General features: G+C 69.1%; 112 protein-coding genes and 1 pseudogene. 47 read left to right on the plus strand and 66 right to left on the minus strand.

The window, feature by feature from the left end; genetic code table 11:
* Nucleotides 1-397: 397 nt before the first annotated feature.
* From IFU11_RS15590 to IFU11_RS15640, 11 genes are all read right to left on the minus strand, one after another.
* A complete protein-coding gene (locus IFU11_RS15590; protein WP_192019539.1) occupies nt 398-1,864 on the minus strand; it encodes a hypothetical protein in 1,467 nt (488 codons plus the stop codon).
* Nucleotides 1,854-2,666, minus strand: coding sequence for a TIGR03943 family putative permease subunit (locus tag IFU11_RS15595; RefSeq protein ID WP_242664186.1), 813 nt, complete (start codon nt 2,664-2,666; stop codon nt 1,854-1,856). Before IFU11_RS15595 ends, IFU11_RS15590 begins: the two co-directional genes overlap by 11 nt.
* A complete protein-coding gene (locus IFU11_RS15600; protein WP_371742801.1) occupies nt 2,659-3,747 on the minus strand; it encodes a permease in 1,089 nt (362 codons plus the stop codon). Before IFU11_RS15600 ends, IFU11_RS15595 begins: the two co-directional genes overlap by 8 nt.
* Nucleotides 3,748-3,754: 7 nt before the next feature.
* Nucleotides 3,755-4,156, minus strand: coding sequence for a Fur family transcriptional regulator (locus IFU11_RS15605; protein ID WP_079704165.1), 402 nt, complete (start codon nt 4,154-4,156; stop codon nt 3,755-3,757).
* Between the two features lie 92 nt (nt 4,157-4,248).
* On the minus strand, nt 4,249-5,148 hold the full coding sequence (locus IFU11_RS15610) for a metal ABC transporter permease (protein WP_192019540.1): 900 nt from the start codon (nt 5,146-5,148) through the stop codon (nt 4,249-4,251).
* Nucleotides 5,145-5,999, minus strand: coding sequence for a metal ABC transporter ATP-binding protein (locus IFU11_RS15615; RefSeq protein ID WP_192019541.1), 855 nt, complete (start codon nt 5,997-5,999; stop codon nt 5,145-5,147). The genes IFU11_RS15610 and IFU11_RS15615 overlap by 4 nt, the downstream gene beginning before the upstream one ends.
* Nucleotides 5,996-6,970, minus strand: coding sequence for a metal ABC transporter solute-binding protein, Zn/Mn family (locus IFU11_RS15620; protein ID WP_192019542.1), 975 nt, complete (start codon nt 6,968-6,970; stop codon nt 5,996-5,998). Before IFU11_RS15620 ends, IFU11_RS15615 begins: the two co-directional genes overlap by 4 nt.
* 97 nt (nt 6,971-7,067) lie before the next feature.
* On the minus strand, nt 7,068-8,441 hold the full coding sequence (locus IFU11_RS15625) for a dihydrolipoamide acetyltransferase family protein (protein ID WP_192019543.1): 1,374 nt from the start codon (nt 8,439-8,441) through the stop codon (nt 7,068-7,070).
* Between the two features lie 26 nt (nt 8,442-8,467).
* Entirely contained in the window at nt 8,468-9,448 is a 981-nt protein-coding gene (locus tag IFU11_RS15630; RefSeq protein ID WP_079704170.1) for an alpha-ketoacid dehydrogenase subunit beta, read from the minus strand.
* Nucleotides 9,445-10,584: a thiamine pyrophosphate-dependent enzyme gene (locus tag IFU11_RS15635; protein ID WP_192019544.1), complete on the minus strand. Its 1,140-nt coding sequence runs from the start codon at nt 10,582-10,584 to the stop codon at nt 9,445-9,447. Before IFU11_RS15635 ends, IFU11_RS15630 begins: the two co-directional genes overlap by 4 nt.
* On the minus strand, nt 10,581-11,732 hold the full coding sequence (locus IFU11_RS15640; RefSeq protein ID WP_371742802.1) for a histidinol-phosphate transaminase: 1,152 nt from the start codon (nt 11,730-11,732) through the stop codon (nt 10,581-10,583). Before IFU11_RS15640 ends, IFU11_RS15635 begins: the two co-directional genes overlap by 4 nt.
* 100 nt (nt 11,733-11,832) lie before the next feature.
* On the opposite strand from IFU11_RS15640, the gene IFU11_RS15645 reads away from it, so the two are divergent.
* Nucleotides 11,833-12,225 (plus strand): phage holin family protein, encoded by a 393-nt coding sequence (locus IFU11_RS15645; RefSeq protein ID WP_191939856.1) that lies wholly within the window; start codon nt 11,833-11,835, stop codon nt 12,223-12,225.
* 29 nt (nt 12,226-12,254) lie between these two features.
* Here IFU11_RS15645 and IFU11_RS15650 read toward each other — a convergent pair whose 3' ends face one another.
* Both IFU11_RS15650 and IFU11_RS15655 read right to left on the minus strand, forming a co-directional pair.
* Complete coding sequence (locus tag IFU11_RS15650) at nt 12,255-13,709, minus strand: hypothetical protein (RefSeq protein ID WP_192019545.1); 1,455 nt, start codon at nt 13,707-13,709, stop codon at nt 12,255-12,257.
* Complete coding sequence (locus IFU11_RS15655) at nt 13,706-13,984, minus strand: hypothetical protein (protein ID WP_191939858.1); 279 nt, start codon at nt 13,982-13,984, stop codon at nt 13,706-13,708. The genes IFU11_RS15650 and IFU11_RS15655 overlap by 4 nt, the downstream gene beginning before the upstream one ends.
* A gap of 206 nt (nt 13,985-14,190) precedes the next feature.
* Between IFU11_RS15655 and IFU11_RS15660 the strand changes: the two genes are divergently transcribed.
* Nucleotides 14,191-14,718 (plus strand): low molecular weight protein-tyrosine-phosphatase, encoded by a 528-nt coding sequence (locus IFU11_RS15660; protein ID WP_079704175.1) that lies wholly within the window; start codon nt 14,191-14,193, stop codon nt 14,716-14,718.
* The gene (gene purB, locus IFU11_RS15665) at nt 14,715-16,097 is read left to right on the plus strand and encodes an adenylosuccinate lyase (RefSeq protein ID WP_064296029.1); all 1,383 of its coding nucleotides are present in this window, start codon (nt 14,715-14,717) and stop codon (nt 16,095-16,097) included. The genes IFU11_RS15660 and purB overlap by 4 nt, the downstream gene beginning before the upstream one ends.
* Before the next feature lie 233 nt (nt 16,098-16,330).
* Here the strand turns inward: purB and IFU11_RS15670 are convergent, their stop codons facing one another.
* The 3 genes from IFU11_RS15670 to IFU11_RS15680 form a co-directional block, all read right to left on the minus strand.
* The gene (locus tag IFU11_RS15670; protein ID WP_056010480.1) at nt 16,331-16,597 is read right to left on the minus strand and encodes a hypothetical protein; all 267 of its coding nucleotides are present in this window, start codon (nt 16,595-16,597) and stop codon (nt 16,331-16,333) included.
* Entirely contained in the window at nt 16,594-17,253 is a 660-nt protein-coding gene (locus tag IFU11_RS15675) for a hypothetical protein (protein WP_192003894.1), read from the minus strand. The genes IFU11_RS15670 and IFU11_RS15675 overlap by 4 nt, the downstream gene beginning before the upstream one ends.
* Nucleotides 17,254-17,323: 70 nt before the next feature.
* Nucleotides 17,324-18,388: an NAD(P)H-dependent flavin oxidoreductase gene (locus tag IFU11_RS15680; protein WP_192019606.1), complete on the minus strand. Its 1,065-nt coding sequence runs from the start codon at nt 18,386-18,388 to the stop codon at nt 17,324-17,326.
* 116 nt (nt 18,389-18,504) lie between these two features.
* On the opposite strand from IFU11_RS15680, the gene IFU11_RS15685 reads away from it, so the two are divergent.
* The 6 genes from IFU11_RS15685 (at nt 18,505) to IFU11_RS20340 (ending at nt 24,877) form a co-directional block, all read left to right on the plus strand.
* Nucleotides 18,505-19,284: a carbon-nitrogen hydrolase family protein gene (locus IFU11_RS15685; RefSeq protein WP_192019546.1), complete on the plus strand. Its 780-nt coding sequence runs from the start codon at nt 18,505-18,507 to the stop codon at nt 19,282-19,284.
* A 60-nt stretch (nt 19,285-19,344) separates the two neighbouring features.
* Complete coding sequence (locus IFU11_RS15690) at nt 19,345-20,811, plus strand: APC family permease (RefSeq protein ID WP_137243040.1); 1,467 nt, start codon at nt 19,345-19,347, stop codon at nt 20,809-20,811.
* Nucleotides 20,812-20,852: 41 nt separating this feature from the next.
* On the plus strand, nt 20,853-21,587 hold the full coding sequence (locus IFU11_RS15695) for a FadR/GntR family transcriptional regulator (RefSeq protein ID WP_137243039.1): 735 nt from the start codon (nt 20,853-20,855) through the stop codon (nt 21,585-21,587).
* Nucleotides 21,588-21,711: 124 nt separating this feature from the next.
* Nucleotides 21,712-23,343 (plus strand): chromosome partitioning protein ParA, encoded by a 1,632-nt coding sequence (locus tag IFU11_RS15700; protein ID WP_192019547.1) that lies wholly within the window; start codon nt 21,712-21,714, stop codon nt 23,341-23,343.
* A gap of 7 nt (nt 23,344-23,350) precedes the next feature.
* Nucleotides 23,351-24,211, plus strand: a complete 861-nt coding sequence (locus IFU11_RS15705; RefSeq protein ID WP_192019548.1) for a helix-turn-helix transcriptional regulator — start codon at nt 23,351-23,353, stop codon at nt 24,209-24,211.
* Nucleotides 24,212-24,307: 96 nt separating this feature from the next.
* On the plus strand, nt 24,308-24,877 hold the full coding sequence (locus IFU11_RS20340; protein WP_371742803.1) for an MmyB family transcriptional regulator: 570 nt from the start codon (nt 24,308-24,310) through the stop codon (nt 24,875-24,877).
* 38 nt (nt 24,878-24,915) lie between these two features.
* Here the strand turns inward: IFU11_RS20340 and IFU11_RS15710 are convergent.
* A pseudogene (locus IFU11_RS15710) lies at nt 24,916-25,737 on the minus strand (helix-turn-helix transcriptional regulator); the annotation flags it as partial.
* A gap of 184 nt (nt 25,738-25,921) precedes the next feature.
* Between IFU11_RS15710 and IFU11_RS15715 the strand changes: the two are divergent.
* The 5 genes from IFU11_RS15715 (at nt 25,922) to IFU11_RS15735 (ending at nt 30,690) form a co-directional block, all read left to right on the plus strand.
* A complete protein-coding gene (locus tag IFU11_RS15715) occupies nt 25,922-26,467 on the plus strand; it encodes an MmyB family transcriptional regulator (protein ID WP_192019550.1) in 546 nt (181 codons plus the stop codon).
* 127 nt (nt 26,468-26,594) lie between these two features.
* Nucleotides 26,595-27,812 carry a cupin domain-containing protein gene (locus IFU11_RS15720; protein ID WP_192019551.1) on the plus strand — a complete coding sequence of 406 codons (1,218 nt, stop codon included), beginning with the start codon at nt 26,595-26,597 and terminating at the stop codon, nt 27,810-27,812.
* A gap of 95 nt (nt 27,813-27,907) precedes the next feature.
* A complete protein-coding gene (locus IFU11_RS15725; RefSeq protein WP_192019552.1) occupies nt 27,908-28,807 on the plus strand; it encodes a helix-turn-helix domain-containing protein in 900 nt (299 codons plus the stop codon).
* Between the two features lie 9 nt (nt 28,808-28,816).
* On the plus strand, nt 28,817-29,884 hold the full coding sequence (locus IFU11_RS15730) for a Dyp-type peroxidase (RefSeq protein ID WP_192019553.1): 1,068 nt from the start codon (nt 28,817-28,819) through the stop codon (nt 29,882-29,884).
* A 2-nt stretch (nt 29,885-29,886) separates the two neighbouring features.
* Nucleotides 29,887-30,690 (plus strand): family 1 encapsulin nanocompartment shell protein, encoded by an 804-nt coding sequence (locus IFU11_RS15735; RefSeq protein ID WP_192019554.1) that lies wholly within the window; start codon nt 29,887-29,889, stop codon nt 30,688-30,690.
* On the opposite strand, the gene IFU11_RS15740 is transcribed toward IFU11_RS15735, so the two are convergent.
* Nucleotides 30,687-31,766: a GlxA family transcriptional regulator gene (locus IFU11_RS15740; protein ID WP_192019555.1), complete on the minus strand. Its 1,080-nt coding sequence runs from the start codon at nt 31,764-31,766 to the stop codon at nt 30,687-30,689. The genes IFU11_RS15735 and IFU11_RS15740 overlap by 4 nt on opposite strands.
* A gap of 174 nt (nt 31,767-31,940) precedes the next feature.
* Between IFU11_RS15740 and IFU11_RS15745 the strand changes: the two genes are divergently transcribed.
* Nucleotides 31,941-32,756, plus strand: coding sequence for an SDR family NAD(P)-dependent oxidoreductase (locus IFU11_RS15745; RefSeq protein WP_199862340.1), 816 nt, complete (start codon nt 31,941-31,943; stop codon nt 32,754-32,756).
* A 31-nt stretch (nt 32,757-32,787) separates the two neighbouring features.
* On the plus strand, nt 32,788-34,008 hold the full coding sequence (locus IFU11_RS15750) for an MFS transporter (protein ID WP_191939870.1): 1,221 nt from the start codon (nt 32,788-32,790) through the stop codon (nt 34,006-34,008).
* Between the two features lie 41 nt (nt 34,009-34,049).
* On the opposite strand, the gene IFU11_RS15755 is transcribed toward IFU11_RS15750, so the two are convergent.
* The 8 genes from IFU11_RS15755 to IFU11_RS15790 form a co-directional block, all read right to left on the minus strand.
* Nucleotides 34,050-35,306 carry an FAD-dependent oxidoreductase gene (locus IFU11_RS15755; protein WP_192019556.1) on the minus strand — a complete coding sequence of 419 codons (1,257 nt, stop codon included), beginning with the start codon at nt 35,304-35,306 and terminating at the stop codon, nt 34,050-34,052.
* A complete protein-coding gene (locus IFU11_RS15760) occupies nt 35,303-35,656 on the minus strand; it encodes a UBP-type zinc finger domain-containing protein (RefSeq protein WP_191939872.1) in 354 nt (117 codons plus the stop codon). The genes IFU11_RS15755 and IFU11_RS15760 overlap by 4 nt, the downstream gene beginning before the upstream one ends.
* A gap of 27 nt (nt 35,657-35,683) precedes the next feature.
* A complete protein-coding gene (locus IFU11_RS15765) occupies nt 35,684-36,823 on the minus strand; it encodes an FAD binding domain-containing protein (protein WP_192019557.1) in 1,140 nt (379 codons plus the stop codon).
* A 119-nt stretch (nt 36,824-36,942) separates the two neighbouring features.
* Nucleotides 36,943-37,269, minus strand: a complete 327-nt coding sequence (locus IFU11_RS15770) for a transcriptional regulator (RefSeq protein ID WP_191939874.1) — start codon at nt 37,267-37,269, stop codon at nt 36,943-36,945.
* A complete protein-coding gene (locus IFU11_RS15775) occupies nt 37,262-37,705 on the minus strand; it encodes a hypothetical protein (protein WP_191939875.1) in 444 nt (147 codons plus the stop codon). Before IFU11_RS15775 ends, IFU11_RS15770 begins: the two co-directional genes overlap by 8 nt.
* Nucleotides 37,706-37,812: 107 nt before the next feature.
* The gene (locus IFU11_RS15780) at nt 37,813-38,229 is read right to left on the minus strand and encodes a heavy metal-responsive transcriptional regulator (protein WP_192019558.1); all 417 of its coding nucleotides are present in this window, start codon (nt 38,227-38,229) and stop codon (nt 37,813-37,815) included.
* A 9-nt stretch (nt 38,230-38,238) separates the two neighbouring features.
* Nucleotides 38,239-38,655, minus strand: a complete 417-nt coding sequence (locus IFU11_RS15785) for a hypothetical protein (RefSeq protein ID WP_192019559.1) — start codon at nt 38,653-38,655, stop codon at nt 38,239-38,241.
* 119 nt (nt 38,656-38,774) lie between these two features.
* On the minus strand, nt 38,775-39,089 hold the full coding sequence (locus IFU11_RS15790) for an ArsR/SmtB family transcription factor (protein WP_191939878.1): 315 nt from the start codon (nt 39,087-39,089) through the stop codon (nt 38,775-38,777).
* An 85-nt stretch (nt 39,090-39,174) separates the two neighbouring features.
* Here IFU11_RS15790 and IFU11_RS15795 point away from each other — a divergent pair, with 85 nt between their 5' ends.
* Together IFU11_RS15795 and IFU11_RS15800 are read left to right on the plus strand one after the other, a co-directional pair.
* Nucleotides 39,175-40,224: an SDR family oxidoreductase gene (locus IFU11_RS15795; protein WP_191939879.1), complete on the plus strand. Its 1,050-nt coding sequence runs from the start codon at nt 39,175-39,177 to the stop codon at nt 40,222-40,224.
* Nucleotides 40,225-40,312: 88 nt separating this feature from the next.
* Nucleotides 40,313-40,807, plus strand: coding sequence for a hypothetical protein (locus IFU11_RS15800; RefSeq protein WP_191939880.1), 495 nt, complete (start codon nt 40,313-40,315; stop codon nt 40,805-40,807).
* 36 nt (nt 40,808-40,843) lie between these two features.
* On the opposite strand, the gene bla is transcribed toward IFU11_RS15800, so the two are convergent.
* The 3 genes from bla to IFU11_RS15815 form a co-directional block, all read right to left on the minus strand.
* Complete coding sequence (gene bla, locus IFU11_RS15805) at nt 40,844-41,635, minus strand: class A beta-lactamase (RefSeq protein ID WP_198425015.1); 792 nt, start codon at nt 41,633-41,635, stop codon at nt 40,844-40,846.
* Between the two features lie 131 nt (nt 41,636-41,766).
* On the minus strand, nt 41,767-42,018 hold the full coding sequence (locus IFU11_RS15810; RefSeq protein ID WP_137243028.1) for a hypothetical protein: 252 nt from the start codon (nt 42,016-42,018) through the stop codon (nt 41,767-41,769).
* A gap of 76 nt (nt 42,019-42,094) precedes the next feature.
* Nucleotides 42,095-42,475: an SRPBCC family protein gene (locus tag IFU11_RS15815; protein WP_137243027.1), complete on the minus strand. Its 381-nt coding sequence runs from the start codon at nt 42,473-42,475 to the stop codon at nt 42,095-42,097.
* A 174-nt stretch (nt 42,476-42,649) separates the two neighbouring features.
* On the opposite strand from IFU11_RS15815, the gene IFU11_RS15820 reads away from it, so the two are divergent.
* Complete coding sequence (locus IFU11_RS15820) at nt 42,650-43,258, plus strand: hypothetical protein (RefSeq protein ID WP_137243026.1); 609 nt, start codon at nt 42,650-42,652, stop codon at nt 43,256-43,258.
* A 111-nt stretch (nt 43,259-43,369) separates the two neighbouring features.
* Here the strand turns inward: IFU11_RS15820 and yidC are convergent, their stop codons facing one another.
* Together yidC and IFU11_RS15830 are read right to left on the minus strand one after the other, a co-directional pair.
* Nucleotides 43,370-44,140 carry a membrane protein insertase YidC gene (gene yidC / locus IFU11_RS15825; RefSeq protein ID WP_192019560.1) on the minus strand — a complete coding sequence of 257 codons (771 nt, stop codon included), beginning with the start codon at nt 44,138-44,140 and terminating at the stop codon, nt 43,370-43,372.
* 62 nt (nt 44,141-44,202) lie between these two features.
* On the minus strand, nt 44,203-44,517 hold the full coding sequence (locus tag IFU11_RS15830; RefSeq protein ID WP_192019561.1) for a DUF6412 domain-containing protein: 315 nt from the start codon (nt 44,515-44,517) through the stop codon (nt 44,203-44,205).
* Nucleotides 44,518-44,756: 239 nt separating this feature from the next.
* Between IFU11_RS15830 and IFU11_RS15835 the strand changes: the two genes are divergently transcribed.
* Entirely contained in the window at nt 44,757-45,593 is an 837-nt protein-coding gene (locus IFU11_RS15835) for an alpha/beta fold hydrolase (protein ID WP_192019562.1), read from the plus strand.
* Nucleotides 45,594-45,693: 100 nt separating this feature from the next.
* On the opposite strand, the gene IFU11_RS15840 is transcribed toward IFU11_RS15835, so the two are convergent.
* Nucleotides 45,694-46,572 (minus strand): helix-turn-helix transcriptional regulator, encoded by an 879-nt coding sequence (locus IFU11_RS15840; RefSeq protein ID WP_192019563.1) that lies wholly within the window; start codon nt 46,570-46,572, stop codon nt 45,694-45,696.
* A 125-nt stretch (nt 46,573-46,697) separates the two neighbouring features.
* Here IFU11_RS15840 and IFU11_RS15845 point away from each other — a divergent pair, with 125 nt between their 5' ends.
* The 3 genes from IFU11_RS15845 (at nt 46,698) to IFU11_RS15855 (ending at nt 48,489) form a co-directional block, all read left to right on the plus strand.
* Nucleotides 46,698-47,678 (plus strand): aldo/keto reductase, encoded by a 981-nt coding sequence (locus IFU11_RS15845; RefSeq protein ID WP_192019564.1) that lies wholly within the window; start codon nt 46,698-46,700, stop codon nt 47,676-47,678.
* A gap of 65 nt (nt 47,679-47,743) precedes the next feature.
* The gene (locus IFU11_RS15850) at nt 47,744-48,037 is read left to right on the plus strand and encodes a hypothetical protein (RefSeq protein WP_192019565.1); all 294 of its coding nucleotides are present in this window, start codon (nt 47,744-47,746) and stop codon (nt 48,035-48,037) included.
* An 8-nt stretch (nt 48,038-48,045) separates the two neighbouring features.
* Complete coding sequence (locus IFU11_RS15855) at nt 48,046-48,489, plus strand: GyrI-like domain-containing protein (protein WP_192019566.1); 444 nt, start codon at nt 48,046-48,048, stop codon at nt 48,487-48,489.
* A gap of 9 nt (nt 48,490-48,498) precedes the next feature.
* Here the strand turns inward: IFU11_RS15855 and IFU11_RS15860 are convergent, their stop codons facing one another.
* The 3 genes from IFU11_RS15860 to IFU11_RS15870 form a co-directional block, all read right to left on the minus strand.
* Nucleotides 48,499-48,957 carry an NUDIX hydrolase gene (locus IFU11_RS15860; protein WP_192019567.1) on the minus strand — a complete coding sequence of 153 codons (459 nt, stop codon included), beginning with the start codon at nt 48,955-48,957 and terminating at the stop codon, nt 48,499-48,501.
* Nucleotides 48,958-49,037: 80 nt separating this feature from the next.
* Entirely contained in the window at nt 49,038-49,613 is a 576-nt protein-coding gene (locus IFU11_RS15865) for an NUDIX hydrolase (RefSeq protein ID WP_192019568.1), read from the minus strand.
* Nucleotides 49,614-49,654: 41 nt separating this feature from the next.
* The gene (locus IFU11_RS15870) at nt 49,655-50,038 is read right to left on the minus strand and encodes a cupin domain-containing protein (RefSeq protein ID WP_071262105.1); all 384 of its coding nucleotides are present in this window, start codon (nt 50,036-50,038) and stop codon (nt 49,655-49,657) included.
* 203 nt (nt 50,039-50,241) lie between these two features.
* Between IFU11_RS15870 and IFU11_RS15875 the strand changes: the two genes are divergently transcribed.
* The 4 genes from IFU11_RS15875 (at nt 50,242) to IFU11_RS15890 (ending at nt 52,936) form a co-directional block, all read left to right on the plus strand.
* Nucleotides 50,242-50,877, plus strand: a complete 636-nt coding sequence (locus IFU11_RS15875; protein ID WP_192019569.1) for a phosphatase PAP2 family protein — start codon at nt 50,242-50,244, stop codon at nt 50,875-50,877.
* Between the two features lie 49 nt (nt 50,878-50,926).
* Nucleotides 50,927-51,709: a phosphotransferase gene (locus tag IFU11_RS15880; protein ID WP_192019570.1), complete on the plus strand. Its 783-nt coding sequence runs from the start codon at nt 50,927-50,929 to the stop codon at nt 51,707-51,709.
* Nucleotides 51,710-51,810: 101 nt separating this feature from the next.
* Nucleotides 51,811-52,284, plus strand: coding sequence for a GNAT family N-acetyltransferase (locus IFU11_RS15885; RefSeq protein ID WP_192019571.1), 474 nt, complete (start codon nt 51,811-51,813; stop codon nt 52,282-52,284).
* 142 nt (nt 52,285-52,426) lie between these two features.
* Nucleotides 52,427-52,936, plus strand: a complete 510-nt coding sequence (locus IFU11_RS15890) for a hypothetical protein (RefSeq protein ID WP_192019572.1) — start codon at nt 52,427-52,429, stop codon at nt 52,934-52,936.
* Here IFU11_RS15890 and IFU11_RS15895 read toward each other — a convergent pair.
* Together IFU11_RS15895 and IFU11_RS15900 are read right to left on the minus strand one after the other, a co-directional pair.
* Complete coding sequence (locus IFU11_RS15895; RefSeq protein WP_124767731.1) at nt 52,891-53,295, minus strand: VOC family protein; 405 nt, start codon at nt 53,293-53,295, stop codon at nt 52,891-52,893. The two genes, IFU11_RS15890 and IFU11_RS15895, sit on opposite strands and share 46 nt — an antisense overlap.
* 53 nt (nt 53,296-53,348) lie before the next feature.
* Nucleotides 53,349-53,837, minus strand: a complete 489-nt coding sequence (locus IFU11_RS15900; RefSeq protein WP_137243013.1) for a MarR family winged helix-turn-helix transcriptional regulator — start codon at nt 53,835-53,837, stop codon at nt 53,349-53,351.
* A 96-nt stretch (nt 53,838-53,933) separates the two neighbouring features.
* On the opposite strand from IFU11_RS15900, the gene IFU11_RS15905 reads away from it, so the two are divergent.
* A complete protein-coding gene (locus tag IFU11_RS15905) occupies nt 53,934-54,725 on the plus strand; it encodes an SDR family NAD(P)-dependent oxidoreductase (protein WP_192019573.1) in 792 nt (263 codons plus the stop codon).
* 58 nt (nt 54,726-54,783) lie between these two features.
* On the opposite strand, the gene IFU11_RS15910 is transcribed toward IFU11_RS15905, so the two are convergent.
* Both IFU11_RS15910 and IFU11_RS15915 read right to left on the minus strand, forming a co-directional pair.
* On the minus strand, nt 54,784-56,100 hold the full coding sequence (locus IFU11_RS15910) for a DUF7507 domain-containing protein (RefSeq protein WP_192019574.1): 1,317 nt from the start codon (nt 56,098-56,100) through the stop codon (nt 54,784-54,786).
* A gap of 229 nt (nt 56,101-56,329) precedes the next feature.
* Nucleotides 56,330-57,220, minus strand: a complete 891-nt coding sequence (locus IFU11_RS15915) for a MurR/RpiR family transcriptional regulator (RefSeq protein ID WP_137243010.1) — start codon at nt 57,218-57,220, stop codon at nt 56,330-56,332.
* Between the two features lie 202 nt (nt 57,221-57,422).
* Between IFU11_RS15915 and IFU11_RS15920 the strand changes: the two genes are divergently transcribed.
* The 6 genes from IFU11_RS15920 to IFU11_RS15945 all read left to right on the plus strand — a co-directional run bounded on the left by IFU11_RS15920 (nt 57,423) and on the right by IFU11_RS15945 (nt 65,098).
* Nucleotides 57,423-58,748, plus strand: a complete 1,326-nt coding sequence (locus IFU11_RS15920; protein ID WP_199862342.1) for an MFS transporter — start codon at nt 57,423-57,425, stop codon at nt 58,746-58,748.
* An 8-nt stretch (nt 58,749-58,756) separates the two neighbouring features.
* Nucleotides 58,757-59,908 carry an anhydro-N-acetylmuramic acid kinase gene (locus tag IFU11_RS15925; protein WP_192019576.1) on the plus strand — a complete coding sequence of 384 codons (1,152 nt, stop codon included), beginning with the start codon at nt 58,757-58,759 and terminating at the stop codon, nt 59,906-59,908.
* An 87-nt stretch (nt 59,909-59,995) separates the two neighbouring features.
* Entirely contained in the window at nt 59,996-60,892 is an 897-nt protein-coding gene (murQ, locus tag IFU11_RS15930) for an N-acetylmuramic acid 6-phosphate etherase (RefSeq protein WP_192019577.1), read from the plus strand.
* A 19-nt stretch (nt 60,893-60,911) separates the two neighbouring features.
* Nucleotides 60,912-61,697: a glucosamine-6-phosphate deaminase gene (nagB, locus tag IFU11_RS15935; RefSeq protein WP_371742804.1), complete on the plus strand. Its 786-nt coding sequence runs from the start codon at nt 60,912-60,914 to the stop codon at nt 61,695-61,697.
* A gap of 118 nt (nt 61,698-61,815) precedes the next feature.
* Nucleotides 61,816-64,671, plus strand: a complete 2,856-nt coding sequence (locus IFU11_RS15940; protein WP_371742805.1) for an FAD-binding and (Fe-S)-binding domain-containing protein — start codon at nt 61,816-61,818, stop codon at nt 64,669-64,671.
* Between the two features lie 64 nt (nt 64,672-64,735).
* Nucleotides 64,736-65,098, plus strand: coding sequence for a hypothetical protein (locus IFU11_RS15945; protein WP_192019579.1), 363 nt, complete (start codon nt 64,736-64,738; stop codon nt 65,096-65,098).
* Nucleotides 65,099-65,222: 124 nt separating this feature from the next.
* On the opposite strand, the gene IFU11_RS15950 is transcribed toward IFU11_RS15945, so the two are convergent.
* Both IFU11_RS15950 and IFU11_RS15955 read right to left on the minus strand, forming a co-directional pair.
* On the minus strand, nt 65,223-65,909 hold the full coding sequence (locus tag IFU11_RS15950; protein ID WP_192019580.1) for a hypothetical protein: 687 nt from the start codon (nt 65,907-65,909) through the stop codon (nt 65,223-65,225).
* Between the two features lie 81 nt (nt 65,910-65,990).
* Nucleotides 65,991-66,710 (minus strand): hypothetical protein, encoded by a 720-nt coding sequence (locus IFU11_RS15955; RefSeq protein WP_192019581.1) that lies wholly within the window; start codon nt 66,708-66,710, stop codon nt 65,991-65,993.
* Between the two features lie 133 nt (nt 66,711-66,843).
* Here IFU11_RS15955 and IFU11_RS15960 point away from each other — a divergent pair, with 133 nt between their 5' ends.
* From IFU11_RS15960 to IFU11_RS15970, 3 genes are all read left to right on the plus strand, one after another.
* Nucleotides 66,844-67,680: a hypothetical protein gene (locus IFU11_RS15960; RefSeq protein WP_192019582.1), complete on the plus strand. Its 837-nt coding sequence runs from the start codon at nt 66,844-66,846 to the stop codon at nt 67,678-67,680.
* Between the two features lie 114 nt (nt 67,681-67,794).
* Nucleotides 67,795-69,012: a Fic family protein gene (locus IFU11_RS15965; protein ID WP_192019583.1), complete on the plus strand. Its 1,218-nt coding sequence runs from the start codon at nt 67,795-67,797 to the stop codon at nt 69,010-69,012.
* Between the two features lie 51 nt (nt 69,013-69,063).
* Nucleotides 69,064-69,408, plus strand: a complete 345-nt coding sequence (locus IFU11_RS15970; RefSeq protein ID WP_192019584.1) for a cupin domain-containing protein — start codon at nt 69,064-69,066, stop codon at nt 69,406-69,408.
* 130 nt (nt 69,409-69,538) lie between these two features.
* Here IFU11_RS15970 and IFU11_RS15975 read toward each other — a convergent pair whose 3' ends face one another.
* Complete coding sequence (locus tag IFU11_RS15975) at nt 69,539-69,937, minus strand: hypothetical protein (RefSeq protein WP_192019585.1); 399 nt, start codon at nt 69,935-69,937, stop codon at nt 69,539-69,541.
* An 80-nt stretch (nt 69,938-70,017) separates the two neighbouring features.
* On the opposite strand from IFU11_RS15975, the gene IFU11_RS20845 reads away from it, so the two are divergent.
* Nucleotides 70,018-70,221, plus strand: a complete 204-nt coding sequence (locus tag IFU11_RS20845) for a winged helix-turn-helix domain-containing protein (RefSeq protein ID WP_342365610.1) — start codon at nt 70,018-70,020, stop codon at nt 70,219-70,221.
* A gap of 29 nt (nt 70,222-70,250) precedes the next feature.
* Here the strand turns inward: IFU11_RS20845 and IFU11_RS15985 are convergent, their stop codons facing one another.
* On the minus strand, nt 70,251-70,757 hold the full coding sequence (locus tag IFU11_RS15985) for a hypothetical protein (protein ID WP_192019586.1): 507 nt from the start codon (nt 70,755-70,757) through the stop codon (nt 70,251-70,253).
* 112 nt (nt 70,758-70,869) lie between these two features.
* A complete protein-coding gene (locus IFU11_RS15990) occupies nt 70,870-71,757 on the minus strand; it encodes a MerR family transcriptional regulator (RefSeq protein WP_192019587.1) in 888 nt (295 codons plus the stop codon).
* 276 nt (nt 71,758-72,033) lie between these two features.
* Here IFU11_RS15990 and IFU11_RS15995 point away from each other — a divergent pair, with 276 nt between their 5' ends.
* Together IFU11_RS15995 and IFU11_RS16000 are read left to right on the plus strand one after the other, a co-directional pair.
* Nucleotides 72,034-72,963, plus strand: coding sequence for a hypothetical protein (locus IFU11_RS15995; protein WP_192019588.1), 930 nt, complete (start codon nt 72,034-72,036; stop codon nt 72,961-72,963).
* Between the two features lie 93 nt (nt 72,964-73,056).
* Nucleotides 73,057-73,932 carry a hypothetical protein gene (locus IFU11_RS16000; RefSeq protein ID WP_192019589.1) on the plus strand — a complete coding sequence of 292 codons (876 nt, stop codon included), beginning with the start codon at nt 73,057-73,059 and terminating at the stop codon, nt 73,930-73,932.
* Between the two features lie 62 nt (nt 73,933-73,994).
* Here IFU11_RS16000 and IFU11_RS16005 read toward each other — a convergent pair whose 3' ends face one another.
* Nucleotides 73,995-74,867: an alpha/beta fold hydrolase gene (locus tag IFU11_RS16005; protein ID WP_192019590.1), complete on the minus strand. Its 873-nt coding sequence runs from the start codon at nt 74,865-74,867 to the stop codon at nt 73,995-73,997.
* Between the two features lie 85 nt (nt 74,868-74,952).
* Between IFU11_RS16005 and IFU11_RS16010 the strand changes: the two genes are divergently transcribed.
* Entirely contained in the window at nt 74,953-75,450 is a 498-nt protein-coding gene (locus IFU11_RS16010; protein WP_124767761.1) for a CGNR zinc finger domain-containing protein, read from the plus strand.
* A gap of 46 nt (nt 75,451-75,496) precedes the next feature.
* On the opposite strand, the gene IFU11_RS16015 is transcribed toward IFU11_RS16010, so the two are convergent.
* The 5 genes from IFU11_RS16015 to IFU11_RS16035 all read right to left on the minus strand — a co-directional run bounded on the left by IFU11_RS16015 (nt 75,497) and on the right by IFU11_RS16035 (nt 83,064).
* Nucleotides 75,497-76,006 carry an RES family NAD+ phosphorylase gene (locus tag IFU11_RS16015; protein WP_371742807.1) on the minus strand — a complete coding sequence of 170 codons (510 nt, stop codon included), beginning with the start codon at nt 76,004-76,006 and terminating at the stop codon, nt 75,497-75,499.
* Nucleotides 76,007-76,067: 61 nt separating this feature from the next.
* Nucleotides 76,068-76,853, minus strand: a complete 786-nt coding sequence (locus IFU11_RS16020) for an SDR family NAD(P)-dependent oxidoreductase (protein ID WP_191939909.1) — start codon at nt 76,851-76,853, stop codon at nt 76,068-76,070.
* Nucleotides 76,854-76,939: 86 nt separating this feature from the next.
* On the minus strand, nt 76,940-79,192 hold the full coding sequence (locus tag IFU11_RS16025) for a glycoside hydrolase family 3 C-terminal domain-containing protein (protein WP_192019591.1): 2,253 nt from the start codon (nt 79,190-79,192) through the stop codon (nt 76,940-76,942).
* Complete coding sequence (locus tag IFU11_RS16030; protein ID WP_192019592.1) at nt 79,189-81,684, minus strand: alpha-L-rhamnosidase; 2,496 nt, start codon at nt 81,682-81,684, stop codon at nt 79,189-79,191. The genes IFU11_RS16025 and IFU11_RS16030 overlap by 4 nt, the downstream gene beginning before the upstream one ends.
* Before the next feature lie 27 nt (nt 81,685-81,711).
* Nucleotides 81,712-83,064: an MFS transporter gene (locus IFU11_RS16035; protein WP_192019593.1), complete on the minus strand. Its 1,353-nt coding sequence runs from the start codon at nt 83,062-83,064 to the stop codon at nt 81,712-81,714.
* 102 nt (nt 83,065-83,166) lie between these two features.
* Here IFU11_RS16035 and IFU11_RS20850 point away from each other — a divergent pair, with 102 nt between their 5' ends.
* Nucleotides 83,167-84,177, plus strand: coding sequence for a LacI family DNA-binding transcriptional regulator (locus tag IFU11_RS20850; protein ID WP_192019594.1), 1,011 nt, complete (start codon nt 83,167-83,169; stop codon nt 84,175-84,177).
* Between the two features lie 32 nt (nt 84,178-84,209).
* On the opposite strand, the gene dnaB is transcribed toward IFU11_RS20850, so the two are convergent.
* From dnaB to rpsF, 5 genes are all read right to left on the minus strand, one after another.
* Complete coding sequence (gene dnaB / locus IFU11_RS16045) at nt 84,210-85,583, minus strand: replicative DNA helicase (protein WP_369808454.1); 1,374 nt, start codon at nt 85,581-85,583, stop codon at nt 84,210-84,212.
* 575 nt (nt 85,584-86,158) lie between these two features.
* On the minus strand, nt 86,159-86,611 hold the full coding sequence (rplI, locus tag IFU11_RS16050) for a 50S ribosomal protein L9 (RefSeq protein ID WP_192019595.1): 453 nt from the start codon (nt 86,609-86,611) through the stop codon (nt 86,159-86,161).
* Nucleotides 86,612-86,623: 12 nt separating this feature from the next.
* Entirely contained in the window at nt 86,624-86,887 is a 264-nt protein-coding gene (rpsR, locus tag IFU11_RS16055) for a 30S ribosomal protein S18 (protein WP_056010351.1), read from the minus strand.
* 65 nt (nt 86,888-86,952) lie between these two features.
* Nucleotides 86,953-87,474, minus strand: a complete 522-nt coding sequence (locus tag IFU11_RS16060; RefSeq protein WP_064295656.1) for a single-stranded DNA-binding protein — start codon at nt 87,472-87,474, stop codon at nt 86,953-86,955.
* 5 nt (nt 87,475-87,479) lie between these two features.
* Nucleotides 87,480-87,887 carry a 30S ribosomal protein S6 gene (gene rpsF / locus IFU11_RS16065; RefSeq protein WP_194718777.1) on the minus strand — a complete coding sequence of 136 codons (408 nt, stop codon included), beginning with the start codon at nt 87,885-87,887 and terminating at the stop codon, nt 87,480-87,482.
* A gap of 204 nt (nt 87,888-88,091) precedes the next feature.
* Between rpsF and IFU11_RS16070 the strand changes: the two genes are divergently transcribed.
* Entirely contained in the window at nt 88,092-89,399 is a 1,308-nt protein-coding gene (locus tag IFU11_RS16070; RefSeq protein ID WP_192019596.1) for a heparan-alpha-glucosaminide N-acetyltransferase domain-containing protein, read from the plus strand.
* The gene (locus tag IFU11_RS16075; RefSeq protein WP_192019597.1) at nt 89,396-90,499 is read left to right on the plus strand and encodes a hypothetical protein; all 1,104 of its coding nucleotides are present in this window, start codon (nt 89,396-89,398) and stop codon (nt 90,497-90,499) included. Before IFU11_RS16070 ends, IFU11_RS16075 begins: the two co-directional genes overlap by 4 nt.
* A 76-nt stretch (nt 90,500-90,575) precedes the next feature.
* On the opposite strand, the gene IFU11_RS16080 is transcribed toward IFU11_RS16075, so the two are convergent.
* Nucleotides 90,576-92,294, minus strand: a complete 1,719-nt coding sequence (locus IFU11_RS16080) for a bifunctional 3'-5' exonuclease/DNA polymerase (protein ID WP_192019598.1) — start codon at nt 92,292-92,294, stop codon at nt 90,576-90,578.
* Nucleotides 92,295-92,340: 46 nt separating this feature from the next.
* On the minus strand, nt 92,341-92,571 hold the full coding sequence (locus IFU11_RS16085; RefSeq protein ID WP_086472426.1) for a hypothetical protein: 231 nt from the start codon (nt 92,569-92,571) through the stop codon (nt 92,341-92,343).
* 265 nt (nt 92,572-92,836) lie between these two features.
* Between IFU11_RS16085 and IFU11_RS16090 the strand changes: the two genes are divergently transcribed.
* Entirely contained in the window at nt 92,837-93,151 is a 315-nt protein-coding gene (locus IFU11_RS16090; RefSeq protein WP_064294105.1) for a YbjQ family protein, read from the plus strand.
* A gap of 165 nt (nt 93,152-93,316) precedes the next feature.
* On the opposite strand, the gene IFU11_RS16095 is transcribed toward IFU11_RS16090, so the two are convergent.
* The 7 genes from IFU11_RS16095 to IFU11_RS16125 form a co-directional block, all read right to left on the minus strand.
* The gene (locus IFU11_RS16095; protein ID WP_192019599.1) at nt 93,317-95,038 is read right to left on the minus strand and encodes a dipeptide ABC transporter ATP-binding protein; all 1,722 of its coding nucleotides are present in this window, start codon (nt 95,036-95,038) and stop codon (nt 93,317-93,319) included.
* Nucleotides 95,035-96,159, minus strand: coding sequence for an ABC transporter permease (locus tag IFU11_RS16100; RefSeq protein WP_159876452.1), 1,125 nt, complete (start codon nt 96,157-96,159; stop codon nt 95,035-95,037). Before IFU11_RS16100 ends, IFU11_RS16095 begins: the two co-directional genes overlap by 4 nt.
* 2 nt (nt 96,160-96,161) lie before the next feature.
* Complete coding sequence (locus IFU11_RS16105) at nt 96,162-97,235, minus strand: ABC transporter permease (RefSeq protein WP_159876454.1); 1,074 nt, start codon at nt 97,233-97,235, stop codon at nt 96,162-96,164.
* Nucleotides 97,236-97,359: 124 nt separating this feature from the next.
* The gene (locus IFU11_RS16110; RefSeq protein ID WP_079704272.1) at nt 97,360-98,988 is read right to left on the minus strand and encodes an ABC transporter substrate-binding protein; all 1,629 of its coding nucleotides are present in this window, start codon (nt 98,986-98,988) and stop codon (nt 97,360-97,362) included.
* A 243-nt stretch (nt 98,989-99,231) separates the two neighbouring features.
* Nucleotides 99,232-100,251 carry a D-2-hydroxyacid dehydrogenase gene (locus IFU11_RS16115; RefSeq protein ID WP_192019600.1) on the minus strand — a complete coding sequence of 340 codons (1,020 nt, stop codon included), beginning with the start codon at nt 100,249-100,251 and terminating at the stop codon, nt 99,232-99,234.
* Between the two features lie 38 nt (nt 100,252-100,289).
* A complete protein-coding gene (locus IFU11_RS16120) occupies nt 100,290-101,606 on the minus strand; it encodes an ABC transporter substrate-binding protein (RefSeq protein WP_192019601.1) in 1,317 nt (438 codons plus the stop codon).
* A gap of 129 nt (nt 101,607-101,735) precedes the next feature.
* Nucleotides 101,736-103,187 carry a CCA tRNA nucleotidyltransferase gene (locus tag IFU11_RS16125; RefSeq protein WP_192019602.1) on the minus strand — a complete coding sequence of 484 codons (1,452 nt, stop codon included), beginning with the start codon at nt 103,185-103,187 and terminating at the stop codon, nt 101,736-101,738.
* A gap of 83 nt (nt 103,188-103,270) precedes the next feature.
* Between IFU11_RS16125 and IFU11_RS16130 the strand changes: the two genes are divergently transcribed.
* The gene (locus tag IFU11_RS16130; protein ID WP_192019603.1) at nt 103,271-105,016 is read left to right on the plus strand and encodes a stealth family protein; all 1,746 of its coding nucleotides are present in this window, start codon (nt 103,271-103,273) and stop codon (nt 105,014-105,016) included.
* Nucleotides 105,017-105,086: 70 nt separating this feature from the next.
* Here IFU11_RS16130 and IFU11_RS16135 read toward each other — a convergent pair whose 3' ends face one another.
* Together IFU11_RS16135 and IFU11_RS16140 are read right to left on the minus strand one after the other, a co-directional pair.
* Entirely contained in the window at nt 105,087-106,166 is a 1,080-nt protein-coding gene (locus IFU11_RS16135; protein ID WP_137242967.1) for an SDR family oxidoreductase, read from the minus strand.
* A 242-nt stretch (nt 106,167-106,408) separates the two neighbouring features.
* Nucleotides 106,409-107,347 carry a phosphodiesterase gene (locus IFU11_RS16140; RefSeq protein WP_234994036.1) on the minus strand — a complete coding sequence of 313 codons (939 nt, stop codon included), beginning with the start codon at nt 107,345-107,347 and terminating at the stop codon, nt 106,409-106,411.
* 179 nt (nt 107,348-107,526) lie between these two features.
* Between IFU11_RS16140 and IFU11_RS16145 the strand changes: the two genes are divergently transcribed.
* Nucleotides 107,527-108,294 (plus strand): DUF1353 domain-containing protein, encoded by a 768-nt coding sequence (locus tag IFU11_RS16145; RefSeq protein ID WP_124767795.1) that lies wholly within the window; start codon nt 107,527-107,529, stop codon nt 108,292-108,294.
* Nucleotides 108,295-108,358: the final 64 nt, after the last annotated feature.

Genomic DNA, 108,358 nt, shown 5'->3' on the forward strand with positions numbered 1-108,358 from the left:
CATTGTGCACGCTGTTGAGTTCTCAAGGATCGGATGCTCCTGCCTTTGGCCATCACGACCGCCCTGCAGGGCAACTTCTCTATATTACATCTTCCCGGCTTGTTGTCAACTCGGCGTTTCAGCCGCTCTGCGAACAGAGTCATGCTGAGCACGAGTGACACCAGGAGGAAGTCATCCAACCGAGACTTGAAACGGTAACATCGAAATGTTCTCGCTTTTGGCTGGGGATTGTCCCCGCTTGAGGCCGAGAAGCTCTTCCGCTTCCCGCACCTTTGGGGTGACGAGTGATTACTCTACGTGTGTCTCGGGATCGTGGCAAATTCCGCTTGCATCCCGGGCGTGTCGCCCGGAATCACGCGGTTTTCACCGAGGCGGCCGCGAACGGGTCGGCGCAGGGTCACTGCGCGACACCAGTGCCTGCGCACCAGGACAGGTCGAACCCGGCCTGCGTCCCGACCACCTTGCCGGTGCGGGCGTCGACGACCTCGATCTCGGGACCGTTGGGCATCGGCGCGTTGGCGTACCCGTCGAAGCCGGCCTTCGCGAAGTCGGGGACGACGACGACCGCGACGTACTCCGCGTTCGGGCTCGCGCACAGTGACCAGATGACGGCACCCGGCTCAGGTCGATAGAGCTCGGCGGTCGCGCCGTCCTTGATCGCCAGTACCCGCTGCTCCGTGGTTCCGGCGGCGCGGTCGTAATCGGCGTAGATCCTTGCCGACAGGGACTCGGACAGTGCGACGAGTTGTCCGGGGATCTCGGTGGGTGCCACCGAGGGCAGGACGAACGGTTCGCTCTTCCCCGTCGCAAGGTCGAGCACGACCACACCGTCGACCTGCTCGATGACGACCTTGGTGGTGCCCGGGATGTAGCTCGAGATGAGGGATGCCCGGCCGAGCAGCACCGGATCGGTCGTCGCAGCAGGATCGAGCAGCTCGAGCGAGTTGTCCACCGTGCGGACGAGCATCGAGGAGGTCCGGGGCACGAACGACCACTCCGCCGCCTGGACCGCAGCCCCGTCGATCCCGCCGACCCGGGCGGCCTCGGTGGGTTTCCCCTGCCGCAGCTCGAACGAGTACAGCGTGAGGTTGTCGCCGCCGTCGCGACCGAACGACTGTTCCGTGAACAGGAACCCCACCCGACTCTGCGCCGGAGCGGTCTGCAATGAGGTGATCATCCCGCCCATCGGGAGTGCCACCTCCTGGGTACTCCCGTCGGTCGTGTCCACCACCACGATGCGACCGAGCCCGCTCGTCTCCTGCTCCACGACGATCAGGGAGTTGCCGATCGTCGCGAACTCCTGGATCTTCGCCGCTTCGTACGCGGTCTCGGGTTCACCACCGCCGATCGAGAGCCGCACGATCCGGTCGTCCGCCTTCGTCGCCGCCGAGCCGCCCTCCTTGACCGGACTCCGCACGAGCGAGAACCCCTCGACGGGCGGCGTCGAAAAGGTCGTCGTGAGCGTGGCGGCCGGTCCGCCACCCGGCGCGGTGACACCGTCGACCGTGATCCGGTAGTCCGTCGCATAGGCGAGCGGCTCGGGGAACACCAGCGTGATGCCGCCGGCCCCGGTACTGACGTCGAAGTCTGCTGCCGGCTCGATCCGCACCCGGTCCGACCCGAGATCCGCGATCGGTTGGTTCACCGCCAGGACGACCCGCTGGCCCCAGGACTCCACGAGTCCGGTCGGGTCGACCACCGTGCGGACGAGCTTCGGCCCCTGGGTCAAGCCCACGACGGCCGCGCCGCCGCCGATGACGACGAGCGCGATCAGCACGATCGCGACCAGTCGGCCGAAACCGCTCCGGTCGCCGGCGGCCTGCGTCGACCGGCCTCGTGCAGCATCCCGGCGATCAGTAGTCATACGGGTCCGCCGGCTCCTCGACCTTGTCGACCTTCGCCGTCCCGACCACCAACGGCAGATGCGAGGCGTCGCTCGCGGTGAGCGCCCCCGAGACCTCGACCCAGTCGCCGGGCTTGAGCTGTTGGTCCCAGCCGTCGAGCTGCACGGGCACACCGACCGGCTGGGCGTCCACGGCGCAGCAGTTCACGACGAACCGAGAGACGTAGAAGACGTCGGCCGCGTCCGGATCGGCGATCACGAAGCCGACCCCGGTGAAGGCGCGCCCCTCGAGGTCGGCGGGACGCGTCGTCTGGCGCAACAGCGTGGCCCAGTCCTTGATGCCGAAGGTGCTGAAGTCCGGGTTCGAGGTCAGCACCGTCTGGGCGTCCTGCCCCTGGACCTCACCCGCGAGCGTGCCGGAGTTCACCGCGCGCTGGTCGGCCGTCGCGACCGAGAGCGTCGACGGCGGCAGCACCACCATCGCGCCGACCACCGCGAGACTGCCCACGACGGAGGCGAGCTGCAGCGCCGTTCGCCCACGACGCCTCGGCACCTCCTCGACGTCCACGTGGACGAGGACGCTGACGATGCCGAGCGCGACCGCGATGAGCGCCATGATGACGGTGAAGACGAAGTATCGCGGGTGGATGTAGAGCCCAAGGCGATCGGTCAGCGCGAGCCAGAGGATGCACACGGCGGCGGTGACGAGCAGCAGCACGCCCCACCATCGCTGCCGGAGGCGTTCGAGCAGTGGGACGCGGCGATCGCCGACCGCCGACGTCTCGGCGTACGCGTGTCCATGGGTGGCGTTCTGATCAGGCAAGGGCGTTCACTCCGAATCCGAGGGCCGCCGAGAACAGCACGGCGACCGCGGTGATGATCACGAGGGTCCTGGTCGTGTAGGTGGTGCGCATGAGTGCGAGCATCTTGACGTCGACGACGGGGCCGAGGACGAGGAAGGCGACGATCGAGCCGGGCATGAACGTCGATCCGAAGGACAGCACGAAGAAGGCGTCGACATTCGAGCAGATCGAGACGATCACGGCGAGCGTCATCATCGCGAGCACCGACCAGACGGGGTTCGCGCCGAGGGTGACGAGCACCTCGCGTGGGACGAGGACCTGCACGGCACCGGCCACGGCCGACCCGATGAGCAGCGCCGGCATGATCGCGCGCGCCTCGGCGACGAACTGCTGCAGGCTGCGCTCCACCTTCGTGTGCTCGTGCCCGTGCTGCTCGGTCACCTCGCAGCTGGCCTGGAAGGTCGGCGTGAGCAGCGAGCTGGGGTCGGGGTGCTTGCTGAAGAGCCACCCGATGAGGTTCGCGAGCAGGAACCCGCCGACGAGCCGGGCGACGAGGATCCCGCCGTCCCAGCCGAAGGCCTGATGCGTCGTGACGATGACGATGGGGTTGAGGATCGGCGCCGCGAGCAGGAAGGTGATCGACTCCGGCACCGTGAACCCGCGCACGATGAGGCCGCGGGCGAGTGGGACGTTGCCGCACTCGCAGACCGGCAGGAACATGCCGAGCAGTGAGATGCAGGCTCGGCGGAGGATCGGGTGCGTCGGCAACCACCGCTCGAGCCAGCCGTCGGGAAGCCAGATCTGCACGAGGATCGACAGCACGATGCCGAGCACCACGAACGGCAGGGACTCCACCACCACGCTGAGCGTCAGGGTCACGAAGTCGCGCACCGCGGTGGGCGGGGTGAGCGCCTCACCGAGCGGCATGAGCGCCCGGAGCACGAAGAGCCCGACCACCACGAGCAGTGCGACACCGATCAGGAGCGGTGTGCGCAGGTTCCGCGGATCACGTCCTTCGGTGCGACCCCAGTGCTCCGCGCCGTCGTCGTCGGGCGCGGTCCAGTCGTCGTCGACCCCGAGGGTTCCGGTCGTCCTGCTCACTCCGGCCTCACGCGCGCTGGGCCGCCGCCGAGCAGTTCTCGCAGAGCCCGAAGACGTCGACGACGTGCTTCGCCTCGGTGAACCCGTGCTGCGACGCGACCGAGCGCGCCCAGGCTTCGACCTCGTCGGCCTCGATCTCGATGGTGAGACCACAGTTGCGGCAGATGAGGTGGTGGTGGTGGGTGCCCGGCGTGCAGGCGCGGTAGAGGTTCTCGCCCTCAGGCGACTGCAGGGAGTCCGCTTCGCCCTCGACCGCGAGGTCGGAGAGGGCGCGGTACACGGTCGCGAGCCCGATCGGCGAACCGGTGTCGCGGAGTTCGGCGTGCAGACCCTGAGCGCTGATGAATCCGTCGTTGCCGCCGAGGGCCTCGCGGACAGCTTCTCGCTGCCAGGTGTTGCGCTTCGCCACGGGTGCTCCTGCCTGTCGCTTCAAGGGTACCCGGGAACCGCTCGGAGGACGCTCCGAAGCAGCTCCGCGCGGACGCGGTGCACAGTCCACGGTCATCGCGCGACCTGGGTGTGCCGCGTCTCGCCGACGGGTGCCCGACGACCACGTCGTCCGGACGCGGTGCGCGGCCCGACGATGCGGCAGACGAGGTAGATGAGGAAGGAGATCGTCGTGATGTAGGGGCTGATCGGGAGCGATCCACCGATGGCGAGCAGGATGCCACCGACCGCCGAGACGAAGCCGAAGAGCATGCTCAACACCGGGACGAGGACGGGCGACGACGACACCCGGAGCGCCGCGGCAGCAGGTGTCACGAGCAGCGCGAGGACGAGCAGCGCACCGATGATCTGCACCGACACCGCGACCGTGAGCCCGAGCAGCACCATGAAGGCGAGCGAGACGAACCGGCTCGGCACCCCACGCGCTGCGGCGACGTCCGGGTCGAGGCTGTCGAAGCTGAGCGGTCGCCAGAGGAGGAGGAGGGCGACCAGCACGACGATGCTGATGACGATGAGCAGGCCGAGCTGCGGGTCGTCGACCGAGACGATCTGCCCGGTGAGGAGCCCGAACTTGTTGGCACTCCGGCCCGGATAGAGCGCGAGGAAGAGGATGCCGAGACCGAGGCCGAACGGCATGAGCACCCCGATGATCGAGTTGCGGTCGCGCGCTTTGGAGCCGAGCAAGCCGATGAGGATCGCCGCGACGAGAGAACCCGCGAGGGACCCGACGACGACGTTGGCCCCGAACAGCAGCGCACCGGCGGCGCCGGCGAAGGACAGTTCGCTGATCCCGTGCACCGCGAACGCCATGTCCCGCTGCATGACGAACACGCCGATGAGGCCGCCGACGATGCCCAGGACCGCGCCGGCGATGATCGAGTTCTGCACGAGTTCGAGGAGTGCGCCGTAGTCCTGGAAGTTGAACAAGCGCCCCCAGAGGTCGTCGGTGTTCATGCGCCGACCCCCACCGCACCGGTGTGCGGATCGTCGTGATGATGGTGATGGGTCTCGCTGTCGGGGATGCCGACCACGACGACCCGGCCGTGACTGCGGAGCACGTCGACGGGGGTGCCGTAGAGCTCCGACAGCACCTCGCTGCGGAGCACCTCGTCGGGGGTGCCCTCCCGGAACCGGCCGCCGGCGAGGTACAGGATGCGGTCGACCATGGGGAGCACCGGGTTCACGTCGTGGGTGACGAAGACCACCGCGGTGTCGTGCTCGCGTCGGCGCCGGTCGATGAGTTCGCTGACCCCGCGCTGATGCTGGAGGTCGAGGCTGAGCAGTGGTTCGTCGCAGAGGAGGAGGATCGGGTCGTCCGCGAGCGCCTGGGCGACGCGGAGCCGCTGCTGCTCACCGCCGGACAGGGTGCCCACGGCGCCGTCGGCGTAGGCGGTCGCGCCGACGGAGGCGATCAGCTCGTCGACCCGACGCTTCGTCGCCGCGGTGCGGATGGGGAGTCCGAAGCGGTGACCGTCGACGCCGAGGGCGACGAGATCGCGACCGCGCATCGGCGTGCCGGCGGGGATGAGCTTCTGCTGCGGGATGTAGCCGATGCGGCGGTCGCCGCGGTGCACCGGGCCTCCGGCGACCCTGATGGTCCCGCGGTCGAGCTGCTGCTGCCCGAGCATGGTGCGCAGCAGACTCGTCTTGCCGGAGCCGTTCGGGCCGAGCACGGCGAGGAACTCCCCCGGTCGCACCGAGAGGTCGAGGCCGTCCCAGAGCGTTCGTCCGCCGAAACCGAGCTCGGCCCCGGCGAGCGCGAGGACGTCGACGGGGCCTGAGCCGTTGGTCGGACCGCTGGTCATCGATTCAGTGCGTCCGCCACGGCGTCGACGTTCTCGGTCATCCACGAGAGGTAGTCCTTGCCGTCCGGGAGGGTCTCGGTGAATGACAGCACCGGCACGCCTGCGTTCTCCGCGGCGGTCTTGACCTGTTCGGTCTCGCCGCCACTCGTCTGCTCATTGTAGGCAAGCAGCGCGACCGATCCGCCGCCGAAGAGGTCGAGCGTCTCCTTGAGGACGGTCGGTGACACGTCGGTGCCTTCCTCGATCGCCTCGCTGAACGCCTCGGGGGTGCGGTTCACGAGTCCGGCGCCCTCGAGCAGGTAGAGCGGGACGGGCTCGGTGATGGCGACGCCCTCGCCGTCGTGTGCGGTCTTGATCGCGGCCTGGGCCGTCTCGATCGTGCCGAGGGACTCCGTGAAGGCCTTCGCGTTCGCGGTGTACGTGGCGGCGTTCGCGCTATCGAGTTCGCCGAGCTCCTTGGCCAGCTCGTCGGCGAGCTTCGCCATCGTCGGGAAGCTGTACCAGACGTGCTCGTTGAAGCCCTCGATGTGGTCGTGGCCGTCGTCCTCGGCGTGCGCCTCGTCCGTGTGCTGCTCGTCGGCGTGGTCGTCGTCCGGGGCGAGGCCCGACAGGTCGACGACGTTGACGACCTCGACGGACCCGTTCTTGGCGGCGTCGAGGAGCGTGTCGACGAACGGGTCGTAGCCGCCGCCGTTCTCGATGACGAGGTCGGCGTTCTTGATGGAGAGCTGGTCCTGCGTGCTCGCCTCGTAGGAATGCGGGTCCTGGGCTGCCGAGGAGATGAGCGAGGTCACCTCGACGTCCTTGCCGCCGATCTTCGAGGCGATGTCGCCGTAGACGTTCGTGGAGGCGACGATGTTGATCTTGCCGTCGTCGGCCGCGCCCGACGCGCCGCTGCCGGAGCAGCCCGCGAGGACGAGGGCGGCTGCCGGGAAGATGGCCAAGGTTGGGAGCAGGGTGCGAGCGCGCATTGATGAACCTTCTCGATCGGGGTGAGAAGGCCAACGGTACGCCTATTGATACTGATTCTCAAAATCGCCCGGCTGGAAGGTTCCTGAGCAGGTGTACTCAGTCGAGCAGCAGCGCCGGCTCCTCGATGATCGACGCGACGTCCGCCAGGAAGCGGCTCGCGACGTCGCCGTCCACCACGCGGTGGTCGAAGGAGGCACCGAGCGTCGTCACGAACCGACTGCGCACCTCGCCGTCGACGACCCACGGCTTCTGCTTGATCGTGCCGAGCGCGACGATGCCGACCTCGCCCGGGTTGAGGATCGGGGTACCGGTGTCCATGCCGAAGACACCGATGTTCGTCACCGTGATCGTGCCGTTCTGCTGGTCGGCGGGCGGCGTCTTGCCGTCGCGGGCCGTGAGGGTGAGGGTCTCGAGGGCTCGCGCCAGCTCGAGCAGGCTCATCGCCTGCGCCTCCTTGACGTTCGGGACGATCAGTCCGCGCGGTGTCGCGGCTGCCACGCCGAGGTTCACGTAGTGGCGGACGATGATCTCCTGGTCCGTCCACTCGCTGTTGACCGTGGGGTTGCGGCGGACCGCCCAGATCATCGCCTTGGCCATGATGAGCAGCGGCGAGACCTTGACGCCGGCGAAGTCCGTGGAGTTCTTCAGACGCTTGACGAACTCCATCGTGCGCGTCGCGTCGACGTCGACGAAGAGGGAGACGTGCGGCGCGGTGAAGGCGCTGCGGGTCATGGCCGTCGCGATGGCCTTGCGGACACCCTTGACCGGGATGCGCTCCTCGCGCTCGTCGGCCCACTCCGGCGTCTCGATGTTGCGGAACACGCTCGCCTGGCTGGCCTCACGGATGACGTCGTCGCGGGTGATCTCCCCCGCGAGCCCGGTGCCCTCGATGGCCGTGAGGTCGACCTCGAGGTCTTTCGCGAGCTTCCGGATCGGCGGCTTGGCGATGACCGGCAGCGCGGACGCGGCGGGGATGCTCGACGGCGGCTGGCGGCGCACGGGCGGCTGCGGGGTGACGGCCGGGCTCGCCGGCTCGACGACGGGCGTCGCGCCACGGCCACGGCGGCGACTCGAAGTGTGGCCGGCGCTGCCGTATCCGACGAGCACGGCGCCAGGGCGCGGCTCTTCGGCAGGAGAGACGCTCGCCGCGGTGTCGGCGGCCAGCGTGGCCTCCTCCGACTCGATGACCGCCGGTGCGGGCGCGGTCGGCTCGGCGGTCGCTGCCCCACCACCGGTGCTCACGCTGATGATGGGCGTCCCGACGTCGACGGTCTGGCCCTCCTCGACGAGCAGGGCGCCGACAGTGCCGGCGAACGGCGACGGGAGTTCGACGAGCGACTTCGCGGTCTCGATCTCGACCAGCACCTGGTTGACCGAGACGGCGTCGCCCGGCGCGACCTTCCATGCGACGATCTCGGCCTCGGTCAGGCCTTCGCCGACGTCCGGCAGTTCGAACTGGAGATCACTCATCGTGGTTCCTCGTCTTCCTTCGGTGTTCAGTACGCCAGCGAGCGATCGACGGCCTCGAGGATGCGGTCGGCATCCGGGAGGTAGACGCCTTCGAGCTTCGCCGGCGGGAACGGGGTGTCGAACCCGGACACCCGAAGAACGGGTGCCTCGAGCGAGTAGAAGGCGCGCTCGGTGACGGTCGCCGCGATCTCCGAGCCGACGCTCGTGAAGCCGGGCGCCTCCTGCACGTAGACGAGGCGGCCGGTCCGGCGGACGGATTCGACGAGCGGGTCGTAGTCGATGGGCGACAACGAGCGCATGTCGACGACCTCGACGCTCGTGCCCTCCGTGGCGGCCAGTTCAGCCGCCTGCAGCATGACGCTCACGATCGCGCCGTGTCCGGCGAGGGTGACCTCCGTGCCGGTGCGGACGATGCGGCTGCCGTGCAGTGGGGCGGCCGAACCGTCGAGGTCGACCTCGCCCTTCGGCCAGTAGCGGCTCTTCGGTTCGAGGAAGACGACCGGGTCGTTCGAGGCGATGGCCTCCTGGATCATCCAGTAGGCGTCGTTCGGGGTCGACGGGCTGACCACGCGCAGGCCGGCCGTGTGGGCGAAGTACGCCTCGGGGCTCTCCTGGTGGTGCTCGACCGCGCCGATGTGTCCGCCGTAGGGGATCCGGATGACGACGGGCATCTGCAGTTTGCCCTCGTGCCGGTTGGTGAGCTTCGCGAGCTGCGTCGTGATCTGGTTGAACGCCGGGAACACGAAGCCGTCGAACTGGATCTCGCACACCGGACGGTAGCCGCGCATGGCGAGACCGATCGCGGTGCCGACGATGCCGGACTCCGCGAGCGGGGTGTCGAGGACGCGGTCGCCGCCGAACTCGGCGTGCAAGCCCTCGGTGACGCGGAAGACGCCGCCGAGCGGGCCGATGTCCTCGCCCATCAGCAGGACCTTGTCGTCCTCGGTCATCGCCTTCCGGAGGCCGGCGTTCAGCGCCTTGGCCATCGGCATGGTGGTCGTCGTCATGCGTTGCCTCCTTCGAGCGAGGCCTCGTAGCGTTCGAGCCAGGCCTGTTGCTCGACCATGAGCGGGTGCGGTTCGGAGTAGACGCCGTCGAAGATGAGCTCGTGGCCGGGCGCTTCCAGAGCGAGTGTGCGGACGCGGGTGTCCTCGGCGAGCGCAGCAGCCTCTTCGTCGACCTCGGCGAAGAACGCGTCGGAAGCGCCGAGCCCCTGGAGGTACGTCTTGAACCGGACGATCGGGTCGCGCGCGATCCAGGACTGGAGTTCGTCGTCGGTGCGGTACTTGGTCGGGTCGTCGCTCGTGGTGTGGGCGCCGACCCGGTAGGTCATCGCCTCGATGAGGCTCGGGCCGTGGCCGGCGCGGGCGTCGTCGAGGTGCTTCGCCGCCGTCGCGTAGCTCGCGAGCACGTCGTTGCCGTCGATGCGGACGCTGTCGAGGCCGAAGCCGGCCGCGCGCTGATACAGCGGCTCGCGGGCCTGGCGGGAGACGGGGACGGAGATGGCCCACTGGTTGTTCTGGAGGAAGAACACCTGCGGCGTCTGGTAGCTGGCGGCGTAGATGTAGGCCTCGTTCGCGTCACCCTCGGAGCTCGAGCCGTCGCCGAAGTAGACGAGCACGGCCGTGTCGCGGTCGGGGTCGCCGGTGCCGACGGCCTTGTCGAAGTTCAGGCCCATCGCGTAGCCGGTCGCGTGCAGGGTCTGGGCGGCGAGCACGAGCGTGTACAGGTGCATGTTGCCGTTCGACGGATCTGCCGGGTCCCAGCCGCCGTGCGTGTTGCCGCGCATGAGGCGGACGATGTCGATGGGGTCGACGCCGCGGATCATCGCGACGACGTGTTCGCGGTAGGAGGGGAAGATGTGGTCCTGGGCTCGCGCCGCACGGGCTGAACCGACCTGTGCCGCCTCCTGCCCGTGACTCGGCGGCCACAGCGCCATCTGGCCCTGGCGCTGCAGGTTCGTCGCCTCGATGTCGAAGGCGCGGACGTTCGCCATGTCGCGGTAGAACTGCTGCAGGTCGGTCTCGGTCAGGCGATCGAGGAACGGCTGGTAGCGCTCCGCGTGTTCGTTCGGCGCGAAGGTGCCGGCCGCGTCGATGAACTGGACGCTGGGCACGGTGGGGTCGTCTCCGGAACGGCTCATCGTGAGCGCACTCCCTCTCGTGTCGGGTGGTCGGCCGGCAGCCCGGCGAGGATCTCTGCAGCGGCGGCGAGGAGCGGTTCGATCGACTCGGCTTCACCGATCGAGATGCGGACGCCGTCGCCGGGGAAGGCGCGGCCGACGATGCCGTGCGCGAGGAAGGTCTCGTTCGCGGCGGCCGTCTGCTCGCCGAGGCCGAACCAGACGAAGTTGCCCTGCGCCGCGGGGACGAACCAGCCCTGCTCGCGGAGTGCGGCGGCGAGGTCGTCGCGTCGTGCGGTGATGACCGCGACGCGGGCTCGGATGTCTTCGGCGTTCGCGAGTCCGGCGATGGCCGCCTGCTGCGCCGGCGCGGTGCTGGAGAGCGGGATGGCCGCGTTGCGGGCGCCGTCGAGGACGAGCTCGTGGCCGATGGCCCAGCCGACGCGGAGGCCGGCGAGTCCGTAGGCCTTCGAGAAGGTGCGGAGCACGACGAGGTTCGGGTGCTCGTCGAGGAGCGGGATGCCGTTGACGGCGTCGTCGTCGGTGACGAACTCGCGGTAGGCCTCGTCGAGGAGGACGAGCACGTCGGACGGCACGGAGCGGAGGAAGGCGAGGAAGGCGGCGCGCTCGACGACCGGGCCGGTGGGGTTGTTCGGCGTGCAGACGATGACGACGCGGGTGCGGTCGGTGACGGCTGCGGCCATCGCCTCGAGGTCGTGGGAGCCGTCGGGCCGGTTCGGGACGCGCACCGATGTTGCTCCGGCGACGGTCACGAGACCCGGGTAGGCCTCGAAGGAGCGCCAGGCGAAGACGACCTCGTCTCCCGGACCGGCGGTCGCGGTGATGAACTGGCTGAGGAGTGCGACCGAGCCCGCCCCGATGTGGATGCGTTCCGGCGTGACCCCGTTGGCTTCGGCGAGCGCCGTGCGCAATGCGAGTGCGGCGCCGTCGGGGTAGCGGTGGGAGTCCGCAGCCGTGTCGGTGATGGCCGAGAGGACGGCGTCGAGCGGCGGGAACGGGACCTCGTTGCTGGAGAGCTTGAAGGCGTCGGGTGCGGCCGGCTTGCCCTGACGGTAGGGCGGCAGATCTGCGATCTCCGGACGGAGACGGACCGGGCTCCGGCCCGGCTGAGCGGCCGGCTGGGCGGTGGTTGGCAGGTTGTCACTCACTCGACGAGTCTAGGCCGCGAAGGATACCTGCGTCGGAATGCAGTGCGCCGGTCCGAATCGGCCCTTTGCCCGCTGTGGCAAGGGTGGGAGGATTGCCCTCATGGGACGTTTTCTGCTGAACCTGATCGTCAACGGCTTCGCCATCTGGGTCACGACCCTCATCGTCGCCGGTGTGAACGTGACGCCGTACGCGCCCGGCGGCACGCTCGAGACGATCCTGACCTTCGCGCTCGTCGCGCTCATCTTCGCGGTCGTGAACACCATCATCGGCTCGGTCATCAAGGTGCTCGCGTTCCCCCTCTACATCCTCACGCTCGGTCTGATCGGACTCCTCATCAACGGACTCCTCCTCCTCATCACCGCAGGCATCAGCGGCTGGTTCGGGTTCGGCCTGACCGTCGACGGCTTCTGGTGGGGCGTCCTCGGGGCGATCGTCATCTCGATCGTGAACTGGCTGCTCGGCATCGTCATCCGCCCGAAGACCAAGGACTGACCGGCGCGAAGAACCCGTCCGATTGCGGTTCACTCCACTCGATCCGCTCGGTACTGCGATGTCTCGCCGTCACCGGCGAGCTCGGAGAGCGGCTTGACGACTTCCTGGAGGCGCGGATCCGACGACGCGTCGGCGAGCCGCGCCGTGTCTCGGTAGTTCTCGAGCCGGTGGGCCGGCAGCGGGTCGTCACCGCTCGGCGGAGGCGCACCGTCGAACAGCGACCGGCTGACGACCGTTCCTCCATCAGGCTGGCCCTGACGGCGCCCTGACAGCGCTGGGATGACGTCCTCCGTGTGCTCGAAGTGCGCTCGCGGCACGTCTTCGTCGAAGACGATCGTGTTGACCGGCGCCCCGAAGGTGACGAGCGACGAGTCGTAGTCACCGCTGGCTGCGATGGCTGCCGCGACGATCCCACCCTGCGAGTACCCGACGTGCAGCACCGATGCTCCTTTCGGGACACCTGCGAGTTCCATGGCGTCGAGGGTCGCCCTCGTGCTGTCGGCGGCGAGACCCGGGAGGGCTGAAGCGGCGACGGCGTCCAGATTGCTCTGGTTGTCCCACGGCTCCGATCCGGTGTTCGGAAGACCCGTGTCGATCGTGCCGCCCGACCACACGATCCACTGCTCCGACCCGGTGGCGTCGACATGCCGCTCGACCCGGATCTGGGGGCTCCCCTCCCCTCCGTGCGGCATCCGTCGGGCCAGCTCCTCGTACGTCGTCGGCGGGGAGACGCGGTCGTCCTCGCCGTCTGCCCGAGGGACGGGAGATGTCCGCACCCCGGAGGCCGTCAGGACGCCGGTCGCATCGGCAGTGCGCGCCACGACCAAGGCGGCGAGCGCGACGCCCGGCACCCCGTCGGCAGTGGCCATCATGGAGAGGATGCCGGCGGGGAGCCCCCCGGCCCCGACCAACCACTCATCCGCCGACGAGACGATGCGACGCACCGCATCCGCAAAGAGCGGTGTGGCCATGAGGTCACGCAAGCCCCGTTCGGCGGTGGCGTCGAACTGCTCGCCTGCCCCTTCCGACACCGCGCCGACGACCGCGCGGACGACGGATCCGAGCAGCAGCACGGCTCCGATACCGACAGCGCCGGGCACCCAGGACGCTGGAGATGCGCCCAGGGCCCAGGCGTTGGCGCCATCGGTCAGCTCGAAGAGGGACGCGACCGTGCGCTCGATGTCGCCGTACGCCTCAGCCGACAGGAGGAGTCGTTCTCCGAGGTGAGTCGCCTCGCCCCCGGCTTGCCTGAGCAGGGCTGCTGCCCGCGCGGCGGACTCCCGGCCCGCCTCTCCGTCGAGCTGTGGGACCAGGAGCGGTCCGGTCGGCGCATGGGAGGTGTCCATGCGCCCCACGGCGTCAAGCCGCCCTGCCCATTCCTCGCATGAGGCGCCGAGCGAAACAAGGGTGCGCGCGAGGTTCAGATGGCCGTCCGTCGCGACGGCGACCACCCCTCCACCACGGAGCACGAGGTCGTCGCTCACCGGAGGCTCCCAGCCGAGATGGTCCCAGCGGCTCCGAGTGATCTCCGAAGCGCCTCGTCGAGCGCCGACGCTGCTTCACGCAACCGCCCGACGAGGTCGTCCGCCGCCCAGGAGAACTCCATCGCCGCCGGCCCTACCCAGTCCAATCCGGATCGCCCGTGCATGAAGTCCGTGATGCCGGTGCTCAGCGCGCTCAGGACGGCGTCGACGCACTGCGCCCGCGACTCAAGTACCGCGAGGGCCTCCTCCGCAGTCCATTCCGACGGGGAATCCATCGCAAACGGGTCGTAGTACTCCAACGCCATGTCGCCTCGCCCTCCGCCCGCCCACCGCCGGCATCACGCTCGACTCTGCCCAACCGGCGGAGCGGTCACGACGGCACACCGTGCTGATGTGGAGGAAGCCGACCGGAGTGGAGCTGTGGAGTGGAGTCAGCTGAGAACGGTTCGACGGCTCGGGCGCGGTCGGCCAGAATAGACGCATGAACACCCTCGGGGAGGCCGACCCCGGCACGACCCCGTTCCGCGTGTGCTTCGTCTGCGCGGGCAACATCTGTCGATCCCCGATGGCCGAGAGCGTCTTCACCGACCTCGTCGCGGCCGCCGGGCTGGAGCGGGTCGTGGAGGTCTCCTCCGCCGGCACCGGCGACTGGCACGTCGGCGAGCACGCCGACCACCGCACGGTCACCGCACTGCGAGCGCACGGCCACGACGCCACCGCCCACCGGGCCAAGCAGTTCGACCCCGACCGCTTCGACAGCTACGACCTCGTCGTCGCCCTCGACCGCAGTCACGAACGCATCCTGCGGGCCTGGGCGGGCAACGACGCCGACCGCTCCAAGGTGCACCTGCTCCTGAGCTTCGACAGCACCTCCGGGACCCGCGACGTACCCGACCCCTATTACTCGGACGCCCAGATGTTCGAGACCGTCCTCGGCATGATCGACCATGCCTGCAGATCCCTCTTCCACCAGCTCGAACCAGCACTGACCCAGGGAGCCACCCCATGACCGAATTCCCCGCCCAGCCGCTCAGCCCGCTCGACGGTCGCTACCGCCCCGCCGTGACGGCGCTCGGAGAGTACCTCTCGGAGGCCGGCCTGAACCGCGCCCGCGTGCAGGTCGAGGTCGAGTGGCTCGTCTACCTCACCGAGCACTCCATGTTCGGCTCCTCCCCGCTCACCCCGGCGGAGATCGAGCAGCTCCGCGCGCTCTACCTCGACTTCGGCCAGGCCGACATCGACTGGCTGGCCGAGAAGGAGGCCGTCACGCGTCACGATGTGAAGGCCGTCGAATACCTCGTGCGCCACCGCCTGTCCGAGCTCGGGCTCGACCGCATCGCCGAACTCACCCACATCGCCTGCACGAGCGAGGACATCAACAACCTCTCCTACGCGCTCACCGTGTCGCAGGCCGTCCGCGCCATCTGGCTGCCGAAACTGCGCCTCGTCCTCGACTCCCTGCGCACCAAGGCCGTCGACTTCCGGGCCGTCCCGATGCTCGCCCGCACGCACGGCCAGCCGGCGACGCCCACCACGATGGGCCGCGAGCTCGCCGTCACCGTCTACCGACTCGAGCGCATCGCCCTGCAGATCGAGGCGAACGAGTACCTCGGCAAGTTCTCCGGCGCGACCGGCACCTTCGCCGCCCATGTCGTCGCCGATCCCGACGCGGACTGGCCCGCCATCTCGCGCGAGTTCGTCGAGGGACTCGGCCTCGACTGGAACCCGCTGACGACGCAGATCGAGTCGCACGACTGGCAGGCCGAGCTCTACGGCAAGATCTCCCACGCCAACCGCGTGCTGCACAACCTCGCCACGGACATGTGGACGTACATCTCCATCGGCTACTTCCGACAGATCCCGGTCGCGGGCGCCACCGGCTCGTCGACCATGCCGCACAAGGTCAACCCGATCCGCTTCGAGAACGCCGAAGCGAACCTGGAGCTGTCGAGCGCGATCCTCGACTCCCTCGCCGCCACCCTCGTCACCTCGCGACTCCAGCGCGACCTCACCGACTCGAGCGCCCAGCGCAACATCGGTGTCGGGTTCGGCCACTCGCTGCTCGCCCTCGACAACATCCTCGGCGGCCTCGGACAGATCGACCTCGCGGAGGACGTGCTCGCCGCGGACCTCGACCACAACTGGGAGGTGCTCGCGGAGGCCATCCAGACGGTCATCCGCGCCGAGGTGACCGCCGGTCGCTCGAGCATCGAGGACCCCTACGCGCTCCTCAAGGAGCTCACGCGCGGCAAGCGTCTCGGGCAGGCGGAGCTCGTCGAGTTCGTCTCCAAGCTCGACATCGGCGACGCCGCGAAGCAGCGCCTGCTCGAGCTCACCCCGGCGACGTACCTCGGACTCTCCGACGACCTGGTGGACTACCTGCCGTAGGTCGCCCATCGACAGGCTCGGGGAACGGGAGACCGGGCACCGAGCCTGTCGGCGTGCGCCCTTCGACAAGCTCAGGGACCGGAAGGAACGCTCAGGGACCGGGGGGAACGCTCAGGGACCGGAAGGAACGCTCAGGGACCGGAAGGAACGCTCAGGGACCGGAAGGAGCGCTCAGGGACGGCGCGCTGCAGTCGGGGCCCGGAAGAACGCTCCGGGCCGGAGGGACGAGACGGTCAGTGGCCGGAGGGGCGCGGCGGACGCTTGTCGTCGCCGTCCTGCTCGTCGAGGTCGAGCTTCTCCTGGAAGTCGGGCTTCACGGCGAGCGCCAGCATCGCGAGGACGACGAGCGAGGCGATGAACGCGATGCCCAGGCCGATGAGCGACAGGACGATCTCGCGGGTCGACATCAGGACGACGACGCCGGTGAAGACCCCCATGACGCCCGAGAGCACGAGGAGCTCGATCGGCCGCAGGACGTCGTCGCGGTTGGGCTTGCTCATGATGCGGCTCCAGCCGTGCCGGTGGTGTCGTCGGTGGCTGCGCCGGTGACCGGGCGCTTGCCCGCCCACCGCAGCGACAGTCCGCCGATGACGAGGTAGACGCCGATGATCGCGGCGTATGCTCCGACGAGGCCGACGACGACGATGTCCGCACGGAGGACACCCTCGACACCTCCCGGGGCGGCGAATCGCTGCTCGAGTCCGGGCGGGACGAGGAGCGTCGCGATGGCGAGCAGCACCGTGAAGGCACCGACCGCGGTCCAGTCCTTCGCCGCGGCGAGGCGTCCGCGCCAGCGGATCCCGCTGTACAGCTCGAGGAATCCGGTGAGGGCCGCCCACAGGGTGACGACGTAGAGGAAGATGCTCAGCCCGCCGCCGCTCACGAGCAGCGAGAAGACGCCGGTCACGACGCCGATGACGCCCTGGCCGAGGAAGAACGCGCGCGTCACGGTGTCGGAGAAGTTCGGGAACGCGAAGGCGCCGACGATCGCGCCGGACAGCAGCGTGAAGACCCCGAAGACCACGAGGCCGAACTGCGAGGAGTGGCCCTGCGTGAAGGTGACGACTCCCGCCGTGGCGAGCGCGATCACCGCACGCAGGATCGGGACCATCCAGTACCGATCGTGCTTGGCGCCGTCGAACGGAATGCTGGGCACGGTGAACGTCTCATCTCTTGCAGGAAGTCCCCTCCAGCTTACGCGGTCCTGCGGGCGACGCGGACCGGGGTCAGGGTGCCCTGGGTGGGACCGACAGGCCCGCGGCGAGTTCCGCGAAGACGGACTCGGCATCGGCCCGATCCCGGGTCAGCAGTGACGCCTGCCCAGCCCAGAAGCCTTGGAGGTCCGCGACGCCCCGCTCGGAGGCGACGGTGCGGAACCGCCCGGTCAGCCAGTTCTGGACCGGGAACGGGGCGACGACCCTCGACGCCTCGATCTGTCGCAGCACCCGGTTCGGGACACCCCGGCCGAGCCTGCCGCTCATCGCGCGCGTGAGGACGGTGCCGTCGGCGGGCGTCGCAACGATGGCCGCCCGATGCTCGGCCGTCGCAGCGGAGACGCTCGTGCGGAGGAAGGCGGTCCCGACCTGCACGCCGGCGGCGCCGAGCGCCCGTGCGGCGGCGACACCACGTCGGTCGGCGATACCGCCGGCGGCGATCACCGGGACGTCCAAGGCGTCGACGAGCTGCGGGATCAGGGCGACCAGGCCGACGAGGGAGTCCTCGGCTGCTCGCAGGAACGAGACGCGGTGGCCGCCGGCCTCCATGCCCGTGCCGACGACGACGTCGACGCCGCCCTCCTGCAGGGCGAGTCCCTCGGCAACCGTGGTCGCCGTCCCGACCACGACGATGCCCCGCTCGTGCGCCGCGTCGACCACCGGCCGCGGTGGAACCCCGAAGACGAAGCTGACCACGGCGGGCCGCGCCTCCAGGACGGCCTCGATCTGCTCGTCGAAGGGCGGCACGTACCGGGCCGGGCGATCGGGCAGCTCGAGCGACAACTCGTCGAACACGGGTCGGAGCGCCTCGACCGCGGCTGCGAAGGACGCCTCGGAGTCGTAAGGAGACAGCTCGTCGCCACGCGGCAGCCACAGGTTCAGTGCGAAGGGCGCCGTGGTCCGCTTGCGGAGCGCCGTGACCGTCCGCTCGATGCGCTCGGCGTCATAACCGTACAGACCGAAGGAACCGAGGCCGCCCAGCTCACTCACCGTCGCGGTGAGCTCGACGGAGGACAGACCTCCGAAGGGGCCGAGCACGATCGGGACGTCGACAGGAAGGGCACGCACGCCCCCCAGTATGTCCCTCGCCTCTTGCGGGTGAAACCGGATCGAAACATGATGGACATCAAACAACTCACTTTGAGCTGTTTACTGAGTGCATCGACGCACGCCCACAGAGGAGCTCCACCGCCATGACCCTGACCATCGCCGGACTGCAGCACCACGGCGTCCCCGGAGACGTCGAGGCGAACCTCGCGCTCGTCGCCGACGCCGCCAGACAGGCATCGGATCGCGGCGCCGATCTGCTCGTCACCCCCGAGATGTTCGTCACCGGCTACAACCTCGGCGACCGCCTCGCCCCGCTCGCCACCCCGGAGCTGGTCGACCGGGTCGCCGCCATCGCCGACGAGACCGGGATCGCGATCCTCGCCGGCCTGCCCGAACCACTCCCCGGCGGAGCCGTCGCGAACGCCCTCGTCCTCGTCGGTCCTGACGGGACGGAGCTGCTCCGGTACCGCAAGACGCACCTGTTCGGCGAGCTCGACCGACAGCTCTTCGTGGCCGGTGACACCCTCGCACCGACCGTCGACCTGGGTGGCGTCCGCGTCGCCGTCCTCATCTGTTACGACGTCGAGTTCCCCGAGACCGTCCGCGCGGCGGCCCTCGACGGTGCTGACGTCGTGATCGTCCCCACCGCGCAGATGGAGCCGTACGCGCACATCGCCGAGCGGCTCATCCCGGTGCGCGCCTGGGAGAACCAGGTCCACCTCGTCTACGTCAACCGCGTCGGCTCCGAAGGAGACCTCACCTACGTCGGTCGCAGCAGCATCGTCGGCCCGGACGGCGTGGTCCTCGACGCGCTCGACGGGGACGCCGTCGGTCTCATGATCGCCACGATCGATCCCGAGGCCACCAAGCGCGCCAGGCAGGAGAACCCCTACCTCGCCGACCGCCGCGCCGAGCTGTATTGAAGGATCCCGTCCTTCCTCCCCTCCCCTCCGAGTCCCCCGACTCCCCTGGAAAGTGACCTCATGACCGTGAACCCCATCGCCGAGCCGCGTCAGCGCCTCGACGGCCAGCTCGGTACCGGCTCCATCGTCTTCATGGTGATCGCCGCCGCCGCACCACTCACCGTGATCGGCGGCAACGTCCCCATCGCGATCGGCACCGGCAACGGCGCCGGAGCCCCGATCGGCTTCGCCCTCGCCGCCGTCATCCTCCTCGTCTTCTCCGTCGGCTTCGTCACCATGACGCCGTTCGTCCGCGAGGCGGGCGCGTTCTTCTCCTACGTGACGGCCGGACTCGGCTCGCGCCTCGGCCTCGGTTCCGCGTTCACCGCGCTCGTGGCCTACACGGCGATCCAGGTGGGCGTGTACGGCTACATGGGGTGGGCGCTCGACGACCTCGTCACGTACTTCGGCGGCCCGAGCCTGCCCTGGTGGCTGTACTCCTTCGCGACGATGGCGATCGTCGCGGTGCTCGGCTACCGGCACATCGACCTGAGCGCGAAGGTGCTGGGCATCGCCCTGACGCTCGAGATCCTCGTGGTCGTCGTGCTCGACGTCGTCATCTTCGCGACGGGCGGTGCGGACGGCATCGCGGTCGAGACCTTCGACCCCGCCAACATCTTCACCGGTGGGATCGGCGTCGCCGTGCTCTTCGCGCTCACCGGCTTCATCGGATTCGAGGCGACCGCGGTCTTCCGAGACGAGGCGCGCAACCCGGAACGCACCATCCCGCGAGCCACGTACCTGGCCGTCGTCATCATCGGCGTGTTCTACGCCATCTCCTGCTGGGCGCTCGTGACGGGCGTCGGCGCGGGGAACGCCGTCGCGGTCGCCCAGCAGACGCTCGCCGGCGAGGGCAACCTCCTGCTCGACACGACGACGACCTACCTCGGCCCGATCATGCGCGACGTCGTCCAGGTGCTGCTCATCACGAGCCTGTTCGCGTGCGTGCTGTCCTTCCACAACGTCATCGCGCGCTACCAGTTCACGCTGGCGCAGAAGGCGGTGCTGCCCGCCCGTCTCGGCCGGCGTCACCCCGCACACCACTCGCCGTCGACCTCCTCGATCGTGCAGACCGTGACGGCGGCCATCGTCCTCGCCGGGCTCGCCATCGCCGGCCTCGACCCGCTCGTCGGGGTCTTCGGATCCATGGCCGGGGTGGCGACCGTCGGGATGGTGCTGCTCATGCTGACGACCTCGGTCGCCGTCCTCGTGTTCTTCGCGCGCCGACCCGAGCTGGTCGCCGGCCGCACGTGGGGTGCGCGGGTGTTCCCGATCCTCGCGGTGGTCGGACTCGCGTTCGCGCTGTGGCTCGTGCTGTCGAACTTCACGCTCGTCACCGGCGGAAGCGTCACCGTGAGTGTCGTGCTCGCCCTCATCCCCGTGGTCGCCATGCTGATCGGTATCGTGTTGGGGAAGCGGTTCCCTCTGGACGCCGAGCCGGACGGCGCGGTGAGCGAGGCGACCGCCGACCAACCGACCGCCGGCTGACCCAGGGTCGCGGAGTCGATCAGCGACGAGACGAGGGTGCCATGGATCTGGGTTCGCCCTCACTCGGAGCGATCCGCCGGACGACCGCCGTCGACACCGTCCGCGCGCGCATCTCGCTGGCGCTGGAGCTCGGGATGCTGGTGCCCGGCCAACGGCTCCCGGCACCCGAGGAAGCGGCTCGAGCGTTCGGGGTCAGCGAGATGTCGGTGCGGCGCGCCTATCGGGCGTTGAGCGACGAGGGCGTCGTCGTCCGGAGGCAGGGCAACACGGGTGGCACGTTCATCGCGGATGCGCCCGCGGTGGGCACCGTGCCCGAGATCGCCGCCTACCGCGAGGACGCCGTCCACGTGCACGCGCTCATCGACCAGCGCGCGACGCTCGAAGCCGGGCTGGCGGCGCTCTCGGCGGCCGAACCGGAAGCGTCGTCCCTGCGTCGACTCGACGACCTCGTGGCGACCATGCGAACGGAGCCGGACTGGAGCAGGTTCCGCGAAGCCGATGCGGCGTTCCACGCCGAGCTGGCGGTGTCGGCAGGCGTGCCGGGGGCGGCCGACCTCCACGACCGCGTGTCCCGCGAGCTGTACTCCTACTTCATCCCCTACCGGATCGAGTACCTGCGCGCGTCGAACGAGGAGCATGCTCTGCTCGTCGCCGCGCTCCGTGACGGCGATGCGGCAGCAGCGAGTCGCCTTGCCTTCGACCACGTCGCGGAGCTCCACCGCTCGATGTACGTCGGCCTCGCGGGCCACACCGACGGCGCGCAATCCACTCCTTGAAGCGCTTGGAGACGATCGAAGGCGCGCCCTCGGCGAGGCGTCACGGCTGGGGCCGGAAATCCGACATGCGCCGTACTAAGGCATAGTGGGGACGGGTTCACCCCCGCCGCGAAGGAGTGAGAGCATGATCGACAAGGCCTCGATACAGGACTTCCCGCCGATGACGGCATCGCTGCTGGCGGACAATTCCGGCGTGTTCCGCGTCGGCACCGCCGAGCAGTACCTGACCGCCACCGACGCGGGAACGGCCCGCCGCCAGCTCGTCGAACTGATGCAGGCGGAGGCCCGGAAGGCGGGTCGACCGATCCGCGTGACGGTGACCGACCCCACGAGCGTCACCGTGCTCCTCATCGGTGTCGACGGCGAACTGCAGGAGGAACCACAGTCCGCAGCGCCCGCGCGCACCGCACAACGGACCACGCCACCGCCCGCTGCCGCGCAACGGGTGCCGCTCATCCAAGCTCCACCGCCCGCGCCCGCCCAGCCGGGACCCGCGCGTCCGGCCCCGGTTCAGCCGCAGACACCGCCCCGCGCCACCCCCGCCCAGCCGTCGACGGCTGCGCCGGTCCCGGCGCAGCCCACGCCGCCGGTCTCCGCCAACCCGCAGGCGACCTCGGCACCACAGCCCGTCCCGCCGCAGCGCCCGACCGTGCAGCAGCCCGCGTTCGGCACACCGCCGTTCCAGCCGGTCTCGAACCAGCCGAACGCGCAGCAGCCGGTGCCGGCGCAGCGGGCGGTCCCGGCCCAGCATTCGGTGCAGGCACTGCCGGCCGCGCCCGCGCAGCAGCAGCACCCGATCCCACAGCAGCAGCAGGCTCCGGGCCAGCCGGCCGCCCCGGCTCGCCGCGACCTGCGCGATGCGCCCTCGTTCCTCGCGCCGCCCACGATCGGCCCGGCGCAGCACGGGCTCGCCGGCCTGCTCAACAAGCTCGGCTTCTCGGTGCCGCCGTCCGCGAGCGAGCGCGCCGAGCGTGACGACGTCCACGCCGTGTCACGCCACTTCCCGAGGCGTCGCACCATCTCCGTCGCGAACCAGAAGGGCGGCGCCAACAAGACGCCGACCGTCGTCAACCTGTCGTCCGTCTTCGCCCGGTACGGCGGTGGCGGCGTCGCGGCCTGGGACAACAACGAGACCATGGGCACGCTCGGCTGGCGGACCGAGCAGGGCGGCCATGATTCGACCGTCCTCGACCTCCTCGCCGCGGCGAGTGACCTCCTCTCCCCCGGCGCCGAGCGAGCCGACCTGTCGCGGTTCGTCCACCACCAGCCCGGCGACAAGTACGAGGTGCTGCGATCCGCGGCCGACGGCGAGCATGTGGTGACCGCCGACGAGGTCGACCTCGTCCATCGCGTCCTCGCGAAGTACTACCGCCTGATCGTCATGGACTCCGGCAACTCGGCCGGTGCCCCCAACTGGCGCCGCATGGTGGAGCTGACCGACCAGCTCGTCATCCCGACCACGACGGTCGAAGACAAGAAGGAGGGCGCGCGACTCACCCTCACCGCCGTCAGCCGCGTGAGCGAGCGCGGTGCTGAACTCGCGCGCAACGCCGTCGTCATCGTCTCCGAGGCCGAGGCCAAGGACACGTCGATCGCCAACGCGTACGCCGAGGACTTCCGACCCTACGTGCGCGACGTGGTCGTCGTCCCCTTCGATCCCGCGTTGAAGAACGGCGTCATCCGTCACGACGCCCTGCGGTCGAGCACGCAGCGGGCGTGGCTCGCAGCGGCTGCCGCGGTGTCGCGCGGACTCTGACCGGGCCATGACGCGGGGAGGATCGGAGACCGGGATCACGCGGGCGGCCGCGCTCGGCGACTACCTCAGGGCTCGTCGAGGACTGGTCCGACCGGAGGACGCGGGGTTCGTCCCGGAGGACGGGCGGCGGGTCGCCGGACTCCGACGCACCGAGGTGGCCGCGCTCGCGGACGTCAGCGCCGACTACTACCTCCGCCTCGAGCAGGGGCGGGACCAGCGCCCGTCCGAGGAGGTGCTGGCGGGCATCGGTCGGGCCCTTCGACTCGACGAGCACGCCGTGGACTACCTCTTCCGACTCGCCTACGACGTCGACCTCTTCCCGGCCGAGCGCCGACCGTTGGACGCCGGCACCCCCGCACCGGCCGGACGATCCGTCCCGGACACGACACTCCTCGACCACTGGTCGGACACCGGGGCGTACATCACCGACGGCAACCGGGACATCGTCGCATCGAACGCGCTCGCGCGACGCATCGGCGGTGGCCTCCTCGACGTCGGGCAGAACGACGTGCTCGGGTACTTCGACGATCGGGTGCGGTCCATCGCCCCGGAGTGGGAGGTGAGCGCCCCGGCCGTGGTCGCAGCGCTCCGCTACAGCAGCGATCCGAGCAGCCCTCGATTGCAGACGATCGTCGAGGACCTCAGCGCCCGCAGTCCGCTGTTCGCCCGCCTGTGGGCTCGCCATGACGCCCGTCCCCTCGCCGGCGGTCCACTTCGGGCCTCGATCGACGACTTCGGGACCGTCGAGCTGCAGTATCAGCACCTCCTCGTCCCCGACTGGCCCGGTCATCAGTTGACGACGGTCTTCGCAGAGCGCGGCTCCCCAGGGGCCGCGGTGCTCGCGTACCTCGCCGCCCGGGCCGACTGACCGCCATCCGGAGCGATGACCGGCGCACGCTGACAGGGGTGGGCGGCGGGCACCAGAGGGCTAGCCGACGGCGGTCGCAACGCCTACCGTGGACCCATGATCGCGAACGAGGGCGTGCGTGAGCGCCGGGACCGGATCAGGGACTTCATCGACTCGTGGCGAGAGGTGCCCGTCGTCCTCTGCGACCGCACGCTGGACGTCCTCGAGGCGAATCCGGCGGCAGCACGCTTGACGCCGGCGTTCCACACCGGCGTCAACCTGGCGCGCTTCGCGTTCCTCTCCCCCGACCGGGTCGTCGGCGATCCGCTGTGGACCCGGATGTCCGAGACCACCGCGGAGCTCCTCAAGCGGTCGATCGAGGAGCACGACGCGGATCGTCCCGCAGCTCGGATCATCGGCGAACTCTCCGCGAAGTCGCGCGACTTCGCCCAGACCTGGGCATCGGGCGACGGGCACTCCGGGACGTCGGGCCCCATCGTCTTCCCCACGCCGGCCGGGGAGGTCCGGATGGTCTACAACGTCTTGAACGCGCCCGGGCCCGAGGGCGATCTGCTGTTGGTCTTCGTCCCGTCGGGAGCATCGTCCCGGGCGCGGCTGAAGCGGCTGTCCGAGGCGGTCTCGCCGGACGAGCCCTCCACGTCGAGCGATCCGGTGCCCTCCCGCTGAAGCGCGTCCCGGGCTGCGAGGTAGGCGATCGCCGCCGCCGCAGCTGAGCCTGGCTCGTCGAAGAACACGGTGAGGAACTGGTCCGTGTGCGGGACCTCGAAGGTCTGCGCCCGGAAGTCGACCCAGCCGAGGGGCTCGATGAACGTGCGTGTCCGCCGGGACATCTGCGGTTTGACGACATGTTCCGCCCAGATCGTCCGGAACACCGGGTGCCGTGCCGAGAGCATCCCGACGATCTCCTGGAGGCGCGGATCGTCCGGTCGGCCGTAGTAGCGGAGCGGGGCGGTGAGGTCGCGGAGGGTCCCCTCCCACTCCCGGTGCATGCGGTCGTACTCCGGTGCGTCGGGTGAGGTGGTGCCTCGGAAGTCGGCGTACTGCTCGAAGGCCGAGACGAGCAGGTTGACCCCGGGATCGAGCATGCCCGGTGGCACCCACGCCCGCGCGAGCGCGTTCGCGGCGACGACGTACTGGTTGTCGTCGCTCACGTACGCGGGCGTACCGGACCAGTGTGCGAGGAGCCGGGCGACCCGGTCGTCGAGTTGCGTCGATCGGTCGTCGACCGCGCGCATGAACGGCCTCGGGCTCGCCAACCGGAGCAGGTATCGGCGTCCACTGTCGTCCAGCAGCAGGGCACGGGCGAGCCCGAGGAGGACCTGCTCCGACGGCCGCCGCACCCGCCCCTGCTCGATCCGCAGGTAGTACTCGGGGCTGATGCTCGCAAGGTGCGCGACCTCCTCGCGGCGCAGGCCCGGCACCCGTCGGGACGCATCGGCGCCGATGCCGACCTGCTCTGGCCGCACGAACTCCCGGCGCGCGCGGAGGAACTCGCCGAGAGCATTCGACAGCCGAGTTGGTGACATCGCCGCGTCCTCCGGAGAGCGAGTGGGATCGACGCCAATCCTCCCCCAGCCAGCTCGTCTGTATGCATCCGTCCGCGGCCGATCATGGGTCGTTTCTGGACATGTCGACCGACGATCGGTCGTTCGCTGAGCCTGACCCTGCGCGTCCCACCCGGTCACCGCGCGTCCTCACTATCGTGGTCGCATGGTTGAGCGCGGACCCGCCGATCGGCTCCCTCGGGACTTGGTCGATCTCGTCGACTCCTGGTCGACCGTCCCCGCGTTCGTCCACGACCGCCACTTCACGGTGCTGCACGCCAACCCCCTCGCCCAGGCCTTGTCGCAGGCCTTCCGTCCAGGAGCCAACCTGCTGCGCTCGACCTTCCTCCGTCCGGAGGTCCTCCAGGCGAGTCCCGATCCCGGCCTCGTCACCGAGCATGTGGTGGGCGAACTCCGGAAGTCGCTCGGCACCCACGAGTGGGACGCGGTCTTCGAGGGCCTCGTGGACGAGCTCCGCACCGGGAACAGCCGCTTCGCCGAGGCCTGGGCCGAGCTGGAACCAGGCCTCAGACCCGATGTGGCCGAGACGTTCACCTTCGACCGCCCGGATCTCGGGCGTCTCGAGCTGCGCTACCTCCAGTTGGAGGTCCCCGAGCACTTCGGCCTGAGTCTCGTGATCTGGCGAGCGTGCGACGAGGCTTCGGCACGGCTGCTCGCGGTCCTCGCCGGGCAGTCCCCCGATCGAACCTGACGGGCGGGCCACCACGATCCGACCGCCGACGGGCACGATCTCGTCATCCGTCGGAAGGGTTGTCACGCCGTCCCTGCTGGGCTGGAGGCGATCCAGGCCGCAGCGCGGCGCAGCGAGGAGGAACACCATGGATTCGACGGACGACACCGTCCCGCACCACGAGACCCCGAGTCTGGGCAACCCGGACCTCCCGCCGGAGGGCGAGGTGAACACGCTCCGCCACCCGCAGAGCACGCAGATGACCGGCCCGCAGAACCCGGCGATCGCCAGCCAGTTCCCGAACCAGATCGACGCTCCGGGAACCGACATCAGTACGCAGGCGTTCTTCTGGTCGTCGTTCAACATCTCGCCTCGCCGCGTGCAGGACGGCGGGTGGGCGCGCGAGGTGACGAAGCAGGACTTCGCGATCTCCGACGAGATCGCCGGCGTGAACATGTACCTCGAGTCAGGCGGCATCCGCGAGCTCCACTGGCACCAGACGGCCGAGTGGGCCGTCATGACCCGTGGCAGGTGCCGAGTCACCACCCTCAGCCGATCCGGGATGCCCAGCGTCGAGGACGTGGAGGAAGGCGATCTGTGGTTCTTCCCCGCCGGAACGCCGCACTCCCTGCAGGGGCTGGGTCCCGACGGCGCCGAGTTCGTGCTCGCGTTCGACGACGGCGACCAGTCGGAGTCCAACACCCTGCTGCTCACGGACTGGTTCGCCCACACGCCGCCGGACGTGCTGGCGAAGAACTTCGGGGTGGCCCAGGAGACCTTCGCGGACATCCCGCTCCACAACCTCTGGATCTTCCCCGGCGACGAGCCCGGCCCACTCGCCAAGGACCAGGAGGACGCCGGTGTCGAGTGGGGAGCGTCGGAACCGATCATCTTCCGACTGTCGCGGTCCAAGCCACTCCACCGGAACAGCGGCGGAAGCATCCAGATCGCGGACAGCACCAACTTCCCGCTGTCGCAGTCGGTCGCCGCAGCGCTCGTGACGGTGGAACCCGGGTCGATGCGCGAGCTGCACTGGCACCCCAACGCCGACGAGTGGCAGTACTACCTGCGCGGATCCGCCAGGATGACCGTGTTCAACACCGGACCCCACGCGAACACGACCGACTTCCGACCGGGCGACATCGGCGTCGTGAAGAAGAACCTCGGACACTACGTGGAGAACACCGGCGACGACGTGCTCCAGTTCCTCGAGGTGTTCCGCACGGATCGCTACGAGGAGGTCTCCCTCGCGAACTGGCTGGCGCACGTGCCGCCGTCGCTCGTCGCCGCACACCTGAACATCGACGAGGCGACCCTGGCGACCTTCCCCCGGGAAGCGCAGGGGATCACGCCGCTGCGTCCGTGATCCGGGCAGGGTGGCTCTCGGCGGGCCACGCTCGCCCAGGGCCATCCGTCCTAGCTTGAGCGGGACACCACTCGTTCAACCGCGCGGAGGCACCGATGAACAGCGAACGCAGCACGATCGAACCGGCCGAGGGCTCCTGGTCCATCTCGGACGACCGGGCGTTCGTCCTCATCGACATGCTCAGCGACCACCGCGATCGGCGGCGCCACGCGCTCAGGACCGCGCGCTCGAGGCGCTGGCTCGACTCCTACGGTGAGGTGGTCGTGCGTTCGGTGCTGCTCGGGACCACGAGCACGATGGAGCGGGACGAGTATGCGCGGGCCCTCCGTCACGACGGCCGCGACCACACGCTCGTCCTCGATCACGTCGGCGGCTTCGTCCTCGTGACCTCCGAACGACGCGCCGCCTCGCCCGTCGACGAATGGGTCCGTTCCGTCGCGCCGGCCGGTGTCCGCATCTCCGCGATCGGTTCGGCCGTGCTGCACGCGGACGAGGACGACCTGCTCGGCGTCGTCGACGAGGCCCGCACCGCTGCCGAGATCGTCGGTCAGGTCGGGGACGCGCTCGGGTCGACCCGCGCGGAGGATCTCGGCGGGTGGCGACTCCTGCACGCGATCGGTGGCGGGCCGCAGCTCGTGACCTCGGCGTCGCCGGCGGCCGACGAGCTCTGGCACGCGGATCCCGTGCGTCGGGAGACGGTCGAGACCTACCTCGACTCCGGATGCAACGTCGTCGTCGCGTGCGAGCGGCTCCACATCCACCGCACGACGCTCTACTACCGGCTCGACACCATGCCGGAGGTCGTGCGCGACGCGCTTGCCGACGGCTTGAAGCGGAGCACGCTGCACCTGTCGCTGAAGCTGCTCCGCCTCTGGAACGACGTCCCCACCGCGTCGGAGCGGTCGTCCGCGTCCAGCCGACGCCGACGTGTTCCGGAGACCCGTGCCGTCGCCCCGGTGCGGCAGCTGCACCCGCAGTCCGCGGGCACCGAGTAGGAGGGCGACGTGACCACTTCAGCGCGACGCGTCCCGATCGAGCCTCAGGCCGTGGACGCGCCGCTCAGCGGGACCGCCGTCTTCCTCGTGCTCACCGTGCGCGACGCGGCAGGCGCGTTCGACACCGTCCGCAGCACCCTGGCGGGTGTCGCCGACGTCCTGAAGAACGTCGCCTTCCGCGATCTCGACGCCGCCCTGTCCTGCACCGTCGGGATCGGCGCGCGCGTCTGGGGCGAGCTCACCCGCGGTCCCGCGCCGAAGGAGCTCCATGTCTTCCCCGCGGTCGTCGGCGACCGGCACACCGCACCCTCCACGCCCGGCGACGTCCTGCTCCACATCCGTGCTGCGAGACGCGACCTGTGCTTCGAGTTCGAGCGGCAGCTCCTGGACCTGCTCGGCGATGCCGTCGAGGTCGTGGACGAGACGGTCGGCTTCCGGTACTTCGACGTCCGCGACCTGCTCGGCTTCGTCGACGGCACCGCGAACCCCGTCGGCCAGGACCTTCCCGACGCCACGCTCGTCGGTGACGAGGACCCTGCCTTCGCCGGTGGCAGCTACGTCGTGGTGCAGAAGTACACGCATCCGCTGGACCGCTGGCGGGCGCTCACCACCGAGCAGCAGGAGGCGATCATCGGCCGCACCAAGGCCGACAACGTCGAACTCGACGATGCGGAGACCGGCCAGAAGTCGCACAAGACCCTGTCCACGATCGTCGTCGACGGTGCCGAGCACGACATCCTCCGCGACAACATGCCGTTCGGGAGTCCGGCCGGCGGCGAGTTCGGCACCTACTTCATCGGGTACGCCCGACGGCTCTGGGTCATCGAACGGATGCTCGAGCGCATGTTCATCGGTGACCCGCCAGGACTCCACGACCGACTCCTCGACTTCTCGACGGCCCAGACCGGCTCCGTGTTCTTCGCTCCGAGCGCCGCCTTCCTCGAGGCGATGGACGACGATCCGGCCCCGTCCGGCCCCGCTGATCCGGCGAGCGCCGTCGTCCCTGCCACGCCACCCTCGACCGCCGACGGCTCCCTCGGTCTCGGGTCGCTCCGCACCGCACCCGAAAGGACGTGACCGTGAACAACCATCTCTTCCGACACCTCGCACCGATCACCGATGAGACCTGGCAGATGCTCGACGACGAGGCCCGTGCGCGCCTCACCCCGGTGCTCGGTGGCCGACGGGTGGTCGACTTCGCCGGACCGCTGGGTTGGGAGCACTCCTCCACCGACATCGGCCGTGTCGGCGCGGTCGTCGACGCCCCGATGGACGGAGTGATCGCCCGACAGCGCGCGGTGCTGCCGCTGACCGAAGTGCGTGCCGACTTCGCGCTGGTGCGCAGCGAGCTGGACAGCGCGGCCCGAGGTGCACTCGACGTGGACCTCTCCCCGCTCGACGACGCGGTCACCCGCTTGTCCACGGTGGAGAACGCGGCGATCCTGTCCGGCTGGTCCGCGGCCGGGTACACGGGTGCGACGGCTGCCTCGCCGCATCCTCCATTGACGAGGGACGACGACCCGACGCGGTTCGCACAGGTGGTCGCCACGGCGGTCGAGACGCTCGCGCGAGCCGGGGTCGGCGGCCCTTACGCCCTGGCCGTCGACGCTCCGGGCTGGGTGTCGGTCACGGGCGGCAACGACAGCGGTGGCGCGCGGCTGTCCTCGCACATCGAGGCGATCCTCGGCGGGAAGGTCGTCTGGACGCCCGGCATCGAGGGAGCCGTCGTCCTCAGCCGACGCGGCGGCGACTTCCTGTTCGAATCCGGTCAGGACATCGCCCTCGGCTATACGGCGCACTCGGCCGAGTCGGTGAGCCTCTATCTGGAGGAGAGTTTCAGCTTCCGCGTCGTGACGCCAGAGGCTGCCGTCGCGATCCGTTAGCGCGGCGACACGGCTCCGTCGATCGGGTCAGCCAGGGGCGACCGGGTCTGCAGGGACGCCTCGGCCACGCCGACACCCGTCGTGCGGAACCGTCGTTGGTACTCGGAGGGCGTCGTGTTGTACCGTGCCGCGAACGCGCGGCGGAAGGCGATCGGGCTGGCGTACCCGGCGGCAGCGGCGACCTGCCCCACCGTGTCCCCGGCCTCCAGCATGCCGAGCGCGACGTCGAGTCGGAGCGAGCCGACGTACTGGATGGGCGTCATGCCGAGCTCGTCCCGGATGACCCGGTTGAGATGGCGGACGCCGACGTTCGCGTGTGCGGCGATGTCGGCCAACGATCCCGCCCGGGTCGGATCGCCGTGGATGTAGTCCGCGACGGCCTTCGCGATCGAGGTCCGCGCCGGCTTCGCGCGGACGGAGGCGGAGAACTGCGACTGGCCGCCGGACCTGCGCATGTAGACGAGCAGCAGCTGCGCGATGGAGCGTGCGACGTCCGCACCGTGGTCCTCCTCCACGATCGCGAGCGCGAGGTCGATCCCGGCGGCGACCCCGGCCGAGGAGTAGGTGTCACCGTCGCGGACGAAGATCGAGTCGGGACGGACGTCGATGGAAGGGTAGGCGGTGGCGAGCGCGCCGGTGAACTTCCAGTGGGTCGTCGCCGACTTGCCGTCGAGGAGCCCGGTGACCGCGAGGGCGAACGCGCCGCTGCAGATCGAAGCCACCCGCTCGGCTCGGGCCGCGAGGAGGCGGACAGCAGTCTGCACCTCCTCCGGGCGGTACACCTGTGGTGCGGACTCGCTCCCCGGGACGATCACGAGGTCGAGCGGTCCGCTGTCGGCCGCGGCGGCGTCCACGCCGACCCGGAGTCCCATCGACGTGACGACGTCCTCGCCGTCGTGGGAGAAGAACCGGACGTCGTAGCCGTCGACGCGCTGGTTCGCCTCGGTGAACACCTCGGCCGGGCCGACGAAGTCGAGCGTCTTCACCTGGTCGAACAGGAAGATCCCGACGCGGCGTCGTCGCGAAGGCCCTCCGAGGGTGGGCTGTGGTCCTGGCTCCTGCTGGGGCGGGCTCATCCCCACATCCTGCCCGACGAGAGCGCCCCGGCCAACGTCGGATTCGACTTCTGTCGCACCTGCCGCCGACGAACGTCCGAAGACTCCGGCCCGGCGCCGGCGTAGCCTCGGTCGGACCGGCCCGCCGCCTGGGATCCGGGCCATCCACTCCACGACGCCCAAGGAGATCCGCTCATGCGACTCGAACGCGCGGGGACCATCCCCCTCGACCTCACCCATCGCACCGCGCTGGTGACCGGCTCGACGAGCGGGATCGGTTACGCCATCGCCGCGCGGCTCGTCGAGGCGGGGGCGGACGTCATCGTCAACGGTCGCGACGCCGATCGCCTCGAGGCCGCTGTCCTGTCACTCGACACCGAATCGGTGGAGTCGGTGCGCGGGATCACGGCCGACGCGACCACCCGGGAGGGAGCTGAACGGCTCGTCGCCGAGGCCGGCCAGGTCGACATCCTCGTCAACAACCTCGGTGTCTTCGAGGCCGTACCGCCGCTGGACATCACCGACGAGCAGTGGCGGGCGATGTTCGACGTGAACGTCCTGTCGGCCGCGAGGCTCACGCGACTCCTCCTCCCCGAGATGACCGAGCGGCGCTGGGGTCGTGTCGTCAACATCGCCAGCGACTCCGCCGTGGTCATCCCCGAGGAGATGATCCACTACGGCATGTCGAAGACCGCACTCCTCGCGGTGAGCCGCGGCTTCGCGAAGGCCGCCGCCGGGACGGGCGTGACGGTGAACTCGGTGATCGCCGGCCCCACCCACACGCCGGGCGTGGAGACCTTCGTCCGGCAGCTCGTCGGCGACGAGCTCGAGTGGGACGACGCCCAGCGGGAGTTCATGCGGCTGCACCGCCCGCAGTCGCTGATCGGCCGCCTCCTCGAACCCATCGAGATCGCGAACCTCGTGGTGTACCTCGCCTCTCCGCTCGCGTCCGGCACCACCGGCGGCGCGCTCCGGGTCGACGGCGGCTACGTCGACTCGATCCTGCCCTGACGTCGACACCGACCGAGAGCCGAGCGACCCGATGACGACCTCCCCTGTTTCGACCCGATCCCGCGTCTCCCACGGTGCCGGGTTCTGGATCGTCGCGACCACGTTCCTGCTGGTGATGGCCTACTCGACCGTCCCGACGCCGCTGTACGCGCTGTACCAGGCGAGGGACGGGTTCCCCGTATCGACGATCACCGTCATCTTCGCCGCCTACGCCGTCGGCGTCGTGTTCAGCCTCTTCTTCGTCGGCCACATCAGCGACTGGGTCGGGCGGCGGCGGATGCTGCTCATCGCGATCCTGATCTCGGCGCTGTCGGCAGTGCTGTTCCTCCTCTGGAGCAGCGTCGAGGGGTTGATCGTCGCGCGGGTCGTCAACGGCGTCAGCGTCGGCGTGCTCACCGCGACGGCGACCGCGCACCTCGGCGAACTGCGCGCGGTCGCCCGGCCGGACGAGAACTCGATCGTCGCGGCATCGGTCGCCGGGGCAAGCAACCTGGGCGGTCTCGCCCTCGGACCACTCATCGGAGGACTCTTCGCCGAGTTCCTCCCGAACCCGCTGGTGCTCCCGCACGCGGTGTTCCTCGTCGCGCTCGTCATCGCCGCGATCGTCATGGTCTCCGTGCCCGAGACCGTCGAGCAGAGCGAACCACGGAGGCGCTATCGACCACAGCGCCTCGCGGTCCCGGCGTCGTCCCGCGGGGCGTTCATCGCGGCAGGGTTCGGTGCCGTCGCGGGGTTCGCGCTCCTCGGACTGTTCACCTCGCTCGCGCCCACCATCCTCATCGGCACCTTCGACGCCACCGACCACCTGCTCGCCGGTGTGACGACCTTCTCCGTGTTCGGAGCCGCCGCGCTCGGTCAGGTGCTGCTCGCCCGACTCCCGTTGCAGCGCCAACTCCTGATCGCGACGGTCAGCTGCGGTGTCGGACTCGCCGCGGTCGCCGCGGGGGCGGTCCTGCCGCAGCTGGGGGTCTTCCTCGTCGGCGGTGTCATCGCCGGACTCGGTGTCGGCGTCCTGTTCAAGTCGGCGATCGCGACCGCCGGATCGCTCGCCGACCCCGCCCGCCGGGGCGAGACGCTGTCGCTCGTGTTCCTGATCGCCTACTGCGGCCTCGCTCTCCCGGTGCTCGCCATCGGCTTCGCCCTCACCTTCGCACCGGAGATCGACGTGCTACTGATCTTCGTCTCGCTCGTACTGGTGACGACGGTGCTCGCCGGTGTCGCGATGACCCGGCGAGCGGCCGGACGCCCCTGACCGGGCCCGGCTGCCACTGAACGGGCGGTGTCGGCTTCGGCCTACCCGAACGTCTCGGCGAGGTAGCGATGGACGAGGGAGACCGCCATCGCACCCTCGCCGACGGCCGACGCGACCCGCTTGATGGAGTTGGCGCGGACGTCTCCGGCGGCGAACACACCGGGCTGGTTCGTCTCGAGGTGCAGGGGCTGACGGCGGAGCGGCCACGCCGACAGGTGCTCCGGCAGCAGGTCGCCTCCGGTGAGCAGGAAACCGCGAGGGTCCAGCGCGACCGCGGAGTCGCTGGCCCAGGCGGTGTTGGGGCTCCCGCCGATGCAGATGAACAGGCGCGACGCAGGCACGTCGGTCGTCGTCCCGGCCGAGTCGACGGTCAGTGACTGCAGGCGGTCCTCGCCGTGGAGTGCGGTGACCGTCGTGTCCACGAGGATCTCGACGTTGGGGGCCGCGAGCAAGCGGCGCAGGAGGTAGGTCGACGTCGACGAGAGGGAGTGACCGCGGACGAGGACGGTGACCCGCTCAGCGTGCGCGGCGAGGTTCATCGCCGCCTGGCCCGCCGAGTTCGCACCGCCCACGATGTAGACGTGCTCGCCGACGCACGAGGACGCTTCGCTCGTGCCGGCGCCGTAGTAGACACCGGAGCCCTCCAGCTCGTCCTCCTTCGGCAAGCCGAGGCGACGCCACTGCACCCCCGTCGCGCAGACGACCGCCCGTGCGGAGAGTCGCGAGCCGTCCGCGAGCTCGGCCTGCATGTGATGGTCGCCGAAGCTCCGGCTCAGACTGTGACGCATGACGAGCAGTTCGGCGCCGAACGCGATCGCCTGTCGTCGCGCCTGCTCAGCGAGCGCTGCGCCTGAGATGCCATGCGCGAAGCCGAGGTAGTTCTCGATGAGGCTGCTGGAACCGGCCTGACCGCCGACGGCGTCCCGTTCGACCACGGCGACATCGAGTCCCTCGGACGCCGCATAGACCGCGGCCGAAAGCCCGGCCGGTCCGGCACCGTAGACGAGGACGTCGTACTCGCTGCGTTGCGGTCGCTTGATCCACCCGAAGTGTTCGGCGATCTGCGCGGGCGTCGGATCGGCGAGCCGGGTGCCGTCGGGGAAGGCGACGACGGGAAGCCGGGCCTCTGCCAAACCCGAACCGAGCTGTGTCCGACAGTCCTCGTCCGTCTCGACCACCACCGTCTGGAACGGGACACCGCTGCGGGTGAGGTAGTCGCGGATCGCGAAGGCCTCGCGACCGAAGGACCGCTCGAACACGAGCAGTGGTGCGATCGCCACCTCCCCGACGACGGTCATGAACCGAGGAGTCGTTCCCACTGGGCGGGGACACGATCGTGCGGCCCGGGGACCGTCTGCGAGCGCGGGTGACTGAGCGGGGGCGCGAGGGTGGGACCGGCGAACGACTCCTCCGTGCCGTAGTCGTAGAACCAGTCCTCGCCCGGCTCGTAGCTGCGGATCACGCGATGACCGGTGGTGGTCGCGTGCTTCGTCGCGTGCTTGTTCAGGGAGTCGTCGCAGCATCCGATGTGCCCGCAGAACGTGCAGCGGCGGAGATGCAGCCACCAACTGTCGGTCGCCTCGCACTCGACGCAACCGGGCCCGGACGGCGGGACGTCCGGCTTGATGTACTGCTCGACGTCGTCCATGGTGTTCTCCTCCTGATGAGTGTGCGGTCAGAGCTGCAGGGAACGAGCGATGCGACGTCCGTAGTCGCTGATCGCCCGCGCGACCGGGAGTCGTTCGGCCTCGTACTGCGCGAGCGCCGCCTCGACACCGAGCCCCAGGTCCAGGCCCGCGGCGAGCGCGAGTGCATCGCCGGCCGCTTTGGCGGCTCCCCTGGCGGTGTGCGGGCGGACCACGGCTGCAGCGTCTCCGAGGAGCGCGATGCGACCGCTCGTCATGCGCGGCGGCACGTAGTCGTAGATCGCCTGCATGAATGGGCGCGGCTCGGCTGCCACCGCTGCGGCGAACGGCGGCGGGAGGAGCTGCTCCGCCTCGGCGAGGAGTCGTTCGCGGAGCTCGTTCGGCAGGTCGTCGGGCGCGGTCGAAGAGCTCCCGGCCGGCCGGTGCGTCAGCCGCATGAGGTCGGCGAGTTCGTGCTCGGACATGCTGCGGTACCAGACCCAGCTGTAGCGGCGTGCACCGGGCTCGGTCTCCCCGTCCGCGCCGGGGACGAGGTACCCGAGCATGTGCACCTCGGGACCGGAGTAGAAGGCGAAACGTCCGAGCAAGGTGCGTGCGGCGGCGGCTGGGAGCTCGGCTTCGGGGATGAGGCCGCGCCAGGTGATGTACCCGGCGTACCGGTTGCGTTCGTCGTCGGGGGCGACGGCATGCCTGGTGACCGAACGGAGTCCGTCGGCGCCGACGACGAGGTCGAACTCGTGCAGCTCCCCCGTCGCCGTCTCGACGGTGGCACCCTCGTCGCGGTCGTGCACGGTGGCGACTGCCTGTCCGAGCCGGTACCCCTCGGGCGGGACGAGGCTGCGGAAGACCGAGTAGGTGTGGTCCCAGGAGACTTGGATCTGCGGTGTGGGGTCGCTCGTCAGGACCCGGCCGTCTCGAGCGAGGGTGATGCGATCGGTGGCGACCACGCCGACGCGGGCCTCGGCGTCACGGCCCACCGCGTGCAGCAGGTCGTAGAGCTCCTGCTGGGCGACGAGCCCCGCGCCGCGGCGTTCGAGCCCGGTCCTGGACCGCTCGAAGACCGTCACACGATGTCCGCGACGCGTGAGGAGGGAAGCCGCGAACAGGCCACCGAGGGAGCCGCCCACGATCCCGATCGACAGGCGCTCTCCAGCAGGTGTCGCTCGCATCGCGCCCCCTTCTGATGGTCTGCTTCCACCGTAGGTCGGGCGGGTCACGCCTCGTTGCGACGTCCGTCGGAAGTCCGGTGCCGAGCCATGCGCGCCGCTCGCCGCTGGAAGACCCCGCGTCACCGACGCGCCCGCTGCACGATGGCGTCGAGGGCGTCGAGGTAGGACTCGAAGGCGACTCGCCCCTCCATCGTGAGTGCGATGCGGCGGCCGCGGCGGTCCGTGTCGCTCTTCCCGACCTCGATCACCCCGGCGTCGGCGAGCGCCGAGAGGTGCTTCGAGAGCGCCGACTTGCTGACGCCGGTGATGCGCAGGAGCGAGGCGAAGTCGGTGTACTCGGCGGGCGCGAGTGCGGACAGCAGGGCGAGGCGGGCAGGCTCGTGGAAGAGCGGGTTCAGCGCCCGGCGGCTGACCGCGGCGTCCTCGGCGCCATCGTCGTCAGGCATCGCGCGACCCCGACCGTCCGCGGAGCGGCGTGGAGCCGTTCGCGAGGCGCACCAGTGCGGGCAGACAGGCGGCGAACACGACGACGGCTGCGACGACCGCGGACACCGTGTTCGGTACGGAGACGCCTGCGGAACGGGCGATCCACTGGGTCACGACGTAGACCACGGCGACCGCAACGCCACTCGCAGTGAGCAGCAGGACGCCGGTCCGGTCCGACCAGTCGAGGCGGAGCCTCACCGGACGCGCGAGGGACAGGGCGACGAACCCGATGGCGACGAGTCCGAGCAGCCAGACCATGTCGAGGTCGACGACGACCCCGAGCGCGATGATGAGTACCGCGGTGAGGATGGCGGTGGTGAGCGCTCCCTGGCGGGCGGAGCGGCGCGAGGCGTCTCGCGCCTGGTTCAAGCGGTCCTGTTCGTCTTCATGATCCATGATCGACCTCCAGTCGTTGCGTCTGAAGAAACTATCACAGTGTTTCCCCAAAGGAAACAACCAGCACCGGGGTCACGGCACGCGAGGTCGCGGTAGCAGCCCCCTTCTCAGGACGGCTCAGCCTCAGCCACGCCGGCGAGGGCACTGACGATCGGGCACGGTACCGACGGATCGACGCACTGGGCATCGAGCAGATCCGAGATCGCGGCTCGCGTCCGTTGCAGGTCGGCGACCTTCTCGTCGATCTCCTGCAGTTTCTGCGCGGCGACCGCGGCGACGTCCCCGGCGGAGGCACCACCAGCCCGCACCGCCTGGGACAGCCGGTCGAAGTCGTGGAGCTCCGCCAGCGTGAACCCGAGCTCTTGGCCGCGACGGAGGAACCGGAGGCGGACGACATCGGTCTCCCGATAGTCGCGATAACCGCCGGTGGTCCGTTCGGGCTCGGCGAGCACACCGGACCGTTCGTAGAACCGGACGGTGGACACCTTCACCTTGGCCAGCCGGGCCAGCTCAGCGATACGCACAAGCCGACCCTAGGCCAAGGCCGCCCGACGAGCCGACAGCATGACGCCGCCCTGGACGACCGCCCACCGCAGCTCGAACACGAGCATCCCGAGGACCAGCGGTGACGCGCCATCCAGCAACGCGGCCCCCATGCCGAGCGAGAAGAGCAACCTCCCAGCCGTGTCGGCCACACCGGCCGCCCACGTCGGGCGCACCAGGCGGAAGGCCGACCAGACCACCACGAGCGAACCCATGAGGTTGGCGAACATCACCGCGAACACGTCTCCAGGGTCGGGAACGACCCCGGGAAGTGCCAGTGCGGAGTGGATGACGCCCAATCCGGCGAACAGCGTCGGTGCGGTGAACGGTAGGGCGAACCCGGCGGTGACGACGAGGTCGTAGAGGGCGGACAGGCGCACGGTGCGTCGCACGATCGAGGAAGTCATGTCCTCACTGTCGACCCTGCACCCCGGTGCAAGGTCAAGGCCCACCCCACACACTCCAGCGAGAGCTCGGTGATGGGCCAAGAGCTCCGGAGACAGCTGGCGGCACGCCGTCTCGGCGATCAGAGGTCGAGGGACAGCCGCCGACCGAGCGCTTCGATCGCGGCCTCGTCGCGCTGATAGTGCGACCACTGGCCGATCCGGGTGCACGTCACGAGGCCGGCACGCTGAAGTGTCGCCATGAACTGCGAGGCGGTCGACTGTGACACCTCGGCCCTCGCCTGGATGTGCTTGAGGCATACGCCGACCTCGGCCGCCGGCTGATCCTGCGGCGGGAACGACTCAGGATCCTTCAACCACCCGAGGATCGCGAGGCGAGTCGGATGGCCGAGCGCTTTGAAGATCGCCACCAGGTCCAAGTCGTCAGCGTTCGTCATACGTCGACCATATCGCAATATCGCGATTCCACGATGTTGTGCGACACTGTGGATCGGTAAATCGCGATCTAACGATGGAGATGTCATGACACAGCACACAGCACTGGTGGTCGGAGCCCGCGGAGTGATCGGCGGGAACCTGATCACACACCTCGAGGGGCTCGGCTGGGACGTGATCGGGTTGTCCCGCCGCGGCGGTACCGACCGGGGATCAGTCAGGCACCTCGCGGTGGACCTGCTCGACCGCGACGCGACCATCCACCAGTTGCGGGGCCTGTCGGAGGTGACGCACCTGTTCTACGCCGCCTACCAGGACCGCCCCAGCTGGGCCGAGCTCGTCGCACCGAACCTCGCGATGCTCACCAACGTCGTCGACGCCGTCGAAGCCGTCGCGCCGGGCCTCGAACACATCAGTCTGATGCAGGGCTACAAGGTCTACGGCGCACACCTGGGGCCCTTCGCGACACCCGCGAAGGAGTCCGACCCGCCGCACATGCCGCCGGAGTTCAACGTCGACCAGCAGCAGTTCCTCGAGCGCCGCCAGGTCGGGGCGGCCTGGTCATGGTCGGCGTTGCGGCCGTCGGTCGTCGCCGGGATCGGCCTGGGCAACCCGATGAACCTGGCGATGGTCATCGCCGTCTACGCGTCCATGAGCAAGGAACTGGGCATCCCGCTGCGCTTCCCCGGCAGGCCCGGCGCGTACACGAGCCTCATCGAGATGACGGACGCCGACCTCCTCGCGAAGGCCACGGTGTGGGCGGCGACCACGGAGCATGCCCGCAACGAGGCGTTCAACATCACGAACGGCGACGTGTTCCGGTGGTCGTCGATGTGGCCGAAGATCGCCGCCTTCTTCGACCTCGACGGCGCGCCGCCACTCGAGATGAGCCTCGCCGAGGTGATGGCCGACAAGGAGGCCCTGTGGAACGCGATGGTCGAGCGGCACGGCCTCGCGCCCACCAGCTACGCCGAGGTGTCGTCGTGGGCGTTCGGCGACTTCGTCTTCGCGTGGGACTACGACGTCATCGCCGACACCTCGAAGTCCCGCCGAGCCGGATTCCACGAGTACGTCGACACGGAGGCGATGTTCCTCCGGATCTTCCAGGACCTGCGGGAGCAGCGACTCATCCCGTAGGCGTCGGGTCGGTGATCCGCACAGGACGGATCACCGATCCACCGGATGGTCGATGTGCCGGCCGCCATCGCCTGACTAGCGTCGCAGTATGGCCGAGCGAACCGCATCACCGACACTGCCGCTCCGGCCCGATCCCACGCGCGGTTCTGGGCACGACCAGGTGGTGCGACATCGACAGCTCCGAGCCGCAGGCATCCTGCTCCTGCTGCAGGGTGTCCTGATGGAGGGGCTGGTCGCCCTGGCGCTGCCGGTACTCCTGATCCTCGGCGTTGCGCCAGACGATCTCCCGACGGGGATCCACGTCTTCGCGCTCCCCTACCTCGACGACAACCTCGGCGTCATGATGTTCATGAGCGGTGTCTTCGGTGCGCTCAGGACGATCGGAGCTATCGGGGTCCTCCGCAATCGGCAGTGGGGCTTCGCGCTGTCACTCGTGAACTGCACCGTGACGCTGGTGCTGATGATCTTCATGCTGCCCGCCGGAGTGGCGGACGGGCTCCTCTCGGGCGGCGCGCTCCTGCTGCTCCTGCTGGGGTGGTTCGGACGGGCGGAGATCCTGCCGGAGCCGCGGTCGGCGGCGTAGAGCTGGGATCGCCACGGACACTCCGGTGAGCGACCGCTATCGATCGAATGCAGCGAGCGCGACTCTCGCCGCCTCCGCGACCAACGCGTCGTCATACTCGGCGTCCGGATCGAGTGTGTTCGTAAGGATGGTCAGGACGATCGGGTCGCCGCCCGGCCGGTGGATGATCGCGATGTCGTTCCGGATCCCACCTGCACCCCCGGACTTGTCGGCCACCTGCCATCCCGCCGGAGCACCGGCCCGGATGAGGTTGTCGCCCGTCGCGTTGCCGCTCATCCAGGCGAGGAGCGTCGCCCGGTCGGCGGACTCCAGGTAGGAGCCGTCGACGAGGCGGGTCAGGTCGTCGGTGAACGCGGCAGGGGTGGTGGTGTCATCGGTGCTGCCCGGTTCGATCACGTTCAACAGCGGCTCCGCGTTGACGACCTCGGTCACCTCATCGCCGAGCGCACCCAGCGCTGCATCCAGCGCTGCCGGCCCACCGATCCGGGCGAGGACGAGGTTGAGGGCCGTGTTGTCGCTCCGCCGGACGGCGGCCTCGGCGAGCTGCGACAGAGTCAGGCCGGTCTCGACCTGTTCACTCGTCACCGGCGAATAGCCGGCCGCCTCGACATCCTCAGCCGACCACGTGACGAGCTCGTCCCGAGCAGCGCCACGCACCTCGTGGAGGAAGACGGCTGCGGCGAGCGCCTTGATCGTCGAGGCGTACCCGAAACGCTCGTCCGCGCGGTAGGACAACCGGGCACCGGTCCCCGTATCGAGGGCGCTCACGCCGACGCGCGCGCCGAACTCGGCCTCCAGGGCTTTGAACTCGACGGACCGGTCGAGCATCGGGGTGGGCGGGGCCGACGCCGGGGCCGAGGTTGGGGAGCTCGGTGACGCCGAAGGGGACGGAGTAGCGGAGGCGCACCCCACGAGCCCGAGCACCAGCCCGCCGATGAGAGCGACGGCGACGCCCCGCTTCATCGACGAACGCCGGCGGTAGCGCCGTGCTCCCGCTCGAACGCCTGCTGCGTCCGACGCGAAGTCGCCACCCGCCGGATGCCGAAGCACGCCCAGACGGTCCAGAACACCGCCATCGCCCAGCTGAGTGGGGAGCCCGCGGCTGCGAACCAGACGGAGCCGGCCACGAAGAGCAGACCGATCGTGATCATCACCCAGCCGAAGGTGCGCTCACGTTCGAAGGCGAGCCGTTGCTGCACGAGCGAGTCCATGTGAGGACGCTATCGCGAGATCCGGAACGACGGCGCACGAACCGACGAGACCAGGGCCAGGTCGGGCGTGCGCCGATCACTCCTGCCCGGTGAGCCGACGATCGAGGCGCTCGAGGTCCGCCGCGACCATCGCGACGTCCCGCGCGAACGCGTCGTCGTCCAGCTCGATCTGGCGCACCGTGAACACCACCTCGGCACCCTCCGGATGGGCCAGGACACGCACCGGGTTGGTCACCACGGTCCCGGACGGCAGGGTCACGTCGTGGTCGAGCACGCCGAAGCGGTTGCGCTCGACGAACCGGACCTCCACCCGACCCATCGGCGACTCGACGAACAGCGAGTCACCTTCGCGCACCACCTCGGCCTGCGCGAGACCGGCCGCCCACCGCGGGAGGTTGTCAATGTCCGACGCGTACTCGTAGACGGCATCCGGCGAGGCGCTGATGACCCGGCTCACGTGATGACTTCTCATGGACGCATCTTGCCAGGCACGCGCGGCGACCGCGCAGTCGGCGTGATGCAGATCCGAGAACCATGAGTGCGCCGCGCGCGCGGCTCAAGGGCGCACTCCTGGCCGATTGCGTGCGCCACACCACCGCTCACCGTTCCGTGAGGCCGTACGCTCGTCCCCATGCACGTCACCCTGACGACACGACGCCGACCCTCGCGGTGGCGGGTGGCAGCGTGGGTGTTCATCGGGTGCGTGTTCGTCGCCGGGCTCACCCACGCCCTCCTCAACGGCAATCGGGCGCTGCTGCTCGCCCCGGTCGACGGAGAGTGGCTCATCGCCTGGCTGCTCGGCACCGCAGCCGTGATCGCGTTGGCTGGCTCCCTGCGGACCATGGTCAACCTTGGCTCCGACAGTCATCCGATCCAGGCGTTCGTCCTCCTGGTCGTGACCGGCCTGCTCATCCTGCCCGTCGGCTTGGTGCTGCTGTTCGTCCATTCACCGACCGCGTGCACAGTGCTTACGATGCCGGACGCCTCCCGCGACTGGGCCGTGTGCGAATACGTGCCATTGAGCATGACCTCGTCGTACACCCTGCATCACGGTAACGGATTCACCTTCGACCGCATACCGACGCTGAACTTCCCCGATGCCCCGTCGTACGAGCACCGCGGCGCCTTCGTCGGGGATGAGTACCGGGTCGACGAGCTCGCGGACGGCACATTCATCCTGCGATACACCACCGAGTGGGGTGGGCCGATGGACGGATCGCTGCAGATCCCGAGCGAGTGACGGCCGACTGATGCTCGCCGCCGAGAGTGCCCGTTCTGCTGTTCCGAGCACGCTCGGCGAGCAGATCGGGCACTCTCGGCGAGCAGCCCGGGCACTCTCGGCGCGACGCACTCAGACCGCAGGTGCGAACGGGTCGCGGAGCGCGCGTCGGAGGACCGCCCGCTCGGCGACCGTCCACAGCGCGCTCGTCGCGAGGTAGACGGCGGCCGCGAACGGGACGATGGCCGCGAAGCCGACCGAGAGGAACGGGAGCCAGCGCATGATGGGTGCGATTGCGGCGGCGCTGGCGGGAGCAGGCGTCCGCTGTGCTGCAGCTGCGTCCGGGCTGCCCGTCCAACGTGCACTCGCGCGCCTCGTGAGCTCGATCGCGAGGCCGAGCAACAGCAGGACGACGAGGAACGGCCAGATCGCCGCGACCGTGGTGCCGATCAGCTGGAACAGGTTCGAGCCGAGCGGAACACCCCCGACCACTGCGGAGAGCAACGTGTTGGCATGACCGGCGATGTCCTGATGGACGAACAACGCGTACACCGCCGAGACGACCGGTGCCTGCGCGAGGAGCGGCAGGCAGCCCGCGACCGGTGAGGTGCCGTGGCGCTGGTAGAGCTCGATGACCGCGCGGTTCAGCTCCTCGGGGCGGCCGACGTAACGCTTCCGGAGGGCCGCGAGCTCAGGAGCGAGACGGCGCCTGGTGCGTTCGGTGCGCACCTGCGAGACGCCGACCGGCAGCAGGAGCAGTCGCACGAGCACGGTGAGGACGACGATGGCGAGCAGCGGCGCCCACGAGCCGGCAAACGGTTCGAGGACGGTGCCGGTCGCTGCGACGAACCCGGCGAGGCCGTCGAGGATGGTGGAGACGAATGGGATGGTGGAGAGGTCCATGAGGTGGTCCTTCGATCGAGAACGGGAGAGGATCGTTCGACCGCCACGGACCACCGGGGGCGCTACTGCACGCTGAACCCGGCCGTTCTGACGGTCACGATCGCGCTTCCGGGCGCTCGAGACCGGACGTGCCCCGGTGCGTCGGGGTTGTTGTGCGTGACCAGCACCCGGAGGTTCTCGACCTCGCGCAGCTCGACCGGGCCGGTGCGTGGCCGGAGCGTCACGCGCACCTGCAGGATGACGGCGATGAGGACAGCCGCCGCGGAAACGGCCCCGATGAACCCGAGAACCATGAGGGCGGGGATCACGACGTTCCCGCTGCCCCCTGCTCCCAGCAGCGCGAACGTCCGCGCCACGAGTTCGAGCAGACCGACCATGATCCGAGGCTAGCAGCGGCCTCCCCCTCGGGACTGGTCGGTCCTGAGGATCGCCGTCCACAAGCCCGTAACTGGACGTCTGCACCAACCGGTTTGGACAGGTGTCGGGACTTTCCGCGGACCAGCGAAACGGCCGCCTCGCCGCGTTACCGTGGTCGCGCTCCCACATTCCGTGGAAGCGGAATTCGCGAGAGTCGTTCCGAGCACGGCTTGGCTCGACATGAGCTTGGAGGTCAGTCATGCCATTCGTGACAACGGACGACGGCACGGAAATCTACTACAAGGATCTGGGCGACCCGGCCGCGCAGCCCATCATGTTCCACCACGGTTGGCCGCTGTCGTCGGATGACTGGGACGCGCAGGTGCTCTTCTTCCTGTCGAAGGGGTACCGCGTGGTGGCCAGCGATCGACGCGGTCACGGGCGGTCGTCGGAGATCGGGTCCGGCCACGACATGGACCACTACGCCAGCGACGTGTCGGCGGTCGTCGAGCACCTCGACCTGCGCAACGTCGTCCACATCGGGCACTCGACGGGTGGCGGCCAGGTCGCGCGGTACGTCGCCAAGTACGGCGAGCCGCAGGGTCGTGTGGCGAAGGCCGTCCTGGTCTCGTCCGTGCCTCCACTGATGGTGCAGACCGACGCCAACCCCGAAGGGACACCCATCTCGGTCTTCGACGGCTTCCGGAGCGCGCTCGCCGCGAACCGGGCGGAGTTCTTCCAGGCCGTGGCTTCGGGCCCGTTCTACGGCTTCAACCGCGACGGCGTCACCGTGTCCCAGCCGGTCATCGACAACTGGTGGCGTCAGGGCATGACCGGTAGCGCCGTGGCGCACTACGAGGGCATCAAGGCGTTCTCCGAGACCGACCAGACCGAGGACCTCAAGGGGATCTCCGTGCCGGTCCTCTGCATGCAGGGCGATGACGACCAGGTCGTGCCGTACAAGGACGCCGTCATCAAGCAGGCCGAGCTCCTCAGCAACGCGACCCTCAAGGTCTACGAGGGCTTCCCGCACGGCATGCTGACCACCCACGCCGACATCATCAACCCCGACCTCCTCGCCTTCATCGAGCAGTAAGGGAACCCCGTCGGAGACGGGCGGGGCACCCGGGTGACCTCGGGTGCGCCGTTCGTGTGATGGCCGAGTCCCGCCGTCGCAACGCCCGGCGATCGACCGATCAGCGGCTGGGCCGTCGCTCGAACGCGACACTCCCCGACTCAGCCCAGTTGGCGAGGAGTTGCATGCGGTCCGCGGAAGCGGATCCGGGCTCGGCGGAGAAGACGAGCATCTGCAGGCCACGATCTGAGGCCAGGTCCATGCTCTGGTAGTTGAGAGCGAGATCGCCGACGATCGGATGGTGGACGTTCTTGGACCCACCGCGGTGCTCCCGGACGTCGTGGGCACCCCAGAGCTTGCGGAACAGGTCGCTGCGCGTGGACAGCTCGCCGACGAGGTCGCTGAGTCCCCGGTCGTAGGGTGAACGGCCGGCTTCGGCGCGGAGGATCGCGACGATCTGATGAGCGTTGCCCTCCCAGTCTTGGTAGAAGTTCTGGGAGCGCCGGTCGAGGAACACGAACCGCGCCGCGTTCACCGGTGGGCTCACGTCGTCGAACATCTCAGAGAACAGCGCCCGACCGAGCGTGTTGGTGGCGATGGCGTCGAGCCGCCCGTTCTGCACGAAGACGGGAACCGTGGACATCGCATCGATGGTCTGTTGCATACCGGCCGTCAATGTCGTCATACGAGACTGCCGCCGCTGCGGACGGATTCCGGCGTTCGCAGTGCGGATGAGCCCGGCGAGGTGCGAGTGCTCCGCCTCGGTGAGCTGCAGGGCGCGGCTGACCCCGTCGACGACGGCTTCCGAGACCCCGGTGGCGTTTCCTCGCTCGAGCCGCTTGTAGTACTCGGCGCTCATTCCTGCGAGCAGGGCGACCTCCTCCCGGCGGAGCCCGGGCACTCGGCGCCGACCGCCGTAGTCGGGCAGCCCGGCCTGCGACGGCGTCAGCTTCGCCCGGCGCGAGGTCAAGAACTCGCTCAGGTCGTCGTGGATGTCCATGCATCGACGGTACGCCGATTCACCGCCGTGAGAGGGGCCCTCCTGGTGCACCTGTAGACCGGGCCACGCTCACCCGAGCGCCGAGCGGTTGACTCGGAGCATCACCCCTCGACAGAAGGAGCAGCATGCAGCACGCACGTCTCGGAACCCTCGAAGTCTCCCGCATCGGCCTCGGCGCCATGACGATGGCCGGCACCTACACCACCGGCGGCGGGCTCGACGACGACGAATCCGTCCGCACCATCCACCGCGCCCTCGAACTCGGCGTGACGCACATCGACACCGCTGAGGTCTACGGGCCGTTCCACAGCGAGGAGGTCGTCGGACGAGCCATCGCGGGGCGTCGCGATCAGGTCAAGCTCGCCACGAAGTTCGGGCTCGTGTCCCATTCCGGCAAGCAGGGTCGTGTCGCCGACAGCTCGGCAGCGAACGTGCGAGCGGCCGTCGAAGGGTCGCTTCGGAGACTCGGCACCGACCACATCGACCTCTACTACCAGCACCGCGTCGACCAGCACACGCCCATCGAGGAGACGGCGGGCGCCGTCGCCGAGCTGATCGCTGAAGGCAAGGTGCTGCACTTCGGGCTCTCCGAGGCTTCTGCTGAAACGATCCGCCGTGCGCACGCCGTGCAGCGGGTGTCGGCGCTGCAGACCGAGTACTCCCTGTGGACTCGCGAGGTCGAGACCGACATCCTGCCTCTCCTCCGCGAGCTCGGGATCGGGTTCGTGCCGTACTCCCCGCTCGGCCACGGCCTCCTCACCGGGCAGCTGCGTTCGTCCGACGACATCCCCGAGGGCGACTGGCGCAAGACGAACCCGCGGTTCACTCCCAAGAACTTCGGTCGCAACCTGGCGATCGTGGATGAGGTCCGGGCCATCGGCGCTGAGATCGGTGCCACGCCGGCACAGACCGCGCTAGCCTGGATCCTCACCCGCGGCGAGGACATCGCGCCCATCCCCGGAACACGACGGGTCTCACGGGTCGAGGAGAACACGGCCGCCGATGCCGTGCAGCTCAGCCCCGAGCAGGTCGAGCGGTTGAGCACCCTCACCCCTGCGGCCGGTGCTCGCCACGATGACGCCAACATGGCCTCGATCGACCGCTGAGCACACCGTCGCGAGACGTGTTAGACACGAGGCATCCGCCTCGTTTCCGCAGAAGGAGTTCCCAGATGAGTCAGCGCTCCAAACGCTCCACGAGACAACGCCGAGACGAGGAGCGGCGCGCGGCTGAACGCCGTCACCGGCGCCGCGCCTGGCTCATCTTCGGTGCCGTGGTGATCGTCGTGCTCGGGGTCGGAATCGCCTTCGCCATCATGTCGGGAGAGCTCGGTTTGATCCTCAGCGCGGCCATCGGTCTGCCTGCTCTCGCCGGCGTCGCGGCAGCGATCCAACATCGGCTCCTGCAGGGGGATGACGCCGAGGACAACGACCTCTACGCCGCAGGGAACACGTGGATCGGATGACACGAGACGTGACCGACTTCCCACGCACCCACCACCTCGGCCGGATCGATGTCGTGACGCTCGACGACACCGCCGCCCTCAGTCAGGACGTCGCACTCGACATCGAGCAGGTGCAGGCGGCTTGGCCGGCGTTCGAGAACTCGTTCGACTCGCTGCAGGGGCGCAAGATGATGGGCCTGGTCTACGGAGGAAGCGACAGGTACCGCATGGCGTCCGCGCGGCTCGACCGGGATGCCGATAACCCGCTCGGCCTGGACGAGACCGTGATCCCCGGCGGCGACTACCTCCGGCTGCGTCTTCGCGGTGAGGCGCCCGGCGTCTACGCCCGTATCGGCGACGCCTTCGACGTGCTCTTCGACCTCGCCGATCACGACGAGAGCCGTCCCCACATCGAGCACTACCGGCGCGAGGGCGAGGTCGACTGCCTCGTTCCGGTCAAGTCGCCCAGCTGAGCTGTCGGCTCAGCCCACCAACGGGTACCAGTGTCGGTCGCGCAGCTGATGCTCGTCATCGTCGAGACGCACCCATGTGCCGTGAGCCTTCGGAGTCGCGTCCAAAGCCCACACGCCGAAGTGGGCGACCGGTGCCGGCCAGTCGTATCCGTCGGCCGGTGCCTCCACGACGTTGCGTACGGCGCCGATGAAGTGCGTGCCCGTGTGCTCACCGGTGATGCGTTGCGCCAGTTCACGAACGGCCGCCGTGCCGTCGACATCATCGGATGCAGCCTCGAGCATCGGCAGATCGAGCCGCCCTGTGCCCTGCCTCGGCACGCAGAACACCTGGTCGGAGTCGCGCAGGAGCAGGCGCACGACCGCCATCGGCCGGGGTGGCTTCGTCCGGCGGACCACCTCGGCCCGGCCTCCCAGGGGAAGCCACGGCGCGTCGTGCGTCACGTGGACGAGCGTCTCGTCTTCGTTCACGCCGCGAGCGTACCCGAATCGAGGGAGCGTGACCGGTGCCGTCTGCTCGAGCTCTCAGTCAGGCGCGCTCAGCGAGATCGTCACTCGCTGGCCACTCCGAGCGGCGGGAGTATGCCCTGGGCCGCCGCCAAGGCTCGGGCGACGATGAGCGGCGGGTCGACGATCGCTCCAGAGGCGATCAGAGCGTCGAGCTCGGACAGCGGGATGCGCACGAGCCGCACCTGCTCCGCGGGATCCGACAGGTCCACCAGGCCGGAACGGATGCCTCGAGTCGAGATGAACAGGTGTGTCGGCCAAGACGCTCGCCCCGGGTTCATGAAGAAGGTGTGCAGCGGTCGGAGGTCGTCCGGAACGATACCGAGCCCCTCTTCGAGCTCACGCCGAGCGGCATCGAGCGGGGCTTCGTCCGTTCGACCCGCACCGCCCGGCAGGTCGTGGATCCAGCGGTCGAGCGGGTATCGGTACTGCCGGGCGAGGAGCACGTCGTCGCCGTCGATGATCAGCGAGGCGACGGAGAAGGGAACGCTCTCGTCGACGAGATACCTGGATCGCGACCCGTCCGGCAATCGGACCTCGTGATCGACCAAGGTGACCCGACCTCGGTGGACCGTCGTCTTCTCGAGCGTGGTCCAACGTGATTCATCCGGAACAGGCATCCGCCCACCCTACGGTCGAGCGCCGTCCGGCGATCATGTCCTCAGCGGAAGTCGCCCAGCTGACGCTCGACGGGCACCGTGCCCTCGACGATCACGTCACCGGTGTGGGCGGTCGTGACGGTCTCGATCAAGACGATCTCGACCTCCTCGTCGGCGATGGGATTGTGCTGCACGCCCCGCGGCACCACGAAGAACTGGCCCGGCGTGAGCACGACTTCCTCATCGTCGGGGAGCTGGATACGGAGCGTGCCCGAGACGACGAGGAACATCTCGTCTTCGTTCGCGTGGTCGTGCCAGACCAACTGCCCGAGGAGCTTCGCGACCTTCACGTATTGATCGTTGACCCTCCCGACCACTCGAGGCGTCCAATGGGCCTCGACCTGTCGGAGTTCGGCGGCGATATCGATTCCGGAGAGAGCGGTCATGCATCCATCGTCTCGCGACTGACGTGCCTCGTGGCACGGTATCGCCCCTCGGTCTCGGTGCGCGCCGGCTTCCGACCACACAACTGCAGCACTGAGCGCGCCGGTTGCACGATCTCAGCGCTCTCCACATCCGACTCGGTGCCGACATCAGGGCCATCCGGAGTCCGATGTGCCGCTCACAGCTCGTCACTACGGTCGAGAACATGCCACTGCCCCTGCCATCTCGCCGCCTACTCCTGCCGTTCGGTGCTGCGACCCTCATGGCACTTGTCCTGCTCGTCGTCCCGGCACCGGGCAGCGTCAGCGTCGTCGGCACGCGCTGGCTCGCTTCCCTCGGCTCGGCCATCCCGAACGTCGAACTCGCCTCGGAGGTCGGCCTCGCACTCCTGGCTGCGACGACGATCTCGATGGCGGCGTTCGCCTGGATCCGCCACCCGGAACGGCGGGCGCGGCTGCTGGCCGGCGCCGCCGGGGTCGGCCTCGCCTACGCCGCGAGCGAGGGACTGAAACTCCTCTTCGCCCAACCTCGACCATGCACCCGGTGGTCGATCGCGACCGAATGCCCGCCGGCCGGTGACTGGTCACTGCCGTCGAATCACGCGACGCTCGCATTTGGAGCGACCGTCGTCATCGCGATCGCCGTCGGCCGATGGTGGGTCACGTGCTCGGCGCTCGCACTGGCGGCGCTCGTCGCCGCCGGCCGGGTCGCGCAAGGCGTGCACTACGTCCACGATGTCGCCACGGGAGCGGTCCTCGGCCTGGCGGTCACCGCCGCCCTCGTCGCCGCTACAGCGACATGGCAGCGCCGCTCGGCCGCGGCCCGCTCGTCGCTGGGGTGACGGTGACCACACCCGTGACCCGACGGCGCACCTCACCTACGATGACGTGATGGTCGACGACAACGAGCGCGGATTCCGTCGCGCCCTCACCGAAGCGAGCGACCACTTCGGGCTCGATCATGAACGCCTCGAGCCGCTCGGCGGGATGACCGGGCGGGTGTTCGGGATCGACGACGTCGTGCTGCGCCTCGGCTCCCCGGAGACGATCGCGCACGAACTCGCCGCTGCGAACGCAGCCGCCGTGGCGGTGCCGGTCCCGGCGACCGTCGGCGCCTTCGTCCCGACCGACGGTGGACCATGGGCGGCCGCGCTCATCGAGCGGGTCGACGGCACTGTCGCCGCCGATCTCAGCGGCGTGACCGCGGAGCGGGCCTTCACCCGGGGTCTGGCCGGTGGTCGTGCGCAGGCGGCGCTGTGGACGGTCGCCGCTCCGCCGGCGTTCGCCTCCATCGACGGCGAGCGCTCGCTCCTGCATCTCGATCTCCACCCGTTGAACATCCTGCTGGGGCCGGACGACCGCGTGACCGCCGTCATCGACTGGACCAACGCCGCAGCCGGGTCGCCGGACTACGACCGGGCCAGGACCTCCGCCATCTTCCGGCTGGACCCGCACGCGATACCGCTGCTCGACCAGCCGATGTGGCGGGCGTTCCTCGCGGGCTGGACCGACGGCGCGAGCCTCGACGACGCGTCGACGGCTGCGCGCATCTGGGCCTGCCGGTTCATGCTGCACGATCTGCAGCATCGCCACCCCGGGGATGCACTCGACCACGTGCGTCACGAGCTGGAGGTCCTCGAGCAGGCCGCCGAGAGTGCGCAATCCGTCCCCTGACGCTCCGGTCAAGAGCAGAACGGGCGCTCTGGGCGGCGGCGTCAGACCGACCGGTACCGCATGGCGATCATGCGTGTCTGGCCCCTGCCAGACTGGCATCGATGATCATCCGCACCGAACGAACCACCCTCGAACCGATCTCACCGGCGCTCGCGCGACGCATCGTCGAACGCGATGAGCGCGACGGTGACGCCTGGCACCCGGAGTACCCCTTCGCCGACGAGCTCCGCCCGCTCCGTGGCCTCGCGGAATCGACCACTGGCGACCCGATCTTCACGATGTACCTCATCCGTGACGCCGACGGGACGGCCGTCGGTGGACTCGGCTTCTTCGGCCCACCCGACAGCGATGGCCGCGTCGAGTTCGGCTACGGTCTCGTTCCCGCCGCTCGCGGGGTCGGACTCGCGACGGAAGCGGTCGCCGGCGCACTGTCGTTCGCCGCAGCGCATGGCGCAGAACGGGCGGCCGCGGAGACCGCCGTCACCAACCTCGCATCCCAGCGGGTCCTCCTGAAGGCGGGACTCGCCGAGACCGGACGCACGGCCACGACGGTGTCGTTCGCGCGCGAACTCTGACAGGAGATGCCAGCCATGGTCGGGGCCCGACGCCCCCTCCGCCCGCGCGCGACGTGAGGAGACCGTCTGGGTTCCGGGGAACGATGTATGGATCCCGTGAGGACTGGTACTCGGGCAGAATGCGAGGCGTAGACCGGAGGTCATGACCCTCACGACGATCCTGCCTTCACTCCGCCGCAGCATCCCGGACCCGTTCCTCCCCGACCGCTGGCCGGCACACACCCACCTCAGCACCACGGACGTGATCGTCGACGACGTTCCGATGCTGCGCCTGGTCGAGCAGTGCGGAACCCCGTGCGTCCACTCGGCGGCAGCGGTGATCCCCGGCACAGGCGGATGCCCCTCGCCCGTCAAGCAGACCTCCGTGGTCGTCATGCGCGTCGTCGCTGCGGCGTTCGGCGAGGACGGCCATCACCTCACCCTCGACGCCTGTCTCGCAGACGTCGAGCCGTGCTGGTCGGAACTCCGGCTGATCGGGCGAGCGTCGACGACGCACACAGTGTCGTTCCACCTCGACAGCGCGGCAGGAACCGAGCAGCGCGTGCTGCTCCCCCGCGACCTCGCGTCCGGCGACCTGCTCGCCGCGCCGTGTCGCGGGGAGGTCGTTCAGGCGGTCGGCTCGGCGTCGGGCTTCATCCAGAACGGCGAGTAGTGGTACCCGTCGGGGTCGTCGAACTGGCGCTGGTACATGAACGGGTAGTCGTCGGTGTCGCCGATCCGTCCACCCGCGGCACCGGCGCGCTCGACGAGCTCGTCGACCGCCTCGCGACTGCCGAGGTCGAAGGAGACCGTCACCTTCGAGGGCGTGTCCGGTCCGCCGATCAGCTCCTCGGTGCCGCCGACGCTCGCGTACATCTCTCGGCTCCCGAGCATGACGTATTGCCCGGGAGCGATCTCGAAACAGGAGACCTGGTCAGAGGACATCGCCGCGTTGCGGGTCCAGCCGAGGGCGTCGTAGAAGGCGGTCGCGCGTTCGACGCTCTCGACCGGACACGTGATGAAGAGGCTCATGCGGTCAAGCTACGCCCGGCGTGAGCGCGCCCACAAGGACGTCTTTCCGAGGTTCACTCGGACGGCGCCCACGGCACGGTCGGATCGATCGTCGTCGCGATCCTCGCGCTGATCTCGGCCAGTTGCCGCACCTGCGCCTCCGTGAGCGAGCCGAAGACGAGCTCCTCGACGAGGGCGTGGTGTGCCGGCGTGGACCGGGCGACGTGCGCGTGGCCGTCGTCCGTGAGGACGGCGAGGGTGAACCGACCATCGGTGGGGTCGACCTCGCGTCGCACCCAGCCCTGCTTCTCGAGTCGCGAGACCGCGCGGGAGAGCCGCGAGAGCGTGCTGCTCGCGTACCCGGCGAGCGTGCTCATCCGGAGTGTGCGGTCCGGGGCGGTGTCGAGCGCGAAGAGCAGCCCGTGCTCGTAGTGGGTCAGCCCGCTGTCGCGCTGCAGCTGGGCGTCGAGTGCCGCGGGAAGCCGCTCCACCAAGGTGGCGACGGAGGCCCAGGCCGCGAGCCGCTCGCCGCTGAGGCCAGGATGTTCGGCGGATTCGGTCATGGGGCAAGCCTATTCGACTTGCTTGAGCAAGTGAACCGACCTAGAGTGACTTGCCTGAGCAAGTGAGGCGGCGTATCGCCGACAGAGGGAGACGACATGGACCTACAACTCCGCGGCAAGACGGCGTTCATCAGCGGATCGACCGGCGGCATCGGTGCCGCCGTCGCGCGGAGGCTCGCTGCCGAAGGCGCACGCGTCATCGTGAACGGACGCTCCGAGCAGGCGGTGCAGGACGCGGTCGCCGCGCTTCGGCGCACGCACCCCGATGCCGGCCACGAAGGGATCGTCGCGGATTTCGCCGATCCCGCCTCCGTCGAGCGACTGCTCGGTGACCTCGGCGCCGTGGACATCCTCGTGAACAACGTGGGCCAGTTCGGTCTCGCGGAATTCGAGGCCATCTCGGACGACGACTGGTCCCACGTCCTCGAGGTCAACCTGATGAGCGGCGTCCGGCTGTCCCGGCACGCCCTGCCAGGCATGTTGGATCGTGGCTGGGGGCGCATCCTCTTCATCAGCAGCGAGTCCGGCGTGAACATCCCCGCCGACATGATCCACTACGGCGTCTCCAAGGCGGCGATGATCGCCCTCGGCAACGGACTCGCGAAGCTGACCCGCGGCAGCGCCGTGACGGTCAACACGATCCTCGGCGGCCCGACCTACTCGGCCGGCGTCGCCACGACGATCGAGTCGATCGCCGCCGGCCAGGCCGCGCCGGTCGACGCGGTGAAGGCCTCGATCATCGGTCGCAACACCACCACTCTGCTCGAACGCTTCATGGAGCCCGAGGAGATCGCCTCGCTGGCGGCCTACCTCGCGAGCCCACTGGCGTCGGCGACGAACGGTGCAGCCCTCCGCGCGGACGGCGGAGTGCTGACCGGGATGCTCTGAACCCAGCCAAGCACTCCGCCGCTCGTCGAGATCACGTCGTCTCGCTGAGGAACTCGGCTCAGGCGTTCCGGCGGCGGACGAGCAGGAACGCCGCGCCTCCGGCCAGCAGCGCCAGTGCGCCACCCACCGACGCCCACAGCTCCGCACCCGTTCGTGCCAGCTCTCCTCCGGGACGCCCATCGGTGGGCACGACAGGAGTCACTGCCGCAGGGACGCCCGTGTACCACGAGGCATCCGACACCGACACGGTCTCCAGGTCGGGTCGTGCGGCGCCGGTCGAGTCGGCAGGGACACCGACGGCCGTCGCGGTGTTCATGTAGGGCCCGTCGATGGCCGTTCCGTTCGCGACGCAGGTCACCGACTCGCCGGGGGCGAGCAGCGCGATCACGTTGCCGCCATCACCACAGACGATGTCGGCGCCGTCGACCTGGTCGTCCGTGACGACGACCTCGGCGAGGTGGGTGTTGCCGGCGTTGCCGACCCGGTAGGTCCAGGCGACGGCGCTGTCGATCACGATCTCCGGGCCGGGTGCCTCGGTGACATCCTGATCGTTGGTGAACTTCTCCATCGAGATTGCTGGCGCGACCGCCTCGAGCGGGAGTTCGAACGCCCACCACAACCCGGACATGGGAGTGGTGTTCGGCGAGGAGCCGTTCAGCGTGATCGTGAGCTCGGAGATCTCGGTGTTGGTGGTGAAGGTCTGCGTGACGCCGTTCGCTCCGCCGGGGCACACCGAACTGATGTCGACCTGACCCGTCTGCGCATCCACCGTGACCGCGCCGGGGGTTCCGGATCCGGTGTCCGCCCGGTAGTCCAGCCAGGACCCGGCGACGTCGGAGGACAGCTGGGCACTCTCCGACGCCCCGTCGCGGCACACGTCGACGTCGTTGAACGCCAGGACCGCGCCCGCGGGAAGGGCGCCACCCTGCAGGCCGGAGAAGTCGAAGGTGTAGGTGGCGCTCCCCTCGTTGTTGAAGACCGTCCAGGAATCCGCGTACACCTGCCCGACGGGCGTCTGTTCGGCGTTGTTGAACTTGGGTCCGATCGTCGGCAGGAAGGTACCGGCATCTGTCCGACCACTGGTCGACACGGCCATCTGGACCTCGCCGATCGCTGCCGGCGGGAGCACCTTGCCGGTCGACGGGTCCGGCTCGCGGAATCGCAGTGGGTAGGTCTGGCCATCAGCCAGCGTGGTCTGGTCCATTCCGGTCAGGCCGGTCACGCCATCGCCGGTCAGGGGTGGGACGGTGGTTCCGATCGGGTGGTCCGGCGTCATCGGTGCAGACGCCGCGTGAGCCGGCGCGGCCATCAGCGTCGAGCCGACGGTGGCGAGGACCGCCAGAGTGATGAGGTTCGTCGTCCGTTTCGTGGACATGGTTCTCCTAGGGGGCGCGGTGCATGGGTGGGCCTCACCGAAGCTGTCGCGAACGCGGGTCATCGACATCCGGTGAAGGGGCGGTGCGGCGGAACGTCATGACGACGCCTCGGGGAGGACGTCAGGTCTCGCCACATATCGACTCGTTTGAGTAACTGATATGTAAGACTTTATATGACGAATGCGAAATACTCAACCGTCGTTGCGGAGTGCAACCACACGGTCGACGTCACTCGGTCGAGCGACGCTCCCGGACCGCGTCGAAGGTCCGCTGCAGCGCACCGATGGACGCTTCGGAGTCGACCTGGGCGACTCCGATGAAGAGGCAGTCGACGACCATCAGCTGGGCGATCCGACTGCCGAGCGCTCCCGAGCGGAACGCCGTCTCCCGCGCGGACGTCTGGAGGACGATGTCCGCGCTGGTCGCCAGGGTCGACTCCGCGTGGTTGGTGATCGCGATGGTCGTCGCCCCGGAGCGGGCCGCGAGCCGGAGGTAGTCGACGGTGTCAGCGGTCGCGCCGGAGTGCGAGATCGCGACGGCGACCGCCTGCTCGTCGAGGATCGCAGCGGCGGTCCAGGCGGCATGCGGGTCGGGCCATTCGAGCGCCACGCGCCCGATCCGTGAGAGCTTCCGCTGCAGGTCGACGGCGACGATGGAGCTCGCCCCGACGCCGAAGATGTCGACCCGGCGAGCGCCGGCGACCGCTGCGACCGCACGGGTGAGGGCTGCCGTGTCGAGCGCCTGCGCGGTGTCGGCGATCGAGAGCGATTCGTTCGCGGCGACCTTCGCGACGATGTCGTCGAGGCTGTCGCCGGCGACGATGTCGGGCGACTGCACGTTCGTCCCGGCGAGCGCGAGCCGCTCGCGGAGGTTCTCCTCGGTCAGGTCGTGTCGGAAGTCCTTGAAGCGGTCGTAGCCGATCTTTCGCGTGAAGCGCACCACCGTCGTCGTCGACGTCGAGGCCTCCTCCGCGATCTCGGCGACCGACCGCGTCGCGAAGGCGCCCGGGTCGGCGAGCAGCGATTCGGCGATCCGCCGCTCGGAGGGACGGAGTTCGTCGAGACGGGCGCGCACCTCGGTGGACACCGCCCGTGATGTCCGGTGGACGTCGGCTCCCATCGGTGCTCCTCTCGACCGTCAACACTGTACCGTCGGCACCCACCGTCGGGATGTATGGAAATTACCATCCACCATCGAATTGTGTATGTTTGTTGCACCGACTCGCGACCAGTGCCCTCCTCAGGTGCGGACTGGCCGACACATGTAGCGGAGTACCGCGGGTGCTGCCGGCATGCACGATCCAGGAACCAAGGGAGGTCCCGTGACCAGCTCCACACCACGCAGCGACGTGATCAGCAGCACCGCCCGACGCCGGGCGATCGTCGCCGGCAGCGTCGGCAACTTCATCGAGTGGTACGAGTTCGGGATCTACGGGTTCCTCGCCACGATCCTCGCCGCACAGTTCTTCAGCGACGGCCAGCAGACCGGTATCGAGTCGCTCATCGCGACCTACGCGTCCTTCGCGATCGCCTTCTTCTTCCGCCCGGTCGGGGCGGCGCTCTTCGGCCGGATCGGCGATCGGATCGGCCGCAAGCCGACCCTCATCCTCGTCCTGGTCATGATGTCCGGGGCGACCGCACTCATCGGCATCCTCCCGACGTACGCCTCCATCGGCATCGCGGCGCCCATCCTGCTCACCCTCGTGCGCATCCTGCAGGGCCTCTCCGCCGGCGGTGAGTTCGGTGGCGCCGTCTCGGTCATGACCGAGTTCGCCCCGGCCGGGAAGCGTGGCTTCTACGGATCGTGGCAGTCGTTCACGGTCGCGCTCGGACTCCTCGGCGGCGCCGGCACCGTCGCCCTGCTGGCATCCCTGCTGTCCGAAGCCGATCTGGCGGCGTGGGGCTGGCGGATCGCCTTCCTGCTCGCCATCCCCCTCGGCGCGGTCGCCCTGTTCCTCCGCCTGAAGCTCGAGGAGACCCCGGAGTTCCAGAAAGTCGCCGCCGCAGACACCACCGACGTCGCCAAGCCGGTGGTCGTGCGTGCGGGCGCCGCCGAGACCGCCAAGGCGATCCTCCTGGGGATCGGACGCCTGATGGGCTGGTCCGCCGCCGGGTACACCTTCCTCGTCGTGATGCCCTCCTACCTCCAGAGCAGCCTCAACGCGTCCTTCCAGGAGGCACTGATCTCCACGGTCCTCGCGAACGCCGGATTCGCCGCGACGATCCTCCCGGCCGGCTGGCTGTCGGACAAGATCGGTCGGCGCTGGGTGATGCTCGCCGGCACCGGGCTCATCGTGATCCTGGCGCTGCCCCTCCTCAACGTGCTGCAGAACCCGGACCTCGGCGTCGGTGTCCACGGTCTCGCCGTGTTCGTCGCCGGAGCGGTCGTCGGCCTGATCGCGGGCCCGGGCCCCGCCATGCTCGCCGAGATGTTCCCCACCTCCGTGCGGTACACCGGCCTCGGACTGTCCTACTCGATCTCGAACGCGATCTTCTCGGGCAGCGCCGGCCTCATCATCACCTCGCTGATCGCCTCGACCGGCAACGTCGACGTCCCGGCCTACTACGTGATGGCGACCTGCCTCGTGAGCGCGATCGCCATCGCCACGCTCCGCGGGAACGCCCACCGGGCGGAGCTGCGCAAGTGAGCCGCCCGATGCGCGTCATCGGCCTCATGTCCGGCACCTCGCACGATGCGATCGACGCCGCCGCAGCCGAGATCAGCGTGGACGGCGACACCCTCGTCGTCCGCCCGCTCGGGATGCTCACCGCCGGGTACGACCCGGAACTGCGAGCCGCGATCACCGCAGCCCTGCCGCCCGCGAGGACCAGTGTCGACGACGTCTGCCGGTTGGACACGCGGATCGGGCAGGCCTTCGCCGATCTCGCGGTCCGAGCGGTCGCGGAGCTCTGCAACGGGGAGGCCGACCTGATCGTCTCCCACGGGCAGACGATGTACCACTGGGTGGAGGACGGCCGGGTCGAAGGCACGCTGCAGCTCGGCCAGCCGGCGTGGATCGCCGAACGCACGGGTTGCACCGTCGTCGCCGACCTGCGTTCCCGTGACGTCGCAGCCGGCGGGCAGGGTGCACCGCTCGTCAGCATGATCGACGCGCTCTGGCTGGGCGGCGAGACCGCTGCGGCCGTCAACCTCGGCGGAATCGCCAACGCCACCATCGTGCGGCCCGGCCAGGACCCGATCGCGTTCGACAGCGGACCGGCGAACGCCCTCATCGACGCCGTCGTCGCCGAGCACACCGGCGGCGCTCGGCAGTTCGACGCCGACGGCGAGCTCGCCGCACGTGGAACCGTCGACGAGGCGACGCTCGACCTCCTCCTGCGCGAGCCGTACTACCAGCGCCCCGCCCCGAAGTCGACCGGCAAGGAACTGTTCCACCTCGACTACCTCCGCGAGCAGCTCGCCGGCCGTCCGACGCTTCCGATCGAGGACCTCGTCGCGACCCTGACCGAGCTGACCGCACGGACCGTCGCCGACGCCGTCCGCGGGGTGGAGCGCGTCATCCTCGCCGGTGGTGGAGTGCGCAATCCTCAGCTCGTCGCGCGCATCCGGGCTGCACTCCCCGAGGCCGACGTCGTCAGCAGTGACGACGCAGGCCTCCCGTCCGATGCAAAGGAGGCGCTCGCCTTCGCCGTCCTCGGCTTCCTGACGGTGAACGGCCAGGCGGGGTCACTCCCCTCGGCCACCGGCGCCTCGCACGGCAGCGTCCTGGGCGCGATCGTCCCGGGACACTCGCTCCCCGCGCGGACGCTCGACGGGCCGCCTCGCTCGCTGCGGTTCGAAGCATGACCGTCGACAGCCCCACGGACCACCACGACGGCGTCAGCCCGTCCGACCCAGAACGGAGGGCCGTTCGTGCCTGAAGCATCGAGTACCTTGGCAGCGCTCTCCACCGAGGGACGCAACCCGCGCACGGTCGACCTCGACACGCTGGACACGCTCCGGCTGCTCGAGGTGATCAACGACGAGGACCGACTCGTCGCCGACGCGGTCCGAGCGGAACTGCCGAGCATCGCGCGCGCCGTGGAGCGCATCACGGAGGCTCGCCGGCAGGGCGGGCGACTGATCTACCTCGGTGCAGGGACGAGCGGTCGGATCGGACTGCTCGACGCGGTCGAGTGCCCGCCGACCTTCGGCACCGACCCCTCCGAGGTCCTGGGGCTCATCGCCGGGGGCGAGCACGCCTTCGTCGTCGCCGTCGAGGGTGCCGAGGACGACATCGAGCTCGGCGCATCGGAACTCATCGCGGCCGACCTCCGCCCCACGGACGTCGTCGTCGGTCTCGCGGCCAGCGGTCGCACCCCGTACGTCATCGGAGGCCTGCGCTACGCACGCCACCTGGGCGCTGGGACGATCGCGGTGTCCTGCAACCGGAACGCCCGGATCAGCGCCGAGGCGGACATCGCCATCGAGGTGATGACCGGCCCCGAGGCGCTCACCGGTTCGACCCGGCTGAAGGCCGGCACCGCACAGAAGCTCGTGTGCAACATGCTGTCCACCGCGTCCATGGTGCGCTCGGGCAAGGTCTTCTCCAATCTGATGGTCGACGTGAAGCCGACGAACGAGAAGCTCGTCGACCGCGCGCAGCGGATCGTCGCCGACGCCACCGGTGTCGAACGGTCGATCGCCGACGCCGCCCTGGAGCAGGCCGGCGCCCACGCCAAGACCGCCGTCGTCATGCTCCTCGCCGACGTGGACGCAGCGACGGCCGCCCGGCTGCTCGAATCTTATGACGACGACGTCCGCTCGGCAGTGGCCGCGGCGAGCGCCTGAGCAGGAACGAGAGGACACCGTGGAGATCATCATCCTTCCCGACGCCGCTGAGGTCGGTCGCGTCGCCGGCGCGAAGATCGCGTCGATCGTCGCCGGGCGGCCCCAGTCCGTCATCGGCCTCGCGACCGGGTCCAGCCCGCAGGGCATCTATGCGGAACTGGCCCGTCGCGTGCAGGCGGGCTCGCTGTCGTTCGCCGAGGCCCGCGGCTTCGCGCTCGACGAGTACGTGGGCATCCCCGCGGACCACCCCGAGTCGTACGCCAGCGTGATCGCGCGCGAGGTCGTCGCCCCGCTCGGATTCGACCCCTCGCGCGTCCGCGTCCCGGACGGGCGCGCCACGGACCTCGCGGCCGCCGCGAAGGAGTACGACCGGGCCATCGCCGAGGCCGGCGGCATCGACGTGCAGATCCTCGGCATCGGGTCGAACGGACACATCGGGTTCAACGAGCCCACGTCGTCGTTCGCGTCACGGACGCGCATCAAGACCCTGGCGCCGAAGACCCGTCAGGACAACGCCCGCTTCTTCGACTCGCCCGACGAGGTGCCGACCCACTGCATGACGCAGGGACTCGGGACCATCCTCGAAGCACGCGAGCTCGTGCTGGTCGCCCAGGGTGCTGGGAAGGCCGACGCCGTCGCGGCCGCCGTCGAGGGGCCGCTCAGCGCGTTCGTCCCCGGGTCGGCGCTCCAGCTGCACGAGCACGCGACCGTCATCGTCGACGAGGCGGCGGCATCAGGGCTGCGGTTGTCGGACTACTATCGCTACACCTACGACAACCGGCCGGACTGGCAACGCTTCGAATGAATCGGCCGGGCGATGGCCGACGACGCCCCATCCTCTGAGGCGTCCGGCCACCGCAGCCGCAACCCAGCACCCCGCTCTCCTGCACCCCGCTGACGCCCGCATTCGAGAAGGAAGCCTCGTGGCACACCCGACCACCGTCCCATCCCTCATCACCGAAGCCATCGGCGAAGCCGTGGGTGACCCCTCCCGGATCCGCACCCGGGCGATCGACCTGGCCGCGTACGCCGGGGATGCATCGCACTACCTACTGACGCCCGAGGCGGTCGTCATCGCGGAGAGCGCTGCCGAGATCGCATCGATCCTTCGGGCTGCGACGCGGTCCGCCGCGCCCGTCACGTTCCGGTCGGGTGGCACCAGCCTGTCCGGTCAGGCGTCCGGTTCCGGCATCATCGTCGACACCAGGCAGCGGTTCAAGTCCATCGAGGTGCTCGACGGCGGCAAGCGCGTCCGGGTGCAGCCGGGGGCGACGGTGGCGCAGGTCAACGCGCGACTCACGCGACTCGGCTACCGCCTCGGCCCGGACCCGGCGAGCGAGGTGGCGTGCACGATCGGCGGCGTCATCGCGAACAACTCCAGCGGCATGGCCTGCGGGATCGACGAGAACACCTACCGGACGCTGGAGTCGATGGTGTTCGTCCTCCCGTCCGGCACGACGATCGACACGGCCGACCCGACGGCCGACCGACAGCTCCACGAAGCGGAACCGGAGCTCGCCGAGGGCATCGAGCGCCTGCAGCGCCGCGTGCGGTCGGACCCGGCCTCCGTCGCGTCCATCGAGCGCCAGTTCTCCCTGAAGAACACCATGGGGTACGGCATCAACGCGTTCCTCGACTTCGAGTCACCCGTCGACGTCCTGCAGCACCTCATCATCGGCTCGGAGGGCACGCTGGCATTCGTCGCCGAGGCGACCTTCCGCACCGTCCCCGTCCTCCCGCTGGTGTCGACGGCGCTGGCCGTGTTCCCCTCCCTCGACGCGGCGACGCGCGCGCTGCCCGAGCTGGTCGCGTCCGGAGCCGCGACGCTCGAGCTCATGGACGCCACGTCCCTGACGGTCGGGCAGCGTCTCCCCGGCAGCCCGGCGGAGATCCAGGGCTTCACGCCGCAGGATCACGCGGCACTCCTCGTCGAGTACCGCTCCGAGGACGCCGTCGAACTCAGGGACCGCGCGACGGCGGGCGGTGTGCTCCTGAACGGTCTGGACGTGCACGCGCCGGTGGTGTTCTCGAGCGATGCGTCCCAGCGGTCGCGCGCCTGGGCACTCCGGAAGGGCCTCTACGCCTCGGTCGCGGGAGCGCGTCCCTCCGGCACCACGGCCCTCCTCGAGGACATCGTCGTCCCGACCGCGGCTCTCGCCGACACCTGCGCGAGCCTGCAGGAGCTCTTCGTGCAGCACGCCTATCGCGACTCGGTCATCTTCGGCCACGCGAAGGACGGCAACATCCACTTCATGCTGACCGACCGGTTCGAGGGCGACGCCGCACTCGGCCGGTTCAACGGCTTCACCGAGCAGATGGTCGACCTCGTCCTCGCGGCGGGCGGCAACCTGAAGGCCGAGCACGGCACGGGTCGCGCCATGGCACCGTACGTCCGCCGGCAGTACGGCGATGAACTGTACGGGGTGATGCTCGAGCTGAAGCGGTTGGTCGACCCGGCCGGGGTGATGAACCCCGGCGTGCTGATCGACGAGGATCCCCAGGCGCACCTCCAGGGGATCAAGCTCCAGCCGACCGTCGAGGAGGAGGTCGACCGCTGCGTGGAGTGCGGGTACTGCGAACCCGTCTGCCCGAGTCGCGACCTGACGCTGACGCCGCGGCAGCGCATCGTCGTCCGCCGTGCCGAGGAGTCCGCTCGCGCTCGCGGGGACATCGCCCTCGCGGAGGAGCTCGCGGACGACTACGACTACGCCGGCGTGCAGACCTGCGCCGTCGACGGGATGTGTCAGACGGCGTGCCCGGTCCAGATCAACACGGGCGCGCTGGTCAAGCGCATCCGGCGCACCGAGGCGGCTCCGGTCGCCGCCGCGGGCTGGAAGGCTGCTGCCACCGGTTGGGGGCCGGTCACGAGGATCGGTTCGGTGGCGCTCTCCGGCGCGAAGCTCCTGCCGGCTCCGGTGGTCGGTGCGGTGACGGACGTCGCGCGTGCCGTGCTCGGCGCAGACACCGTGCCGAAGTACTCGGGCGATCTGCCGGGCGGCGGACGGTCGCGGAAGGCCCTCGGCCGGACGGTGGGTGCCGGTGACGGTCCGACCGTCGGCATCTACGTCCCGGCGTGCGTGAACAGCATGTTCGGCGCGGTGGACGGCGGGGACGGCGTCATGGGCGCTTTCACCCGACTGCTCGAGCGGGCGGGCCTGAGCATGATGGTCCCCGACGGCGTGGAGTCGATCTGTTGCGGCACCCCGTGGTCGTCGAAGGGGTTCGCGTCCGGTGCTGCGGTGAACGAGCAACGCACGGTCGAACGCATCCGAGCGGCCGTGGCCGACAGCGGCCTCGTGGTCGTCAGCGACGCGTCGAGCTGCACCGAGGGCTTCGCGAAGCTCCTCAGCGAGAGCGGCGTGGTCGTCGAGGACGCGGTGGCCTTCGCCGCCCGGGAGATCCTGCCTCGGGTCGACGTCTCAGCGCAGATCGAGCAGCTCGTCCTGCACCCGACCTGTTCCTCACGACAGATGGGCCTCGACCCGGATCTCGTGCTGATCGGCGAAGCCGTGGCCGAGCGCGTGCACGTCCCGGACGACTGGGGCTGCTGCGCCTTCGCCGGCGACCGCGGCATGCTGCACCCCGAGCTGACGGCGTCCGCGACGAAAGCCGAGGCCGCCGAGGTCGCCGCCCTTGGTGCCGACGCGCACGCGTCGTGCAACCGCACCTGCGAACTCGGGATGACCCGCGCCACGGGCGAGGACTACCGCCACGTGCTCGAACTGCTGGACGCCGCGTCGTCAGCGCCCGCGGGCAGCGCGTCCGTCGGCCCGCGCTGATCCCCGCACCGGGTTGCCGGCCGGTTGGACCGACCTGTCACGATCCCACCAGTTGGTGTCACGTATGCGCGTTAAGTGTCACTACGTGGCCGGGCTGGCGTCCGTCGTGGCGATGGGCGTGCTCGCGTTCCTCCCGTCGACCGTCCACGAGCGGGTCGACGGCGATGATCATCCCGGATACACCACCGTGTGCTCATCCGTGGTCGTCGCCGTCTGGCCCCGCGAGCTCGGCGCGGGAGGCGACCGGATGGTCGCTCGCGGGATCGTCTCGACAGACACCTCGGAGCCGCCCTACGACGTCTGCGCCAATCGGCGCTCCCTCTCCGCCGCGGGGATGGCTGTACTCGCCATCCCAGCCAGCTCGCTGCTCGTCCTCGCCGGGGGCTCCGTTCGCCCGGCCCGCCACGCCGGAACACGCATCCGGTGACCGTGGATGACGACTCGGACCGACATCCAGCCAGGAGGTGATCGTCGACAGACCGACGACCAGGGCTTCCAAGCCGAATGACCCCGCACTCCACTGCCCCCACCATGGGCAGGGCAGGCGTCGACTACGGTGCGGGATCCGGTCGCGCGCGACCTGCGAGGAAGGCCCCGACGAGTTCAGTCTCGTAGTAGGTGCTCAACGACATGTCCAGTTGCGGCTCTCGGAGTGCCGGGTCGGCCCCACGCTGGCGGAGGAGGTCGAAGATCCGCGAGAGGTCTTCGACGAGCTCCGGGTTCAACGGTCTGCCGTCTCGCGCATCGGGCTGTCCGTGCGGCCTGCGAGGAAGGACGTCGTGTGCTGCGCGTGCGGCGCGACCGAGCGGCGTGCATCCTTTCGAATCCACTGCGCGTACATCGGCGCCCGCATCGAGCAGCGCCACGACGACGCTGTACGCGTCGTCCGACTTCGATGCGCTGTTCACCGTTCGGAACGCTCGCTCCGACTGCGCAGTGAACGTCTGACGCATCCAGCGTGAGCGTTGCACTGCAGCCACGAGCGCATCGTGGAGCACAGGTTTGGCCCATCCACTCGGCGAATCGACGTCGACGAACCCGGGATCGGCGCCGCTCGCCAGCAAGAAATGCGCGATGGCGAATTCGCCGGAACGGACTGCCACCTGCAGAGTGGATTGTCCGGCGTACTGCTTCGGCGTACCCGCGGCGACGGCTCCGACGACCGACGGATCCTGTGCGATCCGGTCTCGGACCTGCTGCTCGGCCCCGTTGACGATGTCCGTGAAGATTGCGCGCATGGCCCCATCCTCACCCACTCGGTGGCCGGTCTCGTGTCCGACGCTCTGTGGCGGACACGAGACCGACTCTCGACAGACCGATCAGTGACCGGGCCCACCGTAGGCGGCGTCGGCGACGAAACCGCAGGACGCCTCCCAGGTGCTCTGCTCCGACTCGGGGAAGGAGTAGTCGTAGCCGGTGGCATCCAACTTCCACTGGTGGCTCTCCTCCGGAGACAGGCCGTCGGGCATCCCGGTCGCCTGCTGACCTTCGGGATACGGGTAGGCCTGAAGCGTCATGTCGACGGCGCCCACGAACTCGTGGCCGCGGTCGACCATGCATGAGCGCATCGCATCGATCCAGCCCTGATACTGCGTCGCGAACGCCAGTGCCGTGGCACGCTCCTCCTCGGTCGGCACGTAGGCCGCCTCGGCAGCTGCGGTCGCCGCGTCACGCTCCTCACGACAGGGGACCGCGGCCGCCTGCCAGGCGTCCTGGTCGGCCTCGCTCAGACCTGGCGGCATCCCGTCGAAGCTGGTGTCGTCGAACCCGAACCCCGCTTCGGTCATGCAGGACGCCATGGCGGCTTTACCAACCTCGAAGAATCGCTGCCAGAGGCCCTGCAGGTAGAACTCATTGATGTGCGTGGACTCGGTGGGCGGCGTGGTCGCGGTCGGCGTCGCGCTCTCGGTCGGCGTCGCGGTCGCCTCCGCCGGCGCCTCCGCGGAGCTCGCCACGGCGTTAGCCGCCACACCGCCGAGTCCGCCGGCGACCACCAGTCCGGACGTGAGCAGTACCAGGATCTTCTTGCGAATCATCATCTCCCCCAATGTTCATGGAACGTGTTTATAGGAAGATAGCTTCCCCAAGCGGATGTCGCAACCGGTTACTGAGTCGGAACACGTCTCTCGGCCACTCGTCGAGCAGTGCGGCGGTGCCTCTACCCTGGGTTCTGTGAGCATTCCTCGGAACGACAGTGGGCCGGTGCGTGGCTGGCTCGGCCCGGATTGGGAAGCGAGCGTCGATCCTCGCCGCCTCGACGAGTTGCGGTGGAGCATCGAGCAGGAGATCAGCACCTTCCGCGGCTTCCGACACCGGTTGAAGACCGAAGGTGAGTACTCCATACTCGGGCTGGTGCTCGGGATCCCGTTCCTGATCCCACAGGTCTTCGGACTCGTCGACGCCTTCACGGCCGCATCCGAGCCGGGCATCGGCGTGCTTGGGGAGTGGCTTTCGAGGCCGGCTGTGGCGGGGTGGGTCACCGCGGGCGTCCTGTTGATCGCCATCTCGGTGGTGTCCATCCAGGTACGTCTCCGGCGAGAGTTCGGGATCTTCCGCAAGGACGGCTGGGTCGCCCTGCAGGCACCGAGCGGCCTCGCCGAATGGGGTGGCGAGGGTTCGCCCACCATCACCTACGATCAGCGCTTGGTCGGCGGCAGGGGTGAAGCTCGCGCTCGCGATCTCCAGAAGCCGTTCATGCTCGTCTCAGGCCCGCGGATGCCGACGTGGGTGTTCGCGGGCGCCCTGCACACAGTCCGCACGGCCACGGTGGCGCGTGCATTCGACATCCACCGACTGGCGGTGCTCAAGCAGCAGATCGGCGTCTTGCGCGCCATTCCCGCGACAGTGGCGTTCCCTCAAGCGGACGGTTGCCTGTTCGGCGCGCAGGACGAGGGACCGCTCACCGTGGCCCTCCCTCGTCAGGTGAAGGCCGGCCAACGGATCCGGCTCGCCCGCGTGAAGCTCACCCGCGCCGAGCGGGAGAGCGTCATGATCGGCCATCCGTCCTGATCGCTGATGCACCCGAGGCCGGCCCGACCGTGGTGATCGCCCGTTGCGTTCACCGTGCTCGGGATCGTGATCTGTATTCGGGTTGATTTCAGTAAACCCGAATAAGGTAGCGCGATGATCTCGCCTACCGGCTCGGCAGGGCTGGAACGGTCCTGGCCGGCGACGAATTACGAACCGCGGCCATGGACGCACGACAGCGACGCGGTCGCGCCCAAGCGACGCCGCCGGTCGGCCGCGGGCCCATATCAGGCGGCAGTCCCTCCCCTCATCGCTCATCTGTCCGTCGAGCTGCCCGCGGACCTCGTGGCTGCAAGCGAGGACGCCGGCCGTGAGCTGACCCGCTTCGACGCCGAGGTCGGTACGCTCGCAGCTCCGTTCTCGTCGATCCTGCTGCGGACCGAGAGCGCATCGAGCTCTGAGGTGGAACATCTCACCTCGAGCGCGAAGCAGGTGGCGCTCGCCGAGATCGGCGACTCGACGTCGGTCAACGCCAAGCTCGTCGTACAGAACGTCGCCGCCGTGGAGGCGGCCGTAACCCTGGCGGATCATCTGGACCCGAAGGCGATCCTCACGATGCACCGCGCACTGCTGGATCGGTCTGATCCCGACATCGTGGGTCGGTGGCGCGACGACCAGGTGTGGATCGGCAGAACCGGCTTCTCCCCGCACGGCGCCGCATTCGTCCCCCCGCATCAGGATCGTGTGCCTGAGCTCATGGCGGATGTGATGGCGTTCGCGAACCGTCTCGATGTGCCCGTCATGGCGCAGATCGCGATCGCTCACGCTCAGTTCGGGACGATCCACCCCTTCCCGGACGGCAACGGACGCACTGGCCGCGCGCTCGTGCAGGGCATGCTGCGGGCAGCTGACGTGACGAGGAACGTCACTGTACCCGTGTCCGCTGGCCTGCTCGGCGACACTGACCACTACTTCCGCGCGCTCACGGCGTACCGATCCGGTGACCTGCGCCCGATCATCGAGACGATGACGGAAGCCGCGTACGCGGCGGTCGCCAACGGCCGAACGCTGGAGCGCGACATCACGTCGATCGCAGAGCGGTGGGACGAAACCGTGAAGGTGCGCAGCGATTCATCCGTGCAGCGTCTGAAGCAGCTGCTCCTGCGGCAGCCGGTGATCACGACGTCGCTGGTGGCATCGACCCTGGGGCTGCACTTCTCGACAGCGGACACCTCGGTGCAGAAGCTCGTCGACGCCGGGATCCTCGTCCAGTCCAGCGCCGGCCGACGGAACCGCCACTGGCAGGCCAGCGAGGTCCTGCAGGCGCTGGACGAGTTCGGCGCACGGGCCCGTCGTCGTCGGGGAGGTTCCTGACCTCTGGTCGGCCCGGCGCCGCCGAGCACCGACCACTGGCATCATCGACCCATGAGTGAATCCCCGATCGAACGAACGACCCTGAGCACGGTGACGCTCGATGGGGCTCCGAGCTTCGCCTCCGTCGAAGTGCGACGCATCACGATCGCCCCCGACTTCCACGTCGGGCCGCACTGGCACAACGGCCCGGTCTTCGGCACCATCGAAACCGGCTCCGTGAACTTCCAGGTGGGGGCTGGGCCTCGGACCGTCCTGCGCGCCGGCGACACCTTCCATGAGCCGGCGAACGAGACGATCGTCTTCGACGCGACCGACGAGGGCGTCACCTTCCTCGCATGGTTCCCGCTGCCGGCCGGCGTCGAGCCGGAACTGACGATGGGCGAAGCGCCCGCCTGACGTCCGACCAAGCGGCATTGGGCGTGGACGTGACGGTCGGTGTCGGAGGTGTCGGACCCGCACGAATCCGGGTCTGACCGCGGACGGGCCCCGAGAGGTCCCCCGGGGCCCGTCATCGCACCGTGTGCGCTTACGCGACGCAGGACTTCAGTCCGTAGACGGAAGCAGCCAGTCCGACGTAGGCGATGACGCCGGTGCCGGCGGTCTGAACGATGCCGTACGCGGACGCGCCGGTACCGACGACGGCGACCAGGCAGTCCATGTTGATGGCGTTCGGATCGGCGATGGTCCCGTGCCCGGTCAGCGCGATGGTCTCGATCTGCTTGCCGTTGATGTACTTCTGCAGGTACGAGCCCTTGCAGGTGCTCAGCGCCGCGCCCTTGGTCATGCTGTAGGACGAGCCGTCGGTGCCGACGCAGACGTATTCGTACTGCCCAGCGGGTTCGGCGTTCGCGGCGCCCGCCGCGCCGACGGTCAGCCCCATCGCTGCGACCGCGGTGATCAGGATCCGAGAGAACTTCGTACGCATCAGAGATACTCCTTTGTCTCGTTTGTTTCCGAAGCCGACACCGTACCCACCCGTCGTCGCTTGAAGTCAAGGACGAAGGCGTGTTACTCGCGGGCGCGCGTCCCACTTCGACGATCCGCGCGCCAGCCCGGCCCGATCGTGGCCACGGGACCGACCGCTGGATCGGAGGCCGCACCATCGACACCCACGTGAAGAACCTCCGGGCCAAGATCGAGTCCGATCCACAGCAGCCCACCCGCCTCGTCACCGTCTACGGGGTCGGGTGCACCCTCCACGCGGGCTGAGCGAGGCCCGGACGCCTCGCGCCGCTGGCTCAGGTCAGGACAGGCAGTGCCCAGAAGCTCAGCACGGCACCCGAGACGAGCACCAGCCCGGCAGCACACACGAGGCCCGCGCTGATCCTCCTGGCGAGACCGAGACGTCGACGCAGGCGGGCGACGGTCTCCACGTGCATCGCGAGTTCTGCTGCGAAACGACGGCGCAAGGCGTCGTCTGCCGGTGTGGTCGGAGCGGCGGCCGTCGGCTCGGACAGCCGCTCCACGACGCGGGCAGAGGCGTCGATCCGCAGCTGCACCGCTCCCGCGACCTGCTGGACGACGACTCCGACAGCCAAGAGCGACGCCCCGAGCGAGATCACGATGACCGGCAGGGTCTGCGCCAGCTCCTCCTCCGAATAGTCGTCCAGTGGGCCCACAGCCGCCGCCGTTGCGACGAAACCGACGCCCAACACAGCCAGGAGTACGACCAGTGCTCCGGGCCAGGTGGAGAGCGGCTCATCGACGAGTTTCCGGAAGCCCTGGATGTTCTGCGTCTGCTCCATGCACCGAACCTACCCGTGTCGGTGACACCGAGCAGCGCGGATGATCAGGTCATGAAGACGATGACGGGCGCGGTGACGCCCAGTCGCGACACGGACGATCGCGGTCGACGACTCAGCGTTCGACCGCTGGTGCGACGTCGAGCGCATCGAGTTCCAGGACCAGTTCCATGCACCGCAGGCGTGCGCGGGAGAAGTCGTAGGGCATCATCCGGACGGCCTCGGTGAGGCTCGTCGAGCCGCACGTCGAGCCTGCGCCGTCCTCGTCGTCGGGAAGGGGGTGGGACTCGTCCCACGCGTCAAAGCGGTCGTCGTCAGTCTGCGCCAGGCCGGAGTCCTCGATGACCGTGCGGAGGGCCGCCTCGAAGGCATGCCGTTCGGCGGCGATCTCCGCCACCCGGGGGTCGTCGACCGCGACGGTGTCGTCGAGTGCTGCTTCGGCGGCGTCGACTCGGTCGGACTCCTCCCGCAGCTCCGGGTGGGTGGCCAGGGCGATGAACCGCGACGCCTGGACGGACGCGCCGAGCCCACCGAAGATCCGCTCGGTCACGAGCAGGGTGTCCAGGTCGTCCTGCCGCAGAGCGCCCTCGGGCAGGTCTGTGAGGCGGTCGCTCACAACCTCGGAGAGCAGTCCCAACCTGCTGCCCTGCGCACGCATGCGCTGCACGGCGGTCCGCTGCTGCTCGAGTTCTGCCCGCCGAGCGACGAGGGAGCCCTCCAGGCGGTCCAGGATGCGCGCGATATCGTCGTCGGTATCGGTGATGCCATCCGCGAAGGCGCCGCGGATGTCGTCGAGGGCGATGCCGGCGTCCGCCATCCGACGGATCCACAGCAGCCGGATCATCTCGTCGTAGCCGTAGCGGCGGCGATCGTCACTCCCCCGCTCGGGCTCAGGGAGCAGACCGATCTGGTGGTAGTGACGGATCGCCCGTGGGGTGGTGCCGACGAACGCAGCGGCGCCTCCGATCGTGACCTGGCGCGGTGGGGTGAAGGACGAGAACATGTGGGGGCCTTCCTCGGTGGGCGGGATACGTCCACTGCACCACATGACGCTACGGCAGGTGCAAGTCGCGCCGCGGCCGTCCCCCGGGAGACGGGCCCCCGATCGAACGAACGCCCCTGGGCACGGTGACGCTCGATGGTGAGCGGTCCCCATTCGCTGAGCCGATTGCGACCGGTACGGTTTGGCCATGGGGAATCGCATCGCACGCATCACAACGCTTCGGGACGCAGCGCGAGAACATGCGCTGAGCGCGACCACAACGTTGCGAGGAACCCCATGATCACGAGCATCGAGATACTCGGCACTGAGGAGCTGCTGCTGCAGCGGAACCCGCGCGCCGCAGCCGTGCACCAGGCGATCGTGGCTCGCGGCCGCGAAGCCGTGATCGCGCTGAACGAACGATTCGACGACCCGTCGGACGATGCCGCTATGAAGCGACTCGACACCGAGCTCGAGGCGATCGTCGAGCGGAGTGTCAGTGAGTACGTCCGTCAGGCCAGTGGGCTGTTCAGCGCCGAGGACGTCGACCTGTGGACCGCGAAGATCAGCCGGGTGCCCGGCAGCTATGTCGGACGAGCGGCGGCCGTCGGCGTGCCCGGAGCCCTGCTGCTGATGGAGTCCGTGGAAGAGGCGGAGTCGGAGGAGAACAGCACCTTCATCTCACTCGACGACACCCTCTCCAACATCGCGGGGTATTGCCAGTGCGGCTACGCCACGAGCCGCATCGCGCCCAGGCAACTGTGCCGCCTCTGCTCCGGCGGCGTGCTCATCGCGTGGAGGACCGAGGAGGACCAGGTCATCGCGACAGCCCCCAAGGTCCGGTCCGAGCTGCACGCAGTGTTCGAGGAGTTGCTCGACGAGCTTGCCACCATCCACCTCGCGACGGGCGACGCCTCGGCCGAGACCCCTGCGCGCCGTCGAGCGGGCAACGCCGGGATCACCCGGGTGAACGAGACCTATGCCGAGGACATCGCGCTGCTCGACCTCACGCGATGGCGGGAACTCAGCGATCTGAACCAGCTCAGCCAGATCACGGCGGTGACGGCTCACGCGAAGCACTGGTCGCAGTGGGGTCTCGGATCGGCGCGGTTGGCGATGTTGGCGATGCAGAGCGATCCGGAGATCCAGGCACGGATGCGCCGGATCGCCGGCAGCCGGCCCGCTCCGAAGCCCTCGCTGTTCGAGCGGCTCTTCTCCCGACGATGATGTCCGCGACGGCGACGATCGGACCGCGCGCGGCCGCCGTCGGCACCGGTCGCCTCCGCCGACGCAGGTCGGCCACACAGGAAGTGGTGTGACGTGTTCGTCCAGCCGACCCTTCGCGAACCCCGGCCGAGATCGCCACGCATCCGCCGCAGTAGGGCCGGCCGGATCGTCGTGCTCGTCCTCCTCATCGCCATGGCCTGCATCGCAGCGATGATCCTGTACTCCTGTTCGACGATGAGGATCGCCGCCTGGCGGGTGACCCCGGTCCTCCAGGAGGTCGTCGGCGAACACGGCACCGTCTCGGCGTACGCGAAGGAGTTCACCTACAGCTCCGGCTCGAGCTGCACCCTGTCGGTGGACCTCGACGAGGACATCACGGTCGATGAGACGGCGACGGTCCTGCAGTCACTCGCACCCACCGACCGCTTCGCGCCCTGCGACATCAGCACCGTCGAAACGGCCGCCCGTTCGACCGTGTTCGCCGAGAACTGGAACACCATCTCCGACGACGGCTGGGTGTCGGTCGCCGAACACCTGGCCGGACCGGGGCCGATCACGCTGTACTTCGCCACCGACGCCCCAGCCCATCTGGACGCTTCCGAGCGGGGACGGTACACCGACTTCGTCGACCTGCTCCGTCAGCACACGACCGGCGACCGCCTCGATGACACCGTCGGTCCCGTCCGATGGACACTGACCTGGGACAGCGGCACCGGCGCCTATAAGGGCGTACGCATCACCACTGACGAGACACCGCCCGCCGCGCTCGCCGACTTCCTCGAAGCGCTCACCATCCCGTTCCAGGGATCATCGGGCCTCGACAGCATCATCTACACCGTCGCCGACGGCGAAACCACGCTCCACGCCAACCTCAGCAAGCCGGATGACCAGGTCACCGCTGCCATCCAAGCGGCGTTCGCAGCCTCCGGACTACCCGGCGTACTGACGATCAACCCGCCAGCAGCCTGAGCCGTCCGAGCCGAACGCGCCGCCGCTGACCTCGGTCCAGGTGGACGGACTGACCCGGCGGACTATGCGCTTCGGTCACTCATCCGGAGCCAGTCCGTGATGGTGTCAGCGACATGGTCGAGGTCGGATTCGAGGAGGAAGTGGCCGCCGTCGACGAGCTCGACGCGAGCATCGGGGGCGTCGCGGGTGAACGCTGTGGCACCGGCGGCGGCGAAGATCTCGTCGTTACGCCCCCAGATCGCGAGCACCGGTACCTGTGAGGTGCGGAGCCATTCGTGCACCGCGGGGTAGAGGTCCCGGTTGGTGGCGTAGTCGCGGAAGAGCGCCAGCTGCACGTCGTCCTGACCCGGACGGGCGAGGAGCGCGAGGTCGTGCTCCCAGGCGTCGGGGTCGACGGTCGTCACGTCCGGTACGCCGTGGGTGTACTGCCATTCGACGGCTTCCCGGCCGAGGGCTGGACGGAGCGCGTCGCGCGTCTCGGCGGTCCGCTCGGCCGCGTCGGCCCAGATCGGGTCCCAGAAGCTCGGCACGAAGCCTTCTTCGTAGGCGTTGCCGTTCTGGGAGATGACCCCGACGACGGCAGTGGGGTCGTTGAGGGCCAGGCGCCAGCCGACCGGGGCGCCGTAGTCCTGGACGTAGATCGTGTACTGCGTCACGCCGATGGTCGAGAGGAACCGGCCGGTGACCCCTGCGAGGGCCGCGAAGGTGTACTCGAACCCGTCGACCGATGGGGTGGAGGAGCGACCGAAGCCGATGTGGTCCGGAGCGATGACGCGGTACTGGCCGGCAAGCGCCGGGATGAGGTGCCGGAACATGTGGGAGCTGCTCGGGTACCCGTGGAGGAGCAGGAGCACGGGAGCGTCTGCCGGGCCGGCCTCGCGGTAGAAGACGTCGAGCCCGTCGATCGAGACGGTGCGGTGGTGGACGGTGACCATTGCTAACCCCTTTAGATTGTTTTACTGGTTAGTCAGACGGTAGCATGGATCCAGGACGCCGGACGGCGCACGAGAACGGAGAACGATGCTTCGCGACGAGGAGCTGCTGCTGGGCCTGTTGAACAGTGCGCCGGTCGTCGAGGGCACCCCGACCGACCGTCTCGAGGGGGCGACCGGACGAGACCTGGCGCGCAGCTGGGGCGGCACGGGATCCGTGGACGAGGTGGCGCGCCTCCGACGTGCGAGACAGGCGCTGCAGACCATGGTCCGTGGAGATGACGGAGGAGCGATCAGAGACCTCGCGGGCATCCTCGACGATGCCGTGCGCACGCCGCGTATCACCCCGGATGGCGTGGTCTGGGAGCTTCAGGTCCCTGACGACGATCGCTTGGTGGCGGGGGTCGTGCTGGCGTGGTCGAGCGTGATCACGGAGTTCCCCGGGCGCCTCCGCGCCTGCGCGAACCACGAGTGCACGCAGTTCCTCGTCGACCACAGTCGACCTGGCACCGCGAAGTGGTGTTCGATGGCGGTCTGCGGCAACCGGATGAAGGCGCGCACGCATGCGCGCCGCGCTCAGAGCTGAGCGGCCCGGCACACGCTCGGATCAGGACGAACGTCGTCTCGCGGCGTCACTTCGCGGCGGCAACATGAGTCCCTCTCAAGCTGACGGTCGGCGCACCAGGCTCGTTCCAGCGGAAGAGCACCAGATGCCAGAGCCCCGGGCGTTTTCGCGAGGGGTCGATCACGCCGTTCGCGCCGCCTGCCAGCAGGCGGTCGCGGACACTCCACGATGTCGGCGTGCCTCCGCCGGCGACGACGTCCTGCCATGGGGCCGCTGCGTCAGCGAGGTCGATGCCTGCCGATTCCAGGGCCCCCTCGTCTCGCAGGTCGACGATGCCGGACGCCTCGACATCGACCTCCACGATCTCGCGCGCCGCCGCCCGAGCATCCTGGTGTGCGATCATCGCGGCCTCAACGCCATCGATGGACGAGCTCAGGTAGAGCGTCGGCTCGTTCGCCCGCGAGTAGCGCCCGGCGGCACGCGATCCGGCGATCGCGAACTCGCGGAAGCTCGGGTCGACGGCGCGATAGAACGTGCCCCTCAGCGGTGGCGCGAAGGTCAGGTCGATACCGGTCACAACGCAAGCTTCTCACCGCGGAATGTCGCGCGCGACCCGATGTCAGCAGGTGATCGAGGGGTCAGGCGTGGGTTCCGCCGTCGATCCGGATCTCCGTGCCTGTGATGAACGCGCCGTCGGCGCTCGCGAGCATCGCGACGACGCCCGCGACGGCATCGGGTGAGGCGAAGCCTTCACCGAGCATGGGTTGGAGCTTCATCATGAGGCTGTAGTCGACGTCGTCCGGCAGGCCCGGACCCACGCTTTGACCGCTCATGCCCGTCCCGCTGGTCATCCCGGATGAGATGGAGCCCGGCTGGACGGAGGTGAACCGGATGCCATCCTTGGCGTACTCGGCGGCGAGCGCGTGCGTCATCGACTGCACGCCTCCCTTGCTCGCGGCGTACGCGGCCATGTAGGGATGGGCGAAGCCGGCGGATGTGGAGCTGAAGTTCACGACGGCGGCTCCAGTACCCCGCTGCAGGGCTGGAAGGGCCTCGCGGATCATGAGGAACGTCCCGGTGAGGTTGACGCGGATGATCTGTTGGAAGCTCTCCAGGCTGGTCGTCGCCGTGTGGGAGGAACGCAGGATGCCTGCCGCGTTGACGAGGACGTCGAGCCCGCCGAGGATTCCGACGGCCTCCTCCACGCCGCCACGAACCGATCCTTCGTCACCGATGTCGATGATCACCGGATGGAAGCGTTCGAGGTCAGAGCCTGCCTTCGACGCGGTGTCCGCCAGGCCTGTGTCGCTGATGTCCGCGGCGACGACCGTCCCGCCTTCCGCGAGGATCCGCAGGGTCGTCGCCTGTCCGATACCGGAGCCTGCCCCGGTGATGAGGACTCGCCTGTCGTCGTATCTGTTCATGTGTGCCTCCATCGGCGTCGTCGTTCTCGGGATGTTCTGTGGCCGGCCGACCGGCGAGCCCGGACCGCCAGGCGGCGGCACCCTCGTCATCGTGCGGCACCCGCAGCGGATCGCGACAGCTGCATCATCTGCTCGAGGGACTCCTCGGGGATGGCGCCCTGGACGAATGCGAGGAACTGCTGCATCGGCATGGATTCGACCATCTTGAGCTGGTCGGGGTTCTCCGCGGCCTGCTGGGCCTGCTCCGCGGTCATCCCCGCGGACATGCCCTGCATGAGCAAGGGTCCGACCTCGGGGTGACCGAACCAGTCGCCGACCGTGGACGCCAGGGTGAGTTCGCGGACGATCGTGTCTCCGCTCAGCGTCACGGCCGTCTCGCGGGTGATGGTGGCGGCGTCCGAGCCGACCTGGATCAGGTGGTCGCCGGCGGTGACGACCCACCGGTCGAGCTCGATGTCCCAGTAGGCGAAGGCGCGCCGATCGAGCCGCAGCGTGACCGTGGTGCTCTCGCCGGCACCGAGGTCGACCTTCGCGAAACCGCGCAGCTCTCGAACCGGGCGGCGCACCGGCGCCGGTGCCGGGGCGACGTAGAGCTGGACGACGTGCTTGCCAGTGCGCTCACCGGTGTTGGTCACGGTGACGTCGACCTCGACCTCGGCGTCACCGACGACCCGGGCGACGACGCTCTCGGTGGAGAACGTGGTGTAACTGAGTCCGTGACCGAACGGGTACCGCACCGGCACCTCCGCCGAGGTGTAGTACCGGTACCCGACGAAGACGCCTTCGCCGTACCGCACGTGGCCCTGCTCGCCGGGGAAGTTCACCCAGCTGGGGGTGTCTTCCAAACGGAGCGGGATCGATTCCGCCAGGTGGCCGGACGGGTTGACCCGGCCGAACAGCACATCCGACATGGCTGAGCCGCTCGCCTGACCGAGCAGCCACCCTTCCAGGATCGCATCGACCTCGTCGTGCCAGCCTTCGAGCGAGACGACGCCTCCATTCGAGAGCAGAACGACGGTCTTCGCCGCTGTCGCTGCGACGGCGTGGATGAGATCGACCTGCGCGGCCGGGAGGGCGAGGGTGTCGCGGTCGAACCCTTCGGACTCGTCGCGGTCTCCCAGCCCGACGAACAGCACGGCGACGTCCGCACGGGCGGCGACGGCGACCGCTTCGTCGAGGAGCGCGGCGGTGTCACCGGAGCCGTCCTCGGTGAACCCGGTCGCGTGCTCGATGGTCACCCCCTCCGCCCACGACTGGTCGCGGATGGCGTCGAGGGCGGTGTCGACGCGGGTGGCGTTGATGTGGGAGCTGCCGCCTCCCTGATACCGGGGCGTGGTCGCGAAGGCGCCGAGCACGGCGATGCGGGTGTCCGGCCGGATGGGGAGGGTGGACTCATCGTTCTTGAGCAGCACGATCGAATCCGCCGCGACCTGTCGGGCCAGCGTGTGGTGGCCGTCCACGTCGAGATCACCGGTGGCATCGCTTGCCAGCTCGGTGAGCGCCACGACCCTGCGGACGGATTCGTCCACGAGCTCTTCGTCGAGTCGCCCGGCCAGCACGGCGTCGACGATCTGCTGGTCGGTGGCTCCTCCACTGCCGGGCATCTCCAGGTCCATCCCGGCTGCCACACCTGCGACGCGGTCACTGACGGCGCCCCAATCGGAGACCACCGCGCCCTCGAAGCCCCAATCGGTGCGCAGAATGTCCGTAAGCAGCCATCGGTTGTGGGAGGCGTAGACCCCGTTGATCTTGTTGTACGAACACATCACGGTGGCGGGCCTGGCCTCCCGGACGACTCGTTCGAAGGCCGGGAAGTAGATCTCCCGGAGGGTGCGCTCGTCCACGTCTGCGCTGATGCGCATCCGTTCGTGTTCCTGGTTGTTCGCGGCGAAGTGCTTGACCGAAGCCCCCACCCCCGTCTCCTGCATCGCGGTGACGTGAGCGGCGCCGAGCACTCCGGAGAGGTGAGGGTCCTCGGAGTAGTACTCGAAGTTCCGGCCGCACAGCGGGCTGCGTTTGATGTTCACCCCTGGTCCGAGGACGACGGAGACTCCGAACGCCCGTGCTTCCCGGCCGACGGCGGCACCCACCTGTGCGGCGAGCTGCGGGTCCCAGCTGCTGCCCACCGCCACGGCGAGGGGGAAGCACGTCGATGGCAGGCTGTCGTTGATGCCGAGGTGGTCGGCGTCACCGGCCTGGCGTCGCACGCCGTGGGGTCCGTCGGTGAGGACGATCGACGGGATGCCCGCGTCGGACAGGCTCTTCGTGGACCAGAAGTCGGCGCCGGAGAGGAGGGCTGCCTTCTGCGCGAGGGTCAGTGCTGATGGATCGAACGTCATGCTGATGCTCCAGTGGTTGCGGCGTCGAGGGACGCTTCGATGTCGGTCTTCAGTTCCTCGGATGCGCCCGGGATGTAGTCCAGGAGGGTTCTGATGGACAGGGCCGCGGCGCCGGGGTCGTCGCCGTCCAGCGGCACGCCAGGGACGTGTCGGCCGAACGCGTCGGTGAACAGGCGCCAGGCGTTCGGATCGGCTGCGATCTCGCCCAGGGTCGAGTCCAAGTTGTACGAACCGCCCTGGCCCGCGTCCTCCACGGGGTAGTTCCACTCGTGCGACCCGGCAGCGATCTCGAACGCCGCCGCATCCGGGTGCAGCGGGAGCTCGACCACGGCGGTCGTGCCGTCCGGGATCGTGACGAGCACGCGGCCCTCACCGTCGACGATCCGCCAGTCGACGAGTACGTCGCCGTGCGTGGTGGTGTGTCTGAGCACTGCGGAAGTGACACCGCGGCCAGGCCGGGGCGCGATGCGCATCCTGGAGTAGCCGGGCTCGACCGGAGTGAGGCCGCCGATCGTGCGGTGCATCCAGTCGACGACGGCGCCGAGTGCATAGTGGTTCAGGGAGGTCATGCCGGACGGGTTGATGGAGCCGTCAGGACGGATCGAGTCCCACCGCTCCCAGATCGTCGTGGCCCCCATGGTCACGGGGTACAGGAACGACGGGCAGCCCGTCTCCAGGAGGAGCAGGTAGGCCGCATCGAGGTGGCCGGTCGAGGACAGTGCGTCGGTGACCAACGGGGTGCCGGCGAATCCGGTCGAGATGCGGTAGCCGGCCTTCGCGACGATCGCTGCGAGCCGGTCCCCCGCGTGTGCCCGCTGGGACTCGTCGAGGATGTCGAACGCGATCGCCAGCGCGTAGGCGGTCGCGGTCTCGTCGACCACTCGCCCGTTCGCACTGACGTATTCATTCAGGAAGGCGGTCCGCACGCGTTCGGCCAGCGCTCGGAACTCCGCTGCATCGTCGGGCCGCTCGAGGACGCCGGCGGTGTCGGCCATCTCCCGAGTGGTTCGGCAGAGATAGGCCGCAGCGACCAGGTGCCGATCGGTCTTCCCGCCGGCCGGGTTGTCCGCCGGCGCATCGGGGTCGAGCCAGTCCCCATACTGGAATCCACTGCTCCACAGCCCGTTCTCGTCGAGCAGATCGGCGACCTGGCGGATGAATGCGGTCATCGAGGGGTAGGCCTCCGCGAGGATCCGCGGGTCGCCGTACTCCCGATACAGCGTCCAGGGCAGACTGACGGCCACATCGCTCCACAGGGCGGTCGGCGATGACGGGGTCGACAGGACGTCGGGGACGACCCAGGGCACGAAGCCCCGCGCCGCCTGCTCGGCGGCGAGGTCGCGCAACCAGGACCCGAGCACGCCGCGGACGTCGTAGAGGAATGCAGCGGAGGGCGCGAAGGCGTTGATGTCGCCGGTCCAGCCCAGCCGTTCGTCCCGCTGCGGGCAGTCGGTGGGTACGCCGACGAAGTTGTCGCGCATCGACCAGACGGCGTTCGCGTGGAGTTGGTTCAGCAGCGGATCGGACGTCTCGAGCCACCCGGTGCGCCGCATGTCGGAGTGCACGACGATCGCTCGGACCGCATCGGCGGTGAGTTCGCCGGGCCACCCGTCGACCTGCACATACCGGAAGCCGTGGAACGTGAAGCGCGGTTCCCACACCTCGGGGCCACCACCGCTCAAGGTGTAACGGTCCGTCGCCCGCGCTGTGCGGATCGTCTCGTAGTCAGGCTCACCGTCGGTCACGACCTCTGCGTGGCGGAGCGCGATGGTCGTGCCGGCGGGGCCCGTGACCTGCAGTCGCACCCATCCGGAGATGACCTGGCCGAAGTCCAGCACGGTGAGACCAGCGGGTGTGGTGAGGATGTCCACCGGCGCGAGCTCCTCGATGCGCCGGATCGGCGGGGCGATAGGTTCGACGAGGGACGCCTGCGGCCAGTCCATCACGGTCACGCCTGCCCAAGCACTGTCGTCGAAGCCGGGCGCGTCCCACCCTGATGGCTCCAGGCGGGCATCGAACTCCTCACCGTCGTAGATGCTGTCGGTCAGCGCCCCACCGGTGCTGGAGCGGAAGGTGTCGTCACTCACGATCACCTCCGTGCTCCCGTCTGCATATTCGAGCTCGAGTTGCAACCAGCCGGCTGCACGATCGGAGTAGTGATGGCGCTTGCCCTCCCACCCGAGCCGGCCCAGCGCCCACCCCTCGCCCACGACGGCACCGATCACGTTGCCGCCCAGGCGGATATGATCGGTCACCTCGTGGCTGCTCACCACGAGGCGGTGACGATAGGACGTCCACCCCGGAGTGAGGACCTCATCACCGACCACTGATCCGTTGAGGTGGGGTTCGATCAACCCCACGGCGGTGACGCGCAGCGTCGCGGCAGCAGGTTGTCTCGTGAGCGTGAATTCCTTGCGAAGGTACGCGGCAGGTCCCTCGGGCGCTGGGCGGGGTGTGGCTGGAGTGATGAAGGACGCGGTCCAGGTCGACATGGTGGCTCCTCGAGGGGTGGTGACGGGCTATCGGACGGATCGGATTCTCAGGACCACGAGCCCTCCGAGCAGGGTGAACGCTGCGGCGATGATGTACAGCAGTGTGTAGTTCTTTCCGCCGCCGGCGGTGACGCCGATCGCGAGGAAGACGGGCGCGATGAACGGCGCGACAGCTTGCGGGATCGACACGGCGAAGCCGATGATCCCCATGTACCGCCCGGCGTTGGTGGCCTTCTCCGGCAGGACGTCCAGGATCAGCGCCTGATCGACCGCGGCGAACATCCCGATGCCGACCGACGTGATCAGCGACCCGGTGTACAGCACCGGGACGTCGGAAGCCAGGGCCATCACGATCGCGCCGACGGCGAACAGCACGGCGCCGAGGAGGACGAAGACGCGTCGGCGGCGGACCTTGTCCGACAGGAACCCGCCCCCGATCGCGCCCAGGGTCGTCGCTCCGATCCCGAACAGGCCGAGGGTGGCGATGATCGGTGCGACCTCGGTCACCTCGACGCCGAGCCGTGAGGCGAAGAAGAACGCGGTGAAGGTCGTGTTCAGGGTGAGACCGAAGTAGAAGAGGAACCGCCCCAGCCAGACCAGCGAGAAGTCCGGGAACCGCCGCGGGTTGTACAGATACTTACTGAACAAGGTCTTCGGCGAGAGCCGCTCATCGAAGCGGGCCCCCCGCGTGTCCGGTTCCCGCGTGAAGAGCACGAACATGGCGACGAAGATCACTCCGACGAACCCCGGGAGCAGGAAGAGGAGCAGAGCGTTCCCGGAGAACGACCCGGCGATCACGACACCGAACACCGGCGCCACCTGGGTCGCGAACCCCGCGAGTCCGGCGACCTTGCCACGCTGTGTTTCAGACAGCTTGTCCGCCATCGACGTCTGCAGATTCTGCAGCACCTGACCCCAGCCGATCTGCGCGAGAACCCAGCCGAAACCGAGCACCAACACGGATGGAGCGAGCGCCATCACCACGAGGGAGACCACACCCAACACCGTGCCCGCGATCATGAACGGACGACGACGCCCGATCCGCGTACGCGTGCGGTCGCTGAGCACCCCTAACAACGGAGCGGTGAGCATCACGACGAGGGCACCCGACCCGGTGATGTAGCCGAGGTACTCGTCACGGCCGGGAGCAAGCTCCGAGAGGCGGATCGCCAGGGAGATCGCCAGCGGAGTGATGAAGGCGACGAAGACGCCGAACTGCCCCAGTACCTGGAACCAGATGTAGGACGGGCTCGCCTGCGGCTCGGCCCGGGTGGGTGCGCTGTCGATGACCTCCTCGACGGCTGCCGGCGCTGCAGGGAACGGCTGGGCGGGGGCAGCGGACGCTCGCGGCGTCTCGTTGCGTGGGGGCTCGTGTGTCATGGGGACTCCGTTGTCGAAATGGCGCCGGGTAGCGCGCGCTAGTTCTGCACTCTAGTCCGATCGAACTAGCACGCGCAAGCACAAGTACGGCAGAGTGGTCCGGTGAGCGATCCCCTCGTGAAGAAACGCCCAACGGCCGCCGACGTCGGACGCGAAGCCGGAGTGTCGCGCGCGACCGTCGGGTTCGTCTTCAACCAGACCGCCGGACAGACGATCTCGTCGAGTACCCGCGCACGCGTGTTGGAGGCGGCCGAGCGGATCGGCTACCGGCCGCACGCCGGAGCGCAGGCACTCGCTCGAGGGGCGAGCCGCATCGTCCTCCTCGTCCTCCCCGACTGGCCTGTCGGCGCGAGCATGCAGCGGTTGATCGAGGCAGCCAGCAGCGTGCTCGACGATGCGGGGTACACCCTGGTGACGTATACGCCTCGCCGCGAAAGCGCCGTTCGGCCACTGTGGGAGCTGCTCGAGCCGGAGGTCGTGATGGGGTTCGCCCCGTTCACGCCGGAGCAACTCGTGAGCATGCGCGCTCAGGGCATCAATCACATCTTCCCCGACGACATCGGCGGCAGCGCCTCACCCGAAACGGGACCTGCCGAGCAACTCAGGTTCCTGCACGGCCTCGGACACCGCCGCATCGCTTATGCCTCGACGGCTGATCCCCGGCTGACTGATCTCGCCAGCGTGCGCGTCCAGGCAGCTCAGCAGCACGAGCAACGACACGACCGGGTTCCACTCGACGTGCGGACACTGGCCGGGCAGGACGATGCGATCGAAGCGGTCCGTGACTGGCGCGCCGCCGGAGTCACCGCCGTAGCCGCCTACAACGACGACGTCGCGGCCCTCATCGTGGGAGCGGCTGTGCGACTCGGCCTCAGCGTGCCGAACGATCTCTCCGTGATCGGCCACGACGACGCACCGATCGCAGCCCTCTTCGTCCCCTCCCTGACGACCGTGCGCCGCAACGAAGAAGCCGACGGCGCGAACTTCGCAGCCGTCGCGATCGCCCAAGCCAGCGGGACCGAGCTGCCGGATCTCTCCGAAGCGGTCCTGGAACAGGTCATCGTCCGTGACTCCTGCGCCGCGATACCCGCCTCGGACCAGCTCGTTCGCTGAACGGCGGGCGACCTCGCGAAACGCGGTCCTACCTACATCCCCGGCGCCATGTCGGCGAAGCGGCTGAAGTGCCCGTGGAACCCGACGGTGATCGTGCGCGTCGGCCCGTTACGGTGCTTGGCGATGATGAGGTCGGCCTCGCCCGCTCGCGGGCTGTCCTTCTCGTAGGCGGACTCGCGGTGTAGGAGCACCACCATGTCGGCGTCCTGCTCGATCGAGCCCGACTCACGGAGGTCGGACAGTGCCGGCATCTTGTCGGCCCGCTGCTCCGCACCACGGTTCAGCTGTGACAGCGCGATGACGGGGACCTGGAGCTCCTTCGCCATGAGCTTCAGCGCACGGGAGAACTCCGAGACCTCCTGCTGACGGCTCTCGACACGCTTGCCGGACGTCAGCAGCTGCAGGTAGTCGATGACGACCATCTTCAGCCCCACGCGCTGCTTGAGCCGACGGCACTTCGCGCGGATCTCGACGAGCGTCATGTTCGGGCTGTCGTCGATGTAGAGCGGTGCGTCGTTGATGCGGCCACGCACCTGCGCGATCTTCGTCCAGTCCTGCGAGTCCACCGTGCCCTTACGCATGAGCTGCAGCGGCACGGACGCCTCCGCGCTCATGAGACGCATCGCGATCTCGCTGCGCCCCATCTCGAGCGAGAAGAAGATCGACGGCTGGTTGTAGTGAACCGAGGCTGCACGGGCGAAGTCGAGCGCGAGCGTGGACTTACCGATAGCGGGTCGGGCGGCGACGATGATGAGCTGACCCGGGTGCAGACCGTTCGTCAGTTCGTCGAGCTCGCGGAAGCCCGTCGGCACGCCGGTCATGGAACCATCGGTGTGCTTGGCGGCCTCGATCTCGTCGATCGCGGCACTCACCGCGTCGGTCAGCGGGACGTAGTCCTCGACCTCCTGGTTACCGGAGACGGCGTAGATCTCGGCCTGGGCGGAGTTGACGAGCTCCACGGCCTCACCCTCGGCCGCATAGCCCATCTGCACGATGCGGGTGCCAGCCTCGACGAGACGACGCAGCAGCGCGCGCTCCGCGACGATGCGGGCGTAGTAGCCGGCGTTCGCCGCGGTCGGCACGAGGCTCGTCAGCGTGTGGAGGTAGTCAGCTCCACCGGCGCGGGACAGCTCGCCCGTCTTGACGAGCTCGTCGGTGACGGTGATGACGTCGGTGGGCTCACCGTGCGAGTACAGCGTCAGCAGGGCGTCGTAGATGACCTCATGCTTCGGGATGTAGAAGTCCACGCCACGGAGCGTCTCGACCACGTCGGCGACCGCGTCCTTCGACAGCAGCATGCCGCCGAGTGCACTCTGCTCCGCGAGGAGGTCGTGCGGAGGGACCCGCTCGTTGCCGCGCGGCTCGTCGTACGATCCGCCGCCTTCGGAGCGGTTGAGGTGAGCGATCGACAAGTGGACATCCCTTCTCGATGTGGACTCGGGTGGTGCGGGTGGTGACGACTCAGGTGTAGCAGGAGCATGCGACACGCACGGGCCCTGCGGGGCGCTCGAGGGCTACGGACGAGGGCTGCTCAGCCTGCTCGTCCGGCTGTTCCGAGACGCCGATGACTCACGATAGGGCCACTCGTCTCCACAACCAACTCTGCCTGTGGATAACTCTGTGGAGAGATCGGGGGAAACGCCGCGTGTCGTGTGCACAAGCTGTGGGAAACCCTGTGGAGAGAGAAGTTTTTCTGCCGCGCAATACAGCGCTGACCAGGAGATTCTGATTCCACAGGCTGTGTGTGGAAAGTTCTTTCGATCCTGTGTCGAACGTTGGGGAGAACGGGGGTCACCTGTGTACAACTTGCTTGACGCAGAGGGCGAAACGGGTGTAGCACACAGGCGTCTGGGCAGCCCTTCGCCCCCGTTCTGGGCACAGAAAAACGCGATGGCGGCAGACCTCTCGGTCCACCGCCATCCCGCTCATCACGACGTGCATGAGGCGCCGGGCCCGGAGGCCCGACACCGCACGGCGGGTACTACTTGGCCGCGACCACCTGAAGGGTGATCGTGGCGACGATCTCGTCGCGGAGGCTGATGGTGGCCTCGTGCTCGCCGACGTACTTGATCGGGGTGTGGATCTCGATCTTGCGCTTGTCGACCTCGCCCAGCCCGGCTTCCGCCACGGCCTTCGCGATGTCGGCCGGCTTCACGGAACCGAACAGACGGCCTTCGCCACCCGTCTTGACCGTGAGCTTGACCTTGATGGCCTGGAGGCGAGCCTTCAGGTCCTGGGCCTCTTCGATCGTGGCGTGCTCGCGCGCAGCGCGGGCCGACTTGATCTGCTCGACCTGCTTCTCGCCACCGCGGGTCCACGGGGTCGCGAAACCCTGGGGCACGAGGAAGTTGCGAGCGTAGCCGTTCTTGACGTCGACGACGTCACCAGCGGAGCCGAGGCCGGAGACCTCGTGCGTCAGAATCACTTTCGACATGTGCGGCGCCTCCTAGCGGCCAGAGCCGGCGTAGGGCAGGAGCGCCATCTCGCGTGCGTTCTTGACCGCACGTGCGATGAGTCGCTGCTCCTGGACGTTGACACCGGTGATACGACGAGCGCGGATCTTTCCCCGCTCGGAGATGAACTTGCGAAGCGTGGCGACATCCTTGTAATCGATGACGCCAACGCGGATCGCCTTCGCGGGAGCGACGTTCTTGCCGCCCTTAGCACCGCGGGCAGGCTTGCGGCGGTCGCCGCTCGACTTTCCAGCCATGGTTGTTCCTTTGCGTGTGAATGGAGTGATCGGCTAGCCGGCAGAACCGGACCGATCGAATCTGTTTAGAAGGGGGTCTCGTCGCTGTAGCTGCCCGGAGTGTTCCAGGCATCTGCACCGCCGTTGCCGCCGGAAGCTGCGGGTGCGCTCTGAGCCCAGGGCTCGTTCTGCTGCACCTGCGGAGCTCCGCCGCCGCGCTGCTGACCACCGCCGCCGCCACCCGAGGGTGCACGGCTGATGGTCGCGGTCGCGTACCGGAGCGAAGGGCCGATCTCGTCGACTTCGAGTTCCATCGAAGTCCGCTTCTCGCCTTCCTTCGTCTCGTAGGAACGCTGCTTGAGACGCCCGGTCGCGATGACGCGGCTTCCCTTGGTGAGCGATCCGGCCACGTGCTCGGCGAATTCACGCCAGACGCTCGCGCGCAGGAACAGCGCTTCGCCGTCCTTCCATTCGTTCGTCGCGCGATCGAAGTTGCGCGGCGTGGAAGCGATGGTGAAGTTGGCGACAGCCAGGCCGTTCTGCGTGAAACGCAGTTCCGGATCGCTGGTCAGGTTGCCCACCACGGTGATGACGGTCTCGCCGGCCATGAGCCCTAGGCTTCCTTGGTCTCAGCCGCAGCCGGAGCCGCGTCTGCCTTGGGAGCCGCGGCGACAGCAGCAGCGGGCTTGGCGGCAGCCTTGCGGGCGGCCTTCTCTTCGCTGCGCTTCGTCTCGGTGGCGACCTGAGCGATGGCCTCTTCGGCACGCAGCACCTTGGTGCGCATGACGGCCTCGGAGAGCTTCAGCTGACGGTCGAGCTCCTGCGTGGCAGCGCTCGATGCAGTGAAGTCCACGACGGCGTAGATGCCTTCGGTCTTCTTGTTGATCTCGTAAGCGAGACGACGACGGCCCCAGATGTCGACCTTGTCGATGGTTCCACCATCGTTGCGGATGACGTTGAGGAACTTGTCGAGGCTCGGTGCAACCGTGCGCTCGTCAATCTCGGGGTCGAGGATGACCATGAGTTCGTACTGATGCGTCACTAACCCACCTCCTTCGGACTCGAACGGCCACAGACTTTCTGCGGCAGGAGGGTGTAAGCATCGTTGCGATCGGGCGAGAACAGAGCGGACGCACCCGGGCAACCTTCACAGCGTACCGGACGGGAGCCCGTACCGCCACCGCGGGCCTGTCGCGGAGCCGCCACGCGTGGGATGCTGGACCCGATGAGCAGCCCAGCCAGCCGACAGCGCGCCGACCGACTGATCGGTCTCGACCTCGCGCGGTTCCTCGCACTCATCGGCATGATGGCCACGCACGTCTGGGCGTTCGACATCGCGACCGGCGGACACACGCCGATCACGGAGGTCCTCTCCGGCAAGGCCGCGGCCCTGTTCGCCGTGCTGGCCGGGATCGGGATCGTCCTCACCAGCCGCCGCGACCTCGCCGCCGGTTCTCCGGCAGCAGCGCGCCTCAACCTCTTCGGACGCGGCTTCGCCCTGCTCGTGCTCGGCCTCACCCTCGGCGTGCTGCCCGGCGGCATCTACGTGATCATCGCGTACTACGGCGTGACCTTCTGGCTCGCGATCCCGGCCGTCACTTGGCGTCCGCGCACGTTGCTGATCGTCGCAGCCGTCTGGGCGGTGGTCTGGCCGATCTGCTCGCAGGCGCTCCGTGTGCCGCTCAGTGGCGTGGACTCCCCCGAGATCGGCAGTGCATCCTGGTTCGACGTCTCGGGTGGCGGGTTCGCCCGCGGGCTGCTCCTCACCGGGGTGTACCCGGCGCTCACCTGGATCGTCTACGTCCTCGTCGGGATGGCGGTCGGTCGGCTGCTCATGGATGCTCGGGCGGACGGGACCCTGCGGCGTTTCGCACTCCGGCTTGCGGCGATCGGACTCGTCGTCGCCATCGCCGCGGATCGCCTCGCCGCCCTGCTCCTCGGTCCCGTCGGCGGCGTGCAGGGCATCGCGCGCGCCTGGACCGGCGGCCTCGAGCCCGATCCGACGACGATCACCGCCGTCGAGGACGCCCTCGCCGAAGGGATGTACGGCACGAGCCCTACGGAGTCCTTCTGGTGGCTCATCGCCCGCGCCCCGCACTCGGGCACCACGCTCGACCTCGTCTTCACGATCGGGATCGCGGCGGTCGTCATCGGCCTGTGCCTGGCACTCGGCACGGTCCTGAACCGCGGCTGGTCGCTCGCACTCCTGCCGGCGACCGGCGCCGGAGCCGCTCCGCTCACCGTCTATTCGGCGCACGTCTTCATGGCGTCGGTGGGTACCTTGATCGCCGCGATCGCCGGGACGTATGCGGACACGGCGTGGCTGATCTCGAGCTCGCAGCTCTGGCTCATCCACGTCGCCGGTGCGCTCCTCCTCGGCTGGATCATCGCCCTCATCAAGCGTCGCGGTCCGCTCGAGGCGCTCGTCCACGCGGCCGGCCGGGCACTCACGGTCGCCGCGAACCGCTCTGGCCGGACGCCCGCGACGATGACGCCCACGCCCGTACCCCACGGAACACCGCACGTACGATGACCGCTCCGACGACACGAACCACGACGCTGGACACGCGACCACTCACCGAACGGATCGACCGACGCGCGCTTCGCGAGTACCGCACGGGCCTCCCGGGCGAGGTCCGTCCACCACTCATGGCGGCGATCTGGCCAGCCGTCGTGCTGGCGGTTCTGCCGATCTTCTTCCTCTCCGCCTGGTGGTTCGTACTCGAAGACGGCTCGATGCCGGATGAGCCATGGGACTGGTCGGCCCTGATCCTCCTGCCCTACCTCGCGCTGCCCGTCGGCATGCTCGTCCTGCTGGTGCGCACGGTCCGACGACGCAGCGGCGTCCGCCAGTACCGGCTGGACCGGTTCGCGCGGGCGAACGGCCTGAGCTACCGGCCGTTCGCCATCCCGGTGGCGCTGCCCGGCCTCATCTTCACGATGGGCGGGACGAGCGTGGTCAGGGACCTGCTGTGGCGGGACGGCAGGTCGCCGCTGTCCGTCGGGAACCTGCGCACGACCATCGGTTCGGGACGGAACCGCAAGGAGCATCGGTGGGGCTACGTGGCACTCCGGCTGCCGGTGGCGCTCCCCCACATCGTCCTGGACGCCGTCGGCAACAACTCGCTCCTGCACCCCCGCCTGCCCGTCACCTACGCCAAGGACCAGCGGCTCTCACTCGAAGGCGACTTCGACCGCCACTTCGAGCTGTACTGCCCGCGCGGCTACGAGACCGACGCCCTCTACCTCTTCACGCCCGACATCATGGCGAGGTTCATCGACACCGTCGCCGAGCTCGATGTCGAGATCGTCGACGACCACCTCTTCCTCTACTCGCCGAAGGACCTCTCGACCCTCGAGCCCGAGGTGTGGAGGTGGCTGATGTCGGTCGTCGACATCCTGACCGAGCGCATCACGCAGTGGGAGCGTTGGCGGGATCGCCGACTGGAATCGGTCGACGCGGCGACGATGCGGGGTTCGTTCCCGCTGATCCGTCCGCCCCGAGGCGTGGCCGGGCAGGGCAGACGCCTGTCCCGGCGGACGGGCTGGTGGTGGTTGATCGGGCTCGCCCTCGCCGTCTACGGGTGGTACCTCATCATCGGCGACGCGGTCCGGGCGATCACCGGCGGCTGAGCCCGTCCCAGCCCGCGAACTGTCACTTCGGAACAGTGCGGGCCGCGCACACCCGCATCTACTGACAGTTCGCGGGCTACTTGGCGTCGGCGTAGGAGGTGACGACGGCGGTGGTGACCGGGAACTCGACCGGCGCGGTGCCGAAGATCAGGCGACCGGCCTCCGCAGCCGCCTCGCGCACGAGGGCGACGACCCGCTCTGTCTGCTGCTCGGGGCAGTGGACGACGATCTCGTCGTGGAGGAAGAAGACGAGGTGGGCCGACTCGTTGAGCGCAGCGGCAGGCCCGACCGTCTCTGCGGCGAGCGCCTGCAGCCGTGTCCGGAGGCCGGCCATCCAGCACAGCGCCCATTCGGCGGCAGTGCCCTGCACGACGAAGTTGCGAGTGAAACGACCCCAGCTGCGCGCCTCCATCCGGGCACGCTGGGTCGCGGCGGCGTTCGCCCCCTCCATCGATGCGGCCGACTGGATCTCGCGCCAGGTCTCGCCGGGCAGCGGTGAGGTACGGCCGAGCCGGGTGCTGACCCGCTCACCGCGTTCACCGGCTCTGGCGGCCGTCTCGACGAACTCGATCGCCCGCGGGAACGCCCTCGTGAGCCGGGGCAGGAGGCGCCCGCTCTCCCCCGTCGTCGCGCCGTACATGGCACCGAGCATCGCGATCTTCGCGTGCGGTCTGGTGTCGACCGCGCCGACGTCGACCATGCCCTGGTAGAGGTCGACGCCGCGTCCGGCATCGGCCATCGCGCGGTCGCCGGACATCGCCGTGAGGATCCGTGGCTCGAGCTGCGCGGCGTCGGCGACGACGAAACGCCAGCCCTCGTCCGCGAGGACGGCACCGCGGACCTGGTGCGGCAGCTGGAGGGCACCGCCGCCGTCGGACGCCCAGCGGCCGGTGACGACCCCTCCGGGCACGTAGGTGGGGCGGAAGCGTCCGTCCTTCACCCAGGTCGCGACCCACGTCCAACCGTTCGCGGTGAGGAGGCGGGACAGCTTCTTGTACCGGAGCAGCGGCTCGATGACGGGGTGCTCGATCTCCTGCAGCTCCCACTGGCGAGTGGACGTCGCGTTGATGCCGGCACGCTGCAGGGCCTTGAGGAGTTCGCCAGGCGACTCGGGGCTGAGCTCCTGCACCCCGAGGGCGGCCTTGACCTCCTCGAGGACCGCGGCCAGCTTCGCCGGACGGACACCGGGCGGCACCTTGGGGCCGAGGGCCTCGGCGAGGATGCGGTCGTGGGCCTCGGCGTCCCACGGAAGACCGGCGAAGGTCATCTCCGTGGCGATGAGGGCACCGGCGGACTCGGCGGCGAGGAGGAGTCCGAGCTGCGAGCGTCCCTGCGGTGTCGCGCCGTCGACGGCGTCACGCTGGAGCGTGAACTCGGCGACGGGATCGCGCTCGCCACCCGGGAGGTCGAGGTCGAAGAGGGTCCCGACGGCCTCCGCACGCTGGGCGACGCGCGGATCGAGGACCTCGTCCCACGGGCCGGCCGGAGCCGTCGCGAGGGCGGAGTCGGCGGTGAAGGAGGCGTTGCGGAGGAGGTTGTGGGAGAGCCGGAGGTCGACGCAGCGGGCGACCCGGACACCCGCGGCGAGGAGCGCCGGGTACCAGAGCGTGGTGTCGTCCCAGACCCAGCGCGGCGGGTTCGGCTCGGCTTCGAGACGCCGGACGAAAGCCGCGAGGTCGGCGCGCGGGATGGTGGTCTCGGAGACCGGAGGTGGCTCGCCGGACGGAGTGGGGCGGTCCTCGAGGTGCACGACGCGCACGCGGGCGCCGTCGAGCTGCTGGAGGACGATGTGCACCACTCCAGTCTGCCGTCACCCGCCGACCTCGCCCGACGCNGGGCGTTCAGCGCCTCCGGCCGCGGGCCAGGTTCACCCGCGTCATGACCAGGTACGCCGCGAGAAGCAGCTCGGCGAAACAGAGCGCCGAGCCGAGGTACTCGGCGACGCCGAAGCCCGCTCGGACGCCGATGATGATCGTCAGGAACGCGGCGACGATCGATCCGGCCGTGAGACCCTGGCGGATCTGGAGCGGCCGTGGACCGTGCGTGGTGATCGGCGATTCGGGGTTCGACATACAGATATATTAGAACGCTCTCGTGTTGGCCGTCCCGACAGCCTCGGCGCACGATGTCGGGGGGTCCCTGAGCCTGTCGAAGGGTGAGGCGCCACCGTGCTTGCACTTCGACAAGCTCAATGACCGGGGAAAGTTCGGTGACCGGTGAAAGGTCGGTGACCGGTGAAAGGTCGGTGACCGCGGTGAGGTCGGTGACCGCGGTAAGGCCCGGGAGACCGGGACATCCCCCCTATGGGGGTGGGCGCAGCGGTGCCAGACTGCGAACATGCTGATCTCGACGATGAACGATGTCCCCGGCCGCCAGGTCACCGAGGTGCTGGGCGAGGTGACCGGCCTCACGGTCCGTGCACGCAACGCGGGCGTGCAGCTCGGCGCCAACTTCAAGGCGCTGCTGGGCGGTGAGCTCTCCGGGCTCACGAAGCAGCTCGCTGAGAGCCGCGAGGAGGCGAAGCAGCGACTCATCGAGGCGGCCACCGCGCTCGGTGCCGACGCGGTGCTCGCGATGCGGTTCGACGCGGCCGAGGTCGGCCAGAACTACCAGGAGGTCGTCGCCTACGGCACCGCCGTCAAGCTCGGCTGAGTGCGGGGCCCGAACCGACGCGGTCCCTGAACTCCATCCCGGTCCCTGGGCTTGTCGAAGGGCGCACTTCGACAAGCTCAGTGACCGGGGGGGGGTGAGGCTCAGGGACCGGGGGGTGAGGCTCAGGGACCGGGCCCTTCGACAGGCTCAGGGACCGAAGAAGGATCAGGCGCGGAGGCGCTTGAGCTCCTCGCGACGGACGGCCTGCTCGGCCGGGTCTGGCACGGGGAGCGACGCGAGGAGACGACGCGTGTAGACGTCGCTCGGCGCACCGAGCACCGCTGAGCCAGGCCCCTCCTCGACGATGTCGCCGCGATACAGCACGACGATGCGGTCGGCGAGGATGTCGACGACCGCGAGGTCGTGGCTGATGAACAGCGACGCGAACCCGAACTCGCGCTGCAACTCGGCGAAGAGCTCCAGCACGCGGGCCTGCACCGACACGTCGAGTGCAGACGTCGGCTCGTCGGCGACGAGCAGGGCCGGCTCCAACGCGAGCGCGCGGGCGAGGGACGCCCGCTGCCGCTGCCCACCGGAGAGCTCGTGCGGGAACCGGTCGCCGAACGCCTTCGGCAGCTGCACCGCTTCGAGGAGTTCGTCCACCCGACGCCGGGCCGCGCGTGCGTCACCGAAGCGCCCGTGCACGATGAGCGGCTCCGCCACGCACTCCGCGATCGTGAGCAGCGGGTTGAAGCTCGTCGCCGGGTCCTGGAACACGAACCCGATCTCGCGGCGCTTCGGGGCGAACTCGCGCTCCTTCACCCGGTTCATCTCCACACCGAGCACCGACAGCGAGCCGCCGGTCACCTTGGTGAGCCCGGCGATCGCGCGGCCGATCGTGGTCTTGCCCGACCCCGACTCCCCCACCAGGCCGAGGACCTCGCCCGCGTGGATCGTGAAGTCGACGCCCTTGACCGCCCGGAACCCGGCACGGCCGAAACGACCCGGGTACTCGATCTCGAGTCCCTTCGCGACGACCACCGGCTCACCGAGCTGCAGCTGCTTGCCGCGCTCGACCTCGGCCGGCGCGGAGCTCTTGCCGCGGCCGACGTGCGGCACCGACGACAGGAGCTTCTTGGTGTACTCGGCCTTCGGTAAGGAGAACAGCTCCTGCACGGGAGCCTCCTCGACGATGTCGCCCTGGTACATGACCACGACGCGGTCGGCGAGGTCGGCGACGACGCCCATGTTGTGGGTGATGAGGACGATGGCCGTCCCGAACTCGTCGCGGCACCGACGCAGGAGGTCGAGGATCTCCGCCTGCACCGTGACGTCGAGCGCGGTCGTCGGCTCGTCGGCCACGATCAGTCCGGGGTCGAGCACGAGCGCCATCGCGATGACGATGCGCTGCTTCTGCCCGCCGGAGAACTGATGCGGGAAGTAGTCGACCCGCTCCTCCGGCTCCGGGATGCCGACGCGACGCAGGATGTCGATGGCCTTGGCCCGTGCCTCGGCCTTCGTGTACGACCCGTGCGCGCGGAGACCTTCGGCGATCTGCCAGCCCACCTTGTAGACCGGGTTGAGGGCCGTCGACGGCTCCTGGAACACCATCGCCGCGTCACTGCCGCGGATGGACCGCAGCTGCTCCGCCGACGCCGTGACGACGTCCTGCTCGGTCGAACCGTCGCGTGAGCGAAGGACGACGGCACCCGAGGCGGTCGCCGTCTCCGGGAGCAGACCGAGGATGGTCTTGGCCGTGACCGTCTTGCCCGAGCCGGATTCACCGACGATGGCGACGATCTCACGCGGTGCGACCGACAGCGAGATGTCGTTGATCGCCTTCACCGCGCCGGCATCGGTCGAGAACGAGACCCCGAGGTCGCGGATGCTGACGATGTCCTTGGTGCCGAGGTCGCGTGGACCGGTGGTCGGCGTCGACTGGCTCATGAGCGCTCGTCCTCTCGTCGGTTCTCCAGATCGCTGTCCGCCGCGGCGTCGCTCACGGCGCCCAGCGACTCGGCGTCCATCATCCCGGCGCCACCGGGGCTGTCGGGCGTGCCACCGGTGGTCGTGATGCTCGACGTCGCGGCGACCGATCCACTCGACGCGCCGACCCGACGACGGCTGCGCAGACGCGGGTCGGACAGGTCGTTGAGGCTCTCACCGACGAGCGTGATGCCGAGCACGACGAGCACGATCGCGAGGCCGGGGAACAGCGCGGTCCACCAGATGCCGCTCGTGACGTCGGAGACGGACCGGTTGAGGTCGTAGCCCCACTCGGCAGCCGCGGTCGGCTCGATGCCGAACCCGAGGAAGCCGAGCCCCGCGAGCGTGAGGATGGCCTCGGAGGCGTTGAGGGTGATGATGAGCGGCAGCGTCCGGGTCGCGTTCCGCAGCACGTGACGGAACATGATGCGGGAGCTCGACGCACCGATGACCTTCGCCGACTCGACGAACGCCTCGCTCTTGATGCGCACGACCTCGGAGCGGATCACCCGGAAGTACTGCGGGATGAAGACCACGGTGATCGAGATCGCGGCGGCGAGGATGCCACCCCAGAGGCTCGACTGCCCGCGGCTGATGACGATCGACATGACGATCGCGAGCAGCAGCGACGGGAAGGCGTAGACCGCGTCGCATACGACCACGAGCACGCGGTCGAGCCAGCCACCGAAGTACCCGGCGACGAGCCCGAGCAGGACGCCGATGAAGATCGACAGGATGATCGCGGAGACGATGACGAAGAGCGCGGTCTGGGCGCCCCAGAGCACCCGGGACAGGACGTCGTACCCGCCGACGGTCGTGCCGAGGAGGTTCGTCGCGTTCGGCGCCTGCTGCGTGCCGAACGAACCGTCGTCGCCGCGCAGCTGGTTGAACCGGTAGGGCGCGACGAGCGGCGCGAGGATCGCGATGAGCACGAACACGCCCGTGACGACGAGACCGATGACGAGCATCGCCCGCTGCAGCCCGACCGACTGGCGGAACTGCTTGACGACGGGCAGGCGGTCGCGCAGCGGACGCTTCGCTGGCGCGGTCTGCACGGCGGTGGTGGCTGTCGGAGCACTCATGCTCAGTACCTCACCCTCGGGTCGATGATCGCCGCGATGATGTCGACGATGAAGTTGGTCAGGGCGACGATGACGGCCAGCAGCGCGACGATCCCCTGGACGGCGACGAAGTCACGCGCCTTGAGGTATTCGCTCAGCATGAAGCCGAGGCCCTTCCATTCGAAGGTCGTCTCGGTGAGGACCGCGCCCGCGAGGAGGAGCGCGATCTGCAGGCCGATGACCGTGATGATCGGGATGAGCGCCGGACGGTAGGCGTGCTTCGTCACGAGCCGGAACTCGCTGACGCCGCGCGACCGGGCCGCGTCGACGTAGCCGGAACCGAGCGTGCCGATGACGTTGGTGCGGACCAGCCGCAGGAAGACGCCGGCCGTCAACAGGCCGAGGGCGATCGCCGGGAGCACCGCGTGGGCGAGGACGTCGCTGATCGCCGTCGGGTCGCCGAGGCGGATCGCGTCGATCAGGTAGATGCCGGACGGGTTGGAGATGGTCTGGAGCGTCAGCTCGGTGCCGGTGCTGGCTCGACCGGCGACCGGGAGGATCCCGAGCCAGACGGAGAAGATCAGCTTGAGCAGCAGGCCGGCGAAGAACACCGGGGTGGCATAGCTGAGGATCGCGAAGATGCGGAGGCCCGCGTCCTGCCAGCGGTCGCGGCGGGCGGCGGCGAGCATGCCGAGCGGGATGCCGACGATGAACGCGACGATGAGGGCGTAGATCGCGAGTTCGAGGGTCGCGGAGCCGTAGGTGAGGAGGACCTCGATGACCGGGCGGTTGTCGGAGATCGTCGTGCCGAAGTTGCCGACGGCGATCTGCCCGAGGAACTCGAAGTACTGGACGAAGAGCGGCCGGTCGTAGCCGGCGGCGCTGATGCGTTCCGCAAGTTGGTCGGCTGGGAGGCGACCGCCGAGCGCCGCGGTGATCGGGTCACCGGTCAGGCGCATCAGGAAGAAGACCATGGTGACGAGGATGAACACCGTCGGGATGATCAGCAGGAAGCGGATGACGAGGTACCGCCAGAGTCCGCCACCTCCGGAACGTCTGGCCGCCTTGGGGGGTGGGGTTGCGACAGCTGCCGTCATTGCAGTGGATCCTCCTCGATCACCGACTCGGTAGAGCCCGGACAGACGATCGGGGCGGCTCTGTGGAGCCACCCCGATCGCGACGTCCGACTCACCATAGTCGGATATCAGTTGGTCAGGCTACTCAGCCCTTGGTGATGGGGGCGTAGCGGAACTTGAACGACGCATCGAGGACGGTGCCCTCGATGTCCTTGCCGACGACCGCCACCTGAGCGCCCTGGAGCAGCGGGATGGTCGACAGGTCGGCCGCCTCCGTGTCCTGGATCTGCTCGATGAGCTTGGTCCGTGCGTCCGCGTCCGTCGTCGAGCGCTGCTCGTTGATGAGGTCGTTGACGGCCGGGTTGTCGTAGTGGTTCGCGAGGAAGTTGTCCGTGGCGAAGAACGGCGTCAGGTAGTTGTCCGCGTCGGAGTAGTCCGGGAACCAACCCAGCTGGTACGCCGGGTAGACGTCCGTCGTGCGGTCCTTCGAGTACTGCACCCACTCGGTCTGCTGCAGGTTGACGGTGAACAGGCCGTCGGCCTCGAGCTGGTCCTTGATGAGCGCGTACTCGTCGCCGGAGCCGGAACCGTAGTGGTCACCGTTGTACTGGAGGTTGAGCGCGACCGGAACGGTCACACCGGCTGCCTCGAGCGTCTCCTTCGCCTTGGCGGCATCCGGGCCACCGTCGCCGTCGCCGTAGAGGCCCTTGAGGGACTCGGTGGCACCGGTCAGGCCGGCGGGCACGTAGGAGTAGAGCGGCGTGTAGGTGTCCTTGTAGACGTCCTTGGCGATCGCAGCGCGGTCGATCAGGTCGGCAGCGGCCTGGCGGACGGCGAGCGCCTTCGCCGGGTCGGCGTCAGCAGTGGTCGCTCCGTAGGGCATCGTGTCGAAGTTGAAGACGAAGTAGCGGATCTCGCCACCGGGGCCGTCGACGACCTTGACGTTCTTGTCCTTCTTCAGGTCTTCGATGTCGGTCGCGGAGAGGCTGCGCGATGCGACGTCGATGTTGCCCTGCTTGACGTCGAGCTTCAGGTTGGACTCGTCGGTGTAGTACTTCACGTTGACGGTGTCGTTCTTCGCCTCGCCGAGGAGGCCCTGGTAGTCGGCGTACTTCTTGTACGAGATCAGCTCGTTGAACTTGTAGCTGTCGATCGTGTACTGGCCGGCGAAGGCCTTGCCCTTGACGATGTCGTTGTCGGGCGTGACCTCGGTGGCGGAGAAGACGTCCTCGTCGACGATCGGGCCGACGGGGCTCGAGAGCACCTGTGGGAAGGTCTGGTCGTTCTCGGTCTTCAGCGTGAAGACGACGGTGAGGTCGTCGGGCGCGTCGGTCTTCTCGAGGTTGCTGAGGAGCGACGACGGGCCGTTGTCGTCGGCGATGGCCAGCTGACGGTCGAAGCTGAACTTCACGTCCGAGGAGGTGAGGTCGTTGCCGTTGGCCCACTTGAGGCCCTTCTTGAGCTTCACCGTGTACTCGGTCGGCGAAGTGAACTCGGCCGACTCGGCGATGTCGGGCTCGACGTCGGGGCTGTTGTACGGCGTGTTCAGGAGGAAGGGGAAGACCTGGTTCATGACGGCGAAGGAGCCGTTGTCGTACGATCCGGCCGGGTCGAGCGTCGTGACCTTGTCGGTCGTGCCGATGACGATCGTGCCGCTGGCACCGCTGCTGGAGCCGCTGCCACCGGCGGCGCAGCCGGCGAGGGCGAGGGCGGTGATGGACAGACCCGCGAGCGCGACGGCGCTCTTCCGGAATCCACTACGTGGGGATGACATTGATGTCGACCTCGTTTTTCTGTGTGTGAGAGACGGCACGGCTGTGTGCAGGTTCTTCGCACGTGCTTGTAGAGGATTACAGCACGCTCCGAACAAATCCCTCAAACCGAGAAGGCTTCCGGTGCAGATTCGTTACGAGCACGAAACGTGCGCGAGCGACATCTCTAGCGCAATGACCGCGCGTTTCGCCAGGTTCGGACGCCACCGAGGTCCCGGCCTCGACGCCCCGATGGCCGGGGTCGGTCAGTACCCGCGCTCGGCGTCGAACCGGTTCAGCAGCGGTCCGCCTGCACGGTAGCGGGCGAGGTTCTCGATGAACAGTGCCGTGAGCGTCGCGTTCTCGCTCTCGACCGTGGACGCCGAGTGGGGCGAGATGAGCACGTTGTCGAGGCCCCAGAGCGGGGAGTCCGCGGGCAGCGGCTCCTCGCGGAAGACGTCGAGCGCCGCGCCACCGAGCTTGCCCGACCGAAGTGCCTCGATCAGCGCGTCCTCATCGACGACCTGCCCACGGGAGATGTTGACGATGGCGGCGCCGTCGGGCAGGAGCGCGATCCGGTCGGTGTTGATGAGGTTCTCGGTCTCGGGCGTGAGCGCCGTGCACAGGACGAGCACGTCGGTGCCCGGCAGCACCTCGTCGAGCCGGTCCACATCACTCAGCTCGACGCCGTCGGGGAGCTCATAGGTGCCGCCGACCCGACCCACCGCGGTCACCCGTGCGCCGATGGCGTCGAAGGTCCGCACCACGTTCGACCCCATGCCGCCGACGCCGACGACCGTGACCCGCATCCCGGCGAGCTGCCTGGTCGTGTACCGCTCGAAGCGGCGCTCACGCTGCCGTCGCTGGAGGAACGGAACACCCTTCACCACGAAGAGCGCCCCGGTGAGGGCGAACTCGGCGAGCGGGACGGCATGCACGCCGCCCGCCGTCGTGACGGTGATGCCGCTGCCGTCGAGTCCGGTCCGGCGCATGAACGCACCGATGCCGGCGCTCGTCGCCTGGATCCATCTCAGGTTCGGGGCGCGCTCCGGCAGTGCCGCCGGGTCCTGCCAGTCGAAGTCGAACGCGACGTCGGCCCGGGCGAGCATGTCCGCCCACCGTTGCTGGTCCGCTGCGGACAGCTCGGGTGCCGGCCCACGGTGATCGGCGACGTACTGCGGGACCGCGACGAGCGTCGGGTCGTACAGCACCTCGACATCCGGGTGGGAGGCGCCGATCGCCTCGACGTGCTCAGGCTCGAGGTGACTCGCGATGAGGATCCGCATGATGATCCATCATGCCCTGCGATGCCCTGCGCCCGGACTCAGTCGTTGATGGCGGCGTTGGCCGCCTCCTGCGCCTTCTTGAGACCGTCGGCGACGGGCGTCGTGCCGGCGAAGATCTCCTTGAAGATCGGGTCGTAGGCGGCGAGTCCCTTCGCGTACCCGGCACCCGTCGGCGGCGCGATGGTCTTCGCGTCGTCGGCGATCACGTCGAAGAAGGGCTGCACGTCGACGTCTTGGCCCTTCCAGTAATCGAAGTATTGCTTCTGGGCCGCGGTGACGGCGGGGACCGCCGAGCCGGACGAACCGACGGGAGCGTTGCCCTCGGTGCTGCCCAACCAGGCGAGCACCTTCTTCACCTGGTCGGGGTGCTTCGTGGCCGCGTTGCCCGCTGCGGCGATCCCGTTCGTGACGCTGACCTTGCCCGCAGGGCCGGCCGGGAGCTCGGCGACACCCCAGCGGAAGTCGGCACCGTCGTGCACGGCCTTCAGGCTGTAGAGCCCCGACTGGAACATCGCGACCTTGCCCTGGAGGAAGGCGTCGCGGGAGAAGTCGCCGTCGGCGTTCGTCGAGGCGGCCGGCGGGGCGACCTTGGCGCCGTTGATCGCGTTCACGAGGTAGTTGACGGACTCGCTCGTCTTCGGGTCGTTGAACGCGAAGTCGTCGCCGTCCTGGTATTTCCCGCCGTTCGAGCCGATGAACGGGAGGAGCACGGCCTGCAGGTCGTACCCGAGGCCGGTGCCATAGGTCGCGGGCGCCGCGGGGTTGAAGCCGGGCTGGTCGGCCGAGACCCCGGCCGCGTCCTTCGTCAGCTTCTTCGCCAGGGGCAGGAACGTGTCCTTCGTCGCGTCGGGCGACCAGGTCGCGTCCTCGAGCTCGGCGGGCTTCACGCCGGCCGCGTCGAGGAGGTCGGCGTTGTAGTAGACCGCGATGCCGGCGTCGGACAGCTGCGGGACGGCCCAGAGCTTGTCGTTCCGGGTGAACTGGCTGACCACGCTCGGTGCCCAGTCCTTCGAGGCGTCCTTGCCGAGCGTCTGCCCGACGTCGAGGACGCTGCCGCTGTCCGCGTACCCGGCGAGATAGGAGTTGTTCAACCAGAAGACGTCGGGAGCGGTGTCCGCCGCGACGTCGGTGCGGAGCTTCGTCCAGTAGTCGGCCCACTCGACGACGTCGACGCGGACGCGGATGTCGGGGTTCTCGCGCTCGAAGGCGGCGAACGAGGTCTCGTAGGCGTCGGCGACGGCGGCATCCCAGACGCGCACCGTGACCGTCGTGCGCTCCGTGGATCCGGCGGCACAACCGCTCAGCATCAGGGCGGAGGCGGCCGCGATCGCGAGGGCGGCGTGGCGCTTGAGCATGAGAATCCTTCGTTCCGTGAACCTCAGGGAGGCTAGCAGTTCAGTCTGAACGCCCGCGAGCTGTCAGAAACGGCCAGTGTGACGCCGTCTGACTGTGCGTTTGTGACAGTTCGCGGGCAGGTGGGGTGGTCACCGGGAGGACCACCAGTCGAGGAGGCGGCGGGTGGCCTCGTCCTCGCCGAGCGGGCCCTCGTCGAGGCGCAGCTCCAGTAGCCAGCGGTACGCCTCGCCGACCTCGCGACCGGGTGCGATGCCCAACACCTCCTGGATGCGGTTGCCGTCGAGGTCGGGCCGGACGGACTCGAGCTCCTCCTGCTCCTGGAGCTCGACGATGCGCTGCTCCAGGTCGTCGTAGGCGAAACCGAGGCGGTCGGCCTTGCGCCGGTTGCGGGTCGTGACATCGGCACGGACGAGCATGTGCAGCCGCTCGAGCAGCGGACCGGCGTCGCGGACGTAGCGCCGCACCGCGGAGTCGGCCCACACGCCCTCGGAGTACCCGAAGAACCGCATGTGCAGCTCGACGAGCCGCGCGACGCTCTTGATCGTGTCGCCGTCGTACCGGAGCGCGGTGAGGCGCTTCTTCGCCAGCTTCGCACCCACGAGGTCGTGGTGGTAGAAGGTGACGGCTGCGCCGGGGCCGGTCTTCTTCGTCGCCGGCTTGCCGATGTCGTGGAGCAGCGCGGCCCAACGCAGGACGAGGTCGGGCGCCTCGCCGGGGTGCCGCGAGTGCTCGTAGCCGATCGCCTGCTCGAGCACCGTGAGCGAGTGCTGGTAGACGTCCTTGTGGTGGTGGTGCTCGTCGGGCTCCAGCCGGAGCGCGGGCAGCTCGGGCAGCACGAGGTCGGCGATGCCGGTGTCGACGAGCAGCTCGAGGCCCGCGCGCGGGTGGTCGGTGGCCAGCAGCTTGCCGAGCTCGGCCTGGATGCGCTCAGGGCTCACGATGGAGATGGTCTCGCGACGCTCCTCCATCGCCTCGATCACGTCGTCGGTGGGCCGGAAGCCGAGCTGCGAAGCGAACCGCGCGGCTCGGAGCATACGCAACGGGTCGTCGCCGAAGGAGACCTCGGGCGAGCTCGGCGTCCGCAGCAGGTGGGCGACGAGGTCCTCGACGCCGCCGGACGGGTCGACGAGGGTGATCTCGGGGATGCGGAGCGCCATCGAGTTGACGGTGAAGTCGCGCCGACGCAGATCGTCTTCGAGGGTGTCGCCGAACGCGACGACCGGCTTGCGGGTCACGCCGTCGTAGGCGTCGGCCCGATAGGTCGTGATCTCGACCGTGTCGGCGTGCTCGACGCCGTCGTCGTCGGTGACGGTGACCTTCGCGCCGATCGTCCCGAAGTCGCGGCCGACGTCCCACCAGGCGCTCGCCATCGGCTTGAGGACCGCGAGGATCTGGTCGGGCGAGGCGTTCGACGTGAAGTCGAGGTCGCTCACGGTGCGACCGAGCATCGCATCGCGAACCGGTCCGCCGACGAGGGCCAGTTCGTACCCGGCTTCGGCGAACGCCGACGCCACCCGAGCGACCACGGGCGACGAGGCCAGGTCCTGCAGGCGCACCAAGGATTCCGCCACGCTCACCATGGGGTCAATCGTACCCGGACGCCGCCTGCGACCCCGTCGCCGTCAAGCCGCGAGCGGTCCCGGGCGACGGCCGTACAATAACGATGAACCCACTCCCCAGCAGACCAGAGGCGGACACGATCACGAACGAACTCGACGACCAGCGGCCAACCGTCGGCACTCAGGCACCGACGGCCTTCACCAGTACCGTGAAGGACCCGATTCCGCCGGAACTCCCGTTCACCACCGCCCCTGAGCTCGTCCTCGTGACCGGTGGCTCCCGATCGCAGCGCTTCGACCGCCCCGACGTCGTGCAGCGCAAGGGCGTGTACACCCTCATCAACGGTCACCTGACCCCACAGCAGTCGATGGTGGAGGACCTGCTCGCCGTCGCCGACGTGCTCGACGCGGCCGAGATCGAATACCTCCTCATCCGGGGCGAGCACGACCGCCCCGTCATCGTCGTCGACCGCTCTCTGCGCAAGCGCCTGCAGACCGCACTCGCAGAGGCGTTCGCCGACGAGCCCTTCTACAGCGTGCCGCTCAAAGCGCGCATGTCGACGGTGAAGCCGGCCGGCGATCCGCACCTCCTCTCCGACGGCCTGCTCACCGGCGCCCGCAAGGCCGAGGTGTTCCGGCTGTACCGGCCGCGCATCGAACCGCTCGGCCGCCTCCGCTACGGCATGGAGACCGCCCTGCAGCTCGAACTCTGGCGCTTCGGCGACGAGGAGATCACCGCTCCCGTGGAGAACGTCCTCATGCGGACGTACATGCCACGGACGGAGGCCGTCGAGACGACCGTCGAACGATACGGCCGCAGCTGGCGGACGCTCGAGCACATGTTCGGCGCGCTCGCGAGCGACGTCACCTTCGACATCGACCTCGTCTTCTCGTGGGTGGACGGCTCCTCCGAGGAGTTCCAGCGCGCCCGCGCCAAGCGGATGCAGAGCTACGTCGTCGGCGACGGCGACGACTCCGACGCCCGCTTCCGCCAGATCAACGAACTCAAGTACGCCCTCCGCAGCGTGCACACCTTCGCCCCATGGATCCGACGCATCTTCATCGCGACCGACTCCCCCGCGCCCGAATGGCTGGCGGAGCACCCGAAGGTCACCATCGTTCGCAGCGAGGAGTTCTTCGGCGACCTCGACGCCTTGCCGACGCACAACTCCATGGCCGTCGAGAGCCAGCTGCACCGCATCGAGGGGCTGTCGGAGCACTTCCTCTACTCCAACGACGACATGTTCCTCGGCCGACCGATCAGTCCCGAACTGTTCTTCTCACCGGGCGGCATCAGCAAGTTCGTGGAGGCGACCACCCGCATCGGCCTCGGGGCGAACGACCCCTCGCGCAGCGGCTTCGAGAACGCGGCCCGCGTGAACCGTCGGCTCCTGCACGAGCGCTTCGGACGCGTCACCACCCGTCACCTCGAGCACTGCGCCGCGCCCCTCCGCCGAAGCATCATGGCGGAGATGGAGCAGGAGTTCGCCGAGGAGTTCCGCGCGACCTCCCACAGCGCCTTCCGTGCGGCCGACAACATCTCGGTGACGAACTCGTTCTACCACTACTACGGCCTCATGACGGGTCGCGCGGTGCAGCAGACCCAGGCGAAGGTCCGCTACATCGAGACGACGCTCAAGCAGTCGCTCGGGCAGATGGAGCGACTCCTCAAGCGGCGCGACCAGGACATGTTCTGCCTGAACGACGGCAGCCGGCCGGAGATCTCGGTGGAGCAGCGCACCACCGCGGTGATCGACTTCCTCGAGCGGTACTTCCCGTTCCCGGCCCCGTGGGAGCGCGAGGCCGCCGTGCCGAGCGCGCTCGAGATCGAGCCCGCCAAGCTCAGCTGACCCCCCTTCGACAGGCTCAGGGACCGAGACGGTCGCCGCCCTTCGACAGGCTCAGGGACCGGGAGGGCGCTCAGGGGACGATGCGCTCTGCGCGGAGGCGGTCGAAGATCGCGGTGAAGGCGTCCAGCGTCCGTCGGTAGCCGGTGAAGCCGGCGAGTCGGCTCTTGCTCATGTCGGTGACGACCTCGATGTCCCGGCCGAGGTCACCGTCGGTGTGCCACCACGACGCCACGCGGGAGAGGTCGGCCTCGACGAGACCGTGTTCGGCCACCACCTCGGCCCAGGTGCCCTCGACGCCCGCCATCTGCTGCTCGAGCGGACGCGGCTCGGTGTCGAAGCCCTCCGGCTCGACGCCGAGGTGCGCCGCCAGTCGCGGCCACATCCAGCGCCAGCGGAAGACGTCGCCGTTGACGATGTTGAACGCCTCGTCCGCACCGGCCGGTGAGGTCGCAGCCCAGAGCATCTGCTCGGCGAGGAGTCCGGCGTCGGTCATGTCGGTGAGGCCGTTCCACTGGGTCTCGGAACCGGGGAACACGAACGGTCGGTCGAGTCGCTTGCAGAGCGCCGCCTGCACCGCGAGCGTGGACGCCATGTTCATCGCGTTGCCCACCGCATGTCCGATCACGGTGTGGGAGCGGTGCACCGACCAGGTGAACCCCGCTCGCGCAGCCGCGGCGAAGAGCTCGTCCTCCTGCTCGTAGTAGAAGTTGGGCGTGTCCAGTCGGTCCTCGTCCTCGTGGAACGGGGTGTCGGGCATCTCGCCCGCCGCGTAGGCCTCGAACGGGCCGAGGTAGTGCTTCAGGCCGGTGACCAGGGCGACGTGCTGAACGGGCTCGGCGGAGAGGGCGGCGAGCAGGTCGCGGACCATGCCGCCGTTGACCCTGATGTTCTCGGCCTCGGTGTCCTGACGTGACCAGGCGGTGAAGAACACGTGGGTGACGCCGGTGCCACCGAGGGCGCGCGCGAGGTCGGCCGCGTCCCGGAGGTCGGCCGCGACGTGCTCGACCTGCGGGTGGGCCGCCGGCGCGCGGCGAGAGAGGGCGAGGATCCGCCAGCCACCGTCCTCGAGGAGCTGCGACACGATCGCGGAACCGGTGATGCCGCTGGCGCCGACGACGAGTGCGGTGCGGGGTGCTTCTGGGGAGGTCATCCGTCCACGATAGGCGCGTCGGACCGGGGAGGCTCCCGGAACGGCGGACCCGCCGGGCTGCGGTACCCTGCCGGGCTGCGGCCCTTCGACAGGCTCAGGGAGCGGGGAACGTGCGGCCCTTCGACAAGCTCAGGGAGCGGGGAACGTGCGGCCCTTCGACAGGCTCAGGGAGCGGGGCAAGGCGAGGCCCTTCGACAAGCTCAGGGACCGGAGGGAAGTTCAGGGAGCGGGGAGGTGCCGCCCTAGACGAGGACGCCGATCGGCATCGTCAGCGGCGGCTCCGGCTGCACGGGCACCGTGTCGGACACGGGCAGCTCGATGCCGTCGCGAGCGAGCAGGCGCGCACTCTCCTCGGCGTCGATGTAGTGCAACGGCGGGGTCTCACCCAGCGGCACCACCGAGTGCAGGACCGTCTTGCCGTAGACGTGGACGAGGTTGAACGCCCGCGCGCCGTCGCGACCACGCGTCCCGCCGACGGGCACGTTGAGGTCCTGCGTGTAGCACGTGGCCGAGGCGACCGACACCGGGATGCCCGCGAAGGTCGCGGTCGAGGAGTAGTGCAGGTGCCCGGCGATGATGCTCCGGACGTCGGATCCCTCGAGCACTTCGGCGAGCTTCGCCTGATCGCGCAGCTCGACGCTCACGGCGAGGTCGAGCACGCTCGGGACGGGCGGGTGGTGCATCGCGAGGATCGTGCCGTGGGGCGCCTTCGTCGAGAGTTCCTCGGCGAGCCAGTCGAGCTGCTCGTCCGACACCTCACCGTGGTGGTGCCCGGGGACGCTCGAGTCGAGGGTGATGACGCGGAGGCCGTTGACGTCGTAGACGCGGTCGACCGGACGGGTGGTCGGCACTTCACCGAACAGCCCGGCCCGGAACGCCTGGCGGTCGTCGTGGTTGCCCATCACCCAGATGATCTGCGATCCGAGGCGCTCGGCGACCGGCTCGACGATCGAGCGGATGCGGTCGTACGCGTCGGGTTCGCCCTTGTCGGCGAGGTCACCCGTGAAGACGATCGCTTCGGGCCGACCGCCGGACGCCTCGAACTCGGCGAACAGGCGACGCAGGTGCGTCTCGCTGTCGACACTGTCGTAGAGGCTCCCCCCGCCGGCGAGGAGGTGCGTGTCGCTCACATGGAGCAGGAAGTGATCGGGCCTCGGGTACTCGGCCGTGCGAAGACTCACGTGACAACTCTCGTTCGAGCGATGCTCTCCGAACCGCATCGCAGCTGTTTGACCATCTGACCAGACTCGGTTGAACGGCAACGGAACGCCACGCTACGACGCGGGAAACTCGTGAGCAAGGTCAGGAGCCGACATCCAGGGGACTCACACCTGACGGTGGGCTGCGGGAGGATGTCCGCATGCCCTACCTCGACGACGATGAGCAGCCGCTGCAGCGGATCGATCTGGCGCAGATCCCCCCGACCGGACGCCGGTTCCGGCTCGAGCGGCGGATCGGGTTCCAGGAGCACGCTCCTGACGGTCCCGTCGTGTGGGCACCGGCGTCCGACGACGGGCACGACGGCGACCGGGCGGAGGGATGGACCGACCTCGCGTCCGTCCCGGGCGTCCTGTGGAGCTTCATCGGCAGCTACGGCCGGCAATCCGCGCCGGCCGTCGTGCACGACCACCGGGCACTCCTCGCGCTCGGGCTCCCGCCGGACCAGGCACTCGAGCAGCGGTTCGAGGACGACCGACAGTTCCGCGTCGGCCTCCGCCACCAGCGGGTGCCGCTCCTCCGGGCCTGGCTCATGTGGGCCGTCGTGTCGGTCGAGCGGTACGTCCGACACGCTCCTGGCGTCGCCGCCGTGCTGATCGGGCAGTCGGTCCTCGGCGTCCTGGCCGTCTGGGTCGCGACGATCGGACTCGTCACGCCCGTGCTCGGCGCTCCGACGCCCGGGTGGCTCGGCCTCGCGATGGCACCCGCCGTCCTCGCCGTGTGCTGGCGGGAGGAACGGAGACTCCTCGTCTGGTTGCCGTACGCCGGTGCACTCCTCGGGCCGCTCCTCCTCGTCCAGCTCGCAGCGGTCGGCGCGTTCCGCCTCCTCGAACTCCTCGTGCGGGAGACCATCGACCGCCCGTTCATCGACGACTCCCCCGGCCCCGTCGGCCCGCCGACCCTCCGCTGACCCGTTCCCTGACTCAGGAACGCCTCGGCGTGTCGAGCGCGGGGGACCCGACACGCCGAGACGC

Origin of the sequence: Plantibacter sp. CFBP 8804, assembly GCF_014841225.1 — a bacterium.
Lineage (GTDB): Bacteria > Actinomycetota > Actinomycetes > Actinomycetales > Microbacteriaceae > Plantibacter > Plantibacter auratus.

Bases quoted from the DNA above. Each gene is read 5' to 3' on its own strand.
- IFU11_RS15590 (WP_192019539.1), bottom strand. From the start codon at position 1,864: ATGACTACTGATCGCCGGGATGCTGCACGAGGCCGGTCGACGCAGGCC.
- IFU11_RS15610 (WP_192019540.1), bottom strand. From the start codon at position 5,148: ATGAACACCGACGACCTCTGGGGGCGCTTGTTCAACTTCCAGGACTAC.
- IFU11_RS15615 (WP_192019541.1), bottom strand. From the start codon at position 5,999: ATGACCAGCGGTCCGACCAACGGCTCAGGCCCCGTCGACGTCCTCGCG.
- IFU11_RS15620 (WP_192019542.1), bottom strand. From the start codon at position 6,970: ATGCGCGCTCGCACCCTGCTCCCAACCTTGGCCATCTTCCCGGCAGCC.
- IFU11_RS15625 (WP_192019543.1), bottom strand. From the start codon at position 8,441: ATGAGTGATCTCCAGTTCGAACTGCCGGACGTCGGCGAAGGCCTGACC.
- IFU11_RS15630 (WP_079704170.1), bottom strand. From the start codon at position 9,448: ATGACGACGACCACCATGCCGATGGCCAAGGCGCTGAACGCCGGCCTC.
- IFU11_RS15635 (WP_192019544.1), bottom strand. From the start codon at position 10,584: ATGAGCCGTTCCGGAGACGACCCCACCGTGCCCAGCGTCCAGTTCATC.
- IFU11_RS15645 (WP_191939856.1), top strand. From the start codon at position 11,833: ATGGGACGTTTTCTGCTGAACCTGATCGTCAACGGCTTCGCCATCTGG.
- IFU11_RS15655 (WP_191939858.1), bottom strand. From the start codon at position 13,984: ATGGATTCCCCGTCGGAATGGACTGCGGAGGAGGCCCTCGCGGTACTT.
- IFU11_RS15660 (WP_079704175.1), top strand. From the start codon at position 14,191: ATGAACACCCTCGGGGAGGCCGACCCCGGCACGACCCCGTTCCGCGTG.
- purB (WP_064296029.1), top strand. From the start codon at position 14,715: ATGACCGAATTCCCCGCCCAGCCGCTCAGCCCGCTCGACGGTCGCTAC.
- IFU11_RS15670 (WP_056010480.1), bottom strand. From the start codon at position 16,597: ATGAGCAAGCCCAACCGCGACGACGTCCTGCGGCCGATCGAGCTCCTC.
- IFU11_RS15685 (WP_192019546.1), top strand. From the start codon at position 18,505: ATGACCCTGACCATCGCCGGACTGCAGCACCACGGCGTCCCCGGAGAC.
- IFU11_RS15690 (WP_137243040.1), top strand. From the start codon at position 19,345: ATGACCGTGAACCCCATCGCCGAGCCGCGTCAGCGCCTCGACGGCCAG.
- IFU11_RS15695 (WP_137243039.1), top strand. From the start codon at position 20,853: ATGGATCTGGGTTCGCCCTCACTCGGAGCGATCCGCCGGACGACCGCC.
- IFU11_RS15700 (WP_192019547.1), top strand. From the start codon at position 21,712: ATGATCGACAAGGCCTCGATACAGGACTTCCCGCCGATGACGGCATCG.
- IFU11_RS15705 (WP_192019548.1), top strand. From the start codon at position 23,351: ATGACGCGGGGAGGATCGGAGACCGGGATCACGCGGGCGGCCGCGCTC.
- IFU11_RS20340 (WP_371742803.1), top strand. From the start codon at position 24,308: ATGATCGCGAACGAGGGCGTGCGTGAGCGCCGGGACCGGATCAGGGAC.
- IFU11_RS15715 (WP_192019550.1), top strand. From the start codon at position 25,922: ATGGTTGAGCGCGGACCCGCCGATCGGCTCCCTCGGGACTTGGTCGAT.
- IFU11_RS15720 (WP_192019551.1), top strand. From the start codon at position 26,595: ATGGATTCGACGGACGACACCGTCCCGCACCACGAGACCCCGAGTCTG.
- IFU11_RS15725 (WP_192019552.1), top strand. From the start codon at position 27,908: ATGAACAGCGAACGCAGCACGATCGAACCGGCCGAGGGCTCCTGGTCC.
- IFU11_RS15740 (WP_192019555.1), bottom strand. From the start codon at position 31,766: ATGAGCCCGCCCCAGCAGGAGCCAGGACCACAGCCCACCCTCGGAGGG.
- IFU11_RS15745 (WP_199862340.1), top strand. From the start codon at position 31,941: ATGCGACTCGAACGCGCGGGGACCATCCCCCTCGACCTCACCCATCGC.
- IFU11_RS15750 (WP_191939870.1), top strand. From the start codon at position 32,788: ATGACGACCTCCCCTGTTTCGACCCGATCCCGCGTCTCCCACGGTGCC.
- IFU11_RS15755 (WP_192019556.1), bottom strand. From the start codon at position 35,306: ATGACCGTCGTCGGGGAGGTGGCGATCGCACCACTGCTCGTGTTCGAG.
- IFU11_RS15760 (WP_191939872.1), bottom strand. From the start codon at position 35,656: ATGGACGACGTCGAGCAGTACATCAAGCCGGACGTCCCGCCGTCCGGG.
- IFU11_RS15765 (WP_192019557.1), bottom strand. From the start codon at position 36,823: ATGCGAGCGACACCTGCTGGAGAGCGCCTGTCGATCGGGATCGTGGGC.
- IFU11_RS15770 (WP_191939874.1), bottom strand. From the start codon at position 37,269: ATGCCTGACGACGATGGCGCCGAGGACGCCGCGGTCAGCCGCCGGGCG.
- IFU11_RS15775 (WP_191939875.1), bottom strand. From the start codon at position 37,705: ATGGATCATGAAGACGAACAGGACCGCTTGAACCAGGCGCGAGACGCC.
- IFU11_RS15785 (WP_192019559.1), bottom strand. From the start codon at position 38,655: ATGACTTCCTCGATCGTGCGACGCACCGTGCGCCTGTCCGCCCTCTAC.
- IFU11_RS15790 (WP_191939878.1), bottom strand. From the start codon at position 39,089: ATGACGAACGCTGACGACTTGGACCTGGTGGCGATCTTCAAAGCGCTC.
- IFU11_RS15795 (WP_191939879.1), top strand. From the start codon at position 39,175: ATGACACAGCACACAGCACTGGTGGTCGGAGCCCGCGGAGTGATCGGC.
- IFU11_RS15800 (WP_191939880.1), top strand. From the start codon at position 40,313: ATGGCCGAGCGAACCGCATCACCGACACTGCCGCTCCGGCCCGATCCC.
- bla (WP_198425015.1), bottom strand. From the start codon at position 41,635: ATGCTCGACCGGTCCGTCGAGTTCAAAGCCCTGGAGGCCGAGTTCGGC.
- IFU11_RS15810 (WP_137243028.1), bottom strand. From the start codon at position 42,018: ATGGACTCGCTCGTGCAGCAACGGCTCGCCTTCGAACGTGAGCGCACC.
- IFU11_RS15820 (WP_137243026.1), top strand. From the start codon at position 42,650: ATGCACGTCACCCTGACGACACGACGCCGACCCTCGCGGTGGCGGGTG.
- yidC (WP_192019560.1), bottom strand. From the start codon at position 44,140: ATGGACCTCTCCACCATCCCATTCGTCTCCACCATCCTCGACGGCCTC.
- IFU11_RS15830 (WP_192019561.1), bottom strand. From the start codon at position 44,517: ATGGTCGGTCTGCTCGAACTCGTGGCGCGGACGTTCGCGCTGCTGGGA.
- IFU11_RS15835 (WP_192019562.1), top strand. From the start codon at position 44,757: ATGCCATTCGTGACAACGGACGACGGCACGGAAATCTACTACAAGGAT.
- IFU11_RS15840 (WP_192019563.1), bottom strand. From the start codon at position 46,572: ATGGACATCCACGACGACCTGAGCGAGTTCTTGACCTCGCGCCGGGCG.
- IFU11_RS15845 (WP_192019564.1), top strand. From the start codon at position 46,698: ATGCAGCACGCACGTCTCGGAACCCTCGAAGTCTCCCGCATCGGCCTC.
- IFU11_RS15850 (WP_192019565.1), top strand. From the start codon at position 47,744: ATGAGTCAGCGCTCCAAACGCTCCACGAGACAACGCCGAGACGAGGAG.
- IFU11_RS15865 (WP_192019568.1), bottom strand. From the start codon at position 49,613: ATGCCTGTTCCGGATGAATCACGTTGGACCACGCTCGAGAAGACGACG.
- IFU11_RS15870 (WP_071262105.1), bottom strand. From the start codon at position 50,038: ATGACCGCTCTCTCCGGAATCGATATCGCCGCCGAACTCCGACAGGTC.
- IFU11_RS15875 (WP_192019569.1), top strand. From the start codon at position 50,242: ATGCCACTGCCCCTGCCATCTCGCCGCCTACTCCTGCCGTTCGGTGCT.
- IFU11_RS15880 (WP_192019570.1), top strand. From the start codon at position 50,927: ATGGTCGACGACAACGAGCGCGGATTCCGTCGCGCCCTCACCGAAGCG.
- IFU11_RS15885 (WP_192019571.1), top strand. From the start codon at position 51,811: ATGATCATCCGCACCGAACGAACCACCCTCGAACCGATCTCACCGGCG.
- IFU11_RS15890 (WP_192019572.1), top strand. From the start codon at position 52,427: ATGACCCTCACGACGATCCTGCCTTCACTCCGCCGCAGCATCCCGGAC.
- IFU11_RS15895 (WP_124767731.1), bottom strand. From the start codon at position 53,295: ATGAGCCTCTTCATCACGTGTCCGGTCGAGAGCGTCGAACGCGCGACC.
- IFU11_RS15900 (WP_137243013.1), bottom strand. From the start codon at position 53,837: ATGACCGAATCCGCCGAACATCCTGGCCTCAGCGGCGAGCGGCTCGCG.
- IFU11_RS15905 (WP_192019573.1), top strand. From the start codon at position 53,934: ATGGACCTACAACTCCGCGGCAAGACGGCGTTCATCAGCGGATCGACC.
- IFU11_RS15910 (WP_192019574.1), bottom strand. From the start codon at position 56,100: ATGTCCACGAAACGGACGACGAACCTCATCACTCTGGCGGTCCTCGCC.
- IFU11_RS15915 (WP_137243010.1), bottom strand. From the start codon at position 57,220: ATGGGAGCCGACGTCCACCGGACATCACGGGCGGTGTCCACCGAGGTG.
- IFU11_RS15925 (WP_192019576.1), top strand. From the start codon at position 58,757: ATGCGCGTCATCGGCCTCATGTCCGGCACCTCGCACGATGCGATCGAC.
- IFU11_RS15945 (WP_192019579.1), top strand. From the start codon at position 64,736: ATGCGCGTTAAGTGTCACTACGTGGCCGGGCTGGCGTCCGTCGTGGCG.
- IFU11_RS15950 (WP_192019580.1), bottom strand. From the start codon at position 65,909: ATGCGCGCAATCTTCACGGACATCGTCAACGGGGCCGAGCAGCAGGTC.
- IFU11_RS15955 (WP_192019581.1), bottom strand. From the start codon at position 66,710: ATGATGATTCGCAAGAAGATCCTGGTACTGCTCACGTCCGGACTGGTG.
- IFU11_RS15965 (WP_192019583.1), top strand. From the start codon at position 67,795: ATGATCTCGCCTACCGGCTCGGCAGGGCTGGAACGGTCCTGGCCGGCG.
- IFU11_RS15970 (WP_192019584.1), top strand. From the start codon at position 69,064: ATGAGTGAATCCCCGATCGAACGAACGACCCTGAGCACGGTGACGCTC.
- IFU11_RS15975 (WP_192019585.1), bottom strand. From the start codon at position 69,937: ATGCGTACGAAGTTCTCTCGGATCCTGATCACCGCGGTCGCAGCGATG.
- IFU11_RS15985 (WP_192019586.1), bottom strand. From the start codon at position 70,757: ATGGAGCAGACGCAGAACATCCAGGGCTTCCGGAAACTCGTCGATGAG.
- IFU11_RS15990 (WP_192019587.1), bottom strand. From the start codon at position 71,757: ATGTTCTCGTCCTTCACCCCACCGCGCCAGGTCACGATCGGAGGCGCC.
- IFU11_RS15995 (WP_192019588.1), top strand. From the start codon at position 72,034: ATGATCACGAGCATCGAGATACTCGGCACTGAGGAGCTGCTGCTGCAG.
- IFU11_RS16005 (WP_192019590.1), bottom strand. From the start codon at position 74,867: ATGGTCACCGTCCACCACCGCACCGTCTCGATCGACGGGCTCGACGTC.
- IFU11_RS16010 (WP_124767761.1), top strand. From the start codon at position 74,953: ATGCTTCGCGACGAGGAGCTGCTGCTGGGCCTGTTGAACAGTGCGCCG.
- IFU11_RS16020 (WP_191939909.1), bottom strand. From the start codon at position 76,853: ATGAACAGATACGACGACAGGCGAGTCCTCATCACCGGGGCAGGCTCC.
- IFU11_RS16025 (WP_192019591.1), bottom strand. From the start codon at position 79,192: ATGACGTTCGATCCATCAGCACTGACCCTCGCGCAGAAGGCAGCCCTC.
- IFU11_RS16030 (WP_192019592.1), bottom strand. From the start codon at position 81,684: ATGTCGACCTGGACCGCGTCCTTCATCACTCCAGCCACACCCCGCCCA.
- IFU11_RS16035 (WP_192019593.1), bottom strand. From the start codon at position 83,064: ATGACACACGAGCCCCCACGCAACGAGACGCCGCGAGCGTCCGCTGCC.
- rplI (WP_192019595.1), bottom strand. From the start codon at position 86,611: ATGTCGAAAGTGATTCTGACGCACGAGGTCTCCGGCCTCGGCTCCGCT.
- rpsR (WP_056010351.1), bottom strand. From the start codon at position 86,887: ATGGCTGGAAAGTCGAGCGGCGACCGCCGCAAGCCTGCCCGCGGTGCT.
- IFU11_RS16060 (WP_064295656.1), bottom strand. From the start codon at position 87,474: ATGGCCGGCGAGACCGTCATCACCGTGGTGGGCAACCTGACCAGCGAT.
- rpsF (WP_194718777.1), bottom strand. From the start codon at position 87,887: ATGGTCATCCTCGACCCCGAGATTGACGAGCGCACGGTTGCACCGAGC.
- IFU11_RS16070 (WP_192019596.1), top strand. From the start codon at position 88,092: ATGAGCAGCCCAGCCAGCCGACAGCGCGCCGACCGACTGATCGGTCTC.
- IFU11_RS16075 (WP_192019597.1), top strand. From the start codon at position 89,396: ATGACCGCTCCGACGACACGAACCACGACGCTGGACACGCGACCACTC.
- IFU11_RS16085 (WP_086472426.1), bottom strand. From the start codon at position 92,571: ATGTCGAACCCCGAATCGCCGATCACCACGCACGGTCCACGGCCGCTC.
- IFU11_RS16090 (WP_064294105.1), top strand. From the start codon at position 92,837: ATGCTGATCTCGACGATGAACGATGTCCCCGGCCGCCAGGTCACCGAG.
- IFU11_RS16095 (WP_192019599.1), bottom strand. From the start codon at position 95,038: ATGAGCCAGTCGACGCCGACCACCGGTCCACGCGACCTCGGCACCAAG.
- IFU11_RS16100 (WP_159876452.1), bottom strand. From the start codon at position 96,159: ATGAGTGCTCCGACAGCCACCACCGCCGTGCAGACCGCGCCAGCGAAG.
- IFU11_RS16105 (WP_159876454.1), bottom strand. From the start codon at position 97,235: ATGACGGCAGCTGTCGCAACCCCACCCCCCAAGGCGGCCAGACGTTCC.
- IFU11_RS16110 (WP_079704272.1), bottom strand. From the start codon at position 98,988: ATGTCATCCCCACGTAGTGGATTCCGGAAGAGCGCCGTCGCGCTCGCG.
- IFU11_RS16115 (WP_192019600.1), bottom strand. From the start codon at position 100,251: ATGCGGATCCTCATCGCGAGTCACCTCGAGCCTGAGCACGTCGAGGCG.
- IFU11_RS16120 (WP_192019601.1), bottom strand. From the start codon at position 101,606: ATGCTCAAGCGCCACGCCGCCCTCGCGATCGCGGCCGCCTCCGCCCTG.
- IFU11_RS16125 (WP_192019602.1), bottom strand. From the start codon at position 103,187: ATGGTGAGCGTGGCGGAATCCTTGGTGCGCCTGCAGGACCTGGCCTCG.
- IFU11_RS16130 (WP_192019603.1), top strand. From the start codon at position 103,271: ATGAACCCACTCCCCAGCAGACCAGAGGCGGACACGATCACGAACGAA.
- IFU11_RS16135 (WP_137242967.1), bottom strand. From the start codon at position 106,166: ATGACCTCCCCAGAAGCACCCCGCACCGCACTCGTCGTCGGCGCCAGC.
- IFU11_RS16145 (WP_124767795.1), top strand. From the start codon at position 107,527: ATGCCCTACCTCGACGACGATGAGCAGCCGCTGCAGCGGATCGATCTG.